This window comes from Thalassospira sp. Z349TD_5 (assembly GCF_056173045.1).
In genome coordinates this window covers 2,567,282-2,682,624 of record NZ_CM149654.1, presented here as the reverse complement: position 1 = coordinate 2,682,624, position 115,343 = coordinate 2,567,282, and the positions used below count along the sequence as shown (strand labels likewise).

Sequence of the window (115,343 nt, the reverse complement as noted above, 5' to 3'; positions counted from 1 at the left end):
TTTGATGGCGTTTGAAAGGGCGGAAAACAGTCAGGATGAGGATCAAAAACGCCGACTTTTGAATTTCATTGTTGTTGGCGGTGGTCCGACCGGTGTCGAAATGGCCGGGGCAATTGCCGAACTTGCCAAAAAGACACTGTCTGATGATTTTCGCCGAATTGATCCGCGTGACGCCCGCATCATCCTTGCCGAAGGTGGGCCAAGGTTGCTGGCTGCATTCCCCGAAGATTTGTCTGACTATACGCAAAAGTCGCTTGAAAGCATCGGGGTTGAAGTGCGCGTTGGGCAGGCTGTCACTGAGATCACCGCACAAGGTGCGAAAATCGGCGATGAATTTATTCCCAGTGCCAATGTCATCTGGGGGGCCGGGGTTCAGGTCCCTGATTTGAAAGACTGGACGCAAAAGCCTGCGGATCGTGGCGGGCGGATCATGGTTGAGGGGGACCTTTCCGTTCCCGGTCATTCACATGTTTTTATCATCGGGGATGCCGCCCATGTTGCGTGGCGCGATGGTTTGACTGTGCCAGGCATTGCACCGGCCGCCAAGCAACAGGGAAAATACGTCGGGCAGCGTATTCTTGATCTGATGAACGGGCAGGAAACATCGCCGTTTAAATACAGTCATGCAGGCAACCTTGCGACGATTGGCCGACATCGCGCTGTGATGGACCTTAATGGCATCAAGCTAAGAGGATGGCTGGCCTGGTGGTTCTGGGGGCTGGCGCATATTTATTTTCTGATCGGGTTGCGCGCCCCGGCACTTGTCATGGTGCAATGGATGTGGAGTTACCTGTTTCGTAAAAAAGGTGCGCGTCTGATTACCGGGCAGGACAGGGAAAATGCGACGGCGGTTGTGCCGCCGCCGTAAAAGGAAACCTGAATGACTGTGTTTGGCCGCAAACATCAGGCCGCGTTCTCTGTTCTGTGTTTTGCGATCAAGCGATCAACGATGTTGGCAACCTCACCCTCGGCATCGGCGATGGATTGACGGGTCCGGTCATCGGCAAACTCGTCATATTCGATGGCCGTGCCGTATTGATCGGTGATCCCGATATATTCAAGCGGAGTGAAAAGGGCACCTTCGACAAAGTTCAGATGCGCAATCCGGCCATCCGGGCCATAGCCGTAGTCACCGCGCGATGACAGGGCAACGATGGATTTATTGCCCGTTACCATCGGCCAATAAGGAACGCCGTCGCGCGTCCGGTCAAACCCAAAGGTACGACCCACCCGGACGATGTTATCAAGCCAGGCCTTCATCTGGGCGGGCATGCCGAAATTATACATTGGAACACCGGCAACAATCACATCGGCACGTAGCAGTTCATCGACCAGTGTGTCACTTTGGGCCAAAACATCATGCATCCAGTCTTCGCGTTGTTCGGGTTTGGTGAATGCCGCATGGACCCAATCACCGGTGACGGGTTTGGGCGGGGATGCGCCAACATCGCGGTAAATGATTTCATCATCGGGGCGTTGGGTGCGCCAGAGTTCGATGAATTTGGCACTCAGGCGGCGGCTGTGGGAGCCGTGTTGTTTTTGGTCGGATCGGCTGGGGCGGGCGCTGCTGTCGATGTGCAAGATCGTGGTCATGATATCCTCCAAAGGATGATACTTGTTCATCCGTGTTTTGTTCGATGACCAAGACTTGCCTTGTTTTGGATGTTTCGGCAAAATCGAATTCCTCAGTTCATGGATGAATTAGGTTCACCTATATGTCGTTGCCACCACTTGCCGCATTGCGCGCCTTTGAGGCTGCCGCCCGCCATCAGAGTTTTAAAAAGGCTGCGGCTGAAATTGCCGTAACGCCAACAGCAATCAGCCATCAGATACGCCTGCTTGAGGAAACGCTTGGTATTCGTTTGTTCGACCGCAAGCCAAGGCAGGTTGTTTTGACGCCGGCGGGGCATGAGCTTTTCCCTGTTCTGCGTGATGGGTTTGCATCCTTTGCCTTGGCGATTGATCGTGTTGGGCAACGCACAAAGGCCAGAAGCCTGACGGTGTCGGTTTTGCCGTCTTTTGCTGCCAAATGGCTGTTGCCGCGACTTCCGCGCTTTCAGGCCGAACATCCTGATATTCATCTGCGTTTGCATACCTCGCCCGAGGTGGTTGATCTGGCAAGTGGGGTTGTCGATGCTGCAATCCGTTATGGTGCCGGGCCCTACCGCGGACTTGTGGCGCAAACCATGTTTCAAGAACGGTTCGTGCCACTTTGCAGTCCGATGCTGGGGCTGAAACATCCCGAAGACCTGAAGGGCTGTGCGCTTTTGCATCTCGATTGGCTAAGACCCGATGATCAGACACCGACATGGGAACGCTGGGGCTTGGCAGCGGGTATCAGTGGTTTGAAACCTTCGGGGGGATTTACGTTTTCCGATGATGCCCATGCCATTCAGGCGGCCATCGCCGGTCAGGGCGTGGTTCTGGCCAGCCGTGAGCTGGCACGCGCCGAACTTGACAGCGGGCTGCTCGTGCAGCCGTTTGGGCCAGTGATTGAAGGTCATACCTACAATCTGGTGCATACCGGACGCGGCGACCATCGGGCCGAAGTCGAGGTGTTTGGAAACTGGATTGCGAGCGAAATTGCCAGATCACAAGAACATTCAAAACCCGCAGGCGATTGATGATTGACCTAAAGGGTCGCATGCGAAACGATACAGTCTTGATATGTAAAGTCATTGAAGGTGCATTATGCCACGTTTTGCTGCCAATCTGTCGTTCCTGTTTGCTGATCTGCCGTTTGAGAAGCGTTTTGCGGCAGCAGCAGAGGCGGGATTTGTCGGCGTGGAATATATCGGGGCTTATGATGTGCCGATGGCAACGGCAAAATCGCTTCTGACCGATAATGGCCTTGAGCAGGTTTTATTCAATCTGCCACTTGGTGACTGGGATGCCGGGGATCGTGGGCTGGCGTGCCGACCGGGCCGTGAAGATGAATTTCGTGACTCGGTGGTCAAGGGGCTTGATTATGCGGCGGCGACCAATTGCAAAATGCTTCATTGCATGGCCGGTGTCATGGGCAAGGACGAAGATGCCGGTGAAATTGCCCGGCTTTATTGTGACAACCTGCTATATGCCGCTGATCTGGCCGATCAGGCCGGTGTCGATATCCTGATTGAACCGATCAATCCGATGGATATGCCGGGCTATTTGCTTAATTCGGTGGAGCAGGCGGCGGTTATCCTCAAACAGCTCGACCATCCACGTCTGGCATTGCAGTTTGATATCTATCACGCACAAATTGTCGGCGGGAACATCGCCGCCCGTCTTGACCAGTATTTTGAGATCACCCGTCATGTGCAGGTGGCTGGCGCGCCGGGCCGTCATGAACCCGATAGTGGCGAGTTGAACTATCCGTTCCTGTTGTATCTGCTGGATCGGATTGGGTATGACGGCTGGATTGGCTGTGAATACAAGCCACATGGCAAGACCGAAGACGGGCTGGGTTGGCTGCGGCCATGGATGCCTAAGCCGGGGGCCTAATCGCCAAAGCTATTTGTGGTGTCCTATTCGATCAAAATAGCGCGGAAGTCATTCACATTGGTCAGGGTCGGGCCAGTGACCAGCAGATCGTCAATCTTGGCAAAGGCGCTATAGGCGTCGTTGTTGGCCAGATATTCGCGTAGATCAATTCCGGCATCTTGGGCCTTTTGCCAACTTGTCGGATCAATGATCGCACCGGCGTTGTCTTCGCTGCCATCAATACCATCGGTATCAATCGCAAGCGCGCTAAGGCCAGCTTGATCGCGAAACTGAATAAGCAAGGATAGCAAAAACTCACTGTTGCGTCCGCCGCGTCCGCCTTTGCCACGCACGGTGACCGTGGTCTCCCCACCCGAAAGCAACACACATGGTTTGGTGGCCGGTTGGCCGTGGTTGGCGACTTGGTGGGCAATGCCGGCATGCATGATGGCGACTTCGCGGGCTTCGCCTTCGATGGCGTCCCCTAGGATGACCGGGTTGAGGCCCAATTCGCGGGCGATCTTGGCGGCGGCCTCAAGACTGTCTTGCGGGCGGGCCAGCATCACGGTTTCATGCCCGTCAAAGCAGGCATCACCGGGCTTGACGGTTTCATGGGTGCTATTAGTCAGAAGATCCTTGGCAGCCGTTGGAATATCGATCTGATAATGGCGGAGGATATCAAGCGCATCCTTACCCGTTGTCGGGTCGGCAACCGTTGGGCCCGATGCAATGATCGTCGGATCATCACCGGGAACGTCAGAGACAAGATATGTCACCATACGGGCCGGGGCGGATGCCTGTGCCAGTCTGCCGCCCTTGATCGCGGACAGATGTTTGCGCACGCAATTCATTTCTGAAATGGTCGCACCACTGCGCAAAAGTGCCTTGCTGATCGATTGTTTGTCTTCGAGTGTCAAGCCCGGACCGGGCAGGGCCAGCAGGGCCGACCCGCCGCCTGAAATCATGCAGACCACCAGATCATCTGGTCCGGCTTTTTTGACGATCTCAAGAATGCGTTCGGCGGCCTTTTGACCTGCCGCATCGGGGACCGGATGGGATGCCTCGACAATTTCGATTTGCTCACAGTCAACCGCGTGGCCATAACGGGTGACAACCAATCCCTCAAGCGGGCCATCCCATGCTTTTTCAAATGCGCGCGCCATATTGGCCGATGCCTTGCCGGCCCCAATGACAATGGTTTTGCCTTTTGGCTTTTCTGGCATGTTCAATGGGATTTGAACGGCTGGGTCGGCTGCCTTTAACGCAGCATCCATCATGGCCAAAAGTTTTTCGCGCGCGGTTGTCATGCTTAGCTTCCCTGAGTGGAGTTTTGGTCTGGACCGTCTTTGGGCGGCGGTTTGAATATTGTTAAGTCGATTGTTTGTCTGAGGCTGTTTTAAAGAAATCAAGCACGGCTTGCAGGTGGTTTGACATCGCCTTTTCCGCTGCATCAGGATCGCGTGCGGCAATGGCTTCGATGATGTCATGATGATGTTCCTGCACCATCCGGTCAAACGAGGGGCCGGTCAGATTGTTGAAGCGGATTTCCATCAAGGCAGCCTGCAACACATCGTGGAGCATTTTCATCACGTGATAATAAATGATCGATCCTGTGGCCCGGCCGATCATCATGTGCAAACGATGATCGTCATCGGCACGGTACTTGGACGCACGGCGCGGATCATGGGCCTGACGGTAGGCGATGCGCAGCAATTTGATGTCTTCGTCACTGGCATTGACCGCAGCCCGCCTAGCCGCCCATGTTTCCAGCGTACAACGGATTTCCTGAAGATCGCGCAGGTTGCTGATGGAATCGCGCACAAGATCGGTCATGGCGGTATCCATGTCGATCCCGGTCGATGACAGGATTTCCGTGCCGCCGCCTTGAACCGCGCGCAGATAGCCACGGGTTTTAAGCTTTTGCAGGGCCGCACGCACCGAAACGCGACTGACTTTCATGGTTTCGGCCAGTTGGCGTTCACCCGGAAGCCGGTCACCGGGCAGGAAGATACCGTCTGAAATCTTTTCAAGCAGCTGGTCTGCGACCTGATCGGCAATCCGTTTGGGACGTTTCGTTTCCTGATCGTCCGGGGCCGGGGGCATTTTGGCAGACGGCATTTTGAGGTTTCTCCAGTCGCGGTTTATCAGCCGATGCTGTCACGAAGTCGTACCGTATTTTTATAAATGGTCATACCAGTTTAGGGGATGTTTGGGGCGGACGCAAAGCACGATACGCTCAAGATGCATTGTTATGCCAAGGCTCATTGATAATGACCCTTGGTTTTCAGGGCAGATCGGCTTGCATGAGCTTGTCTGAGCGTCGATAAATTGATACTTCAACAGATGTAAACCAACGCAACATACTTGCCCCATGACAGGCATGTTTGACGATTTCCCGGTTTGCCGTTCCGTTACCGACTTTCAGGAGAATATGCGTGCGTCACCATGCAGGGCCTCTTTTGGGCCAAGATGATCCAGCCCCGTTTGAAATTTTGAACGCAAATGGCAAAGGACATTCGCTTTTTGTTTGCGACCATGCATCGCGTGAAATTCCCCAAAGTCTCGGTACGCTTGGCCTGCCCGAAGACGAACGAAAACGTCATATTGGGTGGGACATCGGGGCGCGCAAAGTAACCGAAATTCTCGTTGACCGGTTTGATTGCCCGGCTGTTCTGGGGGGCTATTCGCGGTTGGTGATTGATTGTAATCGCCAACTTTGGGATCCGACCGGGATGCCTGAAATTGCTGATCAGACGGTGGTACCGGGCAATAAAAACGTGTCGCCCACAGAACATATGAAACGGATCCGTGAGATTTTCCTGCCGTATCATTGGGCGATTGAAGAACAGATTGCCAATTTCCATGCCCATAAAATTGTCCCAGCTTTGATCGCAATCCACAGCTTTACACCGGTGTTTCAAGACTTTGAACGGCCTTGGGAACTTGGCATTCTTTGGGATCAGGATGATCGTATTCCAGTTCCGCTGCTGGCTAGGCTGCGCGAACAGAATCCCGATCTGACCATCGGTGACAATGAACCCTATTCCGGGCAGCAAATGGCCGATTATACCATTGATCATCATGGTGAAGCCGGTGGTTTGCCCTGTGTGTCGATTGAAATCCGTCAGGATCTGATTGATACTGATGAAGGATGCGAGAAATGGGCAAAAATTCTTGGCGACGCGTTTGTCGATATTCTTGCCGATCCAAACCTTTATAAGATCAGGAGAGACTGATTTGGCGGCGTTCCAGACGCAAGAACCGGGGTTTTCGATTGGTATCGAAGAGGAATTCTGGCTTGTTGATCGCCAAAGCCGCGATCTTGCAAATGATCCGCCAGCGGACTTTTTAAAGGATGCCAAGGCAAAGCTGGGTGATCAGGTTTCCAGCGAGTTTATGCGCTGCCAGATCGAAACCGGTACCAAGGTTTGCAACAGTGCAAAGGACGCGCGCGAACAACTGAGCCATATGCGCTCAACCCTGGCCGAAATTGCCAGCAAGTACGACATGGCATTGTTGGCGGCATCGACCCACCCATTTGCCCAGTGGGACAGCCAGAAACATACCGAAGGCGAACGCTACAGCACCATCGCGCGTGATTTGCGCACGGTTGTTGACCGGTTGCTGATTTGCGGCATGCATGTGCATGTCGGCATTGAGGATGATGACCTTCGGATCGAACTGATGGCGCAGGCAAGTTACTTTTTGCCGCATCTTCTGGCCTTGACCACCAGTTCGCCGTTTTGGCGGGGCCGTGATACCGGGCTTCAGACCTTCCGGCTTTCGGTGTTTGATAATCTGCCACGTACGGGACTGCCCGAAGTGTTTGGGTCGTGGGCGGAATATCGCCGACATGTCGATATGCTGATCCAGGCCGGTGTGATTGAGGACGGTACCAAGCTTTGGTGGGATTTACGCCCATCGGACCGGTGGCCGACACTTGAAATGCGGATTGCCGATGTTTGTACCGATCTTGAAGATGCGGTCTGTGTCGCTTCCATCACGCGATGCCTGATGCGGATGTTGTATCGATTGCGGCGTAACAATCAGCGGTGGCGGATTTATTCGCACATGCTGGTACGCGAAAACCGTTGGCGGGCCTGCCGATATGGCAGTGATCCCGGCGAGAAAACCGGATTGATTGATTTTGGCCGGGCTGAAATTGTGCCGTATGTCGATCTGGTCGAGGAAATCCTTGAACTGATCCGCCCGGATGCGGAATTTTTTGGCTGTGTTGCGGAAATTGAACATGCGCGTGAAATCGTGCGACGTGGCACCAGCGCGCGTCGCCAGCGCGAGGTCTTTGACGCTGCGATTGAAAAGGGGATCAGCCCGCGCGATGCGCTTGTCGCGGTGGCGGACCACTTGATCGCGCAGACAGTGCCGGGATCGCAATCGGTCGTCTAACGCCCCTTGTCAGCGCGCAACGCATTGAGTATCGTCGCGCCGCATTAAAAGTTTTCGCGCACCGGGTATCCGCTGTGCAGCCCATCATCGGAGAAGAATGAATGACCGAAGTCGGTGGTATCGCAGCTGATCAGCTTGCGAGTTATGTCGAGCGTATTGAACGTCTTGAAGAAGAAAAAGCCAACCTTATGGCTGATATCAAGGAAGTTTACGGCGAAGCCAAAGCACTTGGCTATGACGTGAAAATCCTGCGTCAGATTATCCGTCTGCGTAAAATCGAAGACCACGAACGCAGCGAGCAGGAACAAATCCTTGAAGTGTACAAGCGAGCGCTTGGCATGAGCTGACACCTTGTGTCAGCAGACTGCAACCTGAATTCAAAGCCCGCTTTCGAGCGGGCTTTTGTTTTTGTATCCTGATCGAATGAACACGCAAACCCGTCCCGAAATTACGGCCGAAGTCACAGATGGTGTCTGTAGGCTTTTGTATCACCATCAGATGCCCTGCCTGACCGAGCTTCGGTTGGGCAACGGGCGGAGGCTGGACGTTTTGGCGCTTGGGGCCAAGGGGGAACTTTGGGCGGTTGAAGTCAAATCATCGGTCGCGGATTTTAAAACCGATCAGAAATGGGAAAGCTATGTCGAGTATTGCGACAGGTTGTTTTTTGCCGTGCCGATGGATTTTCCCAAGGAACTGATCCCCGAGAGTGTGGGACTAATTGTTGCCGACCGGTTTGAAGCAGCGATCCTTCGCATGCCCGAAGAACAGAAACTTTCAGCAGCACGGCGCAAGAAGCTGTTGATTTCATTTGGGCAAACGGCGGCAGGACGATTGGGTAACACGATTGGCGATAACGTGTTTATGCCCTGAAATACAAAGGCCCCGCACATTTGTCGGGGCCTTTGGTTTTGGTGGTCTGTGCGGGATTATTCCGCGGCCTTAAGGTGTTCTGGCGGGTTGCGGAACTGGTCGATCAGCTCGGCCTCACGCGTTTTGACCTTTTCAATATTGCCATCTTTGATGTGACCATATCCGCGAATTTGTTCGGGCAAGGCCAGAAGCGCGTTGGCAATGCGGGCATTTTCATGGGTCAGCCCGGCAATGACTTCGGTCACCAGCATTTCATAATCTGCAATCAGTTGGCGTTCCATTTTGCGTTCATGGGTCCGGCCAAACGGATCAAGGGCCGTGCCGCGCAGGAACTTGAATTTCGCCAAAATGCCAAAGGCGTTCATCATCCAGGGACCATAGGTCGATTTCGTTAGCTGACCATTTTCCGGGTTCTTATCCGCAATCGCCGGTGGAGCAAGGTGGAATTTGATTTTGTAATCACCCGTGAAGTTTCTGGCCAACTTCTTGAAGAACGCTGGATCGGTATAAAGTCGTGCGACTTCGTATTCGTCCTTATAGGCCAGCAGTTTGAAGTAGTATTTCGCCACTGTCCGGGTCAATTCATCCCCACCAACAAGGCGTTTTTCCGCTGCGGCGACCTGATCAACAAGGGCCGTGAAGCGTTTGGCATAGGCGGCATTCTGATAACCGGTCAGGAAATCGACGCGTTTGGCGATGATGTCGGAAAGTTCGGTGGCAACCGGGTGAGCTTCGGTTTCGTTCGGACCGACAACCTCAAGAACGCGATTGGGCTCGTGGGCATAAAGGCGGCCCCAATAGAATGACTGTTTGTTCATATCGACAGCCACACCATTAAGCTCAATCGCCTGCATCAGGGCTTCTTCGGTGATCGGGATCAGGCCGCGCTGCCACGCGACACCAAGCATGAACAGGTTGGTCGCAATCGAATTGCCCATCAACCGGGTGGCAATGTCACTGCCTTCGACAAAATTGACTGCGCCCGCACCACAGGTGTCGGCGATGACTTTCATATGCTCGTTGGTTTTAAGCTCAAAGTCCGGGTTGCTGGTAAAGGCACCCGTCACGGTTTCATGGGTGTTGATGACGGCCTGTGTAAAGTTGCGGCGCATCTTGGCCAAGCCTTCGTAACTTGCCGCGACCAAAAGATCACACCCCAGCACGACATTGGCTTCACCGGCCGGAATGCGCGCGGCATGGAGTTTACTTTGTTCATTGGCAAAGCGGATGTGGCTGACCACAGCCCCGCCTTTTTGCGCAAGCCCCGCCATATCAAGTCCGACAATGCCCTTGCCCTCAATATGGGCGGCCATGCCCAGCAATGCACCGATGGTAACCACACCGGTCCCGCCAACGCCGGTAATCAGAACCGACCATGGTTCGTGGATATCAGGCAGAGTCGGGCGCGGGAGTCTGGCAAAGACAGCATCGCCGGGGGTGTCGCCCTTGGCTGCCGCATCTGGCTTACGCAGCGATCCGCCTTCAATCGTCACAAAGCTTGGGCAGAATCCATTCAGGCATGAGAAATCCTTGTTACAGGCCGATTGGTCAATCGCACGTTTGCGGCCAAATTCGGTTTCGACCGGCACCACGGCAAGGCAGTTGGATTTTTCACCGCAATCGCCACAGCCTTCACAGACAAGGTCATTGATGAAAACACGCTTGGGCGGATCGACCATCAATTTGCGTTTGCGACGACGGCGTTTTTCGGCCGCACAGGTTTGATCAAACACAAGGACGGTAACACCTTCGATCTCGCGCAATTCTTTTTGCGTGGCATCCAGTTCATCACGATGGCGGATATCCACACCGGGGGCAAAATCAGACCCCATCGGATATTTATCTGGCTCGTCAGACAGAACGATGATGCGCTTGGCCCCTTCGTCAAACATCTGACGGGTGACCTGTGGCACGGTCAAAGGACCATCAACCGGCTGTCCACCGGTCATGGCAACCGCATCGTTAAACAGGATTTTATAGGTAATGTTGACACCCGACGCGACGGCGGCGCGCACGGCCAAAGACCCGGAATGGTAATAGGTCCCATCGCCAAGGTTTTGGAAAACATGTTTTTCATGGGTAAAGGGCGCCTGACCGATCCAGGTCGCACCTTCGCCGCCCATATGGGTAAAGGTTTCGGTCGAACGGTCCATCCAGTTGACCATGTAATGGCACCCGATCCCGGCCATGGCACGGCTGCCGTCGGGGACCTTGGTCGAACTGTTGTGCGGGCAGCCCGGACAGAACCACGGAATGCGCGCCACATCCGGGCGCGGTTCGGCGATTTCCTTTTCCTTTTCGGCCAGCCAGTCAATGCGTTCATGAATGGCCGGGCTATCATAGAACCGTTTGATCCGCTCGGCCAAGACAACCGCAATGCGGGCCGGGGTCAGCTCATCCATCGATGGCAGGATCCACTCGCCTTTTTCATCGAACTTGCCAATAACCTGCGGGCGGACATCTTCGCGCCAGTTATAAAGCTGTTCCTTGACCTGATTTTCCATCACCGCGCGTTTTTCTTCGACGACGATGATTTCCTCTAGGCCCATGGCAAATTCGCGCACATCGTCACGGTTGAGCGGCCAGCTCATCCCGACTTTCAGAACCCGAATGCCGATCTGTGCGGCGTCTTGTTCGGAAATGCCAAGGTCATCAAATGCCTGCATGACGTCAAGGTATGCCTTGCCCGTCGTGATGATGCCAAGCCGCGCATTCGGGCTGTCGATCACGGTTTTGTTCAGCTTGTTTGCCCGCGCATATGCCAATGCGGCATAGAGCTTATATTTCATCAGGCGATGTTCTTGCTCCTTGGGGGTGTCGGGCCAGCGGATATGCAGGCCGCCCTCGGGCATGGCGAAATCAGTGGGGATGATCGGGGTGATACGGTCTGGTGCGACGTCAGCCGCAGCCGAGCTTTCGACCGTTTCGGCAATGGTTTTCATCGCCACCCAGCAACCGGAATAGCGGCTCATGGCCCAGCCATGAATGCCGAAATCAAGGATGTCCTGAACACCGGACGGGTTTAAAACCGGGATTTGCGCATCAATAAAGGCATATTCGGTCTGATGGGGCAGGGTGGATGATTTGCAAGAATGGTCATCCCCTGCAAGGACAAGGACACCGCCATTTTTGGATGTGCCAGCATAGTTGGCGTGTTTGAAGACATCGCCAGATCGGTCAACGCCGGGACCCTTGCCATACCACATGCCAAAGACGCCATCATATTTGGCATCCGGGTACATATTGACCTGTTGGCTGCCCCAAACGACCGTTGCGGCAAGGTCTTCGTTGACCCCGGTCTGAAATTCGATCTGTTGCTTGGATAGAAACTTTTGGGCCCGCCATAATTGTTGATCCAGACCACCAAGCGGCGACCCGCGATAGCCGGAAATGCAGCCCGCAGTATTAAGGCCTGCGCGCGCATCGAGCTGGCGCTGCATCAGAGGCAATCGAACAAGTGCCTGAATGCCTGTCAGATAAACTCGACCTTCTTCAAGCGTATATTTATCATCAAGGCTAATTGCCGCCAATTGTGCCATGACCAGTCTCCCTCGATCTCTCTGATGTGCCGGACCTTTTACACACTGCTTATAGGGATATGGGCGTTGGTGCAGTGTTTCGGTATGGCCCGTGTGTAAATCCATCTCACACGGTTTGCGGGACCAATGTGAGATGTCGTAATGGTAATGAATGCTGACCTTTTTTCAAAGCGAACTCGCAGTGCACAGCCCAAAACGCCCGATTGTATGGATTGACGTTACGTCAACTTAATATTTACTTATTCCGGTACCGATTTGCGCGCAATATAATTGCGTTGCTGCTGCGGTGCGATATTTCGGGTTGGCCGAGTCTCTGCTCGGAACAGCAAAACCCACGTGGTATCGTTTGCGTGGAATTTGGGCAGAGTACCAGGAAAGGATCATATAGATGGACCAACGTGTTTCACTGATCACACTTGGCGTGGCTGATCTGGATCGGTCCCGGCGGTTTTACGAAGACGGGCTTGGTTGGCACGTCACCCAGATGGTCGAAGGTCAGGTTGTGTTCTATCAACTGTCCAATGGGCTCGCACTTGGTCTGTTTGGTCGGGCGGATCTGATCAAGGATGGGAAATTTGACGATGATACCGGGGCGACATTTGGCGGGCTGACATTGGCGTTTAATACGCGCAGCGAAGCTGAAGTTGACGCGGTGATGCTTGAGGCCGAAAAAGCCGGGGCCAAAATCCAGAAACTGGCGGAGAAAGTATTCTGGGGCGGCTATTCCGGTTATTTTCGCGATCCGGACGGGCATGCGTGGGAAGTCGCGTTCAATCCGTTTTGGCAGCTTGATGACAATGGCAATTTGCATATTTCGCCAATGGCGTCATCGTGACGAACCGATTTTAATTTATTGAAACGTTACCTGAATGTTTTAACAATTCAAACGGTGTGTTTTTATCTACCGAAATGTCTTCGGCGATTTGCTGAAGATGAAACAGGAAGGTTTTGACCGTGAGTTGGATTGACCAGTTTCCGGGCCTGTCACGATTACCAGAAGACATTCGAAACTATCTTCTAAGCGAAAGCAATATCGTCACCGTTCCAGAAAATACCGTCATTTTTGGTCCGGGAAAATCGCCAGAGAACCTTTTGCTGTTGCTTGACGGGACGGTTCGGGTGCAGCAGACGTCCGATACCGGGCGGGAAATCGTGCTGTATCGCGTTCATGCCGGTGAAAGCTGCGTTCTGACGACCGCCTGTCTTCTGGCCTATGAGGATTATTCCGCCGAGGGCATTGCAGAAACCCAAACCCGTGCGGTCGCGATCCCGCGGGCTGCTTTTGACAAGCTGGTCTCGGACTTTGTCGCGTTTCGGCAGTTTGTTTTTACCGCCTATTCAAAACGGATCACTGACCTGTTTCTTGTGATCGAAGAAATCGCGTTTCGCCGATTGGACATCAGACTGGCACATAAGTTAATCGAGCTTGCCGAGGACGGTGATATTGTTTCGTCAACACACCAGAAACTGGCGGTGGAGCTTGGCTCGGCGCGGGAAGTCATTTCACGGCAATTACAGGAATTCCAGCGTCGCGGCTGGATTGAACAATCACGCGGCACCATTCGTTTGATGGATCGGGATCGACTTTCGGGGTTGGCACAAAGCTGATTGATTCCGCCTATAAACATTGATGCCGATCTGCCCTGAATACAGACCTTCAACATTAAAAAACCAATATGTTTTAATGTTTGGTGACAAGGTCACCGAAAGCCGGTTCCCGAACTCTTATAATTCCAGATTGAAATACAGGCTGCGTGCCAAAGCGCGGCATATAACCAATCCCGTCCGTAGCATGCCATCCAAAGGTTCTAATGGATCAAGTGAATGGCATGGACCCTGAGGAGGAACATATGTCTGACTACCCGGTGAATATGACCATAAAACCAGAAGTCATGGCCTTTTTTGATCCCGATACCAACACGATCAGCTATGTGGTGAAGGACCCTGAAAGCGCTGCGTGTGCTGTTGTCGATTCCGTCATGGATATTGATTACGCGGCAGGACGCATCAGCTTTGGCCATGCGGACCGGATGATTGCCTTCATTCAGGAACATGACCTGAAACTGGAATGGATCATCGAAACCCATGTTCATGCCGACCATTTATCAGCCGCCCCCTACATTCAGGAAAAGCTGGGCGGCAAGCTTGGCATTGGTGCGAAGATCAAGGTGGTTCAGGAAACCTTTGGCAAGGTGTTTAACGAAGGGACTGATTTCCAGCGCGATGGCAGCCAGTTCGACAAGCTGTTTGAGGATGGTGACACCTATCAGGTTGGCGCCATGACGTGTTTTGCCATCTATACCCCCGGTCATACGCCCGCCTGCATGGTGCATGTGATGGGTGATGCGGCCTTTGTCGGTGATACGTTATTTATGCCAGATGGCGGTTCGGCGCGTGCCGACTTCCCGGGCGGTGATGCCGGAACGCTGTATGACAGCATCCAGAAACTTCTCGCCCTTCCCTATGAGATGCGTTTGTTCATGTGCCACGATTACGGCCCTGACGGGCGCGACATTCGTTGGGAAACCACGGTTGGCGATGAGAAAAAGCACAACATCCATGTCGGCGGCAACAAAACCCGCGCGGAATTTATCGCCTTTCGCACAGAGCGTGACGCGACACTGGGCATGCCACGTCTGATTCTTCCATCTTTGCAGGTCAACATGCGCGCCGGACGTCTGCCGACGGATGACAGCGGCAAGCAAATGCTCAAAGTGCCGGTTAACGGCCTTTAATTATCAGGAGGAACGTCTATGGAAGCTAAGAAAATCAGCGACGACCTGTCGGTCAGTCCACAAATTTCTGCTGATGACATCAAGGAGATCGCGCGTCTGGGGTTCCGTTCGATCATTTGTAACCGTCCGGACGGCGAAGGGGCAGATCAACCGACCTTTGACGAGATCACCAAGGCGGCATCTGATGCGGGGCTGGAAACGCGTTATCTGCCAATCGTATCTGGCAAGGTAACAGATCAGAACGCCGACGAATTTGGCAGCTTGCTTGGCGCATTGCCCGGACCGGTTTTTGCCTATTGCCGGACGGGAACGCGTTCGGCAACTTTATGGTCGCTTAGTCAGGCGTCGCGTCTTGCCACAAGCGAAATCCTGCGTGCGACCAAGGCAGCAGGTTATGACATGGGCGGGGTTGTGCGCCGGATCGTGAATGGCGGTAAAACGCCGACCGATCAGGCGGACGCAAAATATGATGTTGTCATTGTCGGCGGCGGGGCGGCGGGTATTTCGATTGCGTCCAGCCTTCAGGCCAGAAGTGCCGGACTTCAGATTGCCGTCATTGATCCGGCAGATATCCATTATTATCAGCCTGGCTGGACCATGGTGGGAGGCGGTATCTTTGATGCCAGCACAACCGCCAAAACAATGGGCTCGCTGATCCCCAAGGGGGTGCATTGGATCAAGTCTGCTGTGGCGGCGTTCGAGCCAAAAGATGACGCCATCGTTCTTGATGGCTGCCGGGTTGTGAAATACGGTCGTCTGATTGTGTGTCCGGGGCTTAAACTGGACTGGAACGCTGTTGACGGGCTTGTTGATACGCTGGGCCGAAATGGTGTGACGTCGAACTATCGCTATGACCTTGCCCCTTATACGTGGGAACTGGTGTCCTCCATGCGTCATGGCAAGGCCCTGTTTACCCAACCCCCCATGCCAATCAAATGTGCTGGCGCACCGCAAAAGGCAATGTATCTGTCAGCAGATCATTGGCAGCGAAGTGACGTTCTTAACCGTATCACTATCGAGTTCTGTAACGCTGGCGGTGTTCTGTTCGGGGTGAAGGACTATGTTCCGGCCCTTGAGAAATATATCGACCGTTATGGCGTAGGGTTGAACTTTTTCCATAACCTTGTTGCGATTGATGGTACGGCCAAAAAGGCGTGGTTTGATGTCATCAAACCGGGCGAGGACGTACAGCGCATCGAAAAGTCCTTTGACATGATCCATGTTTGTCCGCTGCAGGTGGCCCCGGACTTTATCCGGGTATCGCCATTGGCCGATGCGGCAGGCTGGGTCGATGTTGATCAGGCAACGTTGCGCCACAAGACCTATGCCAACATCTGGTCGCTTGGCGATGTGATGAATGCGCCAAATGCAAAAACCGCGGCGGCGGCGCGCAAACAGGCGCCGGTTGTTGCCGAAAACGTCATTGCGGACATCGACGGAAAATCAGCCGTTGCCCAATATGACGGATACGGGTCCTGCCCCCTGACGGTGGAGCGCGGCCGTATTGTTTTGGCCGAGTTCGGTTATGGCGGCACGCTTTTGCCATCGTTCCCGAAATGGCTGATTGATGGCACAAAACCGTCGCGATTGGCTTGGTTTCTTAAGGAAAAACTGCTGCCGCCGATTTACTGGAAAGCCATGCTGCGCGGCAAGGAATGGCTGGCAAAACCCGAAAAGGTTTCGGTTAAATAATCACCGCTTGCGGGGTGGGCATGTGTCTGCCTTGGGCCAATTCTGATCAAAGAGATCAATTGATGCAGTTGAAGTCGATTTCAAAATACATCCCGGTTCTTGATTGGGGCCGTCGCTATGATCGCACGGCATTTGGCAATGACATGGTTGCCGCCACCATCGTGACGATCATGTTGATCCCCCAATCACTGGCCTATGCGCTTTTGGCCGGGTTGCCGCCCGAAGCCGGGCTTTATGCTTCGATTGCACCGATTATCCTGTATGCGATTTTCGGGACAAGCAGTACCTTGGCGGTCGGTCCGGTTGCGGTTGTTTCATTGATGACGGCGGCAGCGATTGGCAATGTCGCAGCGGTCGGCACGATTGGTTACGCGGTGGCAGCCCTGACACTGGCAGCCCTTTCCGGTACGATCCTTTGGATGATGGGGGTGTTTAAGCTCGGGTTTCTGGCAAACTTCCTGTCGCATCCGGTGATTGCCGGTTTCATCACGGCATCGGGGATATTGATTGCCGCAAGTCAGCTTAAACACATCCTTGGTGTTGATGCGGGCGGGCACAACCTTTGGGAAATTGCTTCAGCCCTTTTTGTGAAAATGCCTGAAACGAATATGACAACGGTGTTGATCGGCATTCCGGCGACGGTATTTTTGTTTTGGGTGCGTCGGGGGCTCAAACCCGCCTTGATCAAACTGGGGCTTGGACCAAGGATGGCCGATGTCATCACCAAGGCAGGCCCCGTGATGGCTGTTTTCGCGACAACCTTGGTGGTGTTGTATTTCCATCTTGTTGATGCCGGGGTCAAAGTTGTCGGCGATGTGCCGCAAAGCTTGCCGCCGCTGACCATGCCGGATTTCTCGGTTGGGCTAATGGCGGATTTGCTGGTACCTGCGGTGCTGATTTCGCTGATCGGGTTTGTTGAATCAATTTCAGTCGCCCAGACGTTGGCCGCCAAACGCCGTCAGCGTATCAATCCAAATCAGGAACTGATTGGGCTTGGTGCGGCCAATATCGGCGCGGCTTTTACCGGCGGATATCCGGTGACCGGTGGGTTTGCCAGGTCGGTTGTCAATTTTGATGCCGGGGCGCAAACACCCGCCGCAGGGGCCTTTACGGCGGTGGGGCTGGCGATTGCGGCGGTTGCCTTAACGCCCTTGGTTTATTTTCTGCCCAAGGCCACACTTGCGGCCACGATCATTGTCGCGGTGCTGTCGCTGGTGGATTTCAGCATTTTAAAAACCAGTTGGCGCTACTCAAAATCGGACTTTGTCGCGGTGTTGGCGACAGTACTTTTAACACTTGGCTTTGGGGTTGAGGTCGGGGTGACGTCGGGCGTTGTACTCTCAATCGGGTTGTTTTTATACAAAACGTCGCGCCCGCACATTGCAGAGGTTGGCCTTGTGCCTGGCACACAGCATTTTCGCAATATCCACCGTCATCACGTGATCACCGACCCACAAGTTCTAACCATCCGGATTGATGAAAGCCTGTATTTTGCCAATGCCCGTTATCTTGAGGATTACCTTCTTGATCGGGTTGTCGGCGAAGATAAGCTCAAACACGTTATTTTAATGTGCTCGGCGATTAACGAGATTGATCTAAGTGCTGTTGAATTGCTTGAGGCGATCAATCACCGCCTTGATGAAATGGGCATCAAATTGCATTTGTCCGAGGTCAAAGGCCCGGTGATGGACCGTTTAAAATGCGGCCATTTTCTGGGTGAGCTAACGGGTCGGGTGTTTTTGTCGCAATATGAGGCGATCACTGAGATTGGCAAAAAATACGATCCGGGCCAAATACCCCCCGTGGGAGCCTAACGGTTTTTAAGATGTGTCAGCAGGTAGATCAAACCACCGGCCAGCAATCCCCAAAACGCGCCTGAAACACCGTAAAATGTCAAACCGGCTGCTGTGACGATAAAGGTCACGGCGGCGGCTTCGCGGGCGTCTTCTTCCTTAAAGGCGGCAACTGCTGATCCGGCAAAGGCGCCAATCAGGGCAAGACCGGCTACCGCCTCGATCAGGATGCCGGGTGCCAGACTGATAAACGCGGTCACCAGCCCGGCCAACAAACCAAACACAATGTAAAATACGCCACCAAAAACGGCCGCCCAATAGCGTTTTGCCGGATCAGGATGTGCGTCCTTGCCTGCACAAAGCGCAGCGGTAATAGCTGCCAAATTGACCGCGTGGCCGCCAAATGGTGCGGATAGCAATGAAAATATCCCAGTCACGGTGAAAAGCGGGCCTGGGGGCGTGTCATAGTTGTTGGCGCGCAAAACGGCTGTGCCGGGAATGTTTTGTGATGCCATGGTAACGATGAAAAGTGGCAAGGCAATGCCAACCAGCCCGGCAAGGGTAAAGTCCGGCATGATGAATTCCACTGGTGGGGCGATGGAGTTGCCAAGGTTCGCCAAGGCATTTGGCGGAAAATCGATCCCGAAAATCATCACGCCAATAAACGCCAAAAGGGCCGCAGGCACCGCAAGCAGACGGTTAATCCGCCCGACCACCAGCCACGCAATCACGATGGGGAGGCCCAACAGCGGATCAAACGCAACCGCCTTGGCCGGAGCAAGGCAAAGGCCAAGCAGCACACCGGCCAGCATCGCATTGGCAAGCGGGGCAGGGATGCTCGCAACCGTACGGCCCAAGGGTTTCCAAACACCGCTGATGATGATCAGGATGGCACAGATGATAAAGGCCCCAACCGCCACGGCAAAGCCGCCGTCAATCGCCCCGGACGTTGCCAGAAGTGCCGCCCCCGGAGTTGACCAGGCAATGCTGATCGGAAGCTTTGTCTTAAGTGATAAAACAATCGCACAAAGCCCCATGGAAAGGGACAGTGCCATCAAGCCCGATGCTGCCTGTTCAGGCGTGGCACCAACCGCGGTTAAGCCTTGTAATACAACCGCAAACGAACTTGCCGATCCAACAAACCCGGCCAACAGGCCCATGAAAATACTCTGAGGCGAAATATCACGCAGCATGGTGGCTCCGGCATTTATATGGAAAATCAGGGCAGTGGGCATTAATCAGGGCGAAGACCCTAGCGTGAAGTCATTGAACTCACCAGTGCAAAAAAAACAGTCCCCGGAAACGAGAACTGTTTTTCTGATCATTTATTTGGTCCATACGCTGCCACGGTCAAAGCAACAGGGAACGGTGCTGACGAAGGGCCCGTTAAAGCATGTCGCGTTTGGTGTGTGAATTTGCCACTTCGTGGGTGCCGACCAGTTCTGCCCGATGTCGGGTAAAGATATCCTTGGCCCGATTTTCCGTTGGTTCATCAGGTGTTTTGGCCCAAAGCAACAACCCGCCCTGATCAAGGGCATCTTGCAATTCAGTGGAATATCGTTTTCCGATGATTGCGGCAATGACACCGCCTGCGGCGGCACCAACACCACCGGCACCGATGATGGCTGAAATGGTCAGGGCAATCTGTCCACCTGCCGCAATCACAGCCCCCGCGGCGCCAAATGCCGCGGCATACATTGGGGCGCCAACAAGGGCACCTTCTGCATTGCCGATCGGGGTCGGTGTTGTATAGGCCAGCGGCGGCATGTTCGGGTCGTTGTCGATGTCTTCGGCCTTACGGTAAATGTGGCCGAACTTGTCTTCGATGGTGTGTTCGGTTGTCAGCAGGCTCAGGTCTGTTTGCGCGAAGCCCGCAGAACAAAGGTCTTCTGCTGCATGTTGCAGAGCAGAGAGATCGTGAAAAACACCAACGGTTTCCCGACGGGGATTGAGAATGGTCATCGTGGCCTCCTTTATGCTGAAAGGCTCCTTTGTGACCAACGTGCTGGTGCGTCGATTGTTTCCAAGACTTTTCGGCCGCGTTAAGTGGGATGGGAACGAAAACGGCACCCACGATGGGGTGCCGTTGATGGAATGTTTCGCACGATGACTTATCGTTCTGTTATCTTGAACTCGATACGCCGGTTGCGGCGATAGGCGATTTCGTCAACGCGGTTATCAAGGGGCTGGTACTCCCCAAACCCGGCGGCAACCAGACGGTTGGGTGGCACACCCTGTTCGATCAGGAACTTAACCACGGAAATCGCACGTGCTGCTGACAGTTCCCAGTTCGATGCGAATTGCAGGTTGCGGATTGGCACTTTGTCGGTGTGGCCATCGACCCGCATCACCCAGTCGATATCATCAGGAATATCAGCGGAGATGGTTTTGAGCGTCTCGCCAAGTTTCGCCAGCTGTTCCTGACCGCCTTCGCCAAGATCAGCCGAGCCAGAACCAAACAGGACCTCGGACTGGAACACAAACCGGTCGCCGACAACCCGGATGTCCTGACGGTCTCCAAGTACTTCGCGCAGGCGGCCAAAGAATTCCGAACGGTAGCGCTGCAATTCGGCAACCTTGGTCGCAAGGGCCGCGTTCAGGCGCTGCCCAAGGTTTACAATCTGGGCTTCCTTATCGGCATTTTCGATTTCGGCAGCCTCAAGGGCGGCTTCGATTTTTTGCAGTTGCTGACGCAGGGCAAGCATCTGCTGATTAAGAGCTGCGACCTGTGCCTTGGCCTCGGTGCTGAGTTTCTTTTCCGTCTCAAGGGCGGCGGCACGCGATGCCAGAAGGGCGGAAAGTTCGGCGATCCGGGCGTCCTGATCTTCGATCTTTTCGTTCTTGCTTTCGCGGATCTCGTTCAGTTCGGCATCTTTCTCTTCAATCGATGCCAGCGCTGCGAGCAGTTTCTTTTCGATATCATCAGCCGAAAGCTGGGCATCGGCAAGTTGGCTGGCAAGGGCGGCTGCACGTAATTTCAGGTCGTCACGCTGGTCACTGGTGTTGGAAAGCTCGGTCGTGAGCTGGGTCAATTCCAGTTCCATGCGCTGATTGTTGCCACGCTCAAGCGACAGAAGGTTGGTCAGCTCGTTGACCTGTGCGGTAAGGTCACTGAGCGCTTCATCACGGCCTGATAGAGCAGCGCCAAGGTATACCTGCGCAATAACAAAGATCATCAGAAGGAAGATGATCACCATCAGAAGCGTTGCCAGCGCATCAACAAAGCCCGGCCAGGTGTTTACATCGCGATTACGACGGCGCGAAAGCCCGATCATGCGATCAGCCCTCCTCGGCGATGGCGGCGATGGTCCGGGCCAGAAGTTTGATTTCGCTTCTGATTTCCTGTGTCGATTGCTGACGGCCCATGGTCAGTTCTTCGCCAATACGGCCAAGCTGGCTATCAAGGGACCGGATGTGGGCGCGGGTATTATCATCAATGCCAAAGCTACCCATTTTCATCGAATCCGCAAGTTGATCGAGAACGGGTTTGAGGTGCATCTGGTTTTCCGCCAGTTTGACCATCAATTGCTGTTCGGCTTTCATCTGATCGGTGAGCGTTGATAACTTGTCGGCCAGATCAATCAGGGTGTTATGGCTTTTGATCTGGGAACTTTCCGACCGCTGGATCGAGTTTTGCAACCCTTCCATGTTGTCGGCCATCTGTTCGATCAGGGCCGAAAGATACGCAGGAACAGACTGTTCACCATCACCAACAGCACTTCCCGATCCAAGACGGGTAAAGCTTGAAAGCCATTCTTCAAGATCGTTGAAGAAACGGTTTTGCGCCTGACCGGCCTGCATGTCCAAAAGACCAAGGGCAAGCGATCCGGCAAGGCCAAACAGGGAAGATGAAAACGCTGTGCCCATGCCGCCAAGTGGCTCAGCAAGACCATTTTTAAGTTCGGAGAACCAAAGATCCATGTTGGACCCGCCGCCGACATTGACGTCACTGATGACGCCGGCAACCGAATTCACTGTTTGCAGAAGGCCCCAGAAGGTGCCGAGCAGGCCAAGGAAAACAAGCAAGCCAACGATGTATCGTGACAGCTCACGGCTTTCATCCAGACGCGAACGGATGGAATCAAGGATTGTTCGGGTCAACATGGTCGAGAGTTGCGGGCGATCACGGCGTTGTTCGGTCATCATGCTGGCCATCGGGGCGAGCAGTTTTGGCGGAACCTGCGATGTCAGGCCAGGGCGGTTACGGCGGAAATCTTCGATCCAGGTGACTTCCGGGGCCAGACTTGCGGCCATGCGGAATGTATAGATAACACCCACGAAAAAGACGCCGATAATCAGGCCGTTCAGAACAATATTGGCCATAAAGGCATCAGACAGGGCAGGGTAAAGCAGGGCGCCAACCCCGACAATAATGGCCACAAAAACGGCCATACGTGTCAGATAACTTCCGGGTTTGGTAATGGGCGTAACTGTGCCGGTACCATTGGCCGAATGATTGCTCATAGCGGATTAATCCTAGCGTTGAACGGTTTTGATATCGACGCGGTCTGCCGGGCCGGACGGAACATTCGCACCCAAGGCGCGAACGTCAATGCGTGTGGAACGCACACCCTTGTCGATAAGATAGGAACGGACCTGAAGAGCACGCGACAGCGACAGTCGGCGCGCCTTTGAGGCATTTGCACTGTCGCCTTCGGCGTATGCCTGCAGCTGAATACGCAGGCTGTCGTCGTTGCTCATGGCGGCAATGACCTGATTAAGCTCGCTTTGGGCGGCACTGGTCAGTTCAAAGCTGTCACTGGCAAAGCCAAGGCTGTATTCGCCTGCACCGGTTGAGGTGCTCGCGGCAGGTGCTTTGGTCGCTGGTGGAAGCGATGCTTCCTCAGCCGCCGGTGCGGCAGCTGGCTCTGGTTTTGGTTCTGGCTTGGGTGCTGCCGGTGCGACTTCTGCCATCTGGGCTGGCTGAGACGTCGTATCGGGCGCAGATGTCGGTGCAACCGGAATTTCTGATCCACTGCCAATCGGCTCAGCCACCGGTGCTGAGGGGGCTTCGGATGCCTTGCTTTCGGCACTCGGAAGCGGCGGCGCCTTTGGCGGTTCAACCATGGTAGTTTCCGTCGTCGGAGCAGCCGGTGCGCTTGATGTCTCGGTCATGGTCGAAGCCGCCGGAGCAGGCGCAGGTTTGGTCAGTGGCGTTGGCGCAGTGCCAGAAGATGAGGTGGATGAAGAGGGGGCTGTTGCTGCGACTGTTGTCGGCGCTGCGGGTTTGGTTCGCGGGGCTGCGGTTGCCTCGGGCTGGCGCAGGGCGATTGTCTGGTTCGCTCCGTCATCCATTGAGGGTGACATGGCGGTATCAGACACACCGGGTACACCATAGAACTGTGACTGGCTTGGGACGGCATTACCCCCAGCACCGTCAATCACAACAGTTTCAAAGCCACCGTCATATGAACTATTCCCTGCGGATGAGAACTGGTCATTGGCAAGGAAAGCTGACTGCGGGCGGGTTTCGGGATAGATCAAATCACCGCCCGGCATGACAATATGCTCACGCGATACCGTGGGGGAGAGATATTGCGGAACAGTTGTCTGTCCGCCATATCCGTCGGCAACGTCCCAGTTGACCTGTACGTTGCTGTCTACAGAAACGGGGGAGTATTGTTGTGCGGAAGCATTGCCGCCGAAGAACGCGCTGGATCCGAGTGCCGTCATTAACGCCAGCACCGAAATCTTGGAATACCCCATCAAATCGCAGGCCCCTTAATACCCTGTGTTTGAAACCGTCTTGTATAACGTTTTTCTATTTCACACAGTTTTGTGTCGATCGTTAGGCACCCGATAATTATTATCGAATGCCCCCCTGTTGTCTGGTTGCCTCGCATCGGGCGACGGCGTGCAGTACCATGCACCATAACTTAGAGCCAGGTAATGGACAACCGCTTTGACGGCAAAAGAAAAAGGGCCCCTTCGACAAAATGCGAAGGAGCCCTTTCAAAAAACGGTAATAAAAGCCGACAGTTAGTCGGTAACTGCTTTTTTAAGTGCCTTGGCGAGAACCGGCTGGATATAGTCGTTAGCAGCGACGACACTGCCCGTACCGAGCATGTTGGTGCCACCTTTGGCATCGCGGACATAGCCACCGGCTTCTGAAATGAGAATAAGACCCGCCGCAATATCCCACGCGTTGATGTGCGATTCCCAGTAACCGTCATAACGGCCAGCCGCAACATATGCCATATCAAGCGATGCGGCACCCATGCGACGTACGCCAGCGCAACGGTCCATGACTGTGTGCAGCTGCTTTTCGAAAACGGCATGGTCGCCGTGGCCAATATGGGGAACGCCACAGGCCAGAACGCATTCATTCAGGCGACGACGGCCCGAAACACGCAGGCGACGGTTATCAAGAAATGCACCAACGCCTTTTTCCGCCCAGAAGAATTCATCTTTGGCGACGTCATAAATGATGCCAGCAATGATTTCATCGCCCTTCTGAAGGGCAACGGAAATGGCAAAATGCGGAATGCCATGCAGAAAGTTGGTGGTGCCATCAAGCGGATCAATGATCCAGCGATGTTCAGGGTCGGACCCCTTGATTTCACCGCCTTCTTCAAGCAGGAAGCCGTATCCGGGGCGGGAGCGTTCAAGCTCTTCGCGCAGGCGTTTTTCGGCACGAAGATCAGCCGAAGATACGAAATCTGCCGGGCCTTTCATCGAAACCTGAAGGTTCTCGACTTCACCGAAGTCGCGTTTTAGTCCATAGGCAGCCTTTTCGACGGCCTTGAACATGACGTTGATATTTGCTGAACGACGGGCGGCGCCTCGCACGGCATATCTCCCGGAATTTGAATTAAAAGGAGGGTCGGGACCCATTCCATTCATATGGATGGACCCAATCCTTAAACCAGAGGACGGGAAAAGTCCTTAATCCTTGGCACGCTCAAGATAGGTGCCTTCGACAGTGTTCACGACGATGCGCGTACCCGATTCAATATGCGGGGGCACCATCACACGAACACCGTTTTCAAGGACGGCCGGTTTGAAAGAAGAAGACTGGGTCTGACCTTTGACCACGGCATCTGCTTCAACAATTTTGAAGACAACATGCTCGGGCAGGGTTACGGCAAGCGGCTCATCTTCAAACGATTCGATGGTAACAACCATGTTATCCTGAAGATAAACAGCAGGCTCGCCAACAAGGTCGGCGTTTACTGTGATCTGTTCGAACGTTTCGCTGTCCATAAAGGTGATCATGTCACCATCAGCGAACAGATAGGTGTATTCTTTCTGCTCAAGACGAACGCGCTCAACGGTTTCCGATGCTCGGAAACGCTCGTTCAGCTTGGTGCCGCTACGAATATCTTTAAGTTCAACCTGGTTAAAAGCACCGCCTTTACCTGGTTTGACAGCCTGACATTTTACCGCACGCCACAGGGCACCTTTATGTTCGATAAGGTTACCCGGACGGATTTCGTTGCCGTTGATTTTCATGGCACCAACCGTTCTTTCAGATCACAGATTCACAATGTAATAGGGGGCACTTGCCCCATTTAAGAGGCGTTAACTACCAGTTTGCCGTCTGTGCTGCAAGCAGATTGAACAGGGGGATCGCGCATAACTCCCCATCGTTCACGCATGGCTACCGGCAAATATTTGTCCGCCCAGCCGTTTTTACGGTTCGCAGATTATTCGATGTCGGTTGCGATGATTGCCGCCTTGATCGCCCGTGCACCGGCCTCAGGGCCATCCATGTGGTTCCAGACACCGCCCGTGACCGCGACAAAGTCTGCGCCAGCCAGAACGATTGGCGCCAGATTTTCCGCTGTAATACCGCCAATCGCAACGCAGGGCACGGTGGTAAATGTCGTCCAGATTTCAAGGATTTCCGGCGTGACACTGGTTTTGGCTTCTTTGGTCTGGGTCGGGTAAAACGCGCCAAAGGCAACGTAATCAGCCCCTTTTTCACCAAGTTCCATGGCGCGATGGCGACTGTCATAGCACGACACACCAACAATGTGTTCTTCGTCCATGATGGCGCGCGCCTCGTCATAACTGACGTCGTCCTCGCCGACATGCACACCGTCACATCCCGATTGTTTGGCAATGTCGGGCCGGTCATTGAGAATAAGCGGAATGTCGAGGCCGTTACACAAGGGCAAAATCGCATCAATTGCCTTGCGGATTTCGTCATCGCCAACATCTTTCAGTCGCAATTGCAGGCAATCGACCGCACCAGTATCAAGAACCGACTTCAGCTTTTCCGTAAAGCTGGCAAGTTCGATTTTCGGCGGGGTCAGAAGATAAAGACCGGCATGTTCGTCTGCGTTCACGATGATAATTCCTGATGATTTCCTGTCAGTTGTGTAACCTCTGACACGGCGTTTGGCAATTGATACTAGTCCGTCAGATGCTGCCGCAACCGGCGGTCCAATTCATGATCGGGCAGGACGTCATCACCCATCTCATAGATCGAACTGTCTTTGGGAAGGTCGAGGGCGACGTCGCAATTTGACTGTGCGCCAAGGTCGGACAACCGGTCAAATTGCGAAGACGTATCCGGTTCGACAATCACACCATCAAGGCCAATTTCAATGGCCGCCAGCGCACCCGATACCCGCCCGCGGCAATCGAGGATTGCCTTGAAATCCGCGTTTGGAAATTCCTGACGCACCTGATCAATAACAGCGCCAAACCAACCAGCCCCAAGCGACATTGCGGCATTTGATGGCGACAGCAGCGTAAAGGGTACGCTTGCCATCCCCCGGCAGGCCGCACGGGCACCGGCAATACCGTGAATGCGAATGATCAGATCAGCGTGTGATGATGCCATGGCGATATGGTTCTAAGACCGCCTTATGAAGATGTGCGCGCGATATAGACCGTATTGATGTCTTCGCGGTCCATGACCGGATGCTTGAAAGTAATCACCTCGGCCCGGATGCTGTCAAAGGCGGATTTCAGGTTTGCGTCAAACCACGGCTCGGGCATTTCGGTTGACCAAAGGGCAAAAATTCCGCCCGGCACAAGATGGCGTGCCAGTCGTTTGAGGCCATCTTCGGTATACAGCCGCGCGTGATCGGGATGCAAAACGTTCGACGGTGAATGGTCAACGTCCAAAAGGATGGCGTCATGTTTAACGTCCGGCTCGGCCGGGTTCATGCCCGGCGTGTCGGCAAAGGAGGCGGCAAAGAAATCGCCATGCACCAGCGCACAGCGCGTATCATGCGCGAGTTGCTCACCAAGGGGCAGCAACCCTTCCTGATGCCATTCGATAACTTCGTTTAACGTATCAAGAACCGCAAGTTTGCCGGTCTTTGGGTTATCAAGGGCGGCCTTGGCGGTATAGCCCAGACCAAGCCCGCCAACCACGACATTCAAATCATTTCGGTCAAGCTCGGCCAACCCAAGGTCGGCGAGTGCGACCTCGGCATCGGTAAACAGACTCGACATCAGATATTCGTCATCCAGCTTGATTTCATAAACATCGATCTCAAGGCTGAGTTCACGCCGCCTGCGCAGGCTGAGCACCCCCATCGGGGTTGGCCGGTAATCAAGTTCTTTGAACAAAAGGCTCACGGTGGGCTCCTGTGCGCATGGTTGGGGCGTCGTCATTTTGGACGGGCAGGGATGGGCTCAACTGTGCCGTGCTGCCCCGGAAAAGAAAAGTGCCCGAAGTGATGCATACTTCGGGCACTTTGCAAAATCATCAATCAGATAATCTGATCAGATATGCTTACAGGAACTTCGCCATGGCAACAGCAGTGTCGCTCATACGGTTCGAGAAGCCCCATTCGTTGTCATACCACGACAGGATACGCACAAAGTTGCCACCGATGACCTGAGTCTGGGTGACGTCAAAGGTCGAGCTGTTCGGGTTGTGATTGAAATCAATCGATACCAGCGGTTCGTCGCAGACGCCAAGAACACCTTTAAGCGGGCCGTTCGCAGCTTCTTTGATCGCAGCATTGATTTCATCAACGGTGGTGTCGCGACCTGCAACAAAGGTCAGATCGATCATCGAGACATTCGGGGTCGGAACACGAACCGAAGTACCGTCAAGTTTGCCGTTCAGTTCCGGCAGAACAAGACCAACAGCCTTAGCCGCACCGGTCGAGGTCGGGATCATTGAAAGCGATGCCGAACGCGCACGGCGCATGTCTTTATGCAGGCTATCAACCGTGTTCTGGTCGCCGGTAAAGGCGTGAACAGTGGTCATGAAGCCCTTGGTGATGCCAACGGTCTTGTTCAAAACGTCGGCAACAGGTGCAAGGCAGTTGGTGGTGCAGGATGCGTTCGAAACAATCACGTCACTGGCAGACAGGCTGTCGCTGTTAACACCGTAAACAACGGTTTTGATATCACCCTTTGCCGGGGCGGAAATCAGAACGCGTTTGGCACCTGCGGTCAGGTGTTTGCCAGCACCCGCTTCGTCAAGGAAGATACCGGTGCATTCAAATGCGATGTCAACATTCAGTGCTGCCCACGGCAGGTTCGCCGGATCACGTTCAGAGCAAACCTTGATCGCCTTGCCGTCGATGACGAGGTTTTCGCCTTCGGCTTTGACGTCATTGGCAAGAACGCCATGAACAGAATCATATTTCAGAAGATGTGCGTTGGTGGACACGTCACCCAGGTCGTTGATGGCAACAACTTCAACATCGGTGCGGCCGCTTTCAACGATAGAACGCAGAACAAGACGGCCGATACGACCAAAACCATTAATCGCTACGCGAATAGCCATTCATCCCTCCAAAATTATACTGATTGTTACCTGGGGAGTATCAATCACGACTTGGGGCTTAAACCCAAAGAAAAAAGGCCGGATCGGCATATTACCGATCCGACCCTCTGAATTAAACCAGTTCCTTGGCCGCTTTGACCAATGCCTCGGCAGTGATGCCGAAATGCTCATACAGAACCGGAGCCGGTGCAGAAGCACCAAATCCATGCATGCCGATAACCTTGCCGGTATCGCCAACATATTTTTCCCAACCAAACACCGACAGGGCTTCGATGGCAACGCGCGGTGCGCTGCCCAGAACGTCCTTGCGGTATTCCGGTGACTGGGCGTCAAACAGTTCCCAGCTTGGCAGCGAAACCACAACAGCATTAATGCCGTCGGCTTTCAGCTTGGCCTGAGCGTCAACTGCGATTTCAACTTCGGAACCCGTCGCGATCAGGGTAACCTGACGATCACCGTCACAATCGGAAATCACATAACCGCCACGTGCGACAAGATTGTCTTCGCGGTATTCGGTACGAAGGGTCGGCAGGTTCTGACGGGTAAGGGCCAGAACGGTCGGGCCGGTTTCGTTGGTGATTGCCATTGCCCATGCTTCTGCGGTCTCAACCGCGTCACCCGGCCGGATGACAGTGACGTTCGGCATTGCGCGCAGCGAAGCAACGTGTTCGACCGGCTGATGGGTCGGGCCGTCTTCGCCAAGACCGATTGAATCGTGCGTCATGACGTAAACAACGCGCTGGTTCATCAGGGCCGACAGACGGATTGCCGGACGGCAGTAATCGGTGAAGACCAGGAAGGTCCCGCCGTAGGGCAGGACGCCGCCATGCAGGGCCAAACCGTTCATGGCTGCGGCCATACCGTGTTCACGGATACCGTAATAGATGTAGCCACCTTCATAACCACCGTCGGCGGTGATCGGGGCCTGAACGCTGGTCTTGGTGTTGTTCGAACCGGTCAGGTCGGCAGAACCGCCGATCATTTCCGGGATCGCTTTGGTCAGAACTTCAAGAACGTTCTCGGACGCCTTACGGGTGGCGACCTTCGGCTGATCTGCTGTGATCTGCTTTTTATAGTCGTTAAACGCTTCGATCCAGTTTTCCGGAAGCTTGCCTTCGATGCGGCGCTCGAACTCGTCTTTCAGAGCGGCATCAAGACCTTCGAAGCGACCACCCCAAGCATTGAAGTCGTCCGCACCGCGTGCACCAGCAGCGGTCCATGCGTCACGCACGTCAGCAGGGATCTCAAACGGCTCAGACGTCCAACCGAGTTTTTTGCGTGCACCAGCAAGTTCTTCGGCACCAAGTGGGGAGCCGTGCGTTGCCGAGGTGCCACCCTTGGTCGGTGCGCCAAAACCGATTTCGGTTTTGCAGGCGATCATCGACGGGGTGTTGGTGGTTTTCGCTTTGGCAATCGCTGCTTCGATGGCAGCCGGGTTGTGACCGTCAATTGACTGAACATCCCAACCAGCAGCTTCAAAGCGCTTGGTGTGATCTTCAGACGTCGAAAGCGACGTCGGGCCATCAATGGAAATGCCGTTGTCGTCAAACAGGACGATCAGTTTCGACAGTTTCATGTGGCCAGCCATCGAAATGGCTTCTTGCGAAATACCTTCCATCAGGCAACCGTCGCCCGCAATCACATAGGTAAAGTGATCGACAACGTCATTGCCATAACGGGCATTCATGATGCGCTCGCCAAGGGCGAAACCAACCGAGGTCGCAATCCCCTGACCCAACGGGCCGGTGGTGGTTTCAATGCCTTCGCCGTGGCCGTATTCAGGATGACCTGCCGTGCGTGAGCCCATCTGACGGAAATTCTTGATCTGATCAAGATCGAAATCTTCGTACCCGGTCAGGTGCAGAAGCGAGTACAGAAGCATCGAACCGTGACCTGCGGACAGGATGAAACGGTCGCGGTCCGGCCAGTTCGGGTGCTTTGGATCGAATTTCAAGAATTTGGTGTAAAGAACAGTCGCAACATCTGCCATGCCCATCGGCATGCCCGGATGTCCGGAGTTTGCTTTTTCGACAGCGTCGGCCGAAAGGAAGCGGATGGCATTGGCCATGCGATTGTGTTCTGCTTGCGTCGTCATGTGATGCGGTTCCTGGGGGTTTCGCGGTCGGGCGATGAAAACACTTAAATACGGTTATTCAAACATTAACGTAATTCGCGCGGAAGATGCCCTTATGGGCGCCATCCGTCAACCGCTTCTGTCAAAAAACGACGCCGATTACCTTAAATCTGGCTAACGGATATTCTCATGTTGCATTGCTTTCGTGCGGCATGTTGACGTTGGTGCGATTGAGGCACTATGTTTTCAGAGGTTTATCGTCATTGTGTTGGAATGATTGATTTTCGCGTTCGTAGGTTCTTGGTGTCGCAGAAAAATTGATCACTACAATGGTAACGGATACTTCGGCCATTTTCATGACATCATCGGTTGGCTTTATGGTCGATTGTGATGATTCGCCGCAGATCATGTCGATCTGCAGCCCTCGAAACGTATAATATCGGGTAGGAATTTATGTCGCGGTTGCAACAGGCAAGTGATCGGCTAAAGACAGCATTGGACCGTCTTGATACCGCCGTGGAGTCGGTGCTGGATCAAGATGCACAGGACCAGTCGTCTGACGTGCAGGAAGTCGAAGCATTGCGCAGTCAGCTTTCAGCGCTGCGCGCAGATTACGACAAACTTACCCATACCACTGAAACCGTTTCGGCACGGCTTGATGGCGCGGTTGACCAGCTAAAACTCGTTCTTTCAGAAGAACCCGTCAAGGAGCAGGCATAACTCATGGCACAGGTTTCCATTCGCATTAATGGTCGCAGTTATGACATCGCGTGCGATGACGGTCAGGAAGAACGCATCCATTCTTTGGCTAATTATGTCGATGAACGGGTTAAGGAAATCTCTGGCGCGGTCGGCCAGATCGGTGAACAGCGGTTGCTGGTGATGACAAGTTTGCTGATTGCCGATGAACTGGGTGATGCCCATGAGCAACTGCGTGCGCCAAAACCAGAACAGCCAACCGTTGCAGAGCCGGGAAGTCTTTCGGCTGCTGAAAGCGACGTGCTGGCAGAAAATATTGAAAATATGGCCGGTCGGATCGAAGGCATCGCCGCAAAGCTGATCAGGGATTAATTAGTCTGTATACGGGCAGGGCTGCGCCATTGTTGTGCTTTGTAAATTGCCAAAGTGTGGTGCAAAGGTCGGGCATGGACCTGACAAAGACGTGGCCTTGGCAAGGGACGAATTCTCAAGGCACTTGAAATTACCCCAATCGAGGACTAAGTTCCGATCGCTGACCCGTTTGCGATGCGCCGTTCGCGGTGATCAAGAACGACAGCATTAAGGGAGCTGCCCTGTGCGTCAGGTTCGCTAATTCCCGGGGCCGATGCTCATTTCTCTAGGGAGCTGTCCCTGTCGAGGCCGTGGTCTCGTTAAACGGCGCCCACCTGCACACGCAGGTCACGAGGAATTACCATATGACCAACGGCAGTGTGGCTCCCGCTTTATTTATTGAAGATATCTGAACATATCCCGTCTCCTTTACGTAATGCAGTTGCGGTGCGTCCCGGGTTTGGGTGCTGCCCTTAAAAAGCATGTCCGCATTCTGGGCATGTGAAGAAACACAGGAAATAATATGCGTTTACTCCATCTCGGCGATGTTCTGGGTCAGAGCGGTCGTATAGCTGCCTTGGAAGCATTGCCGATGCTCCGCGATCGTTTGTCTGTTGATGTCGCGGTGGTGAATGTCGAAAACGCAGCCCATGGCTTTGGCGTTACGGCCAAAATCTGCAAGGAATTCTATGATGCTGGTGCGGATGTTCTGACCACAGGCAATCATGTCTGGGATCAGCGCGAGATCATTGCCTATATCGACGAGGATGAAAAACTTCTGCGTCCCTGGAACTTCCCGGATGACACACCGGGCAAGGGCGACTACGTTGTTAAAACCCGTTCGGGCAAGAAGGTCTGCGTAATCAACATGATGGGCCGTTTGTTCATGGACCCGATGTCGTGCCCGTTCCAGGGCGCGAACAAGTTGTTTTCCAAGCATAAGCTTGGCAAAAACGTTGATGCCATCATTCTTGATTTTCATGCTGAAACCACATCCGAAAAGATGGCGTTTGGCCATCATTGTGACGGGCGTGCGTCACTCGTTTTGGGCACGCACACGCATGTGCCAACTGCTGATGCGCAAATCTTGCCAAATGGTACAGGCTATCAAACCGATGTTGGCATGTGTGGTGATTTTGATTCGGTCATCGGCATGAAAAAAGAAACCTCTGTCCGCAAATTCCTGACCAAAATGCCATCTGGCCGGTTTGAACCAGCAGAAGGCCCGGCGACGGTTTGTGGTGTTTTTGTCGAAACCGACAATAACACCGGATTGGCCAAGCGTATTGAATCAGTCCGGATCGGTGGACGCCTTAAGGGCAGTTGGCCAAGCGCCTAGCTGTGAACTTTCAACAGGTTGTCCATTCGGGCCAGACCGAGGAGACTGGAGTTACCAAGCTTCAACCATCCTTGGAGGCCAGCCCGAATGAACATGCACAAGAATGCCCGTTTAACACCGATAGGTCGAGAACGTTTGGTCCGTCTGATGGAGGGCGGGCACAGCCCGGAGAGTGCGGCAGCACTCGCAGGGGTGTGCCCGCGCACCGCGCGCAAATGGCGGACGCGCTACCAGCTTGAAGGCCTGGCAGGGTTACAGGACCGCTCCTCACGCTCCAGGAAACTGCACAACCCGACAGTACCTGAGACCATCGACCGTATCATCGCCCTGCGCCGACGTCGCTGGACTGGTAAGCATATCGCCCGGGAAACCAATGTCTCACCAGCAACCGTGAGCCGTGTCCTGAAACGCGCAGGACTATCCCGCCTCAAAGACCTTGCCCCTGCCGAGCCGATACATCGTTACGAACGCGAAAGCCCCGGCGAAATCATCCATCTCGACATCAAGAAACTCGGGCGCTTCGAGCAGCCCGGTCACCGCGTTACGGGGGAGCGCACCGGTCAGTCGAACCCACGCTCACGCAAGCAGGGTGGCTATGGCTGGGAATATGTCCATGTCGCCATCGACGATCATTCACGCCTGTCGTTTTGCCAGATCCATCCCGATGAAAAGGCCGATAGTGCCATCGCTCATCTCAAGGCCGCCGTCGCCTATTATCAAAGCCTCGGTGTCAGGGTAACAGGGATCATGTCCGATAACGGACCCTGTTATACATCAATGGCCTTCGCAAAAGCCTGCAAACAGCTCGGGATCAAACACCTGCGGACAAAACCCTATACCCCTCAAACAAACGGAAAGGCTGAACGCTTCATTCAGACGGCTTTGCGTGAATGGGCCTATGCCCGGCCCTACCAGTCATCGGATCAACGCGCAAAAGACCTTCATCTTTGGGTTCATCTCTATAATTGGCACAGACCCCACGGTGGGATAAAAGACCTGACACCTATCAGTCGCCTCGGAATAAACCGGGACAACCTATTGAGGGTCCACACCTAGCCATCAATGTTAGATTGACCTGAGAATCTCAAAGGCCCGCCGATTTGAGCCTGTGTGAAAACAGGCTTCCCAAGCGTTGTCTGATTTGAGAAACTGCCCGGAGGATGAATTTCGGGCAGTTTTTTTATGTCAGGCTTTATCGAAGGAACCAGTCGCGAACAGGGAACACTTTTCCCGGACCGGCTTGATGATCTTGTTGCCGATGACAATGGGGTGCGGGTGATTGATGCCTTTGTCTCGGCCCTTGATCTACAGGCACTGGGTTTTGTCCGGGTGCAGCCAAAGGCGACAGGTCGTCCGGGCTATCATCCTTGCGTTCTTCTGAAATTGTATCTGTATGGCTATCTGAACCGTTTGCGTTCGAGCCGGGGGCTGGAACGCGAATGCCACCGCAATATCGAACTTTTGTGGCTGCTGGACCGTTTGGCCCCTGATTTCAAGACGATTGCCGATTTCCGCCGAACGAACCGGGAGGGGATAGGCCGGGTTTGTCGCAGTCTTGTGCTGTTTCTGCGCGGGGAAGGGCTGATCGCGGGTCAGTGCCTGGCCGTGGACGGATCGAAATTCCAGGCAGATACCAGTCCGCAAAAAGTCTGGACGAAGTCACAGCTTCAAAAGCGGATCGCCGATATTGACCGGCAAATATCGGACTATCTCGCAGAGATGGACGCCATTGACCATAGCCAGAATGCTACGGATGGCCCGTCGGCACACCCCGTCGGACGTCCCGGGCGGCACAGGAGGTAAAACAGGTGATGTGCGTGCAACCCTTGCAAAGTTGCGCGCGCAGAAAGCCGATCTGGCCCAGTCGGTGCTTCTGATGGACGAGATGGGACAGACACAGGTGGTTATCGGAGATGGGGATGCCCGGATCATGCGATCAGGCAAAGGCCGGATTGTCGGCTACAATCTTCAGTCTGCGGTCGATGATGCCCACGGGCTGATCGCTCATCATGAAGTGACACAGGCGACATCGGACCAGAATGAATTGCATCGGGTCGCCAAAGCAGCAAAGGACGTGCTTGAGCGCACAAAGATAGATATTCTGGCCGATGCGGGCTATGCCGATGCAGAGCAGATCGCGGCCTGTGACGAAGATGGCATCACCGCTTTTGTTCCCCATCCTCGCTCACGTAACACGCATGGTGATTTCTTTGAAAAGTCCGACTTCGACTGGGATGCAGCCAAGCAGCATTATATCTGTCCGGCAGGAAATGTCCTGTCCTTCGAGAATGCCTCGCGCAAGAACCAGAGCGCCAATTACGTGGCCGATCCGAAGGATTGCGCCGCCTGTGCGCACAAATCCCGTTGCACCAAAGTCGACCGGCGACGGGTCAGCCGCCATTTGCTTGAGGGGACCCTCGAGCAAACGGCCCAACGCATGGCGGACCATCCCGAGGCGATGACACGACGAAAATCCCTTGTCGAACATCCGTTTGGCATTCTCAAACACATGATGGGAACACCGAGGTTCCTGTGCCGGGGCTTGCCTGCGGTCAAGGCAGAAATGGCCTTATCCGTCACAGCTTTCAATCTCAAGCGCGCCATCAACATTCTCGGGGCAAAAAACATCTTCGAAAGGCTCTTGCTCGCCCCCGTATGAGGAAAACACACACAGTTTATGAAAAACCCCGCTACAGGAGCAGCGGGGTTTTGACACAGGCTCGATTTGGCGGGCCTTTGTTTTAGATGTTTGACGCCTAAGCAAATGATCAGGCAGCGCGGTCGCGGGCCTGCTGACGCAGATCTTCAAGAATGTTGGTGATGCGGTTGCGCATTTCACTGACTTTCTCGGATGCGACCTTGGATGTGGTTAGAACTTCGCCAGACAACTGGCCGGTTTTACCCGTCTCGTTGGCAACCTCGGTAATGGATGCTGATACCGAACGGGTTCTGTCTGCTGCCCCACGCACATTTCGCGTGATCTCATCGGTCGCGGCCCCCTGTTCTTCGACAGCTGCTGAAATCGTGGTGGCGATTTCATTGAGGCTGGTAATGATCGTTCCGATATCACCGATGGCTGTCACAGACTCACCTGTTGCCTTCTGGATACCGGAAATCTGACCGGCGATTTCTTCGGTCGCTTTTTCTGTCTGATTGGCAAGGTTTTTGACCTCGGCGGCGACAACGGCAAAGCCTTTGCCAGCGTCACCCGCACGGGCGGCCTCAATCGTTGCGTTCAGTGCCAGAAGGTTGGTTTGTTCGGCAATGTCGGTAATCAGCGCGATAACCTCGCCAATACGACCGGCCGATTGCGACAGGCTGTGTACCAGTTCGTTGGTGTGCTGTGCACGTTGAGACGCCTCGTTAGAGATACGCGTCGTCTCTGCCATCTGGCGATTAATCTCGGCGTTGGATGCCGAAAGTTGCTCGGTTGCGGCGGCAACCGTTTCAACGTTGCCGGTGGCTTCCTGTGCCGATGTTGCGACATCTTCGCTCTGGGTGGATACCAGTTCGGCACTGTGGGTCATCTGACCCGAAACCCCCTGAAGCTGATCGGCAAGGGTGGCGATTTCATTGACCGCTGTTTCGACTTCATCCTGAAGTGTATCAGCCAGACCAAGAAGCTCGTCGCGCAGCGCTTCATTGCGTTCACGGTTAAGGTGCTCTTCTTCTGCCTGCATATCGCGGACCTTGATCGCATTTTCCTTAAACACATCAACAGCGCGTCCCATAGCGGAAATTTCGTCATGCCCTTTGGACGGAACATCGACGTCAAGATCACCATCCGCCAGCGAAACCATGGTTTTCTGCAAACCGGCCAAACGACGTAAAAGGTTACCACGCACATAGACGACAAATATCAGTAACGGGATAAGGATTGCTGCGGCACCAACCCCGTACATGACATAGGTACTTTGGGTGTTGAGTGTGTTTGCATCACCTGCAGCCCGGTCTACGCCGGTTTGAAGGGCCTCGACCATCGCATTGACGCCATTTTCCATGGCGGTTGCGTATTCTGCAGTATGGACAACGGCAGCGGCCTGTTCTTCGGACAGTTCAAGTTCGCGCATCCGTAACGCCGGGATGCTTGCATCCCCAACCGTCAGCTCACGAATGTCCTTGATCAGACCAAGATAAAACTTCTGAAGTTTCTTGTTTTCAAGGCCATTGATGGTTTTTTCGGCTTGATCAATTGTGCCACGGATCTGAACGCTGGTGATTTTTAGGCGCGTCGAGTCACTTGATGACGCAGTGCTCAAAATTGTGTTGGTTATTTCCCCGCCAAGACGTGCCAATTCGAGGATCGGCGCACGGTCGCTGAGCGTTGTATCAAGCGTAAACAGCAGATCTTTGCTTTGGGTCAGCTGATCAGGTGTCAGATAATTGCCGCTTTTGCGCAGTTCTTCGACTTGGGCTGCAACAGTGGAAATTTGATTTTGTGACATCGATGTCAATGGTTTGATCATTGATGCAAAGCGACCGCTCAGCTGCTGGAACTGATCAAGCTTCTCGGAAATTTCAGCAGCAACTTCAAAGCGGTTCAGAGTTTTTTGGTGCAGCTCTTCCAAGCCACCGGCAAGGTCTTGCCCGCTTTTTTCGATATGTGACAGGGATTCAGGTGACATCCCTGATTGCGCGAGTTTCTCAAGCTCTTCGCGCAAGCCATCGAGCAACATGTCGAGTTCGATTTTGACAACCTGCTCTTCGGACGGTGTTGATGCCGCAACAATCCGCGGTGCGGATGCGACGATCTTTACGCTTTCGGTTGCCAGTTGCTGAGCTGTGAACATTGGTGGCAGTTGTTCATAGGCAATCTCGTCAAGTCGAGTGCCAAATTTATTAAATGAAAATACGGAAACGGCTGCTGCTAATACAGCAATAAGGCCAACCAGGAAAAAGGCACCCGCCAGTTTTTCGCGTACGCCCAATCCCGATTTTCCCGCCGCTTTCGGCGCAGACGGCTTGTTGCCGCGTTTTATATTCAATCCCATTATTTGGTATCCCCATAGACGAATAAGCCGGGTGCCGACACATTGCTGCATCGACGCACGTTGTACGGGTCTCTCAGATGAAACTTCCCGGGAATGCCGCTTTCGGAGGACATCTGTTCTGCCAGTGTGTGGGGCGGCAGTTCAGATGAGGAAAGGTGGCTTATGTTATTGTTATTAGACAAAGCTATAGCATAGCCTTTGCAACACAAGCACGAGTTTTTCCCCTTAGTCCTACGTATAGGTTGTTTGTGCGCTGCCGCTCAATGCCAAGAGTAGGGGGAACAAACTGGCCATAAAAAAGGCCCGCCATCGCGGCGGGCCTTTCGTCAGGATCACAAAGCAGTTTTGGATCAGGAAGCCGCGCGATCATGTGCCTGCTGGCGCAGATCGTCGAGGATTGTGTTGATCCGTGATCGCAAGTTTTCGACCTTTTGCGAGGCTTCTTGTGCCGTCAACAGGACCTGGCTTGAAAGTTCGCCAGTCTTGCTGGTTTCGGCGGAAACCTCGGTAATCGACGACGATACCGAACGGGTGCGATCCGCTGCACCGCGAACGTTCCGGGTGATTTCGTCGGTTGCAGCACCCTGTTCCTCGACCGCAGCCGAAATGGTGGTTGCGATTTCATTGAGGTTTTCAATAATTCGACCAATATCACCGATGGCCGTCACCAATTCACCGGTTGCCTTCTGAATGCCGGAAATCTGCCCCGAAATTTCTTCGGTTGCTTTTTCCGTCTGGTTGGCAAGGTTTTTGACCTCGGCGGCGACAACGGCAAAGCCTTTGCCGGCATCACCGGCACGGGCGGCCTCAATCGTTGCGTTGAGGGCGAGAAGGTTGGTCTGTTCGGCAATGTCGGTAATCAACGCAATGACTTCGCCAATGCGATCTGCCGACTGTGACAGGCTGACCACCAGTTCGTTGGTTTCCTGTGCACGGGTCGATGCTTCGCCGGAAATCCGGGTTGATTCCGCCATTTGACGGTTGATTTCCGCGTTCGATGCCGACAGCTGTTCGGTCGCTGCGGCAACTGTTTCAACGTTGCCGGTGGCTTCTTGTGCCGAGTTGGCGACTTCTTCGGTCTGACCCGAAACCAGTTCGGCACTTGAGGTCATCTGACCCGACACACCTTGCAACTGATCACCAAGAGCTGCGATTTCATTCACAGCACTTTCGACTTCGTTCTGAAGCGTATCGGCAAGGCCAAGAAGTTCATCGCGCAGCGCTTCGTTGCGTTCATGGTTAAGGCGTTCTTCTTCGGCCTGCATGTCGCGGACCTTGATCGCATTATCTTTGAACACGTCAACTGCACGGCCCATGGCGCTGATTTCATCGTTGCCTTTGGACGGTACCGCAACTTCAAGGTTGCCGTCCGCCAGCTGAACCATGGTTTTCTGCAACCCGCCAAGACGGCGCAGTACGTTGCCACGAACATAGAGCACATAAATCGCAAGCGAAATCAGAATCGCAGCAATTGCAACCACGAACAATGCGGTCAGGCCTTGTTTTTGGACAATATTTGCCTCAGCAGCAGCAGCATCGACTTCGGCGTTCAGGGCTGAGACCAGCTCATTTACGCTGTTGCGCATCGCGGTGGCATATTCGGCACTTTGAACAACCAGTGCCTGACTGCTTTCGGTCGCGGCAAGTTCACGTTTACGAAGATCGGGAAGGCTGTTGTCGCCAATCGAAAGCGCCTGCATTTTGTCGATTAGATCGGCATAGAATGTTTTGAGACGATCATTGTCGAGCGCCTCCAGCTTATCGAGTGCATCGGTATAGACACCACGAATACGAACAGGAATGATCGAAAGACGAACAGCCTGTGTTTCCGTCGTGCTGGCAATAATCATGTTTGACGCAGCAGAGCCAAGGCGCTCGATCTCAAGAATCGGTGTGCGCGTATCAATCGCAGATGCCAATTTCACGAAGGTCTCAAGGATTTGTTCCTTGCCCTCGCTATATTGGCGCGAGGAGTCCTCCGCGAATGACGCTGCATATTGCCCGCCTTGGGAAATATCGTTCTGGGTATAGGACAGAACCGGCTTCAAAGTATCGGCATATCGCTTTGCCAGGTTTTGGAATTCTGTCAGCTTCTCGGCTTTTTCATTGGAGACGGAAAACCGTTCCTGCGTAACTGTATGAAGCTGCTCAAGCGTACCCTGAAGAAGATTGCGACTGTCATTGATGCTGGCGATGACTTCTGGCATGAAACCTGTGGCTTCAATCTCGTTGATGTCAGTCACCAGTGCCGAAAGACGCACAGCAAGTTCATCATTGATGGCAATTTCTTCTTCGGTACTTGCCGAGGCAACGATACGTGGTGCGATGGCAACAATTTCTGCACTGCCGGTTGCTAGTCGCTGTGCGGCGGCAATTGGTGGAAGTTTTTCCTCAGTGATGGTCGTGAGCGCATCACCGAATTTGGTAAATGATACGCCACCGACAACAGCCGAAACGACAGCCATCAATCCAACCACAGCAAACGAAATCAATAATTTGCTTTGGACCCCGAATTTAGTTCCCATTCTTTCTACCTTTTTGTTTCCTGACTTTTCCCTGACAGCTTCTGCGTCCGTCGAGGTTCTTGTTAACCGCCCGGGTGGGTGAACCCATTGATTTTGTGGGCAGTCGTACAATCCCTAAGAGTTCTTTTTTGTTTATTGCCTAAGCGATACCCATTAATGGAAGAATATTATCGCGACTGCAACATTTAACCTTTAGTCGTATCAAAAACTCAATGGAAATTTGTATGTGAAAGCCGGTGCGACATTGTTATTTGATGGCAAACGTGGGTTTCGACCTGTCGTTTCGCTAAGCATGGCTGGACCTTGCAGGGTAAACAGGCTATAGGAGCGGTCGAAATTTTCGTTCGCGCGTTTTGTAGATACCGCACTTTATTGTATCTGAAAATGCCCGGACAGGCTGGCTTGAATGGGGAAATGCCATTAGGGCCAGCGTGGTGTCAGTCGGCACCGATCCACATGAAGTTTAATGAATACAGGTTGTAGGTTATGGCCGGCCATTCCCAATTTAAGAACATTATGCACCGCAAAGGTGCCCAGGATAAAAAACGCGCCAAGATATTCACCAAGATTGCGCGCGAAATTACCGTTGCTGCAAAAATCAGTGACGATATAGACAGCAACCCGCGTCTTCGTGCGGCAATTTCCGCAGGGCGTGCTCAAAACATGCCCAAGGACAACATCGAACGTGCCATCAAAAAGGCGACCGGTGCTGGCGAAGGCGATAACTACGAAGAAGTCCGCTACGAAGGATACGGCACCGCAGGTGTTGCCGTCATCGTCGAAGCGTTGACCGATAACCGTAACCGTACCGCATCCGAGGTTCGTGCAGCTTTCACCAAAAGCGGTGGTAACCTTGGTGAAACAGGTTCAGTTGGCTTCATGTTTAACCGTCTTGGCGAAATCGTTTATCCGGCGAGCGTTGCCGGTGCTGACGAAATCTTTGAAGCCGCCCTCGAAGCTGGGGCTGCCAATGTTGAGTCTGACGATGACAGCCATATCGTTGATACCGAACTCGAAGACCTCAATACGGTACGCGAAGCTTTGACAGAAAAATTCGGTGATCCGGAAAGTGCCAAAATGGTGTTCCGTGCCGTCACCGAGGCGGATGTCACAATCGATCAGGCCCAAAGCATCATGAAACTTGTTGATGTTCTTGAAGACAACGATGACGTTCAGAATGTCTGGACCAACGTTGCCTGGACCGACGAAATTGTCGCTGGCCTCGATAACTAATTAGTATTTGCCAACACCCGCCTTTCGCTTTTGAATGGCGGGTGTTTTGTATCTAATCGGTAAATTATAGGGTGACACTGTGGTCAGAGTTCCTCGGGATTGATCCCGGTCTTCAACGTACTGGCTGGGGGGTGATAGACCTTCAGGACAACCGCATGCGTCATGTTGCCAACGGGGTTGTGAGTTCGACCCAGTCGCTGTCGCTTGCCGAACGTCTTGATCAGCTCCATACCGGGTTGATGGAAGTGATCGAAACATGGACCCCTGACGAAGCCGCGGTCGAAGAAACCTTTGTGAACAAGAACCCTGTTTCAACACTAAAACTGGGTCAGGCACGCGGTGTTGCCTTGCTTGCCCCGGCACGAAGTGGCATCCCGGTAACGGAATATACACCCAATGCCGTCAAAAAGACGGTGGTCGGTGCCGGTCACGCAGCCAAACAACAGGTTGAAATGATGGTGTCAACCTTGCTGCCGGGGTGTGAAATTGCCGGGGCCGATGCCGCCGATGCGCTTGCAGTTGCTATTTGTCACGCGCAACATGCCGGAAACCGAGCCCTTGCCGCAACCATGGCAGCCAAACCGACAGGCAACGGCAGACCAACAGGGAATGGGAGAAAATACAGGTGATCGCGAAACTGCGTGGAATTATCGATTTCATCGGCGAAGACAGCGTCATTATAGATGTGAATGGCGTTGGATATCTTGTTTTTGCATCCCGTCGAACCCTGTCGATGCTGCCTGCAAAGGGCGGTGATGCAGGCTTGATGATCGAAACCCATGTCCGTGAAGATCATATTCATCTGTATGGATTTGCCGATAACGCCGAAAAGCAGTGGTTTTCGCTTTTGACCACGGTGCAAGGTGTTGGCGCAAAAGTCGCCTTGGCCCTTTTGTCTGTTTTGAGCCCGACCGATCTTTTGCGCGCCCTGGCGGCACAGGATACAACGGCACTCTGCCGTGCGCCGGGCATTGGCCCCAAGGTTGCCACCCGTATTGTCGGTGAGCTTAAAGACAAGGCCGCCAAACTGAACCTTGGCCCGGTTGCCGCGCCGGCACCTGTCACAGAGGCAGCTGCACCAGCCAAAGCAGCCTCAAAATCAAAGAAAACGTCAAAATCATCCGATGATGTGAGTGGCGACACAGCAAGTGTTGAGCCGATTGTCGATGATGGTGTGGTGTTGGCCGATGCCGTATCCGCCCTTGTCAATCTTGGCTATGGCCGGTCCGAGGCTTTTGGTGCGGTCGGCAAGGCCGCCCAGTTGGCCGGTGAGGACAAGTCGATTGATACTCTGATCCGCTTGGGACTAAAGGAGCTTAGCGCGTGAGCGAGGAAGAAGACCGTCTGCTCAGTGGCGAGCGTCGCGACGAAGATCAACAGGATGGATCGCTGCGTCCGCGCCGGTTGGATGATTTTACTGGCCAGAAAGAAGTGCGCGAAAACCTTGATGTCTTTATTCGGGCTGCACGGGCGCGTGAAGAAGCCATGGACCATGTTTTGTTCTTTGGTCCGCCCGGTCTTGGTAAAACCACCTTGTCGCAAATCGTTGCCAGTGAACTGGGTGTCGGCTTTCGCGCAACGTCGGGGCCGGTCATTTCCAAGGCCGGTGATCTTGCCGCCTTGCTGACAAACCTTCAGCCACGCGACGTTCTGTTCATTGATGAAATTCACCGTCTGAACCCGGCGGTTGAAGAAATTTTGTATCCGGCGATGGAAGACTTCCAGCTTGATCTGATCATTGGCGAAGGTCCGGCCGCACGGTCTGTACGGATTGATTTACCCCCCTTTACCCTTGTCGGGGCGACAACCCGTTCGGGGCTTTTGACCACACCGCTGCGTGATCGGTTTGGTATTCCGCTGCGTCTTCGATTCTACGAACCCGAAGAACTCGTCACCATCGTTGCCCGTGGTGCGAAACTTTTGAATTTCGATATGACCCGCGAAGGGGCCATGGAAATCGCACGCCGGTCGCGCGGAACACCGCGTATTGCCGGACGTTTGTTGCGCCGGGTGCGTGATTTCGCCTCTGTGGCAGAAAAATCACCGGTTGATAAATTTATTGCCGATGCAGCTTTGATCCGGCTTGAGGTCGATAACCTTGGGTTGGACAGTCAGGATCGGCGCTATCTGAATTGTATCGCCGGGAACTATGGCGGCGGCCCTGTCGGGGTCGATACGCTTGCTGCTGCCCTGTCTGAAGAACGCGATACAATCGAAGACGTGATCGAGCCTTATTTGTTGCAACAAGGGTTGATCCAACGCACGCCACGTGGCCGTATGCTTGGGATTAAGGGGTTTAAGCACCTTGGTCTTACACCGCCACGCGAAGCAGGGGGCGTACCACTTTCTGATCTGTTCGATGGTCAGGTTGATGGCCCGGCGGGGGATCAATCGGAATGACACAAAACGATCATGACGCGTTGCGGGGCTATCTTGATGGCAACCGGCATATCTATCCGTTGATTGTGTTTTACGAGGATACGGATGCGGGCGGTATTGTCTATCACGCCAACTATCTTGCATTTGCCGAGCGCGCACGTTCAGCGATGCTTAACCTGTTGGGCTTTACCAATCGTAATGTTGCAGAACGCCACAAAGTTGCCATAGCCGTTCGACACTGTACGCTCGATTTTCGTCGTGCGGCCCGGTTGGAAGACCGCCTTACGGTGGAAAGCCGTGTGATAAAGCTTGGGGGCGCGTCGCTCGGTTTTGAACAAAAGGTGATGCGCGACGATGAAGAACTTGTGGTGATCGAGATATATCTCGCCTGCATGTCGCTTGAAGAACTTCGGGCACAAAGATTGCCCGATGAACTGAGAACGGCGTTCAATCGCTATCTGGATGTGGACAAGGACTAAAGAGAATATGGAAAATCAAGTGGTCAACGCGGTAACGCTGGGGCAGTCGGTCATGTCGCATGACATGTCTCTGTGGGGGCTTTTCATGCAGGCTGGGCTGGTCGTCAAAGTCGTGATGATCGGACTGTTAATGGCTTCGGTCTGGGTATGGGCTATCGTTATCGAAAAAATGCTGCGCCTTCGCAAGTTGCGCGCGCAGGCTGGTACTTTTGAAGAAGCCTTTTGGTCGGGCGGTTCGCTCGAAGATCTGTATGACCGGATTGCCGATAAGCCGCGCGATCCGATGTCCGCGATTTTTGTCTCGGCCATGCGCGAATGGCGTCGCTCGAATGCCCGTGGGATCAAGGGCGATACAATGCGCGCACGTTTGCAGCAGCGCCTTGAAAGAACCATGGAAACGACGCTTGGTCGTGAAATGGACCGGGTGGAACGTTATATGACGTTCCTGGCATCGGTCGGCTCAACCGCACCGTTTGTTGGTCTGTTCGGAACCGTTTGGGGCATCATGGTATCGTTCCAGGCGATTGCTGCGTCGAAAAATACATCGCTTGCGGTGGTTGCGCCGGGGATTGCCGAAGCACTTTTGGCAACCGCAATGGGCCTTGTTGCAGCTATCCCTGCTGTGGTGGCCTACAACAAGATTTCCAGCGACCTGAACCGGTATAACAACCGTCTCGAAGCATTCGTTGATGAGTTTACTTCGATCCTGTCGCGCCAACTTGACGACGCGAGAGACTGATCATGGGCGCACAGCTTTCATCCCGATCAGGTGGCAGCGGACGTCGCGGGCGTCGTAACAACCGCCGTGCCGCCATGAGCGACATCAACGTCACACCGATGGTGGACGTGATGCTGGTTCTGCTGGTGATCTTTATGGTCGCGGCACCGCTGATGACGGTTGGTGTCAACGTCAACCTGCCTGAAACCAGTGCGGCCCCGATGACCGGGCAGGATGAGCCGCTTGTGGTATCGGTTTCGCGCGAAGGCACGATCTATATTATGGATAGTGAAATCGCACAGGAAACCCTGACCGAAAAACTCGATGCCATCACCGACAACAAACAGGAAACCCGCATTTTCGTACGCGGTGACAAGGCCATTGATTACGGCCGTGTGATGGAAGTGATGGGACTGATCAAGGATGCCGGCTTTACCAAGGTCGCCCTGATCGCTGAATTGCCCAAAAAGGGTTCGTAACCAGACATGCTGCGCTACGCTCTCATATCGTTTGGTTTGCATTTTGTGCTGTTTTTGATCGCATGGTTCGGTTTGCCCGACCTGTTCGAAGAAACGCCAATGGATTTGCAATCGATCTCGGTCGAAGTTGTGACGGTGGATGAATTTTCCGCTGCACCGACCAAGGCCTTGCCAAAGCCCGAGCCGAAAGAAAAGCCAAAACCTAAACCGGTGGCAAAGCCAGAGCCAAAACCGGTGGCGAAGCCTGAGCCGAAACCAGAACCGAAGCCGGAACCAAAGCCTGAGCCCAAACCAGAACCGAAACCAGAACCGAAACCGGTTCCCAAGCCCGAGCCGGTTCCGACGCCCGAGGTTAAAAAACAGCCGGAACCGACACCGGAACCTCAACCTGTTAAGGAGTTGGCCGAAGTAACGCCGCAAAGCAAACCAACGCCACCTAAACCTGAACCGGTCAAAAAGACCGAACCGAAAAAGGAAGAGCCCAAGAAGGAGGAGCCGAAAAAGCGCCTTCTGGACAATATCCTAAAGGACGTTCGCAAGCTTAAGGAAACATCAGAAGCCAGCCCAACAGAGCCGCAGCCCGAGGAAACCCCGGAAGAAAATGCGAGCGAAGTGGTGGCAACCCGGCTTGATGCAGAATCTGACCATGAGCGAACTTGATGCGGTCAAACGTCAGATTGAAAAATGCTGGAGCCCACCGGCTGGGGCGAAGGAAGCAGGCGCGTTTGCGGTGGAAATCCATGTCAGCGCAAACCCGGACGGGACTGTTCGACAGGCGCAAATCAGCAACCTGAACGATATTCAGGGTGATGTATCACGTCGAACAATTGCGGAAAGTGCACTTCGAGCTGTGCTAAATCCGCAATGCAGCCCTCTGAAACTGCCGCTGGATAAATACGAAATGTGGCGCACATTCACGTTCAATTTTGACATGCGTGAAATGCTGGGCCTTTGAATTATAAGTTCTTGAACACGCGTGGAAAATAGCGAGGCAGGATGACGATCAAGACCAACGTACGAACACGAAATATGGTGAGCCGCGGCCTTGCAGGGCTGTGCGCGCTTGCTGTCGTCGCTGGCCTGAATTTTGGTTTCATTGCGCCGGCACAGGCAGAACTTCGGATTGATATCACCAGAGGTGAGCTTAAACCGATGCCAATTGCTGTTGCCCGGTTCCCGGGCGACGGGGTTGCCGAAACGGAAATCGGTCAGAACATGACGCAGGTCATCAGTGCTGATCTGGAACGTTCGGGACTGTTTTCGCCGATCAATGAAAAGGCGTTCATCCAAAGTGCCGCGTCGCTTGCGGTGAACCCGAACTTTGCCGAATGGCGCGCGATTAATGCGCAGGCCTTGGTGAACGGACGGGTGGTCACCGAAGCAAACGGTCTTCTGCGTGTTGAATTCCGCCTGTGGGACGTGTTGGCCGAAAACCAGATGGCGGGTGTTGCGTATCGCACACAACCCAATAACTGGCGCCGCATTGCCCATAAGATCGCTGATGAAATCTATAAGCGGATCACAGGCGAAAGCGGTTATTTCGATACCCGTATTGTTTATGTTTCGGAAACAGGTCCGGCTGACAACCGCAATAAGCGGTTGGCAATCATGGATCAAGATGGTGCAAACCACCGGTTCCTGTCCGATGGTCGGTTCCTTGTGCTGAACCCGCGGTTCTCGCCGACGGCACAGGAAGTGGTCTATATGTCGTACTTTAACGACAAGCCACGCGTGTATGTTTTGGATATTGATACCGGCGAGTTGGAATTGCTGGGCGATTTTCCGGGGATGACTTTCGCGCCCCGATTCGCACCAGACGGCAACTCGGTTGTGATGTCGCAGGCGTTAGACGGTAACAGCGAAGTTTATGAACTTGACCTTCGCACCCGTGAAAAACGTCAGCTTACGCGACATCCTGCCGTGGATACGTCGCCATCCTACTCGCCAGATGGGTCGCGCATTGCGTTCAACTCCGATCGCAGCGGCGCACAACAAATCTATGTGATGAATGCCGACGGTAGCGGCGTACAGCGTATCAGTTTCGGTGGTGGCCTTTATTCCACTCCGGTCTGGTCGCCTCGCGGAGACCTGATTGCATTCACGAAATCGCAAGGAGGAAGGTTCTATATCGGCGTAATGCGGCCAGACGGTAGTGGAGAAAGACTGCTGGCCGAAGGGTTCCTCGTAGAGGGCCCAACATGGGCGCCGAACGGCCGGGTGTTGATGTATCATCGCCAGCATCCGTCCAAGGACGGAACCAAGGATCGCTTTCGTTTGTATTCGATTGATCTGACAGGTTATAACGAGCGAGAGATCGTTACACCTGCGGATGGGTCGGATCCTGCATGGTCGCCCTTGATTCCCTGATATCTCAAGAGTATAGTCATCGCGAAGCACTGAATGCGATTCGCTTAAATCGCGGGCATTTTCGGTGTCGCGAGACATGGAAAACACCAACTCGGGCGAATGCGTCCGGTGTTAAGGGGAAATTTTAAATGAAACTTCGTATTCTCAGCGTCTTTGCTGCTGCCGCGCTTCTGGCTGCATGTGAAACTGCTCCTGATAGCTCAGCTACCACTGGTGGCGAAGGTGTATCGACTGTAAACCAGCCGTCTACCAGCACCTCGCTTTCCGAAAGCAGCCCTGAGTGGTTTGCTGTTAACGTTGGTGACCGCGTATTCTTTGGCCTGGACAAATATGACCTGGCCGGTGAAGCACGTCGCACCCTCGAACTGCAGGCTGCTTGGTTGAAAAAATACCCGCAGTACAAAGTTGTTGTTGAAGGTCATGCCGACGAACGCGGCACCCGTGAATACAACCTTGCACTCGGCGAACGTCGCGCAAGCTCGGTCAAAGATTATCTGATCGCTCTGGGCATTGACCCGTCGCGCGTTGAAACCATTTCCTATGGCAAAGAGCGCCCTGTTGCTCTTGGCCATGACGAAGAAAGCTGGGCCAAAAACCGCCGCTCTGTATCGGTTATCCGTTAAGCGCGTGTGGGCTAAAGCCTGACTGAATATCAAGGCGCCTGTCCCGTTTGGGGCAGGCGCCTTATTTTTGCCGCCTGAAAATGTTTGAAAATGTAGTCGTGCCCTGTTCAAATCGGCATTTGGTAATATTGCATTGACGACAAAGGACCGAGAGGCTGTTGCATTTAATGTGTCCCTTTTTGCCAGACGCATCCTGCGACACTGCAAGGATAAGGTCCGTAGAAGCACAGAGTGACTATGGTTACAAGGGGTGACATACCAATGCAGAGAGACATCCCGATCCGAAGGGTTTGCTTTTCGCGGCGTTTCGCTGCGTTATATTGTTTCGCCGATGCGCCGCATCATCCTGCACGCAGTGCTTTGCCAAACGACACGCCAAAAAACAAACAAAATGGAGCAGATTAAATGCACCAGGCTCTGATGATGATCCGAGTTCGCTCAACCACTGAAACACAGGAAATCGTGGAGTCGGCAAATCGCGCTGAAGCCGTTTCCCGCCTAACCGGCCGTGGAAAAGTGGCTGAATCTGTTCGCAAAGGTCCTGGCTTGTTGGTCGCTTTGACGATTGGCGCTCTGGTGGGGATGACGTCCCTCGGATCGGTTTCGGCCTTTGCTCAGGATGCAAACGTTGGCCGACAGGTCGAACAGCTGCGCAAGGATCTCGATTTGCTGCAGCGTTATGTTTACCGCGAAGGCCCGCCCGCAGGTGATGCTGCCTCGGCGGTAACCGGCGGTGGTGATCCATCGACCCCGGCGGCTGCCCGTCAGCAAGTACAGATCAATGATCTGCAACGCTCTGCAACCCAGTTGACCGGACAGATCGAACAGTTTGATTTTCGAATCCGCAAAATGGAAGACCGCCTTGAACGGCTGGTCTCCGACATCGATTTTCGCCTGACACAGCTTGAAAACGGTTCTGGTGCGCCACTTGCCAATAATGGCAACGGCGCATCGGCAGAACCGCTTGCGGGTAGTGCTGCGGGCCAGACCGCAGGGTCCACAGGTGGCACCGCTGATAACGGTTCGGCCGGTTCGGGCGAACCTCTTAATGATCGTGGTACCAAACTGTTTGGTGTAATCGAAAACGAGGGTCAACCACCGCAAATTCCATCCGGTGCGGCTGCGGGTGCATCTGCCGGGGCGGCGGCGACCGCGACGCAAAGTGCGGCTGCTGGCGTGACGCCAGAAGAACAATATCGCAATGCCTTTGGCTTGCTGCGCCGTCAGGAGTTTTCCGAAGCCGAAAGCGCGCTTTCGACCTTTGTTAAAGATCATCCCAACGATCCGCTGGCCGGTAATGCGCAATATTGGTTAGGTGAAACCTATTATGTGCGCGGCGAATTTGAAAATGCTGCCATCGCCTTTACCGAAGGTTTCCAGACCTATCCCGACAGCACGAAGGCCCCTGATAACCTTCTCAAGCTCGGCATGTCGCTGGCCAATCTTGGCAAGAATGAAGATGCCTGCACGACCTTTGGGCACCTGATCGATAACTTCCCGAATGCATCGGCGGTTGTCCTTGATCGCGCGCGTCAGGAACGCAAAAGTCGTGGGTGTTCATAAGGTTCAACCCCCAAGAATGCGGCATTATGAGCAATCCCGATAAGCCAACGACAGATGATCGCGCGGCGTCCGATGATACACCATTGGACGCCGTTGCTTTTGCGCATCTAATAGATGGTTTCGCGCCATTTGAAACCGACCCTGTTTTGGCGGTTGCGGTGTCTGGCGGAGCTGACAGCATGGCCTTGGCACTGCTGGCGCATGAATGGGCGCAAACGCGGGGCGGTAAAATTGTCGCAATGACAGTGGATCATGGCCTGCGGTCAGATTCTGCGCATGAAGCCAAATGGGTCGGGCAGGCATTGCGCACACACGGGATTGACCACATTGTTCTGCCGTGGCTTGGCGATAAGCCACGCGGCGCGGTGCAAGAACGCGCACGTATTGCCCGCTATGACTTGCTTGATCAGGCCTGTGCCACACGTGGCATTCTTCATCTTTTGGTCGCCCACCATCTTGATGATCAAATCGAAACCATTGCCATGCGCTCTTCCCACGGGACGAAACCGATGGGACGTGCGGGCATGTCTTCGCGTCGTTTTCTAAAATCCGTGCGGCTGCTGCGTCCGTTTTTGTCCGTGGCAAAAAACGATTTGATTGCGACGCTGAAGGTATGCCGGCAGGACTGGATCGAAGATCCGTCCAATCAGAACCCGAAATTCGAACGCGTGCGGATTCGTCAAGATACAAGGATCACGGTTGCCGCGGATCAGGAAAACATTCCATCTGATGCGGTGCAGACCCGTCTTGCGCTCGAAGAAATGGTTGCCAATGTTCTGGCCCGGTCAGTGATGATCCTGCCGGTTGGGGTTGCGGTTGTTGATACGGCGGGAATGTATCGCTCTCAGGACCGCGATGTCCGCTGCTATGCCCTTGGTCAGGTCATTCGAACCATCGGTGGGGCGGCGTATATGCCGTCTTTTGATGCCTTAGCCAACCTGCTCGACGCCACATATAATGATGCGTCACACCGCAGCAGTTTGGGCGGATGTGTCATTCATCGCAAATCAGACCGGATTTATATCTTCCGCGAAGTTGGCCGCATGGATAAAACTCCGATGGTCATTTACCCCGACGTTTTGCGTTCTGGTGGATGTGTGCGGTGGGATAATCGCTTTGAATGGGCCGCTTTATCGCCTGTTTTGCCCCCGTTGGCAGGGATATGGATTGGGCCACTGGTGCTTTGTGATGTGTTTCACACGAAGGCATTTCGCGCCGCATTTGGGGAAATAGTCGCATTTATTGCTGATTTACCCCGCGCAGCCCTTGCATCCATGCCTGCTCTCTACGATAAAGAAGGCTTGCGATCCGTTGGCGGGCTTGAGGTTTCGGCACTTTCCGACGTATTATCCGCCGCCGGTTGTGTGACGCCCCGGAGTAGGGGGGGAAATGCAATTGATGGACGATGGCGGTTTGCACCTCACACCCCTTTGTGGGAAAGTGGGTTCAAATCGTTACCGAAACCCGTCAGCCTACTTGCGTAGCCGAGGCTTTTGACTATTTGTTAGCCATGCCTTGCGCAGGAGTATTGTGCGCGACGGTAGAAATATTTTGCGACCAGTAGCTTGGAATGAATATGGGAAAAAATCTCGCACTGTGGGTTATCATTGCCATCCTTTTGGTGGCCTTGTTTAACCTGTTTCAGTCGCCTTCTGGACAGTCCGGTCAATCGTCGATGGCGTTTTCGGACTTCCTGGCAGAAGTTGATACCGGCCAGATTTCAGAAGTCACAATTCAGGGCAATACCCTGAGTGCGCAAACGCGCGATGGTCGCTCTGTTAATGTTTACACCCCCGATTACCCGAACCTTGTTGAAAAACTCAACGAAAAGGGCGTTCGGATTATCGCAAAACCGGAAGAAAGCCTGTCGCCGCTGATGAGTGCGCTGATCAGCTGGTTGCCGATGCTGCTGATCATCGGGGTCTGGATTTTCTTCATGCGTCAGATGCAGGGTGGTGGCGGCAAAGCCATGGGCTTTGGCAAATCAAAGGCGAAAATGCTGACCGAAAAATCCGGTCGGGTTACCTTTGAAGACGTCGCAGGCATCGAAGAAGCCAAAAACGAACTTGAAGAAGTTGTCGACTTCCTGCGCGATCCGCAGAAGTTCCAGCGTCTTGGCGGTAAAATCCCCAAAGGCATGTTGCTGGTCGGTCCTCCGGGCACGGGTAAAACGCTTCTGGCACGTGCGATTGCAGGCGAAGCAAACGTACCGTTCTTCACCATTTCGGGTTCGGACTTTGTCGAAATGTTTGTTGGTGTTGGTGCATCTCGTGTGCGCGACATGTTCGAACAGGGCAAAAAGAACGCTCCTTGCATCATCTTTATCGATGAGATCGATGCTGTCGGTCGTCATCGTGGTGCCGGTCTTGGTGGTGGTAACGATGAACGTGAACAGACGCTCAACCAGCTTCTGGTCGAGATGGATGGTTTTGAGGCCAACGAAGGTGTGATCCTTGTTGCCGCAACCAACCGTCCGGATGTTCTCGATCCGGCATTGCTGCGTCCGGGCCGTTTTGACCGTCAGGTTGTTGTGCCGAACCCCGATCTTGAAGGCCGTGAACGCATTCTTGGTGTGCACGCCCGCAAAGTTCCGCTGGGTCCGGATGTTGATCTGCGCACGGTTGCACGTGGCACTCCGGGCTTCTCGGGTGCTGATCTTGCAAACCTTGTCAATGAGGCCGCCCTTCTTGCCGCCCGTCTTGGCAAGCGTGTAGTCACCATGGCCGACTTTGAAAATGCCAAGGATAAAGTCATGATGGGGGCGGAACGCCGTTCCATGATCATGACGGATGACGAGAAAAAGCTGACAGCCTATCACGAAGGCGGTCATGCACTTGTCGCACTCCATACCCCGGCATCCGATCCGATCCATAAGGCAACCATCATTCCGCGCGGTCGTGCGTTGGGGATGGTGATGCGTTTGCCAGAACGTGATCAGGTTTCGAAATCCTATGAACAGCTGATTTCTGATCTGGCTGTTGCCATGGGGGGCCGTGTTGCCGAGGAACTTATCTTTGGCAAGGACAAGGTCACAACCGGTGCGTCTTCGGACATCAATATGGTGACGCAATATGCGCGCAAGATGGTGACCGAATGGGGCTTCTCGGATGTTCTTGGTAACGTCAAATATGCCGACAACCAGGAAGAAGTGTTCCTTGGCCATAGTGTTGCACAGCACAAGAATGTTTCGGAAAAAACCGCTCAGCTGATTGATGACGAAGTCCGTCGTTATTCTGATGAGGCCTATGAATTCGCCAAGCGGGTTCTGACAGAATATCTTGATGATTTGCACATTCTTGCCAAAGGGCTTTTGGAATACGAAACCCTGTCGGGCAAAGAAATCGACGCGCTTCTGCGTGGCGAGGAAATCAACCGTTCTGGCCATTCAAGTGGCAGTAACGGCAAGGAATTCCGGTGGACGTCGCTCCACCGTGCCAAGCTCGGGCGCTGCACGTAAAGACAGCCCGGATGAAGGTGACGGGGATATGTCCCCTGAGCCGCAGCCGGGCAGCTAACAGAAAGAGACTGATGGACAAGATCACCCGATCGGTCCTGCGAAGCCCCGCCGATGTGCGGGGCTTTGCTGATTTTGACGGACCGCTTTATTATGCACCTACCGGTTTCATCGACCATGCCGATGATCCCAATACACTCCCGCTGGCCGGATCGCGCCGCGGCTTTTCGGCGCTTGAAATTATCCGTCGTCGTGAAGATGGCGGTGCCGAAAGCATGATCCTGCCACTCCTTGCCCTTGAGGGCTGGGTTCAAAATAGCGGGCGTGTTGATGAAATTAACAATGTGCTTGATCGTTTGATGACCAAGCGCGCCGATTTTGCCGGACTTGATATGGCATCATGCCACGTCATGGGCATTGTTAATGTGACACCTGACAGCTTTTCTGATGGCGGGGATTACAACACGACCGAGCAGGCGATTGCCCGGGGGCGTGAACTTGCCGACTTTGGCGCATCAATCCTTGATATCGGCGGGGAATCTACCCGTCCGGGGGCGGATGATGTTACCGAGGCTGAGGAAATCGATCGTGTCGTGCCCGTGATCCGTGCTTTGGCCGAGAAGGGCCATGTGGTTTCAATCGATACACGCCACGCCAATGTGATGGAAGCCGCGATCAATGCCGGTGCTGCCATCATCAATGACGTCACCGGGCTCGAAGGCGATGAACGATCTCTCGAGGTGGCGGTACGTTTGGGGGTACCTGTAATACTGATGCATATGCAGGGCGAACCCGGCACCATGCAGGTCGATCCGCAATATGATTGTGCCGTTCTTGATGTGTACGACTATCTGCTCGATCGCGTCGAAAGTTGCGAACGGGCCGGGATATCGCGCGACAAGATTTGTATTGATCCGGGTATCGGATTTGGCAAGACACTGTCACATAACCTTGAGTTACAGTCGCGGCTGGCGATTTTCCACGGTTTGGGTTGCCCGATTTTGCTTGGAACGTCGCGTAAGTCGTTCATCGGAAAAATTGACCCCAAAGCGGACCCAAAACAAAGGCTCGGTGGATCAATTGCATCTGCCGTCAATGGATGGCGGCACGGGGCGCAGATAATGCGCGTTCATGATGTTCAGGAAACTGTTCAGGCGATCTCGGTCGCAAGTTCGACGGCTCTGGTATAGGAAGCTCAGCGTACCTTTGCTTCCTGTATAGGTTGTCATTTTCACCCGATTGATTAAAAGCAAGACCATTCAACATTTTGAGGATGTATATCCTTTTGGTTGGGTCTTGCTTTTTTATATTTAGAATCTGGCATTTTCTGACCTTTTGCGGTTGAGGCTTGCGCATTTGCAAGCCGCACCACATACCAAAGAGTGAAATAAACAAAGTGGCGCAAAGTCACGCTTATTGGTTGAGTAAACGAGCAACTGCAAAGGTCTGTATATGAACGGAATTGTAGGCCTGACCGAGGTCGGAAACAAAAGTATGGCATCAAGTCGAAGTCTGACGGCGCAATGTGTGTTTGTCGTCGAAGACAACACCGATCTTAATAAGGATCTGTGCGAGTATCTTGAGATGTGCGGCTTTGACGTGATTGGTTGCGAAACCGGTGCGAGTTTTTTTCGCGCGCTTAAAACCAAACAGCCTGATGCGGTCATCCTTGATATTATGCTGCCCGATGCTGATGGCTATGATCTTGCCAAATACGTCCGCCAGAACATTGATTGCGGCATCATGATGCTGACGTCCCTGTCAGGCATGGATCATCATCTGACAGGCTACAAGTCAGGTGCAGACGTCTATCTGACCAAAGACAGCCCTTTGTCGGTAATCGAAGCCGCTTTGCAGCCTTTATTACGCCGTTCCTCGCGTGCAGACAGTGACACCGATGAGGGGGCTGATGCCGCTGGTATGGAAGCGGGCTGGGTTCTTGATCTGCTCAATTGGACATTGGTTAATCCGCTTGGAAAGTCGGCATCCTTGACCGCAACCGAACGGACAATCATCAAGTTATTGATTGACGCGAACGGGGCATGGCTGACCCGGCCGGAAATCGTTATCGCCTTGGGTAAGGCCGATACGGCTGAAAACTGCCGTAACCTTGATACGGCAATCCGACGTGTGCGCCAGAAGGCTCTCAAGGAAATTGGTGAAGAGCTTCCGGTGCGCACAGCATATGGTCGTGGCTATGCCTTCACATCGCTTGGCGCCGTTTCCGGTGAAGCAGAAAATCTCTGACGCTTGGTGCGCCATCACGCAAGTGGTGCCGCGCTGTCCTGATTGGAAGTTTCACACGGTAGCAGCACACACAGTGCAATTCCCGTCGGCCCCAGATCACGTAATTTGATCGAACCGCCGTGCGCGTCAACAATTCGTTGTGAAATATGCAGGCCAAGCGCACTGCGCAGGGCCTTTGTTTCCATCTCGCGGCGAAACAGCGCATTTCCAATCAAGCGGATTTCATCGCTATCAAGTCCTTCGCCCTGACAGGGGATTGATATTTCCGCCAGCCAGTTACTTTGCGCGCGCGCGGTAATATGGATTGGCTTTCCATGGGCAAAACGCCGTGACGTTTCGACCAGGTTGGTCATCGCCAGACCAATCAGTGTTTCATCGATATAGGCTTCAACACCGTTGGTTCCCGTACAGGTCACCAGAATTTCGGCATCATCGCGTGTAGTATTGGCGACGAAATCGTTCATGAAATGATCCAGCCCGACAAGTTCGCGCGCCAACGAGAATTCCTTGTCGTCAATACCATCCTTGCTTAGGAAGATATCAACCAGACGGGCAAGTTTTCGGGCCTGAAGCTCAATGCGTTTTAGCCTGTTCTGAATATCATCGCTGTGATCTCGTAAACGAAGCATCAGCATTTCTGACGAACGTTGAATAACCGCAAGCGGGGTTCGGAATTCATGCGACAGCATTGAAATCAACTTGCGCTGTTCACCGACAAGCGATGTTGTTTCTTCGGCTCTGGTCGATGCAAACACCTGTTCCCTGTCCATTTGGGTCAGGCGTATGGCCATCAATATGCCCATCACGATGATGTGGAAAATGAAGGTGAATTGATGGAGACCTATGCGTATCGGGGTGACCTCGATAAGTCCCGCATGGGCCAATTGCAACATGATGACAGGACCACAAGGCAAGGCAAGGGCTATCAAATACGCCCAAAGCGTCTTGTTTCTGATATCTGCGGCAAGCCTTTTGACAAGAACCAAACAGGCGCAGGCCATGAAAAGTGCGACAGACGGAACGATATAGGTGCCAAACACGGTATAGAGTTCATTGGTCGTACCAATGAGGAAACTTAAAATGACGATGCAGTAGGCACATCCGAGCCAAAACAAAATTGGTGTGCGTTGGCGAAATTCAAGAATATGTATCCATAAAAAGACAACGGCAGCCTGTGAAACGATGTTGGTGGCCCCAATGAGAAAATCATTCATCCATGAGATTTCAGGGCGCAGCTGACTTAATCCGACACCATTTACAAGTGAAATGAGCATGCCCGCACACGCAATCCCGATGCCATAGCTGACAACAACTGCATCGCGGGCAATAAGCCCAAGGCTGAAATACGTAATGCCAAGGGTGAGAAACACCCCAAAGAAGATGTTTGTTGCCAGATTGCGAAGCGTCATCGATGAAATAAGGTCTTGGGCCTGCCAAAGGGTGACAGTCAGCAAGTTCGTACTGTTACTTTGTACCCGGATAAACAGGTGATACGCACCCGCATCAAGTTTCGGCCAGGATGCGACATGGGTGCCGCTGGTAAAGGGACGCTTGTTTGCTGGAATGCGGTCGCCCAAGCTTTCCTGCCAAATGGCATCGGAAAGCTTGGCTGTTGAGACATCGTCAAAAAGATACACATCTATGTGGTTAAGATAGCTTGGGTTGGCCTCAATGTATGAGGGGGCGGTCAACATCTGATCGACGCCGAAATCGATCCTGTACCAGATGATATCTGACGTATACCCAAACGATGGGATTGATGCGCTTTGCTGAAAGTCGTCAAACGGCAGTTGGCGAACATCATCAAGTGACATCTGCTGGCTTTGGTCGACATACCATGAAAGATAGGGTGTCAGATCAAGCTTGCCGGGAAGATCACCGTTTAAAACAATTTTATCGGTGTGCCCGGTGGTTGATGGCGTAGTCCCATGCGCGCGTGCACTCTTGGGCTCACCAATCATTGCGACGATCATGGTGACGAACAAGATGAACAAAATGCGCGGTAACTTGGTGCGTATCAAGGTGGCCACGGGCGTTCGGCCCACGTTTTGACGCGCGGAGACGGTCCACATATGACGGCGGAATGATGTGAAGGCACTCATGACAGCGCACCATCGTCATCGTGTGTTCGGGGCTTTTTTCGCGATACATGGGGGGCGGCCAAACCAAAGAAGTTTTGACGGGACGCTTTAATCGTTTCTTCCCGGTTATAGGGAATTTTGATCATTACCGTTGTGCCGGATGTCTCGCCGACACTGATCGACATTGATCCGTTATGGGATTGCACAATGCGGTTGGTGATATGCAGGCCCAGACCAACACCTTGTGTGACGCCTGCGTCGCGTCCACGGTAAAACGCGTTGGATACATTCGTCAGATCGTCAATGGAAATGCCCGGTCCGGCATCGATAACACGGATATAGACAAATCCGTTCGACGACCGATTGCATGCGACCCAGACTGGAGCATCGGGGGCGTATTTACGGGCATTGTCGATCAAGTTGATGATCGCGCGTTCAAACAGAATGCGGTCAATATCGACAATGGCAAAATCGATATTTTTCAAGCTGACTTTCTGGTCCGGGATTTCACGGTTCCGTCGATTGATCAAATCACGTAGCAACTGATCAATGTTGGTCGGCTGCAAGGATGTTGTGAAGTTCGCACTGTCGAGCGTCTCCTTGGTCAAAAAGGCATCGACCAATCCCGAAAGCTGACCGGCATTCCCACGAATGGTGGCAAGGCGGCTGTGAACAGGGGCAGGCTCGTTGCGCAAATGTAGGCCGAGAATTTCTGCTGATCGCTGAATGATCGCCAGTGGTGTTCGAAATTCGTGCGACAGCATGGTTATGAAAGTCCGCTGTTCGCCAGCAAGCTGATCAGCCCGCGCATTGGTTTGATGCGCATCAGTCCAATTGTAGGTCAGTCTCTGGGTGCGATAGGCCATCGCAATTGCAACCATCACAAGATGTATCGACGAGCTAAGCGGGTAGACCTTGGTTGTGAAGGCCGTGATCGGCAGGATACCCAGCAGTGTCAAAACATGGATGTTGGCCGCAAGGGTTGGCAAAGCAAGTGCGATGAAAAAGAAGCTGTTCGATGCCAGACGCCTTTCACGATAGCTGACGTAAATCAGATACATCAAAAGCGTGAACAGCAAAATCACATTGGGGATAAAGAAGATCTGCGTGAAATAGATATAGGCATCCGATATCGCAGTGACCGAACCGATCATCGCCAATATGGAAAAGGCCATCATCACCCGAAACAGAGCCGGGTTATAGTGATCAAGTCTGACGATATGGGTCCACATCGCGACACTGGTGCCCAAGGCAAACGCGGTTCCTGTTCCGGTAATAAGGTCGCTGGCAAGTGGCCAAATCCCCTTTAGCAGAAGTTGGGCATATCCTGACGTACCAAGGTTGAACAGAAAGACAGATAAAACATATCCGCTGTACCACAGCACCGATTTGTCGCGTGATATGATGCCAAAGGTCAGATAGACACCAAACCCGATCAACAGGACACCCAGAAAACTGCTTTCAACAAGGTTATGTTCCTCGGTGTCGGAAACAAGCTCCGCCTCGGGGTATAGTTTGGCATGGAAAACATGGGCGCTGTTGGTGCGCACACCGATCATCAACCAATAGTGTCCTGATGGTAAATCCGGCCATTCTGATAAATGCCGGAGGCTGATCAAACTGTCTTTCGTGTTGGGGATCCGGTCACCAACAACATTTTTCCAGATGACATTGCGCGTCTCATCGTCAATCACGGTCAGGCGGATCTCGTTGAGATACGGCTCCCCCAATTCGATGAAGGCCCGTGAAATGTCATTGCCTTGCGGCGCGGTAAGCGAAAAGGCCAGCCGATACCAAATAACGCGTGGGGTGTAACCGGGCCCTGCGGTGCTGGCGACGGGTTCAAATTCAGAAGACGGAATATCAATCAGTTGGGCAGGATCGGTGACGTTGCGATCAGATGTCAGGCGCTCCATAAACCGGTTTAGATCGATACTGGCTGTCGCGCCATTTGCCGGCAACACAAGGTGTGCCATATCGGTCCGTGCCGATGCAGGCGGCGAAAACCATGTGATGGATGCGACAAGGGCAATCGTCAGGACACTTATGACGTCGCGCCAAGTCAACATCTGGCGAAAATCGCGCAAAGCGCCCCCAATTTCAGACAATTAAACAAGTCTATTTTTGATAGCGGTTTTTTTTGATCAGGTCATCGGTTTTATCAGAATAGTCTGATGGGCGCGCGTTAACGGAATGGTCGCCAACGAGGCGTTAAAATGTGTCACTTGCCGGTAGCATTGAAACGTCACTTTGATATAACCGGCAGTCAGGATTTATGGACCGGGCGTTAAAAACCGGCACACAGACAGAGAACACAAGCATGAGCCGCAAATATTTTGGCACGGACGGCATTCGCGGAACCGCCAATACCGCACCCATGACCGCCGAAGTCGCACTAAAGGTCGGTATGGCCGCGGGCAACTACTTCACCCGTGGTGATCACCGCCACAAAGTTGTGATCGGCAAGGATACGCGTCTGTCTGGCTACATGCTTGAACCAGCGTTGGTGGCGGGCTTTACGTCCATGGGCATGGATGTGATGCTGGTCGGGCCTATGCCGACCCCCGCTGTTGCCATGCTGACCAAATCGATGCGTGCAGATATCGGTGTGATGATTTCAGCATCCCACAATCCGTTTCAGGATAATGGCATTAAGCTATTTGGCCCGGACGGTTTCAAACTGTCTGACGAGGTGGAACTTGAAATCGAAGCGCTGATGGACAGTGATCTGTCGCATAAGCTCGTTCCGGCAAATGCGCTTGGCCGGGCGCAGCGTATTGACGATGCCCCCGGGCGGTATATCGAAGCTGTGAAATCTTCGCTTCCGGGCAGTGTCACGCTTGAAGGTCTTCGTATCGTTCTTGATTGCGCGAATGGTGCGGCTTATTCCGTTGCGCCAAAGGTGCTGCGCGAACTTGGTGCCGAAGTGGTTGAAATCGGCACGAAACCCAACGGCCTGAACATCAATGACCAGTGCGGTTCGACCCATACCAAAACCATGTGTGATCGGGTCCTGTCTGAAAAGGCCGACGTCGGGATTGCCCTTGATGGGGATGCGGATCGTATTCAGATGTGCGATGAAAAAGGCCATCTGATCGACGGTGATCAGCTGATGGGGCTTGTAACCACCCACTGGAAACGCACTGGTCAACTGCGCGGCAATGCGCTGGTGGCGACCGTGATGTCCAATCTGGGGCTTGAACGCTATCTTGAAAGCAATGGCTTGCGTCTAATCCGCACCAAGGTGGGTGACCGCTATGTGGTTGAACAGATGCGTGCTCTTGATTGTAATGTCGGCGGTGAACAATCGGGCCATATTGTTCTGTCTGATTTTGCCTCAACCGGCGATGGTCTTCTGGCCGGGCTTCAGGTCTTGGCCGTTCTGGCATCGCGCAGCGGGCCGGTGTCTGAAATGAGCCGCGTGTTCGAACCCTTGCCGCAAATCCTTAAAAACGTGCGTTATACCGCCGGGGCCGATCCATTGTCGCAAAGCCGCGTGATTGACGCCATTTCTTCGGCCGAGAAGGCCTTTAACGGTGATGGACGGGTTTTGATCCGTAAATCCGGGACAGAACCGCTGATCCGTGTCATGGCCGAGGGCGATGATGCGGTAAAAGTCGAACAGATTGTCGATGGTATCGTGGCTGAAATCACCGCCGTTGCAGGCTGATCAACAGCGAATTCTGCAAAATACTTACTTTGGCTGCATTGCGTTGGGGAGGATGATCATGAAGGGTCGTGTCTTGATTATTGCCGGATCGGACTGTTCTGGCGGGGCCGGTATTCAGGCCGACATCAAATCGGTGACGGCTCTTGGGGGCTACGCCGCAACGGCAATTACCGCCCTGACAATTCAAAACACCACCGGTGTCTTTGATGTGTTGGGAATTTCGCCTGAGATGATTGTTCATCAGGCAACCGTAACAATTGATGATATTGGTGCAGACGCGGTTAAGACAGGTATGCTCCATAGTGTGCCTGTGATCGAAGCGGTGGCGGAATTTATCAAGTCAAAATGCATTGATATTCCGATTGTCATTGATCCTGTGATGATATCTCAAAGCGGCGCGAGATTGCTCGAAGAAGACGCGGTCGAAGCCTTGATAACCCATATGATCCCACTTGCAACGGTCCTGACCCCGAATATTCCAGAGGCAGAAGTGCTATCGGGCATGAATATTTCCAGCGAAGGTGATATGATTGCTGCAGCGCACAAAATTGGAGAGTTGGGCGCAGAGGCGGTGTTGATCAAAGGCGGTCACGCCGAGGGTGATAAGATTGTTGATATTCTTTGGCGTCGCGACGGGGACACCGAAGGGTTTGAAGGTGATCGCATCCCGTCTGAAAATAATCATGGTACGGGCTGCTCGCTTGCAAGTTCGATTGCAACCGGGCTGGCACAGGACATGGGACTGAGTGACGCGGTGGCGCGTGCACGGGCCTATGTTCGCGAAGCCATCCGCACCGCCCCGAATTACGGCAAAGGAAACGGTCCGCTAAACCACGCGCACCCTGTCACCGGATAAAAACGCGGCAGGACGCGCCAATCTAGGATGTCGTGGTATGCCGGGAACGTCGTTTTTCCACCAGGCCCGTAACAACGTTTGGTCCAATCATCGCCTGTTGGGGGCATGTCAAAAACTCACCACCACAGAACTTCGTGCACGCCGTGCGTCTTTCATGCCATCAATCTTGCAAACCCTTAATCACAGCCTGATTGTCGATTGGTATTATCTGGATGCCCTGATCAAAGGTGGGCGCGGGCAGGATTGTTTTGCCAACCAGATGCCGTTTATCACCATCGAGACGTTTGTTGCGGCTCAGCGCAATGCCGATGTCAGACTGATGGCCTTTTGTGAAAAACTCGATGACAAGGATGTGGTGCGCGACGTAACCCTCGTCAGACCCGACGATGTGATGGTCCGTGAAAGCATTTCAGCGGTTTTGTCACATCTGTTTGTTCATCAAACCCATCATCGAGGGCAGATCCATGCGATGCTGTGCGAAACCACACAATCGCCACCGCAACTTGACGAATATCACCTTGAATCCGGTGCAGAATTTCGCAAAAGTGACTTCGCTGTATTAGGTTGGAATGTCGCCGGATTATCGGCTGCTATGGTCTATAAGGATAACCATGAATAAAACAATGATCCGCCGTGCTGTTCTTGCTGGCGGGATTGCGATCTTGGCCGCGGCAACTTATGGCAGTCCGGAACGCTACATTGCTGACGTGATCTGGACCGATGATGCCGCACCGTGGGAAAAGGTGACGGCTGTTTACGTGCCCGATACATCAAAGCCAAACAATGTCCTGGTTTCAGATGCGCAATTTGCCGATCTTGAAGCCTGTCGTGCCCATATCCACAATCTGGCTGTCGAACATGACGATCCCGACCTTAAAAAAGGTCGCTACGATTGCGCAATCGGATTTTATGCGCAGCAAGACGATAAAGGCGTCACGGGCGACTACCGCCTGACACTGCAATAGATCCCTTAAAGCACATACCAAAGCAAGGCGGGCAGGGCGATGGCCGCAAGGAAGCTTGAGCTGATGACAACACCGGCGACTTCTTCGGGGTCGCGGTTATACAGCTGGGCAAACAGATAGCAAAAGACTGCAACCGGCATCGAACATTGCAAAATCACAACGCCGCGCTCGACCCCGGTCAGGCCCATCACTTCTGACAATCCAAGACCAATCCCAAACCCCATACCAAGACGCAAGGCACTCAATGCCGTGCTACGCGCCAGGCTGACCGGGCGCAGTTTCGCAAGTGACACGCCAAGGGTAAACAGCATCAACGGAATGGTCAGCTGACCAATCAGGTTGGTGGTATTGTAAAGCCAGTCGGGAACGGTGGTATCGGTGGCAAGAAAGCCCGTCGCAATCAGGGTTGCCGGGATAATCGGCATTTTGGCCAAAGACCGAAGCGAAAAACTGCCCGATACAAACGCCACCCCGATCGTTAACTGGATCACGACGTAAGTGGCAAAAAACGCAACCGATAATGCCAGTCCTTCGGGGCCATATGCCAGCATGCAAAGCGGCAAGCCAACGTTGCCAACATTTGGCCAGGTAAGCGACTGCAAATAGGTGCGCGGGGAAAGTTTGAACACCTTAAGGATCGGCCAGCCGATCAGGGCGAAAATGACGTTGGCAGCAAGTGCGGCGGTCCCCATCGAGATCAGGGTATCACCACCAAGCTCCACCGTCGCAAGGGCGGCAAAGGTCAGGCAAGGTGTTGCAAAATATGTGACAATCGATGTGACCAGATTGGTGTCAAAATGCTTGCCGGCACGGGCCCAGAAATAGCCAAGCCCGGTGGTGATGAAAACAGGTGCCAAAATGGCAAAAATATCGGCAAACATTGATCAAAGGGTCCCCAAGAAAGCGATTTGCGCCCAAATTGTCATGTGACGCAGTAATTCTGCAAGAAAATAATGGTAATACCAATTTTTCGGTATGTGTATAAAGTCGCAGTTTGCGTGTTACCGCGCTTGTCTTTGGTCATGCGGATACGGCATTGTTGTTACACGCGCATAATCAGCAGGTCCCGCATGAACGATACGTCAACAGAACCCGTCAAACGTCACTTCATTGATCCGGCTCCACGTTTTCGCGATCAGCGCAATCTGCTTCCTGCGGTGTTTCTGGATCGGGACGGGGTGATCAACGAAGAAGTTCATTACCTGTCGCGGATTGAAGACCTGAAACTCATTTCCGGCTCGGCGCGTGCCATTGCGCGCTTAAACGATGCCGGTATTCCGGTCATTGTCGTGACAAACCAGTCGGGTGTTGCGCGCAGTTACCTTACCGAAGATCAGCTTTGCGATATCCATCAGGAAATGATTGCCATGCTTGCGCGCGAACATGCCGCCCTACAGGGCATTTACTATTGTCCGTTTCATAAGGATGGTGACGGCGAATACCGCCGCGAAAGCCCCTATCGCAAACCAAAACCCGGCATGCTTTTATCGGCTGCGGCGGAGTTTGCAATTTCCCTGACCGATAGCGTCATGGTCGGGGACCGGATCAATGATCTGCGTGCCGGGCATGCGGCGGGCACGCGAACCATTATGGTGCGCACCGGGCACGGCGCGAAGGAAGCCGCACTTCCCGATGCGACCAAGGCCGATGTGATCGTCGATGATCTGGCGGCTGCCGTTGATTATATTTTCACATCCGTCATTGGCCGTTAAGTCCGTCGATCTTACGGTTGCTTGATGCACCAGTTCTGCCACATCTCGCGGCAGGCATCTTCAAATTCGCGCGCAACAGCGGGTGCATGCAGGGCTTTGCTGTTTTGCAGGCGCTCGCGCATGTTTTCACGAATGCTGCCAAGTGCAGCAAGGTCTGCTGTCAGCATGATGCATTTATCGACATAGCCCTTTTGCGTATGTGCACAAAGCGCACCAAGCCCGATATCGCTCAAAAGGCCAAGACCCATCCGTGATCCGGTCAACTCACCGGCCAATGACACAAACGGAACCCCGTGCCACAGCATCTCGAAATGGTTTTCAAGGCAGATGGCCGGGAATGGTGCCAATCCAACGTCAATCTGGGCATAAAGGGTGGCGCGGTCTTGCTGTTCAATGCGCCCGGCAAGATCAAGCTTGTCGCGTTTAATCCCGGCCTGTCGTGCACGATCAAGAAACGTCTTGGCCGCGTAGGCATCTTCAAGAACTTCGTCCTGAACAACAATGCGGCTGTTTTTGACCTTGTTAAGGATCCGCGCAAAGCACATCAGCGTCTCGTCACTGATATGAGAAAGCCGGTCAATACAGCCAAACCGGATCACATCGCCAAACGCCGCGGGCAGGGGCGACACCGGTATAGTGTCATCAAACTCACCGGGCAGGTACGGTCCGAATGACAAGATTTGTGGTTGCTCAGAAAGCAATTTGTTGGCCGCAAGCTTACCGCTGAACAATTCCTTATGCCCGATCAGATAATCAATCTGCGACATGCCGGTGCTGTTTGCCGCCATGCTGGCCTGCACCGGCGCGCTGTGCAGGGCGAAAACCTCAATCGGTTGGGCTGGGTGCGGGCCACACAGATCAATTAGGATATCGATCTTGTCCTTACGAATGCGGTTGGCGATATGCATCGGGTCCTGACCATATACCTCGCGCCAGCCATCGGCCATCACCTGCCACGCATGGGTTACTTGATCGGGGCGTGGTGTTGCCGAATATAAAAACAGCTCAACGTCGTTACGGTTCAAATGCCGTGCAAGTGCGCCCAGAAGCTTAAAGGACGGATGGTCACAAAAGAACGGCGAAATCCAGCCGATGCGCAGTCGTTTATCGGTTTGCTTGCTGTTGGTAAATTCGGGTTGCGCTGCGATGGGCATGTGATGTTTGGCCCAGTTTTTCACGGCCTTGCTTAAGGTCACACCATCCGTGGTCGACTGTTTGGCCAGTGATCGCAAAAGAATGCTATCAGCATTAACATTGTCAGGATGCTTTTTAAGAACGGCCTCAAGGATTGCGATGGTTTCGGGTAAATCACCGCATTTCAGCATGATATCGGCCAGCACAAGGTCAATATCGACGGTATCCGTGGTCAATTGCCGTGCGGTTCTAAGAAGGGCAATTGCCTTGGCATATTGTCCCTGATGGGCAAGTGCCTGCCCCAACCCACGCAGACCCGGAACGAACTTCGCATCAATGCTAAGGGTCCGTTGATAAAGGTTCTGTGCCGGTTTGGGATAGCCAAGCCGCAATAACATTGCCCCGACACGGGCAATCATGATCGGCGTAATGCCCGCGGCCTCGGCGGCGTGGTCAAGGGACTTTAACGCCGCTTCCTCCTGACCAAGCGCATGTAGCGCCTCGCCAAACAGAAGAAGCCCTTCAAAATGATCTGGCTGAATCCCCAGCAAACGCCCCAGAAGATCAACCGACTGGCCAAGATGGCCACGCGGTAATTCCAGACGGGCCAGATGATAAAGGGCGGTGGGGAAATCACCGTGATAGCTGATGGCCTGCTTGAACTGATCAATCGCCTTTTCAAGCTGTCCGGCACTTTCAAGTGCGATGGCATAATTGCACCGCGCTGCCGGATTGGCACCAAACCGGCCAAGGCAGCTTTCAAACAGATCAAGTGCTTCGCCGTACCGCCCGACACTTGTCAAAAGTGTCGCCAGAAGGTGTTCGGCCTCTGGATTGCCTGGCGCGATATCAAGAACCTGCCGATAGATTTCTTCTGCTTCTTCGGCGCGATTGCCTTCATGCGCACTCAGTCCGCGTCGCAACAGTGTCTTGAGTTGGTCGGACATGGGTGGGGGCTGCTCCGCCTTGCTTTGATCGTAAAATAATCTATGTGAGAGAGTAGGTGCTCACGCACTACTGCTCTGTAATGGTATAAACATTAAATGGTTCCGGATCGCCTTTAAAGTATTGAGTTTCAAGCTGTGCGACTGAGGTTCTTGGATTTAGGGTAAAAAAAAGCCCCGAACCGTGAACCGGCCCGGGGCGAGAATGGGAGTGGGAGAATCGCCTGGCGGCGATAATCACCTACTAAGATATGGTGTGATGGCGCAGAGGTCGCCTATCTAATGGGATAGTATTTAGGGTCTTTAGGATAGGTTTTTCCGGTGGCTACGCTTCTGGTATCCGCACATCAAATGCACGTCCGTTCCGATGAATGATATGGTTGGTGCTCTGGCACTTGGGTATCAATCGTGCCATATGATGGAATATGGCGAAATTTTCGGGCAAAAAACTGTCAAAATGCGCGAAGACTGTGCTAGAACGCACCCATATCACGAAAACGCAATCCGCGAATAAGAGAGGTTCCTTCCATGCCGGAATATCGGTCCCGTACAACAACACATGGCCGCAATATGGCTGGTGCGCGCGGCCTTTGGCGCGCCACTGGTATGAAAGACGAAGATTTCGACAAGCCAATCATCGCGGTCGTCAACAGCTTTACCCAGTTTGTGCCCGGTCACGTGCACCTCAAAGACCTCGGTCAGATGGTCGCGCGTGAGATTGAGGCCGCTGGCGGTGTTGCCAAGGAATTCAATACCATCGCAGTTGATGATGGCATCGCGATGGGCCATGACGGCATGCTCTATAGCTTGCCTTCACGCGAAATCATTGCTGATTCCGTTGAATATATGGTCAATGCCCATTGCGCCGATGCGATGGTCTGCATTTCGAACTGTGACAAGATCACACCGGGCATGTTGATGGCGGCAATGCGCCTTAACGTCCCAGCGGTATTTGTTTCCGGTGGCCCGATGGAAGCCGGTAAAGTCACCATCGACGGCAACGAACGTCATCTTGACCTTGTCGATGCCATGGTCGAGGCCGCTGATCCGAATGTCTCGGACGAACAGCTTGGTGTTGTTGAGCGATCTGCCTGCCCGACCTGCGGGTCGTGCTCGGGTATGTTTACCGCGAACTCGATGAACTGCTTGGCTGAGGCCCTTGGTCTTGCATTGCCGGGCAATGGTTCGGTGTTGGCAACGCATGGTGCGCGTAAGGAACTGTTCCTTGAAGCGGCCCGCACCTCGGTCAAGCTTGCGCGTCGTTATTACGAAGAAGAAGACATCGGTGCGACCCCGCGCGGCATCGCAACGTTTGAGGCGTTCGAAAATGCCATGGCGCTTGATATCGCGATGGGGGGCTCGACCAACACCGTGCTTCATCTGCTGGCAATCGCCAAGGAAGCCGAAGTTGATTTCACCATGACGGACATGGATCGTCTGTCGCGCAAGATTCCGTATCTTTCCAAAGTTGCCCCGAACCACCCGATGTTCCATATGGAAGACGTCCATCGTGCCGGTGGCATTATGCGTATTTTAGGTGAACTTGAACGCGCTGGTTTGCTCCATACCGACGTTTCGACGGTTCATGCCAAAACCATGGCCGATGCCCTTGAAAAATGGGACATCAAGCGCACGACGAATGACGCCGTTCACAAGTTCTTCCGTGCGATGCCCGGTGGCGTGCCGTCCCAGACAGCGTTCAGCCAGGAACGTTATTGGGATGACTTGGACCTTGATGAAAAAGAAGGTTGTATTCGTGACGTTGAGCACGCCTACAGTCAGGATGGTGGGCTTGCCGTTCTGTTTGGCAATATGGCGGTCAATGGTTGCGTCGTTAAGACTGGTGGCGTGGATGAAAGCATTCTGAAATTCACCGGCCCGGCCGTGATCTGCGAAAGTCAGGACGAAGCCGTCGCCAAGGTTCTTGGTGGTGAGGTCAAGGAAGGCGACGTTGTCGTCATCCGTTACGAAGGCCCCAAAGGCGGTCCGGGCATGCAGGAAATGCTCTATCCGACCAGCTATCTGAAATCCATGGGCCTGGGCAAGGCGTGCGCGCTGATTACCGATGGTCGTTTTTCGGGCGGGACGTCGGGGCTGTCGATTGGTCACGTTTCCCCCGAAGCCGCCGCTGGTGGTGACATCGCACTGGTCGAGCCGGGCGATACCATTGAAATCGACATTCCGAACCGCACGATCAAAATCGCGGTCGATGATGCGGTGCTTGCCGCACGTCGCAAGGCGATGGAGGCCAAAGGCCCCGAAGCATGGCGTCCGGCCAAGCCGCGCAAACGTAAAGTCACAACCGCCCTTCGCGCCTATGCTGCGATGGCAACCAGCGCTGATCAGGGTGCTGTCCGTGACGTAACGCAGGTCGAATTTTGATCTGAGATAAAGTTTCGGCCCATCTTAGGGACGTAAAAGCAAAGCGGGGCACCATTGGTGCCCCGCTTTGTTGGTTCATAGGTCTTTGTGATCAGGAAAGCGCGCTTTCCAATGGCAGGTGTGTGTATCCCAACGCATCAGCAACCGCCTGATAGGTCACCTGACCGGCATGGACGTTCAGTCCTGCTGCCAGATGGGGATCATCCTGACAGGCCTTTTTCCAGCCCTTATCGGCAAGGGCCAGCGTAAAGGGCAGGGTGGCGTTGTTTAGCGCGAACGTCGATGTGCGCGCGACAGCACCGGGCATATTGGCAACGCAATAATGCACAACATCATCAACGATATAGGTTGGATCGGCATGGGTGGTGGCTTTGGATGTTTCAAAGCACCCGCCCTGATCAATCGCGACGTCAACAATGACGGAGCCCGGTTTCATTCTTGAAAGTTGATCACGGTGGATCAGTTTTGGGGCGGCGGCACCGGGGATCAGCACGGCACCAACCACCATATCGGCTTCATAAACCAGCGCCTCGGTATCATCGATCGTGGCATATTGGGTTTTGATGCGCGGTCCAAACAAATCATCAAGATAGGTCAGGCGTTTGATGTTGCGATCAAGGATCGTCACATCTGCCCCCATGCCAGCTGCGATGCGTGCGGCATTGGTGCCGACAACACCGCCACCAATTACAACCACCTTGGCCGGGGCGACACCGGGCACACCGCCCAGCAACATACCGCGTCCACCATTGGCTTTTTGCAGGGCGGCGGCCCCAACCTGTGGCGCCATGCGTCCGGCCACTTCGGACATCGGGGCCAGAAGGGGGAGGCCGCCATTGCGATCGGTTACAGTTTCATAGGCGATCGCGGTGACACCTGATTTCACCAGTCCAGCGGTCTGGTTCGGGTCCGGTGCCAGATGCAGATAGGTAAACAAAAGCTGCCCATCGCGCAGCTGTTCATATTCGACTTTTTGCGGTTCCTTGACTTTGACCACCATCTCGGCGGTGGCAAAGATTTCGGATGCCGTCCCGATGATTTCCGCACCAGCGGCGATATAGTCCGCATCACTGCACCCGATACCGTCACCGGCACCGGTTTCAACGATAACCTTATGTCCATGCGTGGTGATTTCCCGGACCGAGACCGGGGTTAATCCCACGCGGTATTCATGGTTTTTGATTTCCTTTGGAACACCAATAAGCATTGCGTTCTCTCCCGACGAATGTGGTGACACTTGGGCTTTCCGCTGGCATGTCCGGCGGTGCCCCTAGCGCATTGCGCTATTTGGGTCAGGCTTTACGCCTTCTTTTTTATTGTTTGTGCATGATACCCTAAAAATTGGGCAATTAATCTTCAATTCATGGTGAGTTTGGTGATATAATTGCTAGATAATTTTAAAAAATAACCATGTTATCAGAGGAATATTCGAAATGCAGATTGATGAACGTGATCGCATGATCCTGCGCCTGCTGCAGCGAGACGGGCGCATCAGCAATGCCGAACTGGCCGAAAAAGTGAACCTGTCGGCATCGGCATGCCTGCGCCGCGTGCGCCTGCTCGAAGAAGCCGGGTTCATTGATCATTATACGATGTTGCTCAATCCGGCCCGCATCGGTAAGCCGGGCAACGCGTTCGTCAATATTTCCATCACCCGCCAAACCCGCGAAGCTCTGGAAACTTTTGAAAAAGAAGTCCAGAAGGTTCCCGAAGTTGTCGAGTGTTACCTGCTGGCCGGGCAAAGCGACTATCTCGTGCATGTGGTCTATAGCGACACCAGTGACTACGAACGCATCCACAGCGAAGTCCTCACCCAACTTCCCGGTGTTGAGCGGGTGCAAACCATCATCACCCTGCGCGAAGTTAAACGCACCACCGAACTGCCTGTCTGATCAGTCGTCACAAGCCGATTTAAGAGCCTGCCAGTCTTGGTCGCTGATATCAACGGCCCCTGTTGAGGGGGCATTTTCAAATTGTGCGATACGCGCTTCCACATCCGGGTGGGAACTAAACATCTTGGGTAAGTCGAGCCCGTGTGCTCCATCTTTCAGAGTTTTGTTGAGCTTGCCAAACAGGACCGCGGTATCTGTCATGCGGATGTTGGCGCGCTCCATGGTCTCAAATGCGAACTGATCAGCTTCGCGTTCCATGTCACGGGTATATCCCTGTTGCAGGATAAATTCCGCCGGGACCATCGCCGAACCACCACTGATCAGACGGATCAGCTGGGTGACGGCGATATTGGAAAACATGTTGCGCAGGCCATGGTGCTTTTCGCTGTGCCCGATTTCATGGGCCAGGACTCCGGTAAAGGCTTCGGGACTTTCCATAATGTCGAGAAGACCGGAAAATACCAGAACTTGACCACCGGGGAGGGCAAGCGCATTGGGGATCTTGCTCCGCACAAAGGTGACGTCGTAGTCATAGTCAAATGGCTTGCTGCTGCTGAGTTGGGCAACGATTTGTTGCACTGCCCTATCTGCCGCGTTTTTGGGGGTGCAGACCGCAAAGTCGTCCTCAAGCTGTTCTAGTGCAAACAGGATTTGCTCACGCCCTGCCTTGCCAAGAGCGATTTCCGACTGCCGTGGATAATGAGCCGCCACAAGGTTTACCGCCACCGGCACACCAAGCCAGATGGTAAGCCCCACCAACACGGTAAAACCAACAATGCCAGAAATCAGGCGCGTTATAGACTTGCGTGATGTCTCGTCTACGGCAACTGCCGGCGAACCATGTCGGAGTGCGTCGGCAACCGAACTGGCGTCTTGTGCATCAAACACAATTCTCATGCCGTTATCTTGGGCACGACGCAGGCGTAATGGGCGGTTGGTTTCGGGTTTCTCGCATAAAAGCAAATCCTGACGGGCAATTTTGCAAATCTCGCCGTCAGGATCGGCAATCAGGACGTCACGGTCATCAATGATAACCGTGACGTTTTGGGCTGCGGATGTCTTCCCGTCAAAGTAACGGGCGGTGACGTTAAAGTTCATGTTTCATCCACTAAATTCCACCAAGATCAAACGCCTCTGCCAATCCTTCGCCAGTGCGCGGGACATTCTGGGCCTCTGCGTTGGCATGAAGGTCGGCAATTTCCCCCTGATACGCGAGGGATGAAATGTCGGCGGCCAACATTGAATGAATCATAAAGGTAAACCCGACAATGCTAAGCAGCGGGCCGATCAAAAGCATGACGATCACGATTGGAATAAACACAGCGGCAATCTGTTGTGGATTACCGGCATTCCCTGGATTGAAAGCGGAAAACGCCGCAAACCCGCCAAAGACAAGCATCAAAAGTCCCGCAACAATCAGCAGAAGCAAAGATAACCCCAAAAAGCGCAAGATGATCTTGATATATTGCGATGTCTGCAGATTACTTGAAAACCGAATGGCGCCCATTTCTGTGCAATCGGCCTGATACCGGAAAAGCCAGACATTATAATTCAGAAAAACAAAAGCAACCCCGAAATAGGCGATCACTCCTGCCGTAATCGGAAGCCAGATCATGCTAGGTCCCGAGGCAACAGCACTTAGGGCAAGGACGCTGCCAACGACCAGAACCAATATTGCCCAGCTTTTGAGCCAGCGTTTGAAGGCAGCACCAAGTGTCCCATTGAAGCGCGCCTGCGTATCACCGATCCATGTGTTGTCGGTTTGATAACGGGTGGTGGCAATGAAGCCAAGCGGTGCAAGAAGACCGAGCGACAAAAGTGTTACGATTGAGGTGCCAAACCCGATCAGGGCATATTTGAAGGCTGATCCACTAAGACGTGCGCGAATGCCACGCCAGAATGTCCGGCTGTAGCGATACCGTGTGGCGCGATAGGTTGCGACAAAGAACAGGAACGCAACAGCAATATAAGTAAAGATCATCGGCAACATCATCAGATGTGCTGGCAACATCGATCCGATGAAATTAAGGGCCAGAATGACAGGCACCAAAATGAGCGTCACAATGACAAAGCCAAGGAACAGTTCCAACCCGCGCCCGGTATATTCAAGGGCGTCACCGTCAATGACGATATTGCTCCAGATATAGCGCCGCATGCGTGTTTTGGCCCAAAACCGGAAAATGCCCAGTGTCAGGATGGTCCATAACGTGTTCCAGCAACACAATTTCAAGACGTCTTGCCAGCGTCCGAAATATGAGATGTCACCGGGCTGTCCATGCGATGGTGCGCCGTCTGACGGTCCGTTGCCCCACGGTTGGCCTGTATGGGGTGGCTCATTGCCACCAGTTCCTGATGTGGTTGGTCCTTCCATGTAAGCCGGACGGTCTTGTGAACTGGCAGTATTCTGCGACGTGTCATCATCGTGCATGTTCGCGGTAGGTTCAGATGTCGAATTTTCAGATAGAGGTTTGTTTGGGCCGTCATTTCCCGGCCCGGTGTTTTCTTTGCTCATGTGCCCCTCGGTCTCTAATTGGGTGTCTTTCAAGCTGTCGTGAAAGTTCTCTGATTTTTCAGATGTTTATTTCCCCCCAAGTTCGTTTTATCGCTCTTTCATGAGGGGCGCACTCACTCAAAAGGTTAGGCAAAGACACCTTTTGGCAGGGCGACTCGGGATGGAGATGGACAGATATAATGAATTTGTTCAGATTTGATCGTTATGGTTGATGTTATATGACCTTTATTCATTTATTTTTAGTGCGGTCATAGGGGCGAAGCGATTGTTTTGCCGATGTTTCATAAATTTTGTCTATTTAATTAGGTCACGTGATTTGACTTTGAGGTGAATTAATATGCAATAATATGTGTCAGGGGAAAAATGTTGGGGGAAGACATTTTATGGAACAAGAAAATCTTGTTCGGGCGCGTAGCCACGAACAGAAATTGCAACGTCGTGCGGACATCCTGGATGCCGCGCGCGAACTTTATCTTGAAGGCGACGGTACCTTGCCGTCTGCGGCCGAGGTTGCGCGTAAGGCAAACCTCGCTAAAGGTACGCTGTATCTTTACTTCTCAAGCAAGGAATCGCTGTTTCTTGAGGTGCTTCGGCACTTTCAGAAAGGCTGGTTTGAGAACAATCTTGATATCATTGATCAGGAAGCCTTGCGGCGTCCCGAAGACCGGGACTCAACGCGGGTTGCGCGGCAGTTTGTTGACTATCTCGTGAAGAACGAGAAATTCCTGTATCTGGCATCTTTGTCACAAGGTGTTCTGGAATCGGGTTCTGATGATGAAATGGTTGTCGGTCAGCGGCGTTTTCTGGCATCCATGGTCAAACGTACCGCCGATGCCTTGGCCGAGCTTTATGAAATCACACCAGATGAAGCCAATAAGCTGATGCGCTCATCCTATGCGCTGGTTATTGGCCTGTGGCAAATGTCGCAGTTGCCCGACCGGGTCAAGAAGCTGATGGAACAGAACGCGCTCAATAACCTGATTATTGATTTTGCCGAGGCCGCAGAAGAAGCGGTTGTAAGCTATTGGCGGGTTGTTGCACCGGGCATGAAATGCCGTGAAATGATGCGTCGCGCCAGCGAAGGCATGACCGTCAAGTAACGTCGCGATACTACAAAAATACCCCTAAAACGAAAGCAGTGCCCGACATAACGGGCGCTGCTTTTTTTATTGGGTTTGTCAAAGCCCTTTAAAGGCTGTGCGTTAGGCTTCCTCAGTCGATGACGTCCGGCTGCGGTTGCGCTCAGACCGCAGGATCAGCAGGCTGGAAATCAGGATCATCGCCGACACCGCCAAAATGATCAGGGTCGCTAACGCGTTGATTTCCGGCGAAACCCCAAGCCGTACCGATGAGAAGACTTTCATCGGAAGGGTTGTCGATCCCGGCCCGGCGACAAAGCTTGCAATCACAAGATCATCAAGCGACAGGGTGAACGACAAAAGCCACCCGGCCAAAAGGGCAGGCAGGATCATCGGCAAGGTAATGACAAAGAAGATCTTTGCCGGTTTTGCCCCAAGATCCATGGCCGCTTCTTCGACCGATGTATCCATCCCCGACAGGCGCGATTGCACAACAACTGCAACATAGGCGGCACAGAATGTTGTATGGGCAATCGTGATCGTCGAAATACCACGTCCTGCGGGCCAGCCAACCATTTGCTCAAGCGTCACAAACAGCAACAGCAACGAAAGGCCGGTGATGACTTCAGGCATGACAAGCGGTGCTGCAATCATGCCTGAAAACAGGGTGCGGCCCTTAAACCGACCAAACCGCGACATGACAAGCCCGGCAGGCGTGCCAAGGGCCAAGGCGAGTGTCGCCGACATCACGCCAATGCGCAGGCTGTTCCATGCGGCATCGATCATGCCGTCATTGGAAAACAGCGACACATACCATTTGGTCGAAAATCCGGTCCAGACGGTGACGAGTTTGCCCTCGTTAAACGAATAAATCATCACCAGCAGGATCGGCACATAGAGAAAGGCAAAGCCAAACACCAGTGCGGATATCAGGAAGGTAGATCTTTTACCGCTCATGACTGGCGCTCCTCCTGCTTGGTCTGGATATGCTGGAACCACATGATCGGCACGACCAAGAACACCAGCATGGCAATCGCCACAGCCGACGCAATCGGCCAGTCACGGTTGGCAAAGAATTCGTTCCAAAGCGTTCGCCCGATCATCAACGTATTGGGTCCGCCCAGAAGTTCCGGAATGACGAATTCACCAACCGACGGAATAAACACCAAAAGCGATCCGGCCAAAACGCCCGGCATCGACAAGGGCAGGGTAACCTTAAGGAACGCCTTCCAAGGCTTGCAGCCAAGATCAAGTGCGGCCTCAATCAGGCTCACATCCATTTTTTCCAGTGTGGAATAAAGCGGCAGGATCATGAACGGCAAATAGGTGTACACAATCCCGACAAAAACAGCGCCTTCTGTCTGGCGCATGATCAAGGGTTCCGTGATGATACCCGTCCACAGAAGGAACGCGTTGATCAATCCTTCGCGGTCCAGAATGCCGATCCACGCATAAACACGGATCAGAAAACTGGTCCAGAACGGCAAGATCACCAGCATCAAAAGAATACTGCGAACCGACCCGCGCGCACGGGCAATGCCGTACGCCATCGGATAGCCGATCAGAAGCGTGATGACGGTCGAAATGGCCGCAATCCGGATCGAATTGAGATAGGCTGTGGCATAAAGACTATCAGACAGCAGAAACAGATAGTTCCCGAAATTCAGCGTGACAGTCACGCCTTCTTCGATCCAGTCAAACAGCGAGCTATAAGGCGGCTGGGCATATTCCGCCATGGCAAAACTGATCTTGAGAACGATCAGGAACGGCACAAGGAAAAACAGAAACAGCCAGACATAAGGAATGCCGATCACCAGCACGCGACCGTGCTTGATCATCCAGCGGTCAAATCGTTGCTTTAAGCTAAGAGACTTCTCTGGTGTGTCACTGGTCATTTGTTCAGAACCGAAGCAGCCCCGGCCTCCCACGATACCCAAACCGGGTCTTCCCACGTATAGCGGGGTTCAATCTGACGTGTGGAGTTGGGTTCGGTGACCTTGATGCGTTTGCCACTGGCAAGGCGCACGTGATAGGTCGAAATACCCCCCAGATAGCCGATTTCCTCAACCTTGCCCGACACGCAGTTATATTTGATGTCTTCTGGCGGTTCTTTGGTCAGGCGAAGACGTTCGGGGCGAAGGGCGGCCCAGAAGGTCATGCCGCGGTGGCCCTGAACCGCATGATCGATATAGATTTCGCAACCACCTTCGTCCGACTTGATGACGGCATATTTTTCATCATCATCAATCAAAACGCCCTCGACCAGATTAACCTGCCCAAGGAAGTTCGCGGTATAGCGGCTGTTGGGATATTCATAAAGTTCAAACGGGGTGCCGATCTGGTTGATGACACCCTCATTCATCACCGCAATGCGCGATGCCATGGTCATGGCTTCTTCCTGGTCATGGGTCACCATGACAAAGGTTGTGCCGACTTTTTCCTGAATGTTGACCAGTTCGAACTGGGTCTGTTCGCGCAGCTTTTTATCAAGCGCGCCAAGCGGTTCATCCAGCAAAAGCACCTTGGGCCGTTTGACAAGGGACCGCGCCAGTGCAACACGCTGGCGCTGACCACCCGAAAGCTGATGGGGTTTGCGTTTGGCAAATTTGCTCATCTGCACAAGGGCCAGCATATCGGCCACTAGCTGTTTGGTTTCGCTGCGGGATACCCCATCTTGTAACAGGCCGAACGCGACGTTTTGTTCAACATTCATATGCGGAAACAGGGCATAGGACTGGAACATCATGTTGGTTGGGCGTTCATAGGGCGGGACACCTGCCATATCGACACCATCGATATAGATTTTGCCCGATGTTGGTTCTTCGAAACCAGCCAGCATCCGAAGCAATGTGGTCTTACCGCACCCTGATCCACCCAAAAGGGCAAAAAGCTCGTGCCGGTAAATGTTGAGAGAAACATCATCCACAGCGTAAAAGTCACCAAACTTCTTGGTCACATTCTCAAAGCGGATGAAAGGCACCGCATCGGGATTGTTCCAAGGCTGTGTCTTATGCACATCCTCATGTGCACGATCCAAAACCGCCTCTGGCACCAGCATTCTCCCCTTGATCAATGTCACGATGAACCGATTTCATTGGGCGACAGTCCCTGATGACCTGCTGCGCAATCATTGATTGTTGCGCCTGCGCCAAGATGTCGGTCCGTTCTGATAACAGGATGAAGCAATTCTACAATCTGTAAAGAGGGGTGTGCGATATTTTGAACAACAATAGGTTTCTGCCGCTATAAACGGCAGGAAATGGCCTTTGGGTGTTCAGAAAATATGCATTATTCGATTGTGGGAGTGATGTGTGACTTCGAGAATTCAGGGTGGAATTGATGGTGCGATCGCGAGTCCGCGATATGGTGACTCGGACAGGGAACCCGTGGAATGCTGCAAAGCAAAAGGGCGCGATTGCAATCGCGCCCTTGCTCGTCCGGTAGGTTGGATCGTAATTGGTAAAGATGCCTTACTGACCGGTTTTAAGCTTGGTCCACATGCGGGTCCTGGTCCGTAGAAGACGAGAATCCGGCTCGACCTTGGAACGCAGACGTTCTTTTACTTCCTGCGGCGGATAGATGCCCTGATCTTCCAGAAGGGACGGGTCAACCATCTCCATAGCTGCAAGGTTCGGGGTTGCATAGGCAACGTAGTTTGCGATTTCAGCCTCGACATCGGCACGCAGCACATAGTCGATAAATTTGTGTGCCAGATCCGGGTTCGGTGCATCTTCCGGGATCATCATCGCATCAAACCAGATCAGCGTACCTTCCTTTGGAATGACATACTTGATCTCGTTGCCATTGCCGGCTTCTTCTGCACGCAGGGCCGCCATACCGACATCGCCCGACCAGCCAACAGAAATACAGGTATTCCCGTTTGCAAGGTCGTTGATGTACTGCGAGCTATGGAAATAGGTCACATAAGGACGGATTTTATCAAGCTGCGCAAAGGAGCTTTCGATTGATTCCTTGGTTGGCTCGCCTTCCGGCACATTGCCAAGATAGAAGTTCACCAGCGGCGCGATCTCGCCCGGATCATCCAGAAGCGACAGGCCACATTTCGACAGAGGCTCGGCATATTTCGGATCAAAGATCATTGCCCAGCTATCAAGCGGCGCATCATCGCCAAGAACTTCCTTGACCTTGGCAACGTTGTAGCCAAAGCCGTTGGTGCCCCAGAAATACGGCACGGCATAGGTGTTGTCCGGGTCGTATTTTGCCTGCTGCTGCAGGATGACCGGATCAAGGTTGCCATAGTTCGACAGCTTCGATTTATCAAGCGGCTGGAACAGCTTGGCCCGGATCAGGCGTTCGGCATCTGCAAGGGTCGGAACCACGATGTCATAGCCGGAGTTACCGGCAAGCAGCTTGGCTTCAACCAACTGGTTGCTGTCATAAACGTCATAGTTGACCTTGACGCCATATTCCTTTTCGAAATTCGCAACGGTTTCCTCGCCGATATAATCAGACCAGTTATAGATGTTGAGAACTTCCTGTGCGGATGCGCCAAAGGCAAAGCCGGAGACGGCTGTTGCAAGCACAATCATGCTTGAGGTTTTAAGAAGAGATTTCATTTCGCTGAGCCTCCCATGTGGCAGCGTTTGAAAATTTAATGGTCTTGTTGTTTGGTTTCCCCAAGACCGAGGGACACTTCTAATATCCTTTGAATGGATCAGGATATTGTCAAACACAAGATGGAAAATTGTGCATTTTTCGCATCAAGTGAAAATTTAGGCATACGCAATGCAGAAAATCTTGCGCCGGGCGCGATCTCCCGGCGCAAAATTCGATCATCGATTTTAAACGTTGAGCAAAAGGTGCTCGCGTTCCCATGCGCTGATCACGGTCTGATAGGCGTCCCACTCGGCTTCCTTGACCGCAATAACTGCGGTTGAGAATTCCTCACCCAGCAGCTCTTTAAGCGGCTTGCAGCGATGGAATTTTGCCAATGCTTCGTGGATATGGCGGGGCAGGGAATGCGCCCGGTCATAGCCCGATCCTTCGATCGGGGACGTCGGATCGATTTCTTCGATAATACCCAAAAGACCACAGGCAAGCGATGCCGCCACTGCCAGATACGGATTGGCATCCGCACCCGGAAGCCGGTTTTCAATACGGCGGGCTGCGGGCGGGCCATTGGGCTGGCGCAGGCCAACCGTGCGGTTGTCAAGCGACCAATGCATATTGATCGGCGCATCCGACCATGGCTGCAAACGGCGATAACTGTTCATGTTCGGGGCCAAAAGTGGCATGGCCGCAGGCAGATAGCGCTGCAGACCCCCGATATAGTTCAGGAACATCTTCGAATTTTCGCCGTCATCATCGGCAAACAGGTTCTTGCCGCTGGTGATGTCGAGCAAGCTTTGATGAATATGCATCGAACTGCCCGGCTGGTTGCCCATCGGTTTGGCCATGAAGGTGCCATAGACACCGTGCTTAAGCGCTGTTTCACGCAAAGTGCGCTTGAACAGGAATGCCTGATCAGCCAGTTCCAGTGGTGCGCCATGGTTGAAGTTCATTTCAAGCTGGGCCGGACCGGATTCGTGGCTCATGGTATCGGCATCGATATCCATGGCTTCGCAATAATCATACAAATCTTCAATCAACGGATCGAACTCGTTGATCGCATCAATCCCGAACGCATTTGACGCACGCTCCGGGCGGCCTGACCGGCCAATCGGCGGCTCAAGCGGATTGTCCGGATCGGTATTTTTCGCCACCAGATAAAATTCAAGTTCCGGTGCAATGATTGGTTTCATGCCGCGTTCTTCAAAGGCCTTGAGAACACGTTTGAGCACACCACGCGGCGAGATCGAAACCTCCTCGCCCGAGAAGTGATAACAATCGCAGATGATCTGGGCGGTGGGTTCTTCGTACCACGGCACGACGCGAATCGTTTCCGGATCGGGCACCATGACCACGTCTTTTTCAGCCGGATCAAGGAATGCATCGGTTTCTTCCGGGTAGCCGCCTGTCACAGTCAGGCAGAAAATTGCCTCTGGAATGGCAAGGCTTTTGGCCTCCAGCCCGCGCAGAAATTTCTGTGTCGGCAAAACCTTGCCCCGGGCTACCCCTGACATGTCCGGTACAATGCATTCGACTTCTTCGATTTTTCGCTCAGATAGCCACTTCGTGAGATCGGTGCTCATATGTAGTCGGGCGCTTTCACGCCAGTCCTTCAAAATTGCATTTTCTTGCGTTTTTCGGGCCATTCCCGACAAAATTCACAAGAAAGAGTGATGGTCTTCAAAGAGTTTTGTATTTTATTTTGTTTTTGCTTTTCATAGTCGAATTATAGTCGAAATATCGGGTGTATCGTCGAAGATATCAATTCATATCTCTAGAACGGGTCCACCATATTGCGCTATAGTTACCACAGATTATAAGGGCACCGTTTGGATGCTGGTCAAGGAGGTATTATGAAAATCGATCATCCCTATCTTATGTTTCTTGGTGACGCGCCCGATGAACTGGCGGCAAAAACCGCACTCGGGATCAAGCAATGGCGCCCGGAATGGTGCATTGGGCAGCTCAGCCTGCCGGGCTGCAAGGCCGATCTCGGCCTGACCGAAATGACGATTGCCGAGGCAAAAGCCGCCGGCGTTAAAACGCTTGTGCTTGGTGTTGCCAACCGTGGCGGGATCATTGGTCCGGCATGGATGGAAACGCTTCTGGCCGCAATTGATGCGGGCATGGACATTGCCAACGGCCTGCATACCCGCCTGAGCACGATTCCCAAATTGGTTGAAGCGGCCGCAGCCAAGGGTGTTCGCTTGTTTGATGTGCGCCATTTTGACGGCAAGGTTCCCGTCGGAAACGGCGAAAAACGTTCGGGTAAGCGCGTTCTTGCCGTGGGAACCGATTGTTCGGTCGGTAAAATGTACACGACCCTTGCCATTGATGCAGAAATGAAAAAACGCGGGATGAAGTCTGATTTCCGTGCCACCGGCCAGACCGGTATTTTCATTGTTGGTGAAGGCATCTCGGTTGATGCCGTGATTTCTGACTTTATCTCGGGTGCTGTTGAAACCATTGCACCGGCAAACGACCCGGATCACTGGGACGTCATCGAAGGGCAGGGTAGCCTGTTCCACGCATCCTTCTCAGGCGTGACAATGGGGCTGATCCATGGTTCGCAGCCAGATGCGCTTGTGATTTGCCATGAACCGACCCGCACGCATATGCGTGGTCTTCCGGGCTATAAATTGCCAGATCTGAAAACCTGTCTGGAAGTCAACTTGCAGCACGCAAAATTGACCAATCCCGATTGCGTTGTTGTTGGTTTTGCCATCAATACCAAGTCGCTCGATGAGGCCGCCGCCACCAAACTTCTGGCCGATATCGAAGCCGAGTTTGGCCTCCCGGCCGTTGACCCGGTTCGTATTGGTGTCGCGCCGATTGTCGATAAGCTCCAGGAGATTTAATCTTGCCCCAACTTAGTGTGATTTCCGAAGTCTTCCCCCTCGCGCAGGTTTTTAAAATTTCGCGCGGGGCCCGGACCGAGGCACATGTGGTCAAGGTGACCCTGACGGACGGTGAACACACCGGGTATGGGGAATGCGTTCCCTATGCCCGGTACGACGAAACCGTCAACGGTGTCATTGCCGACATCAAGGCACAGGAAGACGCCCTGTCACGCGGCATGACGCGCAAGGAGCTTCAGGATGCCATGAAGGCCGGGGCGGCACGCAATGCTGTTGACTGTGCCTATTGGGATCTTGAGGCCAAGCGATATGGTCGTCGTGCATGGGAACTGGCCGAATGTGACGCGCCAGAAGGTCTGGTCACGGCCGAAACGCTCAGCATCGATACGCCCGATAAAATGCGTGAAGCCGCGCGTAAGATTGCCCATGCCCCCTTGCTCAAGGTCAAGCTTAACGGCGAGAACGTGCTCGAATCGGTGCGTGCGGTCCGCGAAGGCGCGCCAAAGGCCCGGATCATTGTCGATGCCAACGAGGCATGGTCGATTGAGCTTCTTGCCGACATTGGCGCGGAACTTGATGCGCTGGGTGTGGAAATGATCGAGCAACCCCTGCCTGCCGGGCAGGATGATGGCCTGATCACGATTGATTGCCCGGTTTTGCTCTGTGCCGATGAGTCGGTCCATACGATTGCCGACATTCCGCGTCTGGCCAATCTTTATGACATGATCAACATCAAGCTCGATAAAACCGGTGGTCTTACCGGTGCGCTTGAACTGGCCGAGGCCGCAACCAAGGCCGGTTTGCAACTGATGACCGGGTGCATGGTCGGAACTTCGCTTGCGATGGCACCGGCCATGATCATTGGCGCAAAATCGCGCATTGTTGATCTGGATGGTCCGATCTGGATGGCCAAGGACCGTGAACACGGTCTGACGTTTGACAATGGCGTGATGGGACTGCCTGAGCGGGCGCTTTGGGGCTAGCTTCTTTGGGGCACGTATTTCGATAAACGACACGTGCCCAAAGTGTCTGGAAGCGGGCTTTTGCCGATCAAAAGAATCATCTGTGCGGCATGTTGTTATGGCATGCCGCACTTTTTGTATCGGAGGGTGAGCTCAGGCCACGCCGAATCGCTTGAACTTTATAAAAAGTTAAATTATTTTTCTTTGATTAATTTTTCCGGTTTCAGGAAAATACATTTATTTATCAATATACTATTTGATGGATTTCACCTGAACTGTTGGCGCAAAACTGGCGCAATGTATACATACCCTTCTTATGGATAGTTGTATCTATGGTTAAATAAGGGAACGATCATAGGTAGTTCTACGGAGCAATTGGCTCCTGCAATTTTTGATGTTGGAGCTGTTTTGCGTGCTGTCTGGTCCAGCCATAGATGCTAAGCGCCGCGTAGGGGTTCTGCGTTGTCGCTACAAAGACTTCTTCTATACGCCTCGGCATGCAGAAATCCTGCATCTGCGGCGTAAGGAGTCGATCCAGCTTACAGCCCGTTTTGCCGCCGTATTTGCATGTGTCCTACTGGCTGTCATTCCGTTCTGGGATGGTGCCTATGACAGTCAAATGTGGCTGTCGCAAACCTCCATCATGCGTCTTCTTGTTGTCGGCATCGCAATTGTGGTTCTGACCAACCGTGCGGTCAGTGCGCGCTGGCGCCGGCATTTCCCGTATCTTCCGATGTTGATGCTGGTGATTGCGGCCTGTCTTTTGTGTGTTTTTGGAGCGCATGACCTTCTGGCCACACAGCGCATGTTTTCCGCACACAGCTTCCTGTTGCTCGGGCTGGTGTTGATGATTGCCATCATGCCGCTGACCTTGGTTGAGGGCGCGATACTGTCATCCCCGATCATGGCGTTGCTGGTGATTGGTGCGCAGACATCGCTTGCGACGGGGTTTGTTGCGCTTGAGATGATCCTGGCTGTCTTGCTGCCTTTGGCAATCCTGTCTTCTCTGGTGCAGCTTTATCGCACGATCGTTGCCGCGCAGGAGGTGGCGATTGATCCTTTGACCGGCTGCTTTACCCGTGCGTTTGGCATGGAAATGATCCGGGTTACCTTCGATAGTTCCATGCGCAAGAATGCGCCCTATACGATGGCCTTCATCGATCTTGATGATTTTAAGCAAATCAACGACCGCCATGGTCATGATTACGGTGACCGGATTTTGGCAGAAGTCGGCAATAACCTTGTCGATCGCTTCCGCAGTTCGGATCTTGTGGTGCGCTGGGGCGGTGAAGAGTTTCTTGTGCTTCTGCCGGAACTTCCAATGGCGCAGGCAAATGAGGTCCTTGCGCGTGTCATGGCGCCGGGGCTTGCCAATCTGCAAGGGGGGCAGACACAATGCGCCAGTGTCGGCCTGTCAGAACGCATCGAAGACGCCATTTCAATCCCGCAGAACCTGATCGATCTTGCTGATCAACGCATGTATGACGCCAAAAAGCGCCGCGATCATGATGACATGATTGCCGAAAGCATGTCGGGCCGTAAACGCCCGGCCGACGCCGCAGCAATTGCCGCCACGGCTCACAAATCAAGCCGCGTAGACAGCAAGACCGCGAATCAGACTATCAACTAGTGTTTGATGCTGGGGGTGTCACCGCCCGCGACGGTCCTTTCCCTATCATCCAAAATCAAACTTGATGCCTGTCAACCAGAGGGTGTCATTGATAGCCTGACGTCGCACCATCCCTGCGCGATCAAGTGGATCTATCGTGCCATTGCCCGTCACGTCGCCACGCCGCATGCTACTAGACCGCAGCGCTGGCGCGCAGGGGTGATGTTGCCAGTGGGCCGTTTCGCAAATTCCCATTGATGATGGCCTGCAGCGACACGAAACCTCTGTGTGTATGTGTGCTTCACCCTATCCGGTCCGCGGACCGTTCTTCCTGCATTTGTAAAATGCCGGGGAGGGCTGCTTTGGGAATTGCCGCGTGGGGAATGCTTCTTTTGTGGAAGTTTTAGCCGAAAATGATTCGTTTGCGATGATTTCAATGTGGAATCGCTACAAAACAGCCAAATTTTATCGTGCGATTCGCATTCGAAGCACAGTGGGGCAGGCGGTGGGACCCGTGTATGGAGTCCGCAGGTGATCAAAATTTAACCCAGACCCGCCTGAAATCAGCACGAAACAGTGTCAGTTCTGTGAAATTGTGATGAAAAAAGGTGCAGGAATAATTTTGATAAAAAAATAGTCAAAAAGCTATTGCGTCCTGTCGGGCAAATGGGTAATCTCCATTTGTGCGCTGCGGTAGGACGCAGTGCATTCCGGCGAGCGACTTGTTCGCTCGTTTCTTGGACGTTTCCTCCCTAGACTTGGGCCGCTTTCATAGGCGGCCTTTTTTTTGTCTAAATTCAGCCGTTTAGCCAGTTTTGGTCATATGATCATCGTCTGAGCATATCACCGTTTTCGATTTGCGCGAAATGGTGCGGTGCAAATCAATTGCCGGTCGAAATTAGCTGCAGCTATCCTTCAGCGCGACAATTTGAGTGTTCTGATCTGCTTCTGGCAGGGCCGGATCGCGCAATTCCTTGATCATATAACGCAATTTGATGCGAATGGCGGCCTCGCTTTGTGGGCTGGGCTTTTCGGATGCATTGGCAACAGCGCGCTTAATCCAGATTTCTGCATTGCTCGTCTCGGTCGCGGCGGTGGGATTGATCTCGTAATAGGCTGCACAGGCCAGATCTTCGCGCCAGTCTTTGGTGTTGGTCAGAAAATCCATGTCATAAAAGCCTACCGCTGCAATCACGATGACTGCAATCGGCAATGCTTTGTGGCTGCCAAGTTGGCGCAAGCCGTCAGATAGGGAATTGTGCGACGATATGATTCCGACCTCAGTTCAGAGTGGGGCACCAGATATGTATAGCCGCTGATGCGCGATCTGTGTCGCAATTGCGGTTATACTCACTTTTCGCGCTCTGGATTGCCATCAGGGAAATTGCCATCGCCATCCCCCAGTCCGCGCTGCATGATCACGCTATCGACCCAGCGACCCAGTTTAAAACCGGCCGACTGCAAAGTTCCGGCAACGCGAAAGCCAAGGCGTGCATGCAGCCCAATCGAGGCAACATTGGCAGAATCGCCAATCACCGCCACCATCTGGCGATAGCCAAGGGTCGTGCAGCGCGTCAAAAGCTCTGCCAGAAGCGCACGACCCGCTCCCTTACCAACCACGTCAGGCGCGATATAGATCGTGTCTTCGACGGTAAACCGATATGCCGGGCGGGTACGATAAGCCCCGGCATAGGCAAATCCCTCAACCCGGCCATCAATCTCGGCAACCAGATAGGGCAGACCGCGTTCACGCACATGCTGCCAACGCGACGTCAGTTCGGCGATTTCCGGTGCGCGTTCTTCAAACGATGCCAGGCCATGCAAAACATGGTGGCCATAAATTTCGGTAATGCGCGCGAAATCTTCGGGTTCGGCATCCCGGATGATCAGGTCAACTAAGGGAGCATTGGCATCAGTATGGGCGGGGCTGGTCATTAAAACGGGTTCCCGTCAAGATCGTGGAAGCTTGAAATCAGATGGGTCATTTGTTCGCGCAAGGTATCAAATCCGCGATGCGGCGTGATCGTTGCTTCATCCATATAAAGTGATCGGGCAAGCTCGATCTGAAGGCTGTGCACATTGGCCTCCGGGTGGCCGTAATGGCGTGTGCAATAGCCCCCGGCATATGGATCATTGTGCGCCGGGATAAAGCCCAGATTGCGCACGCGATCATCCACAAACCGCGTCAATGACGGGTGGCAGGAACTTCCATAGCAATCGCCAAGCACCAGATCAACGCGGTTTTTGGTGCTATCGACAGAATCGCCGGGCATTGAATGACAATCAATCAGGATGCAGTAGCCAAATGCGTCACGCGTCGCCTTGATCAAATTTTGCAGGGCGCGATGATATGGCCGGTAATAGGTGTCAATGCGATCAAATGCCTCGGTGACGGGCAGGCGGGATTTATAAATCTCAACCCCGCCACTGACCACACGCGGGATTGATCCCAAGCCTGACAGGGCGCGCATCGAATGGGTTTCGGCATCGGCGGGCAGGTCACCGTCAAACATGCGTGGATCAAGCTCCAGCGGGCCGCGATTAACATCGACATAGGCGCGTGGAAACGTCGCACACAACAAGGGGGCGCCCAGTTGCGGGGCGGCGGCAAACAGTTGATCGACAAAGGCGTCTTCGGACGCGCGCAGCTCAAACGATCCGATCCGCGCGCTGGCAATCAGGTCTTGCGGATACTGGCGTCCTGAATGCGGTGATGCAAACACCACGGGCAGGGTTTGCCGTGCTGGAAGAATAACGGTGGCGGGGCCGGTTGTGGCCATTTCCGAAGGCAACTGGTTCATTGTCTTGGTATCATCCATCCCTGATGGCGGTTTGGTTATATCCCGACTCCGATCTCTCACAATCTGATCTATAGCATATGGGAATTGGCTGGCAATTGATGAAGAATTTTTGTCAAAAACCCATTTCTGGGGTTGCGCCTTTGTCTGCCTTGGGCTAAATACCGCCTCGCCGACGCAAACGGCAGGGCCACTTCTTCTTACGAGATGGAGCGGTCTTTCGAAAGATGGATTTGCGGGCCTATAGCTCAGTTGGTTAGAGCGTTCGCTTGACATGCGAGAGGTCACAAGTTCGAGTCTTGTTAGGCCCACCATCTTTCACACAAATTACGGGCCTATAGCTCAGTTGGTTAGAGCGTTCGCTTGACATGCGAGAGGTCACAAGTTCGAGTCTTGTTAGGCCCACCATTCCCGCCCCGCCGGTTCACCGCGCGGGGTTTTGTGTGTCTGAGGCCAGTGATAGCTGTGCGACCTTGCATGGGCTCTATACGTTACATCGCCAAATCAAACACCATCAGCCCTGAAATCTCGTCCTCGGCGGCCTTGACCAGTTCGGCTCCAAGCGCCTGATGGGTGGGGTGTGCTAAATAGGCATCGCGGGCGGCTTCATTATCAAAATCAATACAAAACCCGTGGCGGAACCCTTGTTCAAGCTTTTCCGGGCTAACCGAAACGCCGCCGTCAAAGCCCCGCATTCCGGCAATTTCCCGGCCAAGGTCGGCCAGCGCATTAAACAGGCTATCGATGACATTTTGGTCAATGCCGGATTTGAATTTGATCAAGACAATATGACGGATCATCGGGGGCTCCTTTGCAAAGCATAACACCCGATGATTCCTTTAATCGAGCCGTGCTGTCAATGTTGGCTGGCACGGTACGTTCCATCGGGCATTTAATCGGGCTTGCAGTTTTCGACCAGTCGTGTTGAATGCATTCAGTCTTCCCGATATCCATGAACACCACGGGCGACACCGTGGCCCAACCCGTCCCCGGCAGGAGGCCCTACATGCTGCTGACGTTTGAAACCGCACTTGGAATGCTTGCCGGTACGCTGACCACGATTGCCTTCCTGCCGCAGGTCATCCGGACATGGCGCACCCGATCGACCGCCGATATCTCGCTTGTGATGTTTCTCGTGCTGTGCAGCGGCGTTCTGCTGTGGCTGGTTTATGGCTTGCTGCGCGGTGACTGGCCGGTGATCATTTCCAATGCCGTGACCATCCTTTTGGCGGGCACCATCCTGTTCTTCAAGTTGCGGCACGGCTAAGGTCTGAACCCATTTCAAGCATCCAATTGGGTTCAGATACTGGAAACGGCCTTGATCGCATCCCCAATGATCGACACACCCTGATCAAGTTCATCGCTACTGATCGTAAGTGGCGGGGCAATGCGAAACACCCCACCCATGCCCGGCATCTTGACGATATTCATGCTGAGCCCGCGTTTAAACGCCTCGGCCATGATCGCAGCCCCCATGTCATGATCAGGTTCGCGGTTGCCGGTTGGCTTGATGATTTCCATCCCCAAAAGCAACCCGCGCCCGCGCACATCGCCGACACAGTCATACTGATCCTTAAGCTGTGATAGCCCGTCAAAAAGCTGCGCGCCCATCTGACCGGCGCGTGCGACCAGATTTTCATCGCGCACAACATCCAGCACGGTTAAACCGACCGCCGCGGGCAGGGGATCGGACACATGGGTGGTGTAAAACAAAAAGCCCTTTTCATATGCGGCTTCCTCGATGGCGGGCGTGGTCATCACGGCCGATAACGGCAATCCCGCCCCGATGGTTTTGGACAGTGTCAGGATATCGGGTGTTACCCCGTCACGCTGAAACGCAAACATATGGCCGGTGCGGCCAATCCCGGTTTGCGCTTCATCCAAAATCAAAAGCATCCCGCGTTCTTCACATTTCTTCTTAAGGGCGGCCAGATACCCTTTGGGTAGCTCCAAAATCCCGCCGCTTGATAAAATCGGCTCGGCGACAAAGGCGGCAAGATTGCCGGTTGACTGGTTGTCCACCAGCTCAAAGGCATCATCAAGCTCCGTCTGCCAATCAAGCGACCCATCGGCATGTTTAAACCGCGGGCGAAAGGCATTCGGGGCCGGGATGGCAAAGGACCCAACCGCGGCCGGGCCATATCCCTTACGCCCGGCACTATAGGTTGCCGATGCCGCCACCCCGGTCATCCCGTGCCAGCTTTTGGAAAACGCCACGACCTCATGCTTGCCGGTCACAAGCTTGGCCATGCGAATGGCGGCCTCATTGCTTTCCGCACCGGTCGACAGCAACAACACCTTTTCCAATCCCGGTGCCAGTTCTGCCAACCGTTCGGCCAGATCAACTACCGGGCGGGTCAGCATGCTGCTAAACAGATGTGCGACCGTTTCAACCTGTCTTTGCACGGTTTCAATAATGCGCGGATGCCCGTGGCCCAAAACAGCACTCATCTGCCCGGATGTAAAATCAAGGATCGCCCGCCCGTCGGCGTCATACACAAATGATCCCTTGGCACGCTCGATAATCGCCGGATCAAACGGGCTGCCATAGCGGATCAGGTGGTTTTGTGCTGCTTTCCAGAATTTCGGATCGGTGTTGTTTGACATTGGGGGCTCCCGGCAAAATGCATGTTGCGTTCAATGCGGTCGATCTTATCGGCTGGTGGTTCCTGCGTAAAATTGATAGTTATGGCATTCAGGTATTGGAAAAATTGATAGTCAGAAACGCTAACCATGCAAACGCCCCTCGACCTCAAACTGCTGACCACCTTTGTCCGCGCGGCCCATTCGGGCACGCTCAGCGCAACGGCCATTCAGGTCGGGCGCACCCAATCGACCGTCACCATGCAAATCCAGCGGTTGGAAGAAACCCTTGGCCAAAGCCTGTTTCACCGAAGCGGCAGTGGCGTGCATCTGACCGGGCATGGCGAACGGTTTTTGGGCTATGCCGAACGGATTTTAAAACTACAGGACGAAGCCCTGTCGGCCTTTTCCGATCAGGGACTGCGCGGTGCCATCACCTTTGGTTGCCCCGAAGATTACCTGATCGCCTTTTTCCCGGCATTGCTCAAAAGCTTCGGCACGATCTACCCGGATATCGAAATCAAGGTTGTCTCGGCCCCGACACCGGACCTGCACCGATTGCTGCATGCGCGTCAGATCGACATGGCGCTGGTCTCCGTTGCCGATCCGACCGCAACCGATATCGCCCGAACCGAACAACTGGCCTGGGTCGGCAGCAAACCAACGCTGGAATTGCATGATTTCGGCATGGGCACACATGGCCCAACCACCCCCATCCCGCTCGCCCTTGCCGCCTCAAATGCACTCGACCACAAGGCCGCCTGCGATGCCATGGACGTGGCCCACATGCCCTATAAAATATCTTACGCTAGCAACAGTCTTGCAGGGCTGATCGCAGTCGCCCGTTCGGGCCTTGCCATCAGTGTCATGATGCAAAAAGCGGTTCCGAACGATCTGTACATCCTCAAATCCCCGCTGCCACCCTTGCCCAAACTGGGCCTTAAAGTCGCGACAGGCGAAGGCCGGAAAAGCCCGGCTATCGTTGCATTTGGGGGACATATTGGGAAGATGCTGCCGTTTTTGTGATGTTCAGTTCACTAACGCGTCAATGCTTGTATCGAGTGCCTTGGCAAGCTTGCGCCAGACATCAAGCGATCCCTTTTTTTTCCCGCTTTCGATTTCTGACAGATAACCGCTGGCAACGCCGGATTTTTCCGATAGAGCACGTTGTGTCATGCCGCGATAATCGCGCCAGACTGTCACCGGATGATCAATTTCCATGAAAATACGCCGGGCAAATTCAGCAGGCAGCGCATAATCGCTTTTGGCATCCTTGGCGGCGATGATGTCGCGTAAATCCTCAACCATCTCTGCAAGTGCTTGATATTCCTTGATTGGCACAAATTCGGTTGATGTCTGGTCAGTCATAAGCTTCTTTCCTATGGCGAATACGTTGAACAACCATGATGGTGACCTGACTGTTTTCGATGCTGAAAATAACCCGATAATTTCCGACCCGAAGTCGGTAGTATTCAGACCCCTGCAATCGTTTAACATTGTTGCGCTGGGCATCCGGGTTGTCGGCATAGGTTGTTATTTTGCCATCAATCTGGATACGAACCTTAATCGGAAGGGACCGCATGTCGCGGATCGCTTTGGGTTCATATCTGATTTGCACGCGTGCCCTCCCTATGCTTATTCCGGATGTTCTCATATTGAGAACATCCGGGCAAGTTTAAAATTCTCAATATGAGAATTCGAAGGTTTTCTAAGCCATGAGTTTGGCCAGATACTCCACCGGATGCTGCGGTTTTGCGCCTTCATAGCGTTTGACCTGACAGCGGCACGAAAAGCCGGTGACGAGCATGTTTTGCGCCCCCGTGGCATCGACTTTCTTTTTCCAGCTCATATCGTAAAGCTCGCGCGAGGTTTCCTGATGGCGGGTTTCGTGGCCGTAGACGCCCGCCATGCCGCAGCAGCCGGTCTTTTCGGTGGTGAGCGTAAGGCCAAACGCAGCAAAGATGTTTTGCCATTTTACGCCGACATCGGGGATTGATGTTTTTTCCGTGCAATGGGGGAACAGGCTTGCCGGGGTAGCGGTATTAACGCTGTTATCCATATTGGGCGGGCTCAGGCGGCCCTCGGCGATTTCGGTCGATAACCATTCGTGGAACAGATGCACGCGGTAGTCCGGGCGGTCGTGCAAGCGTTGTGCGTATTCCTGTCGGTAGGTCAGGGCCACACTGGCCTCAATCCCGACCATGGCGACACCGGATTTGGCAATTTTGCCGTACACAATGTCGTTTTGCTGGGCCAGATAATCGAACTTTTTCAGGAACCCTTTGACGTGCATGGCCTTGCCATTGGCGCGGTAGGGCGGCACAAAGACTTGATATCCAAGGGTTTGCAGAAGGTCCACATGGGCGAGCAGCACATTGGTATCATAATGGGTGGTGAAGCAATCCTGCACGATGATCACCGATTTGGCTTTTTGTGCGGGTGTGAGCGCATCCAGATCGGCCTGTTTGAACCGGGCAATGCCGCGTTTGCGTAAGGCGGATTTAAGGCCTTGTCGATCAAGCTTTGGCAAGTCGGTCAGGCCGATGAAGCGTTTGAAAATCCACGGCATCGGTGGGATCGATTGCAGGGTGTTAAACAGGCCGGGGGCCATGGCCATCACGGGGGCAAGCGCCTCCAGACTGGCGATCACGTAATCCTTGACCGGGCGTTTGTAACGGGTGTGATAGGCCTCTAAAAACCGCGATTTCATTTCCGGGATATCGACCTTGACCGGACATTGTCCGGCACAGGCCTTGCACGACAGGCAACCGGCCATCGCCTCATACACATCATGGGAAAAATCACGGGCATTGATGACGGCCAAATCCTGGTTCATCGGATCGGTGCCGACCGAAATCTGGCGGATCCATTCGCGGACCATGCCAGCCCGGCCCTTGGGCGAATGAATGCGGTTGCGTGTGACCTTGTAAGACGGGCACATCGGATCCATCAAATCCCAGTTAAAGCACGCCCCATTGCCGTTACAGCGCGTCGCATTAAGGTATTCATCGCGGAGTTTTTCTTCGATCTGGCGGTCATACTGGCCGCGCATCGGGGCTTCATCAATTTTGGTGATGGGGGTGTTTTTCGAATAGGGTGATGCGATCTTGCCGGGGTTTAATTGTCCTTCTGGATCAAAGGCTTCTTTGATGCGGCGCAAGCTATCATAAAGTTCTGGCCCAAAGTAAATTGGGGAATATTCGCCGCGAAATCCCTTGCCATGCTCCCCCCAGATCAGCCCGTTATAGCGTTTGGTCAGATCGGCAACCGCGTCCGACACGCGGCGAATGCGCGCTTCGTCTTCTTCGTCCATCATATCAAGCAACGGGCGCACATGCAGGCAGCCGACATCGACATGGCCAAACATGCCGTAATCAAGCCCTTCGGCATCAAGTAAAGCGCGGAATTCTGCGATAAAATCGGCCAGATTTTCCGGCGGCACAGCAGTATCTTCGACAAACGGGGTCGCCCGGCGTTTGCCCTCAAGATTGCCCAAAAGCCCGACGGATTTGGCGCGGATTGACCAGATGGCGGCAATTTGGGCCGGATCGGTGGCCTGTACCCAGCCAATCGGTGCGTGGTTTTCATTCGGGTTGGCGGCAAGGTAGGCGGCCAGTTCGGCCTGCTTGGCGGCGACTTCGTCGGCGGTTTCGCCAATGAATTCAACAACATTAAAGCCGCGCGTCTGCACCGTGCTGGTGTCCGTGCCGAGCAATTTGCCCAGCATGTGCCAGCTTTCATCCTGCTCGGCCAGTTTCATGACCTTGTCATCGATGCTTTCAATCGCGACGGGATCAAATTGCACCAACGTGCCAACATGGCGCAAAGCCGCGTCAAAGCTGGCGTAGCGGACGACAGAGACGGCTTTATGCTTTGGCAATGGGATGACGCGCAGCGTGATATCCTTGACCATGCCAAGACTGCCTTCGGCCCCGGCGATCAGGAAGCTTAAGTTCATATCCCCTTGATCGGAAACGGCTTCTTTGAGGTTATAGCCGGTAAGCCCGCGGTTCATTTCGGGGAAAATGGCCTTGATCTGATCACGTCGTGGGAAAATTTCGTCATGGACCATGCGATAAAGCGCACCAGTGCGATCGGAACGACCCATAATTTCCTTGGCATCAGAAGTACTTAGCGCAGATGTTTTGAAATCCGTGCCATCAATCAGAACCGTGGTCATGTCATGGATATAGTGGCTGGTTTTGCCGTAAATTCGCGATCCTTTGCCCGAACTATCCGATCCGATCATGCCGCCGATGGTCGCCCGGCTGGCGGTGGAGACCGCAGGCGGGAAGAAAAACCCGTGGGGTTTCAGCCACGCATTAAGCTGATCAAGCACCACGCCCGGCTCGACTTTCACCAGCCCGGAATCCTTGTCAAAACCCCGTATCTTATTGAGATGTTTAGATGTATCAAGCGTGATGGTGTTGTTCAGAGACTGGCCATTGGTGCCGGTCCCACCACCGCGCGGGGTGATTTTGACCTCGTTAAATTCTTCGCGCCCGGCCATTTCCATGACGATATTGATGTCATCGCGCGATTTTGGCTGCAACACCGCGGTCGGCATCACCTGATAGACGCTGTTATCGGTGGCATTGATCAGGCGGGTCGGGAAGTCCGCATGGATTTCGCCGGTGAATTTTCCCTCTGATTCCAATGTCTTAAGGAAGCTGAGCGTCAGGTGATCGAGTGACCGATCCGGGGTCAGAACCGGCAGGCGGTTAAAGCGGGTAAAGCTGCGGGCGGGCGAAGCAGGCATTGGGGTCTCTCTCATCCGAATTGATCGGTTGTTTGGGGTGCTTTTACCCTATTTGACCGGAGGATGATTAAATACACAAATCGAAAATTCTGACTGATTATTCATTTTTAGTGAATAATCGACCCGGAAAAACAGCCCCGCGATGCCCCATCCGTCCTTTTCGCGAAAATCGGGGTGACGGGCGATTGTTGCAATCGTCTGATGATTGAGCCACCCGTTTGCTGCCCATGTGCGGCATTCAGTCCTTTTTGAGGACCAAAAGCGTAGGAGCCTTGGGTCAAAATGGCGAAAACCCGGGAAAAATTAAATCATCATACAATTGGATTTGCGCATTTTGCGGTGGTTTTGTCAGGCGTTACCTTTGGTGGTACGTCATGGGTTAGAGGTCCCTGTAGCGTAAACACGTATAGGTAGAAATAAATTGCGTGTTAAGGTTGTGTGTAATAAGATTTCCTCTCCTTTTATTGTGGAAGCGTAAGGGACGGTCATGACGTCTATTTCCGGTTTTATGGCGAACAGATATGCCGCTTTGTCTTCGAATGCAGGGCAGAGGCAGTCGGCATCACAGACGGCGGGAAATGCTGCTGTTTCGTCACAACAGGCCGTTTCGAAGGAAGCTGCGGCACCTGCACCGGGAACCCTTGCCAGCGCGGCGATGATGGCGCGCGACAAGATTGATGCGGGATATGCCAAGCTTGGCATCACCGGGACGTCTGGCACGACGGCGGATCAATGGGACGCGGTTGGGTTCCCGGATCTTGATCGTCAGATGCTTTTTGCGGTTAAGAGCAATGCAGGGGGCCTTTTTTCCGAGGCGGAGGTTTCGGCCGCCAAAAAAGAATTCAACAACAGAATTTCCGATATCATGGATGCCAACCCCGATGACCCCGCCCAAGGGTATCGTGACGTCATTGATTTTTACGATGCGGCGAGTGACGACGAAAAGGCCACGTTTGACTGGGTGGTGGACCGCTCCGAGGTGCAGAAATCCTATTTCGTGCACGGCGGAAGGGAAGATGTCGGGATGGGGATGCCGGTTGTTGAAAAACTGATGCAAGCCTGGGGGCAGCTCAGCGCAGCAGGCGGGAATTCAAACGATCTTCCAAATATGCCCGCCTATCATGAGGCGATGATGTGGTGGGCGCAGGACAATGGCGGCGCACATCATGTTGATTTACTGACGTAATTTTCACACGTCCCACATCGCCGCGAATGGCGGCTATGCGCGCCGAACCGGGATTTCGTCGCCTCCTTCGATATCGGGGAGTACGTTAGAAGGGGGTATTTTGCCCTACAGACGGAAACGGTTGCGCAGACCCAGACCGATGAGGAACAGGAAAACGAAACTGAGTGCGCCTTGGCCGATCATGAGGGCATCGACCCAAAAGCCGGGATCTTTTGCCGTGCCGTAAAGTGCTGTCTGCGCGGCCTCTCGCAAGCCACGCGATTGCGGCAGAAAGGGCAGGCTGTTGCTGACAGACAAGAGGAACGATTGCCCCCAACCCGGAGCCGTCCACCATTCGACGCCTGTCGTCACAGCCTGTTTTTTATAGAACCCCATGCTGGCGACGGCGAGTACGAATAGAGCAACAAACGGTCGCAGGATGCTCTGACCGTAATTGCTGCACGCACTGAAGGCGATGTCCAGAACCGATCCAAACCACGATGTTTCAATCCACCTCCGCGCCCTGTTTTCGTCGGCGGAAAACCGCAAGGCGGCCTGATGATCCTTGTTGGTTTCGGCGATCTCTTTGAGGCGTCTTAGGCGAGCAGAATCTTCTGGGTCTTCTGCTATCGTGGAAAATTCTCGGAGCCCTAAATATCGTATCCGCTTGCGGCGTAATTGCACTTTCAGGTCACTAAGTTCATTTTGATGAGTTGATCGCGTGGCTCGCAAGTCCGGGATAATGCCCAAGTTAGCTGATAGAATAAGAGGTCCATCAAATGATGCGCCTAAGAAATCTAGTGATATTAGATTTTTAGAAGAAGTGGGTATCTCAAAAACAGCTCGATGTTTGACTGCAAGACCGTGAGCAACTATTCGGGAGGACTCTAGGCGAGCCGGTGTAAAACGCAATTTTGTGAAGTTTGCTTCACTAAAACGCACCTCTCCCTCTCTGAAAATTGCGTCTTTGAAGGACACATCTCCATTGCCAAAAGTGGCATTTGAGAAATCTACGTTATTAAATTCTGTTTGATAGAAGCTCACATTTCCTTTGTCGAATTTCGCATATGAGAAGTTAACATCGCCAAAAGTAGTTTCAACAAAATGTATGGGACCTTTGCCAAATTGAGTAGTGAAGAAAGTTACAGTACGACCTCTGAAATTTGCGCGAGAAAAGTTCACATTACAGTTTCCGAAGTAAAACGCAGCAAAGGATAGTGTCTTTTTAGATGGTTGCTCTTTTGAGAAATCGATGCCAGCGAAGCTGATATGGGTGTCCGGATTTTGAGCAATCCAACGGTTCCATGCATCCCGCCCTTGGCGCCAAAGGTTGAGGGCAGCTTCGCCCTCCAGTGTTGGTGTTTCCTGTTTTCCGTCTTCTGTCATGCTCTTAACGTCATTCTCTGTTGTCGCAGGGACGTGCTTCACCAGAATGCCCTTTAAAGTAGCGTTTGGCGATGTAAAACACGCAAGAAGCCTTTTGCCCGGATGGGGATTGGGCGCTATGGTCTTTTTGGGCAGGCGCACATTTACTGGAATGGACATCGAAAATCATGCTGTCATCACTTAATATCCGCCATATGCGCGTGTTTGTCGCCGTGGCCGAGCAGGGATCGTTTAGTGCGGCGGCCGCCGCCCTTGGGCTGGGATCGCCCGCGATTACCGCGACCATTCGCCAGTTTGAGGATGTGACGGGGGCGGCGCTTTTTGATCGCACGACGCGGCATGTCTCGCTCACCGTCACCGGGGAGCGGTTTTTGCCGATTGCGCGTCGGTTGATTGGCGATTTTGAAGAAGCGCTTGGTGATCTTGATGCGCTGTCGCGCGGGATTGGTGGGAAAATCCGCATTGCGGCGGCCCCGTCGGTTTTAACCCGCATTTTGCCCGGCGTGATCCGCCATTTCATCGCCGAGCATCCCGATGCGCGTTTGCGGCTTGATGAAATGAATGCCGGGGAAGTGCATGAAGCGGTGGCCAATGGGGTGGTTGATTTTGGCATCGCCGGGGAATGGCAGGATTTGCCCGATATCGCGTTTCGCCCGCTGTTTTCCGACCGGTTTGGCGTGCTATGCCGGGCCGATCATGAATTTGCCGGGCAATCTGAAATCGCGTGGTCCGACCTTATTGATCAGCCGTTTGTCGGCCTTGGCCCGGAATCAGGCACGCGCGCGATGATGGCCGATCAGGGATTTGGGGCCACCACATCCACCACACCAATCACATCAACCACCACATCGGCCAACATACCGGCCATCTTGCCGACCATGCCGGTCAGTGCATCGGTGGCCAAGGCCGCCGCCCTTGGCATTGGCGCGGCACAGGCGGTGATGGAGGGGGCGACGCGGGCAGAGCACGCCATGGCAGAGGCGGCCAAAAGCGGACACTCAAAAGGAAAACCGGCGACCAGCAATGCGGCCGATCTGGTGGCGGGATTGCGCCCGGTGGTCGAAACATCCAACACCATAACCCTGGCCGCCATGGTCGCCGAGGGGGTGGGGATTACCGTGCTGCCGGAATTGGCCGCACGCATTGCCACCGGGGTGTCGGACCAAACAGCAGAGGCCAAACTGACGTTTGTGCCGCTGAGCCACCCCACACGCCACCGCCCGATTGGCGTGATCACGCGGCATAGTAAAAGCCTGTCGCCGATTGCGCGGATTTTCCTGGCGATGGTGATGGATCAGGCGCCGAAACTGGATTTACCGGCGGCGATTGAGTGGGGGTAAAAAGGGGGGAGGAATAGGGGGGGGCAACTACCCACATTTTCTTGGTGTTCGTTATGCAAGAGAATCAGTCTTGGTTTTTGGGTGAATTATTGTGCGTAGAATGCTGAATTCAATATATAAGTTTTTAGACAATGTTCATTTGATAATTGTTTTACTATCAATTATTGATTATTTTTATTTTAAAATATTCATGGTTGATGGTGATTTATTTATAATATGCCTGATGTTGGTTATTTCATCTCTTCTTGTGTTTCATCTGTATATCGTGAAATATTTTGGTGATGATGTCGCTGTCGCAGTTATGAATTACAATTTTATCTCTAATGGATTTCTAAAAAAAATAGGCTCTTCATTCGTTCTTGTTTTTTCTTTTATCATTTTTTATGCATTAGGCGAATCTGAGGTTTTCTTCTTATTTGGAATATATTGGATTATCTGTTCTCAGTTTGTGATTGCCTGGTTTGTGAAGGACTGATCTCGACGTCTGGTTCCTGAGGCTTTTCCTCTGGGGCTACGTGATGTCAGCCCACAAACAAGAGGGGCAATCGGTTTTGTTCGGGGCCGAGATGGTTGCCGAAGGGGGGAGCCGTGCTGCCGGAAGCCGCGCGCATTGCCACCGGGGTGTCGGACCAAACGGCCGAGGCCAAACTGACCTTCGTGCCACTGAGCGACCCCACACGCTACCGCCCGATTGGCGTGATCACGCGCCAGAGCAAAAGCCTGTCGCCGATTGCGCGGATTTTCCTTGCGATGGTGATGGATCAGGCGCCGAAACTGGATTTACCGGCGGCGATTGAGTGGGGGAATTAGAATGACAGAAAACTTCAACCAAGAAGAACAAGTAGTTCATCGGCCTAGCTACATTCTCAATCTGGAGGAACTTGAAGAAAGTTGGAAAACTGAAATAGAGAGCGAAGGGGGAGCATTTATTCCAGACGGAATCGTGTCTCAGAAACATTGGGCTGCTGCTGGAAAGAAGGTTCTGTTCATTCTGCGCGAAACAAATGCTTCCAAAGGAGATGTTAGAAAATCTATTTCATGTTCGGTGACGAACAAGAAGACGGGGTGGCGAGGAGGTAGGAGTAAAGTTCTCGCGCGGGTTGGTCGTTGGGCCTATGGATTGTTGAATTATGATGGCGTTATCCCGTCTTTTGAAGTCGCACGCAGTTTCGAATATGAAGCGCCACTATCGGTTTCATATATTAATGTGAAGAAGACGACTGGAACGGCAAAAAGCAACCCCAAGGAAATCGAATACCACGTCACCCGGTATGCGCATTTCCTTCAAGCACAAGTTGATGCGATCAAGCCCGATATTGTTGTTCTTTGTGGAACCTATCGAATGGTGAAAAAGTATCTGTTTCCCGAAATGAAAAAAGTCAGCCATCGCGTACATTGCGACAAAGGGAGAATATTCCTTAATGTCTATCATCCCAGCTACTTTGCGTTGACGTCAGAGGCGCTCTATTTGCAAGCTTTGGAGGCATATCATCTTCACGTTTCTAGCGACGAATCCTCGCTCCGAGAGTGAAGATTCAATCCCTTCCAAACTGGTAATTCTTCGCAATTGCAACATATCATTAGGGGTGGTTGCTGCCCGCATGATGGCACAATGACATGATGGCAGGATGATGTGACGCAGGAGTTGGCATGAGCGAAGCTGTGAAGAAATCCGGGGTGGCAAAGAAATCCGGTGTAGTGAAGAAACCGGCGACGGGGACAAAACCGCAAAAGAACATCAGTCTCGCCCTTCAGGGCGGCGGGTCGCACGGGGCGTTTACGTGGGGGGTGCTGGACCGGTTGCTTGAGGATGAGGAAATCGTCATTGAGGCGATTTCGGGGACGTCAGCGGGTGCGATGAATGCGGCTGTGGTGGCGTCGGGTTTGGCCAAGGGCGGGCATAAGGCGGCGCGTGAAGACCTTGAGACGTTTTGGGAAAATGTGTCGGAGGCGGCGCGGTTCAGCCCGCTTCAGCGCAGCCCGATGGATATCCTGTTTGGCAACTGGTCGCTTGAAAACTCATTTGCCTATATGTGGATGGATATGAGTGCGAAGATGTTTTCGCCCTATGACCTTAATCCGCTTGGCGATAATCCGTTGACCGCGATCCTTGAGGGGGTTGTGGATTTTGCCGCCCTTAATCACAGTCCGGCGAAATTGTTTGTCACCGCGACCAATGTCGAAACCGGGCAGGGCCGGGTGTTTCGCAATCCCGATATCACGGTCGATGTGTTACTGGCGTCGGCCTGTTTGCCCACGATTTACAAGGCGATTGAAATTGATGGCGTGCCCTATTGGGATGGGGGATATTCCGGCAACCCCAGCCTGGGGCCGTTGGTGCGTGAATGCGGATCGGATGATACGGTGCTCGTACAGATTAATCCGGTCAAACGACCCGGTGTGCCCAAAACGTCCCGCGATATTTCCAACCGGCTCAATGAAGTGTCATTTAACAGCAGCCTGATGAAGGAACTGCGGTTGATTTCGATCCTGCGCAATGATGCGCCGACCCACGCCTGCGAGGCCAGCAAGTGGGGTGCAATGCGGATGCATTGTATCGCCAGCGAGGCGATGCTGGAATTTGATCAATCATCAAAAATGAATGCGCAATGGAGCTTTATGACCAAGCTGCGCGATACCGGGCGCGATGCCGCCAGTGCGTTTTTGAAAAAGCACCGTCGCGATATCGGGGTGAAGCCGACGCTTGATCTTGATCTGTTTGCGCCCGATTACGAGTAAGATTAAGTGGGCGCGGCTTAGCGCGACGTGCCAAAGCGCAACCCGTCAATCATCAGATCAAGCATGCGATAGGTATGTTCCATGCCATCGGGGCCGTCCTTCCCACCCGTGCTGGCAAGGTTGCCAATCGCACGCAGCAGGTCATAGGCGTTCACATCGTGGCGCGCCTCACCGGCCTTGGCGGCAGTGGTGAGCAGATCGGTCAGGGCCGGTTCAAAGTTGCTTCGGAAATAGGCCGGCAGGGCGTCAAAGGCCGGATCGCCCGAATGCAGGGCGGATGCCAATCCCTTTTTGGTGACAATGAACTGGCAATAGCGTTTGAGCCAGCGTGACAGTGCCTCGCCCGGTGGGTGGGCGTTGGCCAGTTTGGGCGCCTCGGCCGCGCAGGCATCGACTTCGCGTTTGAACACCCCGACGACAAGGTCGCTGCGGGTGGGAAAACGGCGATACAGCGTTCCGACACCCACCCCGGCCTGGGCGGCAATTTCACGCACCGGTGCATCAACCCCGATGTTGGCAAAAACCACCTTGGCGGCTTCGAGAAGCGCGTCTTCGTTGCGCAGGGCATCGGCACGGGGGGTGCGCGTGGTGCGGGGGGAATTGGTCGTGCTCGTGGCGCTGGCGACTTTTTTTTCGGTCGTGGTTTCTTTGGCCATCGCGTTGTTTTCCAACCCTAAAATCGGTCTTTTGCTGTGAGACGGAAATCACCCGGTCACATTTGCACTTGATAAACGGAACAATGTTCCGTATCTGGTTTGCGTAAGCGGAACGGCGTTCCATTTGTGGTGCGGATCATTGTTCCGTTTCACGATATATAGGCGAAATCTGTGGCTTCGCCAACCAGTTTCAAGGAGACCGACCATGAACAAACTGATCACTACGGCGCGGCATATTCCGATGGATGAACCGGTTTCAACCATTTCGATCACGCCGGTGATGCTGGCGGCACCCGCCCGGCCCAAGCCGATTGAAATGCGGATTACCGCCCCGATGCAGGGTCGGAATTTGCCGATTATTTTGCTGTCGCACGGGCATGGGCCGTCGCTTTATATCCCGTCAAAGGACGGCTACGGGCCGCTGGCCAATTTTTATGCCGAGCATGGCTTTGTCGTGATCCAGCCAACACATGGCAATTCGAAGGTTGCCGGGTTTGACATGGATGCGCCGGGGGCGCCGTTTTTCTGGCGGTCGCGGGTGGAGGATTTCAAGCTGATCCTTGATCACCTGCGCGATATCGAGGCGGCAAGTCCGGTGCTGGATGGGCGGCTTGACCATGACCGGGTGGCGGCGGTCGGGCATTCGCTTGGCGGGCAGACGGTGGGCATGTTGCTGGGCGCGCGGTTGACCGACGTAAAAGACCCGGATGCTAGGGATGTGAACCTCATTGAACCGCGCATTAAGGTCGGTGTGTTATTGGCCGCACCGGGCAACGGCGGGGATAGTTTAAGCCCCCATGCGCGGGAAAATTATACCGCGCTTAATCCGGATTTTGCGCATTTGACCACCCGGACTTTGGTGGTGGCGGGGGACAGTGATGTGAACCCGCATCTGACCACGCGCGGGGCGGCATGGCATACCGATCCGTTTTACCATGCGCCGGGCAGTGATGCCTTGCTGACGTTGGTGGGCGGCAAACACGGGCTTGGCGGGATTGCCGGATATGATGCCAAGGAAACCGATGATGAGGACCCGGACCGTCTGGCGATTACGCAGCGCATGACGTGGGCCTATCTGCGATCCGCGCTTTATGATGGCGACACGGCATGGGCACGGGCGTGCGACGGGTTGGCAACCCATGCCGGGGATCTTGCGCATGTGACGGCCAAATAGCGCGGCAGTAGCGCAGCAAAGCATGGTGCTCCGCAACCTGTTTGGGTGCGATGCGGTGGTGATTGCGCAGGCGTGCAATCCGACGTAACGTTCTGTCTCCCAAACAACACCGTGGATCACCATGCCTTTGAGTGCGTTAGAGAAAATGAAGTCCGGCGATTGGTATTCCTGCCTTGACCCGGCGCTTGAAGCCCTGCGTGCTGCGGCCCGCACGGCGGCGTTTGAACACAGCACAACCCCGCCCGATGTCCGCGGCAATATCGGGGAAAAGTTGCGCGCATTGTTTGCCGCCTGTGCCGAGGATGCGCGGATCGAGGCGCCGTTTCATTGCGCATACGGGGTGAATATTACGCTTGGCAAGGCGGTGTTTCTTAATGCCGGATGCGTTGTTCTTGATAGTGCGCCAGTGACGATTGGTGATTATGCGATGCTGGGCCCCAATGTGCAGATTTACTGTGCCGATCATCATAAGGACCCGGCACTTCGTCAGCAGAACCTTGAACGTGCGATGCCGGTCACGATTGGCGAAAACGTCTGGATCGGCGGGGCGGCGATTATCCTGCCCGGCATCACGATTGGCGAGAATGCCATCATCGGCGCCGGATCGGTGGTGACCAAGGACGTCCCCGCCGGGGTGACGGTGGTGGGGAACCCGGCGCGGTTGCAAGGTTGGGACAGGTGTTGAGGGAGCCGGATGTTGAGGAAGGTTGGCAAAAGGATCGTGTTGGCGTTAGCCGATGTCGTCGGAAAGCGCGCGGCGTTTTTTGCCGGTGATCATCGCACGCACCAGATTTTCATGGTGGCGCAGGCTTGCCAGCAGCACGCCGGCGATATGGACCAGAACGAGGATCAACAAACCATTGGCGAGAACTTCGTGGGTTTCCTCGACCCAGTCCGAGCCCCAAAAGACATCGGTGGTGCAAAGCCAGCCGGTAAAGGCACAGCCCAGCATGGCAAATATCAGGACCATCACCATCGCAGCACCGGCCGGGTTATGGCCGATATAGCGGCGTTCGCGGCCGCGCATGATGTCGGACAGATAGCCGATGGTGGCGGCCGGGCTTTTGATGAACTGGGTAAAGCGGGCATAGCGCGAGCCGATTAATCCCCAGACAAGACGCATCCCAATCAAGGCGGCGGCGGCATAGCCCGCCCAGTGATGCAGCGTGTCCCAGTCATCCGCCGTGATCCAGGCGATGACGAAACTTGCGGCCAGGCCCCAGTGAAACAGACGGACAAACGGGTCCCAGACTTTTACCGATGACATGATGTGGGTTCCTTCTTGGGGCGTTAGGTTTGGAGACATCGCGGGTGGTTTTGGCGGGCGATGCGTCGGTGGGGACCTGACGCATTGAGCATGCCCGCCAAAACGCCCTTAAGTCGTCCTTGGCTAAAACAGGCCAACTTAAAGGGGGACAGCAGAACCGGGGGCTTTCCCGGGGCGGTTAGTCTTCTTTTTTGATTTTGACCGCGTCAAAGGTGGCCGGGTTGAAATAGGCTTCGACCTTTTTGCCCGCCGCATCGATGGCGTAGACTTCAAAGCAGCCGTCTTCGACCTTGACCTTACGGACGTCCCAGCCTTCGGCGGTGAGTTTTGCACTCAGCGCTTCTTTGGTTTGCCAGTCGGCCTTGGGCACGTTGCACATGTCATCATCGGCACGTGCCGGGGGGACGAGGACGGCCAAAGACGCCCCGGCAAGCAGGGTCATGGCGATAAGGCTTTTGGCGACGGATGGGAAAACAGTTCTTTTCACAGTGCAGTTCCTTCATAAAGGTCAAAGACAAAGCGGGTTAAAGCCATGTACATTCGATGTGCCAGAATATGGCAGCGTTTCCTGACAGCTACCTGAAGAGCGAAATCGCGGGTGTTCAGGCTGTTGTCAGGAAAGGCCGATACTCAGGCCGGTCACATGGGCGTAACGCAGGCGAGGACAGGTTTTTGCGCATTCTTCTGGTGGAAGACGAGGTCATGCTGGCCGAGGCGGTCCGCGATCATTTACTGGCCGCAGGCGAGGCGGTCGATCACACCGAAAGCATCCATGATGCCGAAATCATGATCCGCGGGACCAACTATGATGTGCTGTTGCTGGACCTGAACTTGCCCGATGGGCGCGGGATTGATTTGTTGCGGGTTTTGCGCCGTAACGGATCGGCCATGCCGTGCATTATCCTGACCGCGCAAGACCAGATTTCCGACCGGATTGAGGGGCTGAATGCCGGGGCGGATGACTATCTGGTGAAGCCGTTTGATTTAAATGAGTTATCCGCCCGTCTGTCGGCGGTCGCACGGCGTTATAGCGGCAATCCCAACCCGTTTGTCGCACTTGCTGGTGGGGTCGAGGTGGATCTTGCCGGGCGGGTGGTCCTGATTGACGGCGTGCAGGTCGATGTGACATCGCGCGAATGGGCGTTGCTTGATCAGATGGTGCGCCGCCCCGGACAGACACTCTCCAAACGCCAGCTTGAAGAGGCGCTGTATGAATTTGGCGCGGAGATCGAAAGCAATACGGTCGAGGTGTATGTCAGCCGCCTGCGGCGCAAACTGGGTAAGGACGTGATTAAAACCGTGCGCGGTGTTGGCTATCGGGTGGGGGGATGAGAATGCGGATGTTTTCGACCAAAAGCCTGCAATTTGCCCTGACCAAACGCCTGACGGTGATGGTCGGTGTTTTCTGGATCGCGGGGTCGTTGCTGGCTGATTTCACCATGTATCATGAAATGGAAGAGGTCTTTGACAGCAGTCTGGTTAAATCGGCCTATCGCTATGCGCCATTGATTGATGATTACCTGATCCACAATGGCAGTGACAGCCAAACGGTGGTGGTCAAAAGCCCCGATCAGGGCGAAAATAGAACCGGTGATCGCGGCGAAGGCGAGGATGAAATCGGCGAGGATTACCTGATGTATCAGGTGCGCGACCCATCCGGGCGGATGCTGCTGCGCTCGGCCAATTCGACAGAGGTGCCTTATTCCGCCCCGTTGATTGAAGGGTTTCATACCGACGACGATTTTCGCATCTATTCCGCCGTGGTCCATGACGGCACACGGGTTATTCAGGTTGCGGAATCGCTTAATCACCGCCATGAGGCGCTGATTGCCAGTGTCAGCGCGCAGTTTTTGCCGATCATTGTGCTGATCCCCGCCGTGATCATCGGCATTATTTTTGCCGTGCGCCAGGGATTGCAGCCGGTGCGCCGCGTGCGCGATGATATTGAGGCGCGCAGCGAAGGCAATCTTTCGCCGATTGAGCAAGATGACGCGCCCGATGAAATCCATACCATGATCACCGCGGTTAACCGGTTGATGGAAAAGCTTGATGCGGCTCTGCGTGCCGAGCGGACCTTTACCGCGCACAGTGCGCATGAATTGCGCACGCCGATTGCGGCGGCTTTGGCGCAGACGCAGCGGCTTTTGCTGGAGCTTCCGGCCGATCATCCGGGGCTTAAACGTGCGCAACAGACCGAAGAATCGCTTAAGCGCTTATCAAGGTTGTCGGAAAAGTTGCTTCAGCTTGCCCGTGCCGAGGCCGGGGTGGGATTAAGCCCGACGGGAAAAAATCAGAAGCTTGGCACGACATTGGGGCTTGTGATTGATGATCTTGAACGGGTGTCAGACGGGGCGGGACGCATCGAGTGGGATGGCAAAAATGCCGCGGCGCTCAACGCCAATATTGATGTCGATGCCTTTGCGATCTGCCTGCGCAATCTGATTGAAAATGCGTTGAAACATGGTGATCAAAACCAGCCGGTGGCGATTGAGATTAAAGGCAGCAACGTCATTCGGGTGAGCAATGGCGGCGATGTTGTTGACCCGAGTGATATGACGGAGCTTACCGCACGGTTCAAGCGCGCCCAGACCAAGGCACGCGGGGCGGGGCTTGGGCTTTCGATTGTGGAAACCATCATGCGTAATACTGGTGGCAAACTCACCCTGCATTCGCCGCGCCCCGGCAAGCCGGACGGGTTTATGGCGGAGCTTTGGTTGCATCAGAGTTGAGAGCTAGGCGGATTTGCGCCGCGTTCTCGTCATGCCCGCGCAGGCGGGTATCCATTGATTTTCCCCGACTCCCGCCTTTTGGGGCGGGGGTTGAGGGGCGATTTTTCATTTGTCGGTTGCGATTAATTGCGCCTGTTTGGGATCATAGACGTACTGGGTGATTGTGCCGTCCTGGATGCGTTCGACGGCTTCGTTTATGACGAAACCTGGTACGAGATACCATTCCTGAGGCCGGACAGGATTACCAAATCGGTCATTGATCGAAATATCAAAACGGGCTGGTTCAAAGACCCGGTGCAAAATACGTTCAAGCTTTTTGCGGTTGATATTATAGAGGTCATAGACGGCAATAATATCAACATCTGCCATTAAATATGTCGGGTCTTTGCGGGCGTTGGCGATGCGTTTTTTGACATCGCCGGTTGTGACGCCGATTTTATGGATTACATCGCGGTTTTCGGCAATTTCCGGCAAATCGGATTTGCTTTGCAGAACATAAATCTTGCCCGATGAGGTTTCGCCTTCGTCGGGCGCATCGTGGCTGAAAAGCGGGCCTGCATCGGCATCAGTGATGCGGCGACCTGTTTCATCCTTGTACAGGGCGCGTTGCAGGGAACGCAGCAAAAGATTGCTTTCCGTGCCATTGGAATAGATCACGCGCAGGCGTGCATCGGTTTCGCCATTCGGGGCCTTGGTACGTTCGCCAATATGAGCAACATAGGCAACTTGCCCCCCCAGAATGAAAAACTGACCCTGCTTGATATCGGCCTTGAGAAAGCCTGCATCCTTTACAAACGGGCGTGTTGTACGGGTTTCGTTATCAAGATCTTCCTGAACTTGTTTGAAAAGCTGTTTGAATTTTTCAAAATCTTCGCACCGTTCGCGGTTTGCGATTTCTTCGGCAGCGCGTTTTTCAGCCTGCGATTTTACATGTTGCAGTTTGGTGATGTCACCACTGCTTGATACCGGAATACCCAGTTCTTCCAGCAGGGCAATATCATCAAGGTCTTCGGCGTCTACCTGTGCAGTATCAGTGTTACCCTGTGCAAGTAACCCTTGATGATCCATCGAGGTGAGCAGTTCTCGACATTCTTCAAGCTTGCGAATTTGATCAAGGCGTACGGCATAGATGCGTTCAAAAATGTCGCGGTCTTCACCCTGTGTTGGTTCATGACCACTTTCTTCGAAAAATCGCTGGATTTCCTCAAACCCGGCAATGATCCGTTCCTGGCGCGGGGTATATGTGGCCTTTTGTTCTGGTTCGGTATCAAGCCCCAGTTCAGCCAGAAGTGCTAGGTCGCTTGCAAGGTCGGCAACCGGTTTCTTATTGTCCGGCATTTTGTGCCTCCATCACCTTGCTTCGGAAAGCAGCAAGGCCTTTTGCCAACTCCCGTTCCCAAGGGTCCGAGGCGGTCATTTCCGGCAATCGACCACGTTCTTTTCTAAAACGTGCCGCACGGGTTGCATATTCACGGGCTTCGTCGAGAGAGAGACTCATTTTCTTGCTGGTGATGATGGCCTCGATTTCCTTGAGGCGCTCGGCATTCATGGTCTTGGCTAGAATGGCGTAAGCTTCGCTGAACGGGTTGATTTGATCAATCAGATCGATATCAAGTTCGCGAACATGCAAGGCGAATTTGCGTGCGCCGTCAATCAGGGCTGTATTGCCTGCTTTTTCGGGGTTTTCTTGATCCAGTTCGCTTGCGTGCTTTTTGGCCTGTTGTGTGAAATTAAGGGCGGCAATGGCATGTTGGCGAATGGCTTCCTGATCGCTTTCATCAAGATCGGGGTATTTTTCACGAATAATGCGACCAACCCGGATTTGAGTGATTTCTTCGGGCACCATGTCGGTATCAAAAAGCCCGCGTTCAAGGGCGGTTTTGTCCTGAACAATAGCCGTGACCACTTCGTTCAAGTCTTCGCGACAGATGCGCTTTGCCACATCGCTTTGCGGTTCAATCAAGCCTTTGATTTCAATCTGAAACTGCCCGGTTTCTTCATTAAAGCCGATATTTTCGCGGGCCGGGTCATAGCCGCCTTCTCCGTAATCATACCCATCTGCCGCCGTGGCATCTTGATTTTTCGGTACGAAATTGAACTTGGGTACAAGAACCTGTTCCATCAGGAGGCTTGCTGAAATGGCCTTGAGTGTATCGTTGACGGCCTCTGTGACCAATTCGGATGAGGCATCGGGTTCGGCGATCAGATTGGTAAAGCGCGCATGGGTTTTGCCAACAGCATCACGAGTGGCACGACCGATAATCTGGATGATTTCGGTCAGGCTGGCGCGATAGCCGATGGTCAGGGCATGTTCACACCAAACCCAGTCAAAGCCTTCCTTGGCCATGCCGAGCGCAATGATGATGTCAACATGATCGCGATTGGCATTTGCATCGGGGCGTTTAAGGGCGGATGCCACACGGTCGCGTTTTGTGCCGTCGGGGTCAACCAGATCGGCAATTTTAAGCAACTTGCCACCCGCCGTGCGGACAAGCTGAAAGCCGGTATCGGGATCGGTTCCCTCCCAGTCACCAAGTGATTCAATGATATGTTCGACTTCGCGGAATTTGTCCTTGGTGCTTTCGCGCGCATTCACACTTGGAATGTGAATGATGGTTTTTTCAGTCGGATCAAGCACGCCCATGATGTCGTCGGCATAGGAGCCGGAATAGAAATAATAGCCGATATCAAGGGTTTTAAGATGCTCATAGCCATTGAGCTGTTCGTAATAGGTATAGGTGACGGTATCAAATTTGGCTTCGTCTTCCGGTGACAGGACGGCCTCGGCATCACCACGGAAATAAGAGCCGGTCATGGCGACAATATGGACCTGATCGCGGGCAATGAAGGTGCCCAACTGACTGCCAAGGATATTGTCGGGATTGGCGCTGACATGGTGAAATTCGTCAATGGCAATCAGGGAGTTGTCAAAGGCCGCAATGCCAAACCGTTCGACGGCAAAACGCAATGTGGCATGGGTACAGACCAGAACCCGGTCATCCCCGTCCAGAAACGCCTTGACCGAATTGACCTTGCCGCCTTCTTCACCCGGTGCATTACACAGGTTCCATTTGGCCGCGACTTCCCAGTCTTCCCAAAAACCATAATCAGACAAAGGGGTGCTGTTGAAACTCGACCCGATGGATTTTTCAGGCACGGCAATGATCGCCTTTTTCAGGCCCTGATTGTGCAGTTTGTCCAGCGCGATAAACATCAAGGCACGGCTTTTGCCCGATGCGGGAGGCGACTTGATCAAAAGATACTGTTCGCCACGTTTTTCAAAGGCACGTTCCTGCATGACCCGCATGCCAAGTTCATTCGATGACTTTGAGCGTCCGGTCTGACCATATTTGACCGAAACCGACGGAATGGATTTTGGTGCTGTCATGGTCAGGAAGCCTTTTGTTTCGTGGGTTTTGTTTTTGTACGTGTATCTTCTTTGGCGATCATTTTTGCATAAAGATCAAACAGCTTTTCCAGACGTTCGGTATCGTTCTTGAAACGTCGTCCGATATAGATGCGTTCGAGGACCTCGTCATTGGCCTCGTGCGCTTGGCGCAGGTTTTCCGGCATGGTTTCGGGATCATACAGATCGGCTATAGTGGCCGGAAAATGAGCTTCACGCGCCAGCAGGATATTTTCCGCGCAGCGCGTCAAGTCTTCCTTGTTTTTTCCCGTTAGTTTTGGAAGAGGGAAGGTGTTCCAGCCCATCGTATTAGAATACCGAAAGTCTGTTTTCATTTTTCCACAAACAGTAGAAATCCAAAATAAATGTACTCTGGAGGCAATAATAGCCATATTCCATAAAGGTGCATCGTATAAAGCAAAAGATAGATTTGTAACTGTTGATCTTTTATCAATTAAATCTACAGGAAGGTATAATCGATTTTCAGAAGATACACTGGGTAACGCAATGGTATGAATTTTGCCAATGTTCATTTCTCTCATTTGGTGAGGACGATTGGCCATCTCATTTGCAGATTTATCTTTGCTATTCAGGCGGGTTTTTCTAACTTTTTCTATTATGTTACGTATTTTTGGTATGGAAATAGCTTCGATTAGGTTTTCGTCCTCTATCCAAATACAGTAACGGTTGATACCGCGAATTATCTCGGCTGAACCATAAATTTTTCGAACGAAGACGCTTTTTTGACGGTTGGATAAACCTAAACTCTCTAGTTCAAATTTGTTCAATAAAAGGTTTCCGCCATCAACGGGTTTATTGCCAAAGCTCATTGTGCTTAACGGACTAAGTGCCTTGGATGATTTTTCAATGATGATATTTGATGAAGAAATAAGGTATGCATTTATTTCATTCGTTTCTTGGATGTTTAAGCTACCATCAGAAAGAGATTTATATATGTGTTTCTTATGGGTAGGAATGATGGTGAACCCAATAATTGCAACTGTAACTCCAGCTTTGTTGCTCGCAAGGTTTGCCCACTTGAAACTAGTATGGGTGAAATGAATTTGATTTCCGGTTCGGAATACTTCAGGCCATAATATTGGTACTTGCTGTCCCTGACAAATTGAGTTGGTGGATACGAACGCGGATGCTGCGTTTTGGGTTGCATTGAAATCGGCGGCCTTCATGAACCAGCCTGCGACGTAGTCCAGCGACTTCCAGTTTTTCACGCGATGATCGAAAATAGTTTTGAGGTCGTCTTTTTGTGCAGGCGATTGCCAAGTGCTTCCGAGATAAGGCGGGTTTCCACAAATATAGATTTCAAAACCTGAAGCATCGAGGGTGGCGTCGAGCGCCAGTTTGCCAGTAGGCCCGCCAAGGTCATGTTCCTCAAGGTTCGGTTTCGGGGCCGGCGGGCAGATTTCCAGCCAGTTTTCGCGCAGGGCATTGCCGCGTTTGATTTGGCCTGATTTGCGCAGTGGCAAAACAAGGGCGCGGGCTTCTTTTTGGCCAATGAAGCGCACATCGCATTGAAATTCGGCAATCAGCAGCGACAGGCGGGCGACTTCCACCGCGAAATCTTTGATTTCTATCCCGAAGAAATTTTCCAGTTTGATCCAGGACCGGTCGTGGGTTTCCTTGCGGCGTTTGAGGATTTTGGCCTCGATCTCGCGCAGTTGGATATAGGCAATGACAAGGAAATTGCCTGATCCGCACGCTGGATCAAAAACACGGATATTAGCAATGCGTTTGCGCAGGTTCAGAAGTTTGCGCGGATTGTCGCCAGCCTCGTCGAGTTTTTCGCGCAGGTCATCAAGGAATAACGGGTTTAAGACCTTCAGGATGTTGGGCACACTGGTATAGTGCATTCCCAGTTCGCCGCGTTCGTCAGTATCGGTGACGGCCTGAATCATCGAACCGAAAATGTCAGGATTGATATCCTGCCAATCGAGTTTGCCAACCCGGAGCAAATAGGATCGCGCGACGTTCGAGAATTTTGGGATCGGGCAGCTTTCATCAAACATGCCGCCATTGACATAGGGAAAGGCATCCGCCCACGGGCGCAGATTGGCATCGGCGCGTTTTTCAATCGGGGTGGCCATGGCGCGGAACAGTTCGCCAAGCACCTGATCGACATTAGCGGATTTGGCGTCGCTCATTTGTTCGAGCGTCGCGGTAAACAGATCGTCGCCATTGAAAATGCCGGTATCCTCGGCAAAGAAGCAGAAGATCAGGCGCGCCATGAATTGGTTCATGGCATGTCGGCGGTCCTCTGTCGTCCAGTCGGGATTGTGCTTGAGCAGTTCGACATAGAGCCGGTTCAGGCGGTTGCTGGCCTGAATATCGATCTTGCTGTCGGTGATTTCACGAACGGTTGTGATGCCAGCCATGGGCAGAAAGAAGGTAAATTTGCCAGCGAAATCAGGATAGTCACATGCAATTGTGTCTTTATCGATCAGATACTCGGCCCCAAATTCAACGCCATCGGTGGCAATGATATATTTCGCCTTTGCCGATGCGGTCTTTGGGCTTTGACGCAGGGCATCAAGGGTTTGTTCAACTTTGCCGATATCGCAGGTCGCAATATGGACGTGTTGACGTTGCAGCACGCCGTTTTCGACATCTGATCCGTTGGTGTTGCCGCTGCGCAGGCGTTTGATCGTGGTGGCCTTGTTGCCGAAAGCCTCAAGGAAGGCAAACGGGAATTCGTCCCGCTCAAAGGGGGTATCGGCAAGATCAGATAGGGCTTGTTCGATTTCGACGGCGTTCATTTTTGGAAGCCTGTTCTTAGCATATGCAGGATTGGCGTGGTGATGGAAATGATGATCGAATGCGCAACAATTTAGGACATTGTACCGGTCAGGCGCAATGTCCTTTGATCGGGATCGCACCTCTCGTTGCCAAATGCCGCACTATGGATTCCCGTCTTCGCGGGAATGATGGGTGTGGGCGGGATGTTGGTCGGGTGGGTTATTTGCCCACGCCGACCTTAATGGCCAATTTGCGTAGCGGGCCGATGCGGTTGATGGCGGAAAGTCCGGCATAGCGCAGATCGCGCAGCGGTTTGGGCTCAAACATTGAGGCACGGTTGAGAAGGTCAATGCCGCCGACACGGGCCAGTGTTTTGGGCAGTTGTTTGCGTTCGTAGGATTTCAGCAGGCTGGTTGCGCCGATGTCCTCATCATTGTGTTTGGCGCGGGCGATCAGCTCGGCCAGGGTTTCGATGTCATGAAGGCTCATGTTAAGCCCCTGCGCACCAATCGGCGGGACAACGTGGGCGGCTTCGGCGATCAGGGCGAGGCGCGCAGATATCAGGCGGCCGGGGACTTGTGAAATCATCGGCCAGACGGCGCGGGGGCTGGCGACGGTGAGCGGCCCAAACAGGTTCATGGTGT

At 53.5% G+C, this 115,343-nt stretch carries 100 protein-coding genes, 2 tRNA genes, 1 other RNA gene and 2 pseudogenes (2 of these 105 running past the window's edge); 59 read left to right on the top strand and 46 right to left on the bottom strand.

Annotation, left to right across the window (positions count from 1 at the left end; genetic code table 11):
- Positions 1 to 868, top strand: the 3' portion of a protein-coding gene (locus AC0VXT_RS12310; RefSeq protein WP_475545674.1) for an NAD(P)/FAD-dependent oxidoreductase. Its footprint begins 410 nt before the window's first position; 868 of the gene's 1,278 nt are visible here — the last part of the coding sequence; its start codon lies beyond the left edge, outside the window; the stop codon is at positions 866 to 868.
- Between the two features lie 35 nt (positions 869 to 903).
- Here AC0VXT_RS12310 and AC0VXT_RS12305 read toward each other — a convergent pair whose 3' ends face one another.
- On the bottom strand, positions 904 to 1,593 hold the full coding sequence (locus AC0VXT_RS12305) for an FMN-dependent NADH-azoreductase (protein WP_475545673.1): 690 nt from the start codon (positions 1,591 to 1,593) through the stop codon (positions 904 to 906).
- Positions 1,594 to 1,715: 122 nt separating this feature from the next.
- Here AC0VXT_RS12305 and gcvA point away from each other — a divergent pair, with 122 nt between their 5' ends.
- Together gcvA and otnI are read left to right on the top strand one after the other, a co-directional pair.
- Positions 1,716 to 2,624 (top strand): transcriptional regulator GcvA, encoded by a 909-nt coding sequence (gene gcvA, locus AC0VXT_RS12300; RefSeq protein ID WP_475545672.1) that lies wholly within the window; start codon positions 1,716 to 1,718, stop codon positions 2,622 to 2,624.
- 67 nt (positions 2,625 to 2,691) lie between these two features.
- Positions 2,692 to 3,483, top strand: coding sequence for a 2-oxo-tetronate isomerase (gene otnI / locus AC0VXT_RS12295; protein ID WP_475545671.1), 792 nt, complete (start codon positions 2,692 to 2,694; stop codon positions 3,481 to 3,483).
- A 23-nt stretch (positions 3,484 to 3,506) separates the two neighbouring features.
- Here otnI and AC0VXT_RS12290 read toward each other — a convergent pair whose 3' ends face one another.
- Positions 3,507 to 4,769 carry a glycerate kinase type-2 family protein gene (locus AC0VXT_RS12290; RefSeq protein WP_475545670.1) on the bottom strand — a complete coding sequence of 421 codons (1,263 nt, stop codon included), beginning with the start codon at positions 4,767 to 4,769 and terminating at the stop codon, positions 3,507 to 3,509.
- A gap of 61 nt (positions 4,770 to 4,830) precedes the next feature.
- Positions 4,831 to 5,580, bottom strand: a complete 750-nt coding sequence (locus tag AC0VXT_RS12285) for a FadR/GntR family transcriptional regulator (RefSeq protein ID WP_412775955.1) — start codon at positions 5,578 to 5,580, stop codon at positions 4,831 to 4,833.
- A gap of 317 nt (positions 5,581 to 5,897) precedes the next feature.
- On the opposite strand from AC0VXT_RS12285, the gene AC0VXT_RS12280 reads away from it, so the two are divergent.
- The 4 genes from AC0VXT_RS12280 (at position 5,898) to AC0VXT_RS12265 (ending at position 8,739) form a co-directional block, all read left to right on the top strand.
- Entirely contained in the window at positions 5,898 to 6,698 is an 801-nt protein-coding gene (locus tag AC0VXT_RS12280) for an N-formylglutamate amidohydrolase (RefSeq protein WP_475545669.1), read from the top strand.
- Position 6,699: 1 nt separating this feature from the next.
- Positions 6,700 to 7,869, top strand: coding sequence for a carboxylate-amine ligase (locus AC0VXT_RS12275; RefSeq protein ID WP_475545668.1), 1,170 nt, complete (start codon positions 6,700 to 6,702; stop codon positions 7,867 to 7,869).
- Positions 7,870 to 7,970: 101 nt separating this feature from the next.
- A complete protein-coding gene (locus AC0VXT_RS12270) occupies positions 7,971 to 8,216 on the top strand; it encodes a DUF2312 domain-containing protein (RefSeq protein ID WP_022733469.1) in 246 nt (81 codons plus the stop codon).
- A 76-nt stretch (positions 8,217 to 8,292) separates the two neighbouring features.
- Positions 8,293 to 8,739 carry an MmcB family DNA repair protein gene (locus AC0VXT_RS12265; RefSeq protein WP_475545667.1) on the top strand — a complete coding sequence of 149 codons (447 nt, stop codon included), beginning with the start codon at positions 8,293 to 8,295 and terminating at the stop codon, positions 8,737 to 8,739.
- Positions 8,740 to 8,795: 56 nt separating this feature from the next.
- Here AC0VXT_RS12265 and AC0VXT_RS12260 read toward each other — a convergent pair whose 3' ends face one another.
- Entirely contained in the window at positions 8,796 to 12,278 is a 3,483-nt protein-coding gene (locus AC0VXT_RS12260; protein WP_475545666.1) for an indolepyruvate ferredoxin oxidoreductase family protein, read from the bottom strand.
- Between the two features lie 388 nt (positions 12,279 to 12,666).
- On the opposite strand from AC0VXT_RS12260, the gene AC0VXT_RS12255 reads away from it, so the two are divergent.
- From AC0VXT_RS12255 to AC0VXT_RS12235, 5 genes are all read left to right on the top strand, one after another.
- Positions 12,667 to 13,113: a VOC family protein gene (locus AC0VXT_RS12255; protein ID WP_475545665.1), complete on the top strand. Its 447-nt coding sequence runs from the start codon at positions 12,667 to 12,669 to the stop codon at positions 13,111 to 13,113.
- 119 nt (positions 13,114 to 13,232) lie between these two features.
- Entirely contained in the window at positions 13,233 to 13,886 is a 654-nt protein-coding gene (locus tag AC0VXT_RS12250) for a Crp/Fnr family transcriptional regulator (RefSeq protein ID WP_475545664.1), read from the top strand.
- A 242-nt stretch (positions 13,887 to 14,128) separates the two neighbouring features.
- Positions 14,129 to 15,013 (top strand): MBL fold metallo-hydrolase, encoded by an 885-nt coding sequence (locus AC0VXT_RS12245; protein WP_475545663.1) that lies wholly within the window; start codon positions 14,129 to 14,131, stop codon positions 15,011 to 15,013.
- Between the two features lie 18 nt (positions 15,014 to 15,031).
- The gene (locus AC0VXT_RS12240) at positions 15,032 to 16,705 is read left to right on the top strand and encodes a bifunctional protein tyrosine phosphatase family protein/NAD(P)/FAD-dependent oxidoreductase (protein WP_475545662.1); all 1,674 of its coding nucleotides are present in this window, start codon (positions 15,032 to 15,034) and stop codon (positions 16,703 to 16,705) included.
- A 62-nt stretch (positions 16,706 to 16,767) separates the two neighbouring features.
- Complete coding sequence (locus tag AC0VXT_RS12235; protein ID WP_475545661.1) at positions 16,768 to 18,519, top strand: SulP family inorganic anion transporter; 1,752 nt, start codon at positions 16,768 to 16,770, stop codon at positions 18,517 to 18,519.
- Here the strand turns inward: AC0VXT_RS12235 and AC0VXT_RS12230 are convergent.
- From AC0VXT_RS12230 to tkt, 12 genes are all read right to left on the bottom strand, one after another.
- Positions 18,516 to 19,691, bottom strand: a complete 1,176-nt coding sequence (locus AC0VXT_RS12230; RefSeq protein ID WP_475545660.1) for a benzoate/H(+) symporter BenE family transporter — start codon at positions 19,689 to 19,691, stop codon at positions 18,516 to 18,518. The two genes, AC0VXT_RS12235 and AC0VXT_RS12230, sit on opposite strands and share 4 nt — an antisense overlap.
- A 193-nt stretch (positions 19,692 to 19,884) precedes the next feature.
- Complete coding sequence (locus AC0VXT_RS12225) at positions 19,885 to 20,460, bottom strand: hypothetical protein (RefSeq protein ID WP_475545659.1); 576 nt, start codon at positions 20,458 to 20,460, stop codon at positions 19,885 to 19,887.
- Positions 20,461 to 20,609: 149 nt separating this feature from the next.
- Positions 20,610 to 21,773: a peptidoglycan -binding protein gene (locus tag AC0VXT_RS12220; protein ID WP_475545658.1), complete on the bottom strand. Its 1,164-nt coding sequence runs from the start codon at positions 21,771 to 21,773 to the stop codon at positions 20,610 to 20,612.
- A gap of 4 nt (positions 21,774 to 21,777) precedes the next feature.
- The gene (locus AC0VXT_RS12215; RefSeq protein ID WP_475545657.1) at positions 21,778 to 22,962 is read right to left on the bottom strand and encodes a flagellar motor protein MotA; all 1,185 of its coding nucleotides are present in this window, start codon (positions 22,960 to 22,962) and stop codon (positions 21,778 to 21,780) included.
- A gap of 12 nt (positions 22,963 to 22,974) precedes the next feature.
- Positions 22,975 to 24,204 carry an OmpA family protein gene (locus AC0VXT_RS12210; RefSeq protein WP_475545656.1) on the bottom strand — a complete coding sequence of 410 codons (1,230 nt, stop codon included), beginning with the start codon at positions 24,202 to 24,204 and terminating at the stop codon, positions 22,975 to 22,977.
- A gap of 273 nt (positions 24,205 to 24,477) precedes the next feature.
- Complete coding sequence (locus AC0VXT_RS12205; RefSeq protein ID WP_022730327.1) at positions 24,478 to 25,287, bottom strand: inositol monophosphatase family protein; 810 nt, start codon at positions 25,285 to 25,287, stop codon at positions 24,478 to 24,480.
- A gap of 96 nt (positions 25,288 to 25,383) precedes the next feature.
- Positions 25,384 to 25,950 (bottom strand): elongation factor P, encoded by a 567-nt coding sequence (gene efp / locus AC0VXT_RS12200; RefSeq protein WP_022730328.1) that lies wholly within the window; start codon positions 25,948 to 25,950, stop codon positions 25,384 to 25,386.
- Between the two features lie 194 nt (positions 25,951 to 26,144).
- Positions 26,145 to 26,789: a thiamine phosphate synthase gene (gene thiE, locus AC0VXT_RS12195; protein ID WP_475545655.1), complete on the bottom strand. Its 645-nt coding sequence runs from the start codon at positions 26,787 to 26,789 to the stop codon at positions 26,145 to 26,147.
- A gap of 65 nt (positions 26,790 to 26,854) precedes the next feature.
- Entirely contained in the window at positions 26,855 to 27,289 is a 435-nt protein-coding gene (locus AC0VXT_RS12190) for a hypothetical protein (protein ID WP_475545654.1), read from the bottom strand.
- 23 nt (positions 27,290 to 27,312) lie between these two features.
- Positions 27,313 to 28,035: a polyamine aminopropyltransferase gene (locus AC0VXT_RS12185; protein ID WP_475545653.1), complete on the bottom strand. Its 723-nt coding sequence runs from the start codon at positions 28,033 to 28,035 to the stop codon at positions 27,313 to 27,315.
- A 157-nt stretch (positions 28,036 to 28,192) separates the two neighbouring features.
- A complete protein-coding gene (gene gap, locus AC0VXT_RS12180; RefSeq protein WP_022730332.1) occupies positions 28,193 to 29,200 on the bottom strand; it encodes a type I glyceraldehyde-3-phosphate dehydrogenase in 1,008 nt (335 codons plus the stop codon).
- Positions 29,201 to 29,312: 112 nt separating this feature from the next.
- Positions 29,313 to 31,295, bottom strand: coding sequence for a transketolase (gene tkt, locus AC0VXT_RS12175; RefSeq protein ID WP_475545652.1), 1,983 nt, complete (start codon positions 31,293 to 31,295; stop codon positions 29,313 to 29,315).
- Positions 31,296 to 31,727: 432 nt separating this feature from the next.
- Here tkt and AC0VXT_RS12170 point away from each other — a divergent pair, with 432 nt between their 5' ends.
- From AC0VXT_RS12170 to AC0VXT_RS12140, 7 genes and pseudogenes are all read left to right on the top strand, one after another.
- Positions 31,728 to 31,994 carry a DUF4164 family protein gene (locus tag AC0VXT_RS12170; RefSeq protein WP_417822591.1) on the top strand — a complete coding sequence of 89 codons (267 nt, stop codon included), beginning with the start codon at positions 31,728 to 31,730 and terminating at the stop codon, positions 31,992 to 31,994.
- A 3-nt stretch (positions 31,995 to 31,997) separates the two neighbouring features.
- Positions 31,998 to 32,345, top strand: a complete 348-nt coding sequence (locus AC0VXT_RS12165) for a cell division protein ZapA (protein WP_475545651.1) — start codon at positions 31,998 to 32,000, stop codon at positions 32,343 to 32,345.
- 210 nt (positions 32,346 to 32,555) lie between these two features.
- A non-coding RNA gene (ssrS, locus tag AC0VXT_RS12160) (6S RNA) lies at positions 32,556 to 32,715 on the top strand.
- 132 nt (positions 32,716 to 32,847) lie between these two features.
- Positions 32,848 to 33,663, top strand: coding sequence for a TIGR00282 family metallophosphoesterase (locus AC0VXT_RS12155; protein ID WP_475545650.1), 816 nt, complete (start codon positions 32,848 to 32,850; stop codon positions 33,661 to 33,663).
- Between the two features lie 87 nt (positions 33,664 to 33,750).
- Entirely contained in the window at positions 33,751 to 34,719 is a 969-nt protein-coding gene (locus tag AC0VXT_RS12150; RefSeq protein ID WP_475545649.1) for an IS481 family transposase, read from the top strand.
- A gap of 126 nt (positions 34,720 to 34,845) precedes the next feature.
- Positions 34,846 to 35,188, top strand: a pseudogene (locus AC0VXT_RS12145) (transposase); the annotation flags it as partial.
- 228 nt (positions 35,189 to 35,416) lie between these two features.
- Complete coding sequence (locus AC0VXT_RS12140) at positions 35,417 to 36,322, top strand: transposase (RefSeq protein ID WP_475545648.1); 906 nt, start codon at positions 35,417 to 35,419, stop codon at positions 36,320 to 36,322.
- Positions 36,323 to 36,431: 109 nt separating this feature from the next.
- Here the strand turns inward: AC0VXT_RS12140 and AC0VXT_RS12135 are convergent, their stop codons facing one another.
- Positions 36,432 to 38,654 (bottom strand): methyl-accepting chemotaxis protein, encoded by a 2,223-nt coding sequence (locus tag AC0VXT_RS12135; protein WP_475545647.1) that lies wholly within the window; start codon positions 38,652 to 38,654, stop codon positions 36,432 to 36,434.
- A gap of 350 nt (positions 38,655 to 39,004) precedes the next feature.
- Positions 39,005 to 41,119, bottom strand: coding sequence for a methyl-accepting chemotaxis protein (locus AC0VXT_RS12130; RefSeq protein WP_475545646.1), 2,115 nt, complete (start codon positions 41,117 to 41,119; stop codon positions 39,005 to 39,007).
- 546 nt (positions 41,120 to 41,665) lie between these two features.
- Between AC0VXT_RS12130 and AC0VXT_RS12125 the strand changes: the two genes are divergently transcribed.
- The 16 genes and pseudogenes from AC0VXT_RS12125 (at position 41,666) to AC0VXT_RS12050 (ending at position 56,721) form a co-directional block, all read left to right on the top strand.
- Complete coding sequence (locus AC0VXT_RS12125) at positions 41,666 to 42,412, top strand: YebC/PmpR family DNA-binding transcriptional regulator (RefSeq protein ID WP_102784816.1); 747 nt, start codon at positions 41,666 to 41,668, stop codon at positions 42,410 to 42,412.
- A 71-nt stretch (positions 42,413 to 42,483) separates the two neighbouring features.
- A complete protein-coding gene (ruvC, locus tag AC0VXT_RS12120; RefSeq protein ID WP_475545645.1) occupies positions 42,484 to 43,041 on the top strand; it encodes a crossover junction endodeoxyribonuclease RuvC in 558 nt (185 codons plus the stop codon).
- Positions 43,038 to 43,739 (top strand): Holliday junction branch migration protein RuvA, encoded by a 702-nt coding sequence (gene ruvA, locus AC0VXT_RS12115; RefSeq protein ID WP_475545644.1) that lies wholly within the window; start codon positions 43,038 to 43,040, stop codon positions 43,737 to 43,739. Before ruvC ends, ruvA begins: the two co-directional genes overlap by 4 nt.
- Positions 43,736 to 44,812 carry a Holliday junction branch migration DNA helicase RuvB gene (ruvB, locus tag AC0VXT_RS12110; protein ID WP_101304872.1) on the top strand — a complete coding sequence of 359 codons (1,077 nt, stop codon included), beginning with the start codon at positions 43,736 to 43,738 and terminating at the stop codon, positions 44,810 to 44,812. The genes ruvA and ruvB overlap by 4 nt, the downstream gene beginning before the upstream one ends.
- Complete coding sequence (locus AC0VXT_RS12105) at positions 44,809 to 45,270, top strand: YbgC/FadM family acyl-CoA thioesterase (RefSeq protein ID WP_022730346.1); 462 nt, start codon at positions 44,809 to 44,811, stop codon at positions 45,268 to 45,270. The genes ruvB and AC0VXT_RS12105 overlap by 4 nt, the downstream gene beginning before the upstream one ends.
- A gap of 7 nt (positions 45,271 to 45,277) precedes the next feature.
- Complete coding sequence (gene tolQ / locus AC0VXT_RS12100; RefSeq protein WP_475545643.1) at positions 45,278 to 46,009, top strand: protein TolQ; 732 nt, start codon at positions 45,278 to 45,280, stop codon at positions 46,007 to 46,009.
- 2 nt (positions 46,010 to 46,011) lie between these two features.
- Positions 46,012 to 46,467 carry a protein TolR gene (gene tolR, locus AC0VXT_RS12095; RefSeq protein ID WP_475545642.1) on the top strand — a complete coding sequence of 152 codons (456 nt, stop codon included), beginning with the start codon at positions 46,012 to 46,014 and terminating at the stop codon, positions 46,465 to 46,467.
- A gap of 6 nt (positions 46,468 to 46,473) precedes the next feature.
- Positions 46,474 to 47,127, top strand: coding sequence for a hypothetical protein (locus AC0VXT_RS12090; protein ID WP_475545641.1), 654 nt, complete (start codon positions 46,474 to 46,476; stop codon positions 47,125 to 47,127).
- The gene (locus tag AC0VXT_RS12085; RefSeq protein WP_475545640.1) at positions 47,114 to 47,422 is read left to right on the top strand and encodes an energy transducer TonB; all 309 of its coding nucleotides are present in this window, start codon (positions 47,114 to 47,116) and stop codon (positions 47,420 to 47,422) included. Before AC0VXT_RS12090 ends, AC0VXT_RS12085 begins: the two co-directional genes overlap by 14 nt.
- A 74-nt stretch (positions 47,423 to 47,496) precedes the next feature.
- Positions 47,497 to 48,834 carry a Tol-Pal system beta propeller repeat protein TolB gene (tolB, locus tag AC0VXT_RS12080; RefSeq protein WP_028791204.1) on the top strand — a complete coding sequence of 446 codons (1,338 nt, stop codon included), beginning with the start codon at positions 47,497 to 47,499 and terminating at the stop codon, positions 48,832 to 48,834.
- 128 nt (positions 48,835 to 48,962) lie between these two features.
- On the top strand, positions 48,963 to 49,457 hold the full coding sequence (gene pal / locus AC0VXT_RS12075) for a peptidoglycan-associated lipoprotein Pal (RefSeq protein ID WP_022730351.1): 495 nt from the start codon (positions 48,963 to 48,965) through the stop codon (positions 49,455 to 49,457).
- A gap of 516 nt (positions 49,458 to 49,973) precedes the next feature.
- The gene (gene ybgF, locus AC0VXT_RS12070) at positions 49,974 to 51,020 is read left to right on the top strand and encodes a tol-pal system protein YbgF (RefSeq protein ID WP_475545639.1); all 1,047 of its coding nucleotides are present in this window, start codon (positions 49,974 to 49,976) and stop codon (positions 51,018 to 51,020) included.
- Positions 51,021 to 51,046: 26 nt separating this feature from the next.
- Complete coding sequence (gene tilS / locus AC0VXT_RS12065; RefSeq protein WP_475545638.1) at positions 51,047 to 52,504, top strand: tRNA lysidine(34) synthetase TilS; 1,458 nt, start codon at positions 51,047 to 51,049, stop codon at positions 52,502 to 52,504.
- 86 nt (positions 52,505 to 52,590) lie between these two features.
- A pseudogene (gene ftsH / locus AC0VXT_RS12060) lies at positions 52,591 to 54,535 on the top strand (ATP-dependent zinc metalloprotease FtsH).
- A 13-nt stretch (positions 54,536 to 54,548) separates the two neighbouring features.
- Positions 54,549 to 55,664, top strand: coding sequence for a dihydropteroate synthase (gene folP, locus AC0VXT_RS12055; RefSeq protein WP_475545637.1), 1,116 nt, complete (start codon positions 54,549 to 54,551; stop codon positions 55,662 to 55,664).
- A 304-nt stretch (positions 55,665 to 55,968) separates the two neighbouring features.
- The gene (locus tag AC0VXT_RS12050; protein WP_475545636.1) at positions 55,969 to 56,721 is read left to right on the top strand and encodes a response regulator transcription factor; all 753 of its coding nucleotides are present in this window, start codon (positions 55,969 to 55,971) and stop codon (positions 56,719 to 56,721) included.
- 14 nt (positions 56,722 to 56,735) lie between these two features.
- Here AC0VXT_RS12050 and AC0VXT_RS12045 read toward each other — a convergent pair whose 3' ends face one another.
- Entirely contained in the window at positions 56,736 to 58,751 is a 2,016-nt protein-coding gene (locus tag AC0VXT_RS12045) for a sensor histidine kinase (RefSeq protein WP_475545635.1), read from the bottom strand.
- A gap of 68 nt (positions 58,752 to 58,819) precedes the next feature.
- A complete protein-coding gene (locus AC0VXT_RS12040) occupies positions 58,820 to 60,910 on the bottom strand; it encodes a sensor histidine kinase (protein WP_475545634.1) in 2,091 nt (696 codons plus the stop codon).
- Between the two features lie 212 nt (positions 60,911 to 61,122).
- Between AC0VXT_RS12040 and glmM the strand changes: the two genes are divergently transcribed.
- Genes glmM through AC0VXT_RS12020 form a run of 4 tightly spaced genes read left to right on the top strand, consistent with a single transcriptional unit; the run spans position 61,123 to position 64,293 of the window.
- The gene (gene glmM, locus AC0VXT_RS12035; protein ID WP_475545633.1) at positions 61,123 to 62,472 is read left to right on the top strand and encodes a phosphoglucosamine mutase; all 1,350 of its coding nucleotides are present in this window, start codon (positions 61,123 to 61,125) and stop codon (positions 62,470 to 62,472) included.
- A 58-nt stretch (positions 62,473 to 62,530) separates the two neighbouring features.
- A complete protein-coding gene (gene thiD, locus AC0VXT_RS12030) occupies positions 62,531 to 63,328 on the top strand; it encodes a bifunctional hydroxymethylpyrimidine kinase/phosphomethylpyrimidine kinase (RefSeq protein ID WP_475545632.1) in 798 nt (265 codons plus the stop codon).
- Positions 63,329 to 63,365: 37 nt separating this feature from the next.
- Entirely contained in the window at positions 63,366 to 63,947 is a 582-nt protein-coding gene (locus AC0VXT_RS12025) for a DinB family protein (RefSeq protein WP_475545631.1), read from the top strand.
- Positions 63,940 to 64,293: a hypothetical protein gene (locus AC0VXT_RS12020; RefSeq protein WP_475545630.1), complete on the top strand. Its 354-nt coding sequence runs from the start codon at positions 63,940 to 63,942 to the stop codon at positions 64,291 to 64,293. Before AC0VXT_RS12025 ends, AC0VXT_RS12020 begins: the two co-directional genes overlap by 8 nt.
- Before the next feature lie 5 nt (positions 64,294 to 64,298).
- Here the strand turns inward: AC0VXT_RS12020 and AC0VXT_RS12015 are convergent, their stop codons facing one another.
- Entirely contained in the window at positions 64,299 to 65,174 is an 876-nt protein-coding gene (locus AC0VXT_RS12015) for an AEC family transporter (RefSeq protein WP_475545629.1), read from the bottom strand.
- Positions 65,175 to 65,363: 189 nt separating this feature from the next.
- Between AC0VXT_RS12015 and AC0VXT_RS12010 the strand changes: the two genes are divergently transcribed.
- The gene (locus AC0VXT_RS12010; protein WP_475545628.1) at positions 65,364 to 66,005 is read left to right on the top strand and encodes a D-glycero-alpha-D-manno-heptose-1,7-bisphosphate 7-phosphatase; all 642 of its coding nucleotides are present in this window, start codon (positions 65,364 to 65,366) and stop codon (positions 66,003 to 66,005) included.
- An 11-nt stretch (positions 66,006 to 66,016) separates the two neighbouring features.
- Here the strand turns inward: AC0VXT_RS12010 and AC0VXT_RS12005 are convergent, their stop codons facing one another.
- Entirely contained in the window at positions 66,017 to 68,086 is a 2,070-nt protein-coding gene (locus AC0VXT_RS12005; protein WP_475545627.1) for a tetratricopeptide repeat protein, read from the bottom strand.
- Between the two features lie 525 nt (positions 68,087 to 68,611).
- Between AC0VXT_RS12005 and ilvD the strand changes: the two genes are divergently transcribed.
- Positions 68,612 to 70,465, top strand: coding sequence for a dihydroxy-acid dehydratase (gene ilvD, locus AC0VXT_RS12000; RefSeq protein WP_475545626.1), 1,854 nt, complete (start codon positions 68,612 to 68,614; stop codon positions 70,463 to 70,465).
- Positions 70,466 to 70,556: 91 nt separating this feature from the next.
- On the opposite strand, the gene ald is transcribed toward ilvD, so the two are convergent.
- Complete coding sequence (ald, locus tag AC0VXT_RS11995; RefSeq protein WP_475545625.1) at positions 70,557 to 71,672, bottom strand: alanine dehydrogenase; 1,116 nt, start codon at positions 71,670 to 71,672, stop codon at positions 70,557 to 70,559.
- Positions 71,673 to 71,898: 226 nt separating this feature from the next.
- On the opposite strand from ald, the gene AC0VXT_RS11990 reads away from it, so the two are divergent.
- Positions 71,899 to 72,357, top strand: coding sequence for an Lrp/AsnC family transcriptional regulator (locus AC0VXT_RS11990; protein ID WP_022730369.1), 459 nt, complete (start codon positions 71,899 to 71,901; stop codon positions 72,355 to 72,357).
- Here the strand turns inward: AC0VXT_RS11990 and AC0VXT_RS11985 are convergent, their stop codons facing one another.
- Complete coding sequence (locus AC0VXT_RS11985) at positions 72,358 to 73,455, bottom strand: M48 family metallopeptidase (RefSeq protein ID WP_475545624.1); 1,098 nt, start codon at positions 73,453 to 73,455, stop codon at positions 72,358 to 72,360.
- Between the two features lie 10 nt (positions 73,456 to 73,465).
- Positions 73,466 to 74,869 (bottom strand): YjgN family protein, encoded by a 1,404-nt coding sequence (locus AC0VXT_RS11980; protein WP_475545623.1) that lies wholly within the window; start codon positions 74,867 to 74,869, stop codon positions 73,466 to 73,468.
- Between the two features lie 383 nt (positions 74,870 to 75,252).
- Between AC0VXT_RS11980 and AC0VXT_RS11975 the strand changes: the two genes are divergently transcribed.
- Positions 75,253 to 75,969, top strand: coding sequence for a TetR/AcrR family transcriptional regulator (locus AC0VXT_RS11975; RefSeq protein WP_101304892.1), 717 nt, complete (start codon positions 75,253 to 75,255; stop codon positions 75,967 to 75,969).
- A gap of 102 nt (positions 75,970 to 76,071) precedes the next feature.
- Here AC0VXT_RS11975 and AC0VXT_RS11970 read toward each other — a convergent pair whose 3' ends face one another.
- The 5 genes from AC0VXT_RS11970 to AC0VXT_RS11950 all read right to left on the bottom strand — a co-directional run bounded on the left by AC0VXT_RS11970 (position 76,072) and on the right by AC0VXT_RS11950 (position 82,100).
- Positions 76,072 to 76,905, bottom strand: a complete 834-nt coding sequence (locus tag AC0VXT_RS11970; RefSeq protein ID WP_475545622.1) for an ABC transporter permease subunit — start codon at positions 76,903 to 76,905, stop codon at positions 76,072 to 76,074.
- Positions 76,902 to 77,843 (bottom strand): ABC transporter permease subunit, encoded by a 942-nt coding sequence (locus AC0VXT_RS11965; RefSeq protein ID WP_102784840.1) that lies wholly within the window; start codon positions 77,841 to 77,843, stop codon positions 76,902 to 76,904. Before AC0VXT_RS11965 ends, AC0VXT_RS11970 begins: the two co-directional genes overlap by 4 nt.
- Positions 77,840 to 79,006: an ABC transporter ATP-binding protein gene (locus AC0VXT_RS11960; protein ID WP_475548580.1), complete on the bottom strand. Its 1,167-nt coding sequence runs from the start codon at positions 79,004 to 79,006 to the stop codon at positions 77,840 to 77,842. Before AC0VXT_RS11960 ends, AC0VXT_RS11965 begins: the two co-directional genes overlap by 4 nt.
- Positions 79,007 to 79,418: 412 nt before the next feature.
- The gene (locus AC0VXT_RS11955; RefSeq protein WP_475545621.1) at positions 79,419 to 80,525 is read right to left on the bottom strand and encodes a polyamine ABC transporter substrate-binding protein; all 1,107 of its coding nucleotides are present in this window, start codon (positions 80,523 to 80,525) and stop codon (positions 79,419 to 79,421) included.
- A 225-nt stretch (positions 80,526 to 80,750) separates the two neighbouring features.
- Positions 80,751 to 82,100, bottom strand: a complete 1,350-nt coding sequence (locus AC0VXT_RS11950; RefSeq protein WP_101304905.1) for a glutamine synthetase family protein — start codon at positions 82,098 to 82,100, stop codon at positions 80,751 to 80,753.
- A gap of 270 nt (positions 82,101 to 82,370) precedes the next feature.
- On the opposite strand from AC0VXT_RS11950, the gene dgcN reads away from it, so the two are divergent.
- The 3 genes from dgcN to AC0VXT_RS11935 all read left to right on the top strand — a co-directional run bounded on the left by dgcN (position 82,371) and on the right by AC0VXT_RS11935 (position 85,967).
- A complete protein-coding gene (dgcN, locus tag AC0VXT_RS11945) occupies positions 82,371 to 83,375 on the top strand; it encodes an N-acetyltransferase DgcN (RefSeq protein WP_475545620.1) in 1,005 nt (334 codons plus the stop codon).
- Positions 83,376 to 83,377: 2 nt separating this feature from the next.
- On the top strand, positions 83,378 to 84,358 hold the full coding sequence (gene dgcA, locus AC0VXT_RS11940) for an N-acetyl-D-Glu racemase DgcA (RefSeq protein ID WP_475545619.1): 981 nt from the start codon (positions 83,378 to 83,380) through the stop codon (positions 84,356 to 84,358).
- A 391-nt stretch (positions 84,359 to 84,749) separates the two neighbouring features.
- Positions 84,750 to 85,967 (top strand): GGDEF domain-containing protein, encoded by a 1,218-nt coding sequence (locus AC0VXT_RS11935; RefSeq protein ID WP_475545618.1) that lies wholly within the window; start codon positions 84,750 to 84,752, stop codon positions 85,965 to 85,967.
- 877 nt (positions 85,968 to 86,844) lie between these two features.
- Here the strand turns inward: AC0VXT_RS11935 and AC0VXT_RS11930 are convergent.
- From AC0VXT_RS11930 to AC0VXT_RS11920, 3 genes are all read right to left on the bottom strand, one after another.
- A complete protein-coding gene (locus AC0VXT_RS11930; protein WP_475545617.1) occupies positions 86,845 to 87,114 on the bottom strand; it encodes a hypothetical protein in 270 nt (89 codons plus the stop codon).
- A 182-nt stretch (positions 87,115 to 87,296) separates the two neighbouring features.
- Positions 87,297 to 87,881 carry an N-acetyltransferase family protein gene (locus AC0VXT_RS11925; RefSeq protein ID WP_475545616.1) on the bottom strand — a complete coding sequence of 195 codons (585 nt, stop codon included), beginning with the start codon at positions 87,879 to 87,881 and terminating at the stop codon, positions 87,297 to 87,299.
- Positions 87,881 to 88,747, bottom strand: coding sequence for an N-formylglutamate amidohydrolase (locus tag AC0VXT_RS11920; RefSeq protein WP_475545615.1), 867 nt, complete (start codon positions 88,745 to 88,747; stop codon positions 87,881 to 87,883). The genes AC0VXT_RS11925 and AC0VXT_RS11920 overlap by 1 nt, the downstream gene beginning before the upstream one ends.
- A gap of 234 nt (positions 88,748 to 88,981) precedes the next feature.
- Between AC0VXT_RS11920 and AC0VXT_RS11915 the strand changes: the two genes are divergently transcribed.
- Both AC0VXT_RS11915 and AC0VXT_RS11910 read left to right on the top strand, forming a co-directional pair.
- Positions 88,982 to 89,058 (top strand) — tRNA-Val (locus tag AC0VXT_RS11915).
- 17 nt (positions 89,059 to 89,075) lie between these two features.
- A tRNA-Val gene (locus AC0VXT_RS11910) sits at positions 89,076 to 89,152 on the top strand.
- 83 nt (positions 89,153 to 89,235) lie between these two features.
- On the opposite strand, the gene AC0VXT_RS11905 is transcribed toward AC0VXT_RS11910, so the two are convergent.
- The gene (locus tag AC0VXT_RS11905; RefSeq protein WP_475545614.1) at positions 89,236 to 89,544 is read right to left on the bottom strand and encodes a Dabb family protein; all 309 of its coding nucleotides are present in this window, start codon (positions 89,542 to 89,544) and stop codon (positions 89,236 to 89,238) included.
- A gap of 206 nt (positions 89,545 to 89,750) precedes the next feature.
- Between AC0VXT_RS11905 and AC0VXT_RS11900 the strand changes: the two genes are divergently transcribed.
- Positions 89,751 to 90,011, top strand: a complete 261-nt coding sequence (locus AC0VXT_RS11900) for a SemiSWEET transporter (protein WP_102784857.1) — start codon at positions 89,751 to 89,753, stop codon at positions 90,009 to 90,011.
- Positions 90,012 to 90,043: 32 nt separating this feature from the next.
- On the opposite strand, the gene AC0VXT_RS11895 is transcribed toward AC0VXT_RS11900, so the two are convergent.
- On the bottom strand, positions 90,044 to 91,351 hold the full coding sequence (locus tag AC0VXT_RS11895) for an aspartate aminotransferase family protein (RefSeq protein WP_475545613.1): 1,308 nt from the start codon (positions 91,349 to 91,351) through the stop codon (positions 90,044 to 90,046).
- Between the two features lie 126 nt (positions 91,352 to 91,477).
- Between AC0VXT_RS11895 and AC0VXT_RS11890 the strand changes: the two genes are divergently transcribed.
- Positions 91,478 to 92,353 (top strand): LysR family transcriptional regulator, encoded by an 876-nt coding sequence (locus tag AC0VXT_RS11890; RefSeq protein WP_475545612.1) that lies wholly within the window; start codon positions 91,478 to 91,480, stop codon positions 92,351 to 92,353.
- Positions 92,354 to 92,356: 3 nt separating this feature from the next.
- Here the strand turns inward: AC0VXT_RS11890 and AC0VXT_RS11885 are convergent, their stop codons facing one another.
- The 3 genes from AC0VXT_RS11885 to AC0VXT_RS11875 form a co-directional block, all read right to left on the bottom strand.
- Positions 92,357 to 92,695 carry a helix-turn-helix domain-containing protein gene (locus tag AC0VXT_RS11885; RefSeq protein WP_475545611.1) on the bottom strand — a complete coding sequence of 113 codons (339 nt, stop codon included), beginning with the start codon at positions 92,693 to 92,695 and terminating at the stop codon, positions 92,357 to 92,359.
- Positions 92,688 to 92,945 (bottom strand): type II toxin-antitoxin system RelE family toxin, encoded by a 258-nt coding sequence (locus AC0VXT_RS11880; RefSeq protein WP_475545610.1) that lies wholly within the window; start codon positions 92,943 to 92,945, stop codon positions 92,688 to 92,690. The genes AC0VXT_RS11885 and AC0VXT_RS11880 overlap by 8 nt, the downstream gene beginning before the upstream one ends.
- A 90-nt stretch (positions 92,946 to 93,035) precedes the next feature.
- Entirely contained in the window at positions 93,036 to 96,086 is a 3,051-nt protein-coding gene (locus tag AC0VXT_RS11875) for an FAD-binding and (Fe-S)-binding domain-containing protein (RefSeq protein ID WP_475545609.1), read from the bottom strand.
- Positions 96,087 to 96,573: 487 nt separating this feature from the next.
- Between AC0VXT_RS11875 and AC0VXT_RS11870 the strand changes: the two genes are divergently transcribed.
- Positions 96,574 to 97,272, top strand: coding sequence for a hypothetical protein (locus AC0VXT_RS11870; protein WP_475545608.1), 699 nt, complete (start codon positions 96,574 to 96,576; stop codon positions 97,270 to 97,272).
- A 105-nt stretch (positions 97,273 to 97,377) separates the two neighbouring features.
- Here the strand turns inward: AC0VXT_RS11870 and AC0VXT_RS11865 are convergent, their stop codons facing one another.
- On the bottom strand, positions 97,378 to 98,796 hold the full coding sequence (locus AC0VXT_RS11865) for a pentapeptide repeat-containing protein (protein WP_475545607.1): 1,419 nt from the start codon (positions 98,794 to 98,796) through the stop codon (positions 97,378 to 97,380).
- An 8-nt stretch (positions 98,797 to 98,804) separates the two neighbouring features.
- Between AC0VXT_RS11865 and AC0VXT_RS11860 the strand changes: the two genes are divergently transcribed.
- The 4 genes from AC0VXT_RS11860 to AC0VXT_RS11845 all read left to right on the top strand — a co-directional run bounded on the left by AC0VXT_RS11860 (position 98,805) and on the right by AC0VXT_RS11845 (position 102,716).
- The gene (locus AC0VXT_RS11860) at positions 98,805 to 99,977 is read left to right on the top strand and encodes a LysR family transcriptional regulator (RefSeq protein ID WP_475545606.1); all 1,173 of its coding nucleotides are present in this window, start codon (positions 98,805 to 98,807) and stop codon (positions 99,975 to 99,977) included.
- A gap of 588 nt (positions 99,978 to 100,565) precedes the next feature.
- Entirely contained in the window at positions 100,566 to 100,787 is a 222-nt protein-coding gene (locus tag AC0VXT_RS11855; protein ID WP_475545605.1) for a hypothetical protein, read from the top strand.
- Position 100,788: 1 nt separating this feature from the next.
- Positions 100,789 to 101,508, top strand: coding sequence for a uracil-DNA glycosylase family protein (locus tag AC0VXT_RS11850; RefSeq protein WP_475545604.1), 720 nt, complete (start codon positions 100,789 to 100,791; stop codon positions 101,506 to 101,508).
- Between the two features lie 119 nt (positions 101,509 to 101,627).
- The gene (locus AC0VXT_RS11845; protein ID WP_475545603.1) at positions 101,628 to 102,716 is read left to right on the top strand and encodes a patatin-like phospholipase family protein; all 1,089 of its coding nucleotides are present in this window, start codon (positions 101,628 to 101,630) and stop codon (positions 102,714 to 102,716) included.
- 17 nt (positions 102,717 to 102,733) lie between these two features.
- On the opposite strand, the gene AC0VXT_RS11840 is transcribed toward AC0VXT_RS11845, so the two are convergent.
- A complete protein-coding gene (locus AC0VXT_RS11840; RefSeq protein ID WP_475545602.1) occupies positions 102,734 to 103,372 on the bottom strand; it encodes a TetR/AcrR family transcriptional regulator in 639 nt (212 codons plus the stop codon).
- A 205-nt stretch (positions 103,373 to 103,577) separates the two neighbouring features.
- On the opposite strand from AC0VXT_RS11840, the gene AC0VXT_RS11835 reads away from it, so the two are divergent.
- Entirely contained in the window at positions 103,578 to 104,546 is a 969-nt protein-coding gene (locus AC0VXT_RS11835; RefSeq protein WP_475545601.1) for an alpha/beta hydrolase family protein, read from the top strand.
- A gap of 145 nt (positions 104,547 to 104,691) precedes the next feature.
- Positions 104,692 to 105,231 carry a sugar O-acetyltransferase gene (locus tag AC0VXT_RS11830; protein WP_475545600.1) on the top strand — a complete coding sequence of 180 codons (540 nt, stop codon included), beginning with the start codon at positions 104,692 to 104,694 and terminating at the stop codon, positions 105,229 to 105,231.
- Between the two features lie 45 nt (positions 105,232 to 105,276).
- Here AC0VXT_RS11830 and AC0VXT_RS11825 read toward each other — a convergent pair whose 3' ends face one another.
- Positions 105,277 to 105,813, bottom strand: a complete 537-nt coding sequence (locus AC0VXT_RS11825; protein ID WP_475545599.1) for a cytochrome b/b6 domain-containing protein — start codon at positions 105,811 to 105,813, stop codon at positions 105,277 to 105,279.
- A 178-nt stretch (positions 105,814 to 105,991) separates the two neighbouring features.
- Positions 105,992 to 106,300 carry a PepSY domain-containing protein gene (locus tag AC0VXT_RS11820; protein ID WP_475545598.1) on the bottom strand — a complete coding sequence of 103 codons (309 nt, stop codon included), beginning with the start codon at positions 106,298 to 106,300 and terminating at the stop codon, positions 105,992 to 105,994.
- 68 nt (positions 106,301 to 106,368) lie between these two features.
- On the opposite strand from AC0VXT_RS11820, the gene AC0VXT_RS11815 reads away from it, so the two are divergent.
- Entirely contained in the window at positions 106,369 to 107,145 is a 777-nt protein-coding gene (locus AC0VXT_RS11815) for a response regulator transcription factor (protein WP_475545597.1), read from the top strand.
- A gap of 8 nt (positions 107,146 to 107,153) precedes the next feature.
- The gene (locus AC0VXT_RS11810) at positions 107,154 to 108,542 is read left to right on the top strand and encodes a sensor histidine kinase (protein WP_475545596.1); all 1,389 of its coding nucleotides are present in this window, start codon (positions 107,154 to 107,156) and stop codon (positions 108,540 to 108,542) included.
- Between the two features lie 105 nt (positions 108,543 to 108,647).
- On the opposite strand, the gene AC0VXT_RS11805 is transcribed toward AC0VXT_RS11810, so the two are convergent.
- The 4 genes from AC0VXT_RS11805 to AC0VXT_RS11790 all read right to left on the bottom strand — a co-directional run.
- Complete coding sequence (locus tag AC0VXT_RS11805; protein WP_475545595.1) at positions 108,648 to 109,880, bottom strand: GIY-YIG nuclease family protein; 1,233 nt, start codon at positions 109,878 to 109,880, stop codon at positions 108,648 to 108,650.
- Positions 109,867 to 111,930, bottom strand: a complete 2,064-nt coding sequence (locus tag AC0VXT_RS11800) for a DEAD/DEAH box helicase (protein ID WP_475545594.1) — start codon at positions 111,928 to 111,930, stop codon at positions 109,867 to 109,869. The genes AC0VXT_RS11805 and AC0VXT_RS11800 overlap by 14 nt, the downstream gene beginning before the upstream one ends.
- A 2-nt stretch (positions 111,931 to 111,932) precedes the next feature.
- Entirely contained in the window at positions 111,933 to 114,719 is a 2,787-nt protein-coding gene (locus AC0VXT_RS11795) for a class I SAM-dependent DNA methyltransferase (RefSeq protein ID WP_475545593.1), read from the bottom strand.
- Positions 114,720 to 114,918: 199 nt separating this feature from the next.
- Positions 114,919 to 115,343, bottom strand: the end of a protein-coding gene (locus AC0VXT_RS11790; RefSeq protein ID WP_475545592.1) for an FAD-dependent oxidoreductase. Its footprint extends 766 nt past the window's final position; 425 of the gene's 1,191 nt are visible here — the last part of the coding sequence; its start codon lies off the right edge, out of view; its stop codon occupies positions 114,919 to 114,921.

Bases quoted from the DNA above. Each gene is read 5' to 3' on its own strand.
- AC0VXT_RS12105 (WP_022730346.1), top strand. From the start codon at position 44,809: ATGACACAAAACGATCATGACGCGTTGCGGGGCTATCTTGATGGCAAC.
- AC0VXT_RS11815 (WP_475545597.1), top strand. From the start codon at position 106,369: ATGGCAGCGTTTCCTGACAGCTACCTGAAGAGCGAAATCGCGGGTGTT.
- AC0VXT_RS11840 (WP_475545602.1), bottom strand. From the start codon at position 103,372: ATGGCCAAAGAAACCACGACCGAAAAAAAAGTCGCCAGCGCCACGAGC.
- AC0VXT_RS11900 (WP_102784857.1), top strand. From the start codon at position 89,751: ATGCTGCTGACGTTTGAAACCGCACTTGGAATGCTTGCCGGTACGCTG.
- AC0VXT_RS11895 (WP_475545613.1), bottom strand. From the start codon at position 91,351: ATGTCAAACAACACCGATCCGAAATTCTGGAAAGCAGCACAAAACCAC.
- AC0VXT_RS12130 (WP_475545646.1), bottom strand. From the start codon at position 41,119: ATGGCTGTCGTTTCGGCTGTTGTCGGTGGCGTATCATTTACCAAATTC.
- AC0VXT_RS12305 (WP_475545673.1), bottom strand. From the start codon at position 1,593: ATGACCACGATCTTGCACATCGACAGCAGCGCCCGCCCCAGCCGATCC.
- thiD (WP_475545632.1), top strand. From the start codon at position 62,531: ATGAAGGGTCGTGTCTTGATTATTGCCGGATCGGACTGTTCTGGCGGG.
- AC0VXT_RS11920 (WP_475545615.1), bottom strand. From the start codon at position 88,747: ATGAACCAGTTGCCTTCGGAAATGGCCACAACCGGCCCCGCCACCGTT.
- ilvD (WP_475545626.1), top strand. From the start codon at position 68,612: ATGCCGGAATATCGGTCCCGTACAACAACACATGGCCGCAATATGGCT.
- tkt (WP_475545652.1), bottom strand. From the start codon at position 31,295: ATGACGACGCAAGCAGAACACAATCGCATGGCCAATGCCATCCGCTTC.
- AC0VXT_RS11800 (WP_475545594.1), bottom strand. From the start codon at position 111,930: ATGACAGCACCAAAATCCATTCCGTCGGTTTCGGTCAAATATGGTCAG.
- gap (WP_022730332.1), bottom strand. From the start codon at position 29,200: ATGGCTATTCGCGTAGCGATTAATGGTTTTGGTCGTATCGGCCGTCTT.
- AC0VXT_RS12005 (WP_475545627.1), bottom strand. From the start codon at position 68,086: ATGTCCGACCAACTCAAGACACTGTTGCGACGCGGACTGAGTGCGCAT.
- pal (WP_022730351.1), top strand. From the start codon at position 48,963: ATGAAACTTCGTATTCTCAGCGTCTTTGCTGCTGCCGCGCTTCTGGCT.
- AC0VXT_RS11850 (WP_475545604.1), top strand. From the start codon at position 100,789: ATGACAGAAAACTTCAACCAAGAAGAACAAGTAGTTCATCGGCCTAGC.
- AC0VXT_RS11930 (WP_475545617.1), bottom strand. From the start codon at position 87,114: ATGGATTTTCTGACCAACACCAAAGACTGGCGCGAAGATCTGGCCTGT.
- AC0VXT_RS11990 (WP_022730369.1), top strand. From the start codon at position 71,899: ATGCAGATTGATGAACGTGATCGCATGATCCTGCGCCTGCTGCAGCGA.
- AC0VXT_RS11905 (WP_475545614.1), bottom strand. From the start codon at position 89,544: ATGATCCGTCATATTGTCTTGATCAAATTCAAATCCGGCATTGACCAA.
- AC0VXT_RS12270 (WP_022733469.1), top strand. From the start codon at position 7,971: ATGACCGAAGTCGGTGGTATCGCAGCTGATCAGCTTGCGAGTTATGTC.
- AC0VXT_RS12170 (WP_417822591.1), top strand. From the start codon at position 31,728: ATGTCGCGGTTGCAACAGGCAAGTGATCGGCTAAAGACAGCATTGGAC.
- AC0VXT_RS12025 (WP_475545631.1), top strand. From the start codon at position 63,366: ATGCCGGGAACGTCGTTTTTCCACCAGGCCCGTAACAACGTTTGGTCC.
- AC0VXT_RS12140 (WP_475545648.1), top strand. From the start codon at position 35,417: ATGGCCCGTCGGCACACCCCGTCGGACGTCCCGGGCGGCACAGGAGGT.
- tolB (WP_028791204.1), top strand. From the start codon at position 47,497: ATGGTGAGCCGCGGCCTTGCAGGGCTGTGCGCGCTTGCTGTCGTCGCT.
- AC0VXT_RS12230 (WP_475545660.1), bottom strand. From the start codon at position 19,691: ATGCTGCGTGATATTTCGCCTCAGAGTATTTTCATGGGCCTGTTGGCC.
- AC0VXT_RS11970 (WP_475545622.1), bottom strand. From the start codon at position 76,905: ATGAGCGGTAAAAGATCTACCTTCCTGATATCCGCACTGGTGTTTGGC.
- AC0VXT_RS11925 (WP_475545616.1), bottom strand. From the start codon at position 87,881: ATGACCAGCCCCGCCCATACTGATGCCAATGCTCCCTTAGTTGACCTG.
- dgcN (WP_475545620.1), top strand. From the start codon at position 82,371: ATGAAAATCGATCATCCCTATCTTATGTTTCTTGGTGACGCGCCCGAT.
- AC0VXT_RS11830 (WP_475545600.1), top strand. From the start codon at position 104,692: ATGAAGTCCGGCGATTGGTATTCCTGCCTTGACCCGGCGCTTGAAGCC.
- AC0VXT_RS11845 (WP_475545603.1), top strand. From the start codon at position 101,628: ATGAGCGAAGCTGTGAAGAAATCCGGGGTGGCAAAGAAATCCGGTGTA.
- AC0VXT_RS12135 (WP_475545647.1), bottom strand. From the start codon at position 38,654: ATGGGATTGAATATAAAACGCGGCAACAAGCCGTCTGCGCCGAAAGCG.
- tilS (WP_475545638.1), top strand. From the start codon at position 51,047: ATGAGCAATCCCGATAAGCCAACGACAGATGATCGCGCGGCGTCCGAT.
- AC0VXT_RS12225 (WP_475545659.1), bottom strand. From the start codon at position 20,460: ATGACCATTCTCAATCCCCGTCGGGAAACCGTTGGTGTTTTTCACGAT.
- AC0VXT_RS12260 (WP_475545666.1), bottom strand. From the start codon at position 12,278: ATGGCACAATTGGCGGCAATTAGCCTTGATGATAAATATACGCTTGAA.
- AC0VXT_RS12010 (WP_475545628.1), top strand. From the start codon at position 65,364: ATGAACGATACGTCAACAGAACCCGTCAAACGTCACTTCATTGATCCG.
- AC0VXT_RS11810 (WP_475545596.1), top strand. From the start codon at position 107,154: ATGTTTTCGACCAAAAGCCTGCAATTTGCCCTGACCAAACGCCTGACG.
- ald (WP_475545625.1), bottom strand. From the start codon at position 71,672: ATGCTTATTGGTGTTCCAAAGGAAATCAAAAACCATGAATACCGCGTG.
- AC0VXT_RS11885 (WP_475545611.1), bottom strand. From the start codon at position 92,695: ATGACTGACCAGACATCAACCGAATTTGTGCCAATCAAGGAATATCAA.
- AC0VXT_RS11835 (WP_475545601.1), top strand. From the start codon at position 103,578: ATGAACAAACTGATCACTACGGCGCGGCATATTCCGATGGATGAACCG.
- AC0VXT_RS12190 (WP_475545654.1), bottom strand. From the start codon at position 27,289: ATGGCATCATCACACGCTGATCTGATCATTCGCATTCACGGTATTGCC.
- AC0VXT_RS12090 (WP_475545641.1), top strand. From the start codon at position 46,474: ATGCTGCGCTACGCTCTCATATCGTTTGGTTTGCATTTTGTGCTGTTT.
- tolR (WP_475545642.1), top strand. From the start codon at position 46,012: ATGGGCGCACAGCTTTCATCCCGATCAGGTGGCAGCGGACGTCGCGGG.
- AC0VXT_RS11865 (WP_475545607.1), bottom strand. From the start codon at position 98,796: ATGTCCATTCCAGTAAATGTGCGCCTGCCCAAAAAGACCATAGCGCCC.
- AC0VXT_RS12015 (WP_475545629.1), bottom strand. From the start codon at position 65,174: ATGTTTGCCGATATTTTTGCCATTTTGGCACCTGTTTTCATCACCACC.
- tolQ (WP_475545643.1), top strand. From the start codon at position 45,278: ATGGAAAATCAAGTGGTCAACGCGGTAACGCTGGGGCAGTCGGTCATG.
- AC0VXT_RS12255 (WP_475545665.1), top strand. From the start codon at position 12,667: ATGGACCAACGTGTTTCACTGATCACACTTGGCGTGGCTGATCTGGAT.
- AC0VXT_RS12235 (WP_475545661.1), top strand. From the start codon at position 16,768: ATGCAGTTGAAGTCGATTTCAAAATACATCCCGGTTCTTGATTGGGGC.
- AC0VXT_RS12020 (WP_475545630.1), top strand. From the start codon at position 63,940: ATGAATAAAACAATGATCCGCCGTGCTGTTCTTGCTGGCGGGATTGCG.
- AC0VXT_RS12125 (WP_102784816.1), top strand. From the start codon at position 41,666: ATGGCCGGCCATTCCCAATTTAAGAACATTATGCACCGCAAAGGTGCC.
- AC0VXT_RS12265 (WP_475545667.1), top strand. From the start codon at position 8,293: ATGAACACGCAAACCCGTCCCGAAATTACGGCCGAAGTCACAGATGGT.
- AC0VXT_RS12220 (WP_475545658.1), bottom strand. From the start codon at position 21,773: ATGATCGGGCTTTCGCGCCGTCGTAATCGCGATGTAAACACCTGGCCG.
- AC0VXT_RS11870 (WP_475545608.1), top strand. From the start codon at position 96,574: ATGACGTCTATTTCCGGTTTTATGGCGAACAGATATGCCGCTTTGTCT.
- AC0VXT_RS12085 (WP_475545640.1), top strand. From the start codon at position 47,114: ATGAGCGAACTTGATGCGGTCAAACGTCAGATTGAAAAATGCTGGAGC.
- otnI (WP_475545671.1), top strand. From the start codon at position 2,692: ATGCCACGTTTTGCTGCCAATCTGTCGTTCCTGTTTGCTGATCTGCCG.
- AC0VXT_RS11955 (WP_475545621.1), bottom strand. From the start codon at position 80,525: ATGAAATCTCTTCTTAAAACCTCAAGCATGATTGTGCTTGCAACAGCC.
- glmM (WP_475545633.1), top strand. From the start codon at position 61,123: ATGAGCCGCAAATATTTTGGCACGGACGGCATTCGCGGAACCGCCAAT.
- AC0VXT_RS11805 (WP_475545595.1), bottom strand. From the start codon at position 109,880: ATGCCGGACAATAAGAAACCGGTTGCCGACCTTGCAAGCGACCTAGCA.
- efp (WP_022730328.1), bottom strand. From the start codon at position 25,950: ATGAAAATCAACGGCAACGAAATCCGTCCGGGTAACCTTATCGAACAT.
- gcvA (WP_475545672.1), top strand. From the start codon at position 1,716: ATGTCGTTGCCACCACTTGCCGCATTGCGCGCCTTTGAGGCTGCCGCC.
- AC0VXT_RS12050 (WP_475545636.1), top strand. From the start codon at position 55,969: ATGGCATCAAGTCGAAGTCTGACGGCGCAATGTGTGTTTGTCGTCGAA.
- AC0VXT_RS12285 (WP_412775955.1), bottom strand. From the start codon at position 5,580: ATGCCGTCTGCCAAAATGCCCCCGGCCCCGGACGATCAGGAAACGAAA.
- AC0VXT_RS12215 (WP_475545657.1), bottom strand. From the start codon at position 22,962: ATGAGCAATCATTCGGCCAATGGTACCGGCACAGTTACGCCCATTACC.
- AC0VXT_RS11795 (WP_475545593.1), bottom strand. From the start codon at position 114,719: ATGAACGCCGTCGAAATCGAACAAGCCCTATCTGATCTTGCCGATACC.
- AC0VXT_RS11960 (WP_475548580.1), bottom strand. From the start codon at position 79,006: ATGCTGGTGCCAGAGGCGGTTTTGGATCGTGCACATGAGGATGTGCAT.
- AC0VXT_RS11975 (WP_101304892.1), top strand. From the start codon at position 75,253: ATGGAACAAGAAAATCTTGTTCGGGCGCGTAGCCACGAACAGAAATTG.
- AC0VXT_RS11950 (WP_101304905.1), bottom strand. From the start codon at position 82,100: ATGAGCACCGATCTCACGAAGTGGCTATCTGAGCGAAAAATCGAAGAA.
- AC0VXT_RS11890 (WP_475545612.1), top strand. From the start codon at position 91,478: ATGCAAACGCCCCTCGACCTCAAACTGCTGACCACCTTTGTCCGCGCG.
- AC0VXT_RS12210 (WP_475545656.1), bottom strand. From the start codon at position 24,204: ATGGGGTATTCCAAGATTTCGGTGCTGGCGTTAATGACGGCACTCGGA.
- AC0VXT_RS11985 (WP_475545624.1), bottom strand. From the start codon at position 73,455: ATGAACTTTAACGTCACCGCCCGTTACTTTGACGGGAAGACATCCGCA.
- AC0VXT_RS12240 (WP_475545662.1), top strand. From the start codon at position 15,032: ATGGAAGCTAAGAAAATCAGCGACGACCTGTCGGTCAGTCCACAAATT.
- AC0VXT_RS12155 (WP_475545650.1), top strand. From the start codon at position 32,848: ATGCGTTTACTCCATCTCGGCGATGTTCTGGGTCAGAGCGGTCGTATA.
- AC0VXT_RS12245 (WP_475545663.1), top strand. From the start codon at position 14,129: ATGTCTGACTACCCGGTGAATATGACCATAAAACCAGAAGTCATGGCC.
- AC0VXT_RS12165 (WP_475545651.1), top strand. From the start codon at position 31,998: ATGGCACAGGTTTCCATTCGCATTAATGGTCGCAGTTATGACATCGCG.
- AC0VXT_RS12150 (WP_475545649.1), top strand. From the start codon at position 33,751: ATGAACATGCACAAGAATGCCCGTTTAACACCGATAGGTCGAGAACGT.
- AC0VXT_RS11965 (WP_102784840.1), bottom strand. From the start codon at position 77,843: ATGACCAGTGACACACCAGAGAAGTCTCTTAGCTTAAAGCAACGATTT.
- AC0VXT_RS11980 (WP_475545623.1), bottom strand. From the start codon at position 74,869: ATGAGCAAAGAAAACACCGGGCCGGGAAATGACGGCCCAAACAAACCT.
- AC0VXT_RS11860 (WP_475545606.1), top strand. From the start codon at position 98,805: ATGCTGTCATCACTTAATATCCGCCATATGCGCGTGTTTGTCGCCGTG.
- AC0VXT_RS11875 (WP_475545609.1), bottom strand. From the start codon at position 96,086: ATGCCTGCTTCGCCCGCCCGCAGCTTTACCCGCTTTAACCGCCTGCCG.
- AC0VXT_RS12290 (WP_475545670.1), bottom strand. From the start codon at position 4,769: ATGACAACCGCGCGCGAAAAACTTTTGGCCATGATGGATGCTGCGTTA.
- AC0VXT_RS11825 (WP_475545599.1), bottom strand. From the start codon at position 105,813: ATGTCATCGGTAAAAGTCTGGGACCCGTTTGTCCGTCTGTTTCACTGG.
- folP (WP_475545637.1), top strand. From the start codon at position 54,549: ATGGACAAGATCACCCGATCGGTCCTGCGAAGCCCCGCCGATGTGCGG.